We start from the raw sequence: 112,793 nt of genomic DNA on the forward strand, positions 1-112,793 counted from the left end.
GCAGTTCACTACCTTCACCGACCCTCGCACCCAGAACCACAGTGGGACCTCACGAAGAGATCAACCTCGGGAACCAGCTCAATGGCCAGAACCAAAACCATACACCATCCGGTGCGGCTTCGGGGATGCTCACCACTTGAGAGGACGCGGGGCCCTTTTAGGCCGCTCCGCTCTCCCCTGTGGGGCGAACAAGTAATAAGTTACGCCGGAACGAACGTGCCGTCGAATCGACAGGGCCCCCCGGGCGTGTCGCTGCCCCGTTTTCGCCGACTGATCAGGAGAAACCACAAAACCCGCCTCGCTCGCGGGCGGGACGGGTTTCGGGAGCGCCCCGTCCTAGGCGGCGAGGCGGAACGGGGTTGCGGAAGCTCCGGCATCCATCGATCCACCGGTGAACTCGATGCCGCCGAAGAACATCGCGCCGATGACGAGGGCGAACACGAAGAGGATCGCGAGGAAGAGCACGGCGACGCCGGCGAGGGTGATCAGGAACGGAAGTCGAGAAGCCATGCCTCCATCCTGCCGTTCCCGATGTCATCGAAACCAGGGCTTGCGCCCGTGAACGACCGAAGGCCGGCACGTCCGAGGAGGTACCGGCCTTCGATGCGAGACGGATCAGCGTCCGGAGAGCTTCTCGCGAAGCGCAGCCAGCGACTCGTCGTCGGCGAGGGTGCCCTGGGCGGGCGACTCCGACGAGAAGGATCCCCCGAACGAACCGGTGTCGGTCGGGTTGGCCGCCTCGGCCTCGAGAGCCTTGGCGACGGCGGCCTTGTGAGCCTCCCAGCGACCCTGGGCAGCGGCGTACTCCTGCTCCCACTGCTCGCGCTGAGCGTCGAAGCCCTCGAGCCAGGCACCCGACTCGGGGTCGAAGCCCTCGGGGTACTTGTACTCGCCGCGCTCGTCGTACTCGGTGGCCATGCCGTAGAGCGCCGGGTCGAACTCGGTGCCGTTCGGGTCGACCGACTCGTTGGCCTGCTTGAGCGACAGCGAGATGCGACGACGCTCGAGATCGATGTCGATGATCTTGACGAAGACCTCTTCGCCGACCGACACGACCTGCTCGGCGAGCTCGACGTGCTTGCCCGAAAGCTCCGAGATGTGCACGAGGCCCTCGATGCCGTCGGCGACGCGGACGAATGCACCGAAGGGAACGAGCTTGGTGACCTTGCCCGGAGCGATCTGGCCGATCGCGTGGGTACGGGCGAACACCTGCCACGGGTCTTCCTGCGTCGCCTTGAGCGAGAGCGACACGCGCTCACGATCGAGGTCGACCTCGAGGATCTCGACGGTGACCTCCTGGCCCACCTCGACGACCTCAGAGGCGTGCTCGATGTGCTTCCAGGAGAGCTCGGAGACGTGGACGAGACCGTCGACGCCACCCAGGTCGACGAACGCACCGAAGTTGACGATCGACGAGACCGTGCCCTTGCGGACCTGGCCCTTGTGCAGGTTGTTGAGGAACGTGGTGCGCGACTCGGACTGCGTCTGCTCGAGCAGGGCGCGGCGCGAGAGCACGACGTTGTTGCGGTTCTTGTCGAGCTCGAGGATCTTGGCCTCGATCTCCTGGCCGAGGTACGGCGTGAGGTCGCGGACGCGGCGCAGCTCGATGAGCGAGGCCGGCAGGAAGCCGCGGAGGCCGATGTCGACGATGAGGCCACCCTTGACGACCTCGATCACGGAACCGGTGACGACACCGTCGTTCTCCTTGATCTTCTCGACGTCGCCCCACGCACGCTCGTACTGGGCGCGCTTCTTGGACAGGATGAGGCGGCCTTCCTTGTCCTCCTTCTGGAGAACGAGGGCCTCGACGTGATCGCCGACGTTGACGACCTCGTTGGGGTCGACGTCGTGCTTGATCGAGAGCTCGCGGGAGGGGATGACGCCCTCGGTCTTGTAACCGACGTCGAGGAGGACCTCGTCGCGGTCGATCTTCACCACGGTGCCCTCGATGAGGTCGCCGTCGTTGAAGAACTTGAGCGTCTTCTCGACTGCGGCCAGGAAGTCTTCGGCCGAGCCGATGTCGTTGATCGCGACCTGCTTGATAGCCGGGGCGGTCGTTGCGGTAGTCATGTAGTGGGTTGTCCTAGTTGGGTGTGGTGTCGGGCTGCGACTTCTGCGCCCGTCGGTCCCATGGACCGGGGCAGCGGGCATCCGCTCACCCGAAGGCGAACGAGTGCCGCGCGTCGAAGCGAAGCGGATTGATTCGTGCAGTGCCACGGGCCGCTCGGAGAACGAGCAAAGCCCACGTGTGACACCTCAGTCTAGCTCACCGACTCCCCCGGCGCGGATCGAGCGGCGACACGGGCGTCACACAACGCCGGAGAGGCGGCAGCGGATGCGCCGATTCGCGCCGGATCGGCCGTTTTGCCGCGCCTTTCTCAGCTCGTGTGCCCAGGTGGCGTCCAGAATGCCGTGCCAGGCTCCCCGTCTTGTGCCCGCTATCGCGGGTCAGACGGCGATACCCGCGTCGTCCCCCCTCACGTGAAACCGGTTCTATGCGCTCTTCTTCGACGCCCACTTCCAACCGTCGTGATCGCCGCCTCGCCGCCCGCCGCACCCGTCGTCGCCCCGTGACGACGGCCGGTGTGCTCGTGGTCGGCGCGGTCGCGGCCGCAGCCCTCACCGGCACCGTGCCGGCGGCCACCGCGTCGCCTGCCGACCTCAGCACCGCAACGTTCTCTCTCGCCTCGGCGACCACGCCGACCGCCCTGACCGCCGCCCGCGGCCCCGAGGTCGCGGAGGCGCGCTCCGCCCAGACCACCGCCGTCGGCTCCCTCCAGGCCGCGTCGAGCGTGCAAGCCGACATCGCCGCATCCGGGCTCGACATCGGCCAGCCCGCGACCGTCGACACCCGTGCGCTCGAGCAGGCCGCCGAGCGCCTGCAATCGGCCGCGGTCCTGCCGACGACGTTCCTTCCCGACCTCGCCGACGACGTCGAAGCTGCGTCCGCGACCGTGGACCAGCGAGTCGCCGAACTGCGCGGCAGCCTCGATGCCGCCGTAGCGAAGAAAGCCGAAGAGGAAGCGGCCGAGAAGGCACGCCAGGAAGCCGAAGCCGCAGCTGCGGCCGCCGCCGCTGCCGAAGCGAAAGCCGCCGAACAGGCCGCGTCCGAGCAGAGCACCTCGGCCTCGTCGAGCGGCGGCGGATCGTCGGCCCCGATCGCCACGGGCGGCGGATCCGGCGACAACAGCCCGGCCGGCGCCCAGGCCACGGCACGCGGCATGCTGGCCGGCCGCGGCTGGGGCGACGACCAGTTCAGCTGCCTCGTCTCGCTGTGGAACAAGGAGTCCGGCTGGAACTACCAGGCGTACAACGCGAGCAGCGGCGCGTTCGGCATCCCGCAGGCGCTCCCGGGCAGCAAGATGTCGTCGGCCGGCGCCGACTGGGAGACCAACGCGACCACCCAGATCTCATGGGGCCTCGGCTACATCTCCGGCCGCTACGGCGACCCGTGCGGCGCGTGGAGCCACTCGCAGTCCACCGGCTGGTACTGACCCGCCGACAGGCCTCAGCGCCGGTCGATTCCGAACGACGAGAGCGCCGCCCCGGATACGATCCGGGCGGCGCTCTCGTCGTTCGTCGTCACGACCCGTGGAGGTCGCCGGGGGCGCGGGGCCCCGCCTCCCACGAACGGCTCTCCGATCGACGGTGTGGAGCGCGCCCGGACGGGTCAGGCGCCGTTGCGCCGGGCGATGAATCCCGCGAGCAGCGCATGGGACAGGGGCGCCAGCGACACCACCATGAGGATCGTGCCGATCACCGCCTGCTCGGCCTGCAGCACCACTCCCCCGATGAGCAGGCCCGTGAACAGCACCGACGACACCACTCGACGCACCATCCGCTCCAGATCCCTCATCCGGCGTTCGATCCGGGGCGTCTCGACCGCGAGGGAGCCCTCTTCGAGTCGGGAGATGAGGTTATCGGCGCGCCGAGGCAGGCGAGCTGTCACCGCCGCGACGGCCCCGACCTCCCGCACGAGAGCCTGGGCGGTGTTGCCGCCCTCTTCGCGGATCAGGCGCTGGGCGTAGGGCTCGACGGCATCCCAGATGTTGAACGCGGGGTCGAGCGAACTGCACATGCCGCTCGTCAACGACATGGCGCGGACGATCAGGAGGAAGTTCTCGGGCAGTTGGAACGGCAGCGCGCGGACGACATCGCCGAACTCGATCGCGAAGGCACGGAACTCACGCGGGTCGACCTCTTGCAGTTCCGCGAAACCCATACCGCCGAAGCGCGAGAAGAGCTGCGTCATCGCCCGCTCGAGCTGGATCGTGTCGGCGGAGGGAAACAGCACGCCGACGTCGCGGATTCCGTCGACCAGCCCCTTGCCGTCGCGCGAGGCCGCGGCGATGAGGACGCGGCGAAGACCCCGTCGAAGCCCCGGCGGAACGTCGCCCATCATGCCGAAGTCGATGAAGGTGAAACGCCAGGCGCGAGGGCCGGCATCCGTCGACGAGGACACGGGGGTGACGAAGACGTTGCCGGGGTGGGGGTCGGCGTGGAAGAAACCGTCGTCGAACAGCTGATCGAACATCACCGCAGCGAAACGCGCGGCGACCTCGGACGGGTCGATGCCAGCGGCGCGAAGCGCGTCGACGTCGTTGATCTTGATCGCGCTGACGTCTTCGAGGGTCAGCACGCGACGGGTCGTGCGCTCCCACACGACATCGGGGACGGCGACCCCGCCTTCTCCGCCGAAGTCCGCGGCGAACCGCTCGGAATTGGCGGCCTCGTGGAGGTAATCGATCTCCTCGAGGCTGGTCACGGCGAACTCCTCCACGAGGGAGGGCATGTCGACCCGGTCTCGCACCAGGGCGACCTTGCTCAACCACACGCCGACCTTGCGGAGGGCCCGCAGATCCACGTCGACGATGCGATCGATGTCGGGGCGCTGGATCTTCAGGACCACGGCGCGCAGGCCCGTCTCTTCCGCCAGCGCGTCGGTGAGCACGGCGCGGTGCGCCTGTCCGAGCGACGCGGCGGCGAGCGGCCGCTCGTCGACGCTCGCGAAGGCCCGCTCCAACGGCATCCCGAGTTCGTGCTCCGCGCGCGCTCGCATCTGGGCGAACGGCACAGCGGGCACTTCGTCCTGCAGGCCCTCGAGTTGCTTCGTGATCGAGGGCGGCAGCACGTCGAGACGCGACGACATGAACTGCCCGACCTTGATCATCAGCCCGCCGAGGTCGACCGCCAGGACATGGAAGCGCTGGGCGATGCGCTCGAGCCGGCGGGTTCGACCCCGGGCGGAGATCCACCCGAGGCCGAACCGCGGCAGGAAGAGCTCGTACCACCACGCCTGGACGAGGTAGCGCGCGGCGAAGCGCGTGATGCGCCGGTAACGGGCCTTCATGAGGGCGTCGTCGGTCATCGTGTCTCCTGGATGCCGACGGGCGCCGAGCTCCCGTCGCTCTGCGGCGGCCTCACCCCTGGGCGAGGATGGAGTAGAGCTTACGGCGAGCCTCGTCGAGGATCTCGACCGCCTGCTGGACCTGCTCCTTGTCGCCCGTGCGCGCGACCTGGGCGGCAGCCTGGGCGAGTTCGACCCCGGCCTTGGGGAGCGCCGTCATGCGGCCGCTGTCGCGCGAGCCCGCCGACTCCCAGGGCGCGGTGCGCTCCGTGGTCTCGTCGCCGGCTGCGGCGCGGCCCTCGGCAGTGAGCGAGTACGTCTTGCGCCCGTTGGACTCCTCGGCCTGCACGAGACCCTCGTCGGTGAGCAGCTGGAGCGTGGGATAGACCGAGCCGGGGCTCGGCTTCCACGAACCGCCGCTGCGTTCTTCGATCTCGCGGATGATCTGGTAGCCGTGCATGGGCTGCTCGAGCAGCAGCGAGAGCACGGCCGAGCGCACGTCACCCTTGTTCATGCGGGGCGTCGAGGCGGTCTTCTGCTCGAACTGCGAACGCAGCTGCTCGAGACCCTCGAGGATGTTGGACATCGGCCATCCGGGGGTGTTGTTGCCCGCACGTCCGCCGAACGCGTCTCCTAGGAATGAACCACTCATGACGACCTCCTTCGCGCGGACCCGATCTGAGTCAGCGATACATAACGATATATCGCTGACGGGGTCGCGGGGCGGTCGCTGGGCGGATTCTCAGTACCAGTTCACCGCCTGCGAATGGCTCCACGCGCTGCAGGGCGTGCCGTATCCGCGGTCGATGTAATCCAGCCCCCACGCGATCTGCGTCGCGGCGTTGGTCTGCCAATCGGCGCCGAAGGTCGCCATCTTGCTGCCGGGCAGGGCCTGCGGGATGCCGGTGGCCCCGCCGTCGGCGTTGTACGCCTGGTAGTTCCAGCTCGACTCCTTGTTCCACAGCGACGACAGGCACGAGAACTGGTCGCTCCCCCACCCGTACTTCTCGGCGGCCAACTGGGCGGCGTAGGCACGCGCACCGTCGGGGGTGTTGACGCGTGCCAGAGCCGCGGCGGCGTCTGCCTGACGCTGCGCCTCGGCAGCGGCCGCAGCCTCGGCCTGGCGCTGCGCCTCGGCGGCGGCGTCGGCGGCGGCCTTATCGGCCTTGGCCTGATCGAGGCTCGCCTGCACCTCGGCCGCTCGAGCGCTGACGCGCACGACCTCGGTCTGCGCGTTCTGGCTGAGCGCGGGCACGAACAGCACCGGGAGCAGGTCGGTCGAGTCGAGGCGGTCGACCGCGTCTTCGAGCGCGGTCGTGTCGATGGTCGCGTCACCGATCGAAAGCGGGAGGCCGGTCGAGGCGACATCGGCACGCACGGCGTCAGCGCGGGAGAGAGCGGAGGCCGCATCGGTCCGCGCTTGCATCGCGCCGCTCGTGACGGCATCCAGGGTCGGGGCGCTCGCCACCGGCACGGTGGTGCCGGGGGCGGAGAACGAGGATGCGGACGCGTCGGGGATCGAGAGCGGGGCGGCCACGGCGAGGCCGGTGGTGGCGACGATGCCGAGTGCGAGTCCGGCGCAGGCTGCGGCGCTGAGCAGGGTGCGGCGGGCGCGGTGGACGTGCAGGAGTTTCACATCAGAACGGAGCAAGGAGCAGTCTTTCGTCGGGGCGCGCTCGTCGGGATCGAGCGCGGTCTCGTGTCGTTCGGGTCGACACAAGTCCCCGAGTGTGCGGGCCTGTTCTGAGCGTTATCTCTTCGTTACCTGGGCAGCGCGTGTGAGGCACACGTCGGCCTCCCCGTCGGGCGAGGGGGTCCACCGTCGCGGATCCATCCGGTTAGCACGTGCTGTCACCCGGGTGCTTTTTTGACATCTGAGCGGGTTTTTATGTACCCCGAGATCCCGAGACCAGACCCGGACGATCCGGGGTCGTCACCCCGCGCCGGCGACGCACGACGGGCCGACCCGAGGAACGGAAGAGAATCCTCGGATCGACCCGTCATCGCGACCTCAGCCGCGCAGGAATCAGGAGCGGTGCGCGCGGTAGTACTCGAGCAGCGCGCGCGTGGACGCGTCCTGCGCATCGAGCGCGGCCTCGTCGCCCTCGATGGCCGGCGCGATCTGGAGGGCGAGCTGCTTCCCGAGCTCGACGCCCCACTGGTCGAAGGAGTTGATGCCCCAGATGGTGCCTTGTGTGAAGGTGATGTGCTCGTACAGCGCGATCAGCTGGCCGAGCACCGACGGCGTGAGCGACGGCGCGAAGATCGACGTCGTCGGACGGTTGCCCGGGAACGTGCGCGCAGCCACCAGGGCGCCGGTGGTGCCCTCTGCCTCGACCTCTTCTGCGGTCTTGCCGAACGCCAACGCCTTGGTCTGCGCGAGGAAGTTCGCCAGGAAGAGTCCGTGGACATCGCGTCCGTCGTCGGCGAGCGGGTAGGCCGGGTTCACGAAGGCGATGAAGTCGGCCGGGATCAACCGCGTGCCCTGGTGGATGAGCTGATAGAAGGCGTGCTGGCCGTTCGTACCCGGCTCACCCCAGAACACCTCGCCCGTGTCGGTCGTGACAGGGGTGCCGTCCCAACGGACGGACTTGCCGTTGGACTCCATCGTCAGCTGCTGGAGGTACGCCGCGAAGCGGTGCAACTGCTGCGCGTACGGCAGGACCGCGTGCGACTGCGCGCCGAGGAAGTTGGTGTACCAGACGTTGAGGAGACCCATCAGGACCGGGACGTTCTCGGCGATCGGGGTGGATGCCACGTGTTCGTCGACCACGTGGAAGCCGGCCAGGAGTCCGCGGAACGCATCGGGACCGAGCGTGATCGCCAACGACAGGCCGATGGCGGAATCGACGGAGTAGCGTCCGCCCACCCAGTCCCAGAACCCGAAAGCGTTGGCGGGGTCGATCCCGAAGGCCTCCACCTTGTCGAGCGCCGTCGAGACCGCGACGAAGTGATGGGCGACGGCGTCGGTGCGGGCGGCATCCGAGTCGTCGATGACGCCCGCGGCACCGAGCTTCTCCCACAGCCAGTCGCGCGCGAGACGGGCGTTGGTCAGCGTCTCGAGGGTGGTGAACGTCTTGGATGCGACGATGAAGAGCGTGGTCTCGGGGTCGAGATCAGCGGTCTTCTGGGCGATGTCGGCGGGGTCGATGTTGGAGACGAACCGCGCCGTGATCCCCGCCTCGGCATAGGGGAGGAGAGCCTCGTAGACCATGACCGGGCCGAGGTCGCTGCCGCCGATACCGATGTTGACGACCGTGGTCACCTTCTTGCCGGTGACGCCACGCCACTCGCCGGAACGCACGCAGTCGGCGAAGGCATCGAGGCGGTCGAGCACCTCGTGCACGTCGTGATCGACCTGCTGCCCGTCGACGACGAGCGCGGGCTCGGCGCCCGCGGGACGGCGAAGAGCCGTGTGCAGTACCGCGCGGTCTTCGCTGGTGTTGAGGTGCGCGCCCCGCAGCATGTCGGCGTAGCGCTCGGCGACACCGGTCTCTTCGGCGAGCGCGATCAGGGCGTCGAGCACGTCGGAGGTCACGAGATTCTTCGACAGGTCGACGTGGAGGTCGCCGACGGTGCGCGTGAGCTCGCGCGTACGGTCGGCGTCGGCGGCGAACCAGCCGCGCAGGTCGGGCTCGAACGCATCGCGAAGCGCGGTGAGGCGGGACCAGGCGGCGGTGGTGGTGGGATCGATAGGCGCAGTCACGCCACCCACGCTAGCGACCCCGGGGACGCGACACGCGACCGATGACGAAGACGGGGACGCGCGCTCAGGACCGGGCGGCTTGGGAGGAACCGCGGGGACGGCGACCACCGGCTCCGGAAGAGGGATCTCGCGGGTCGCATTCCACGTCTCGGTCCAGCCCAGCCGGTCGAACAGGCCGTCGAGCAGCATCGCCGTGAAGCCCCAGACGGTCTGCGGTCCGCGTGCCGTGTCGAGCGCGAAGGCGGGCCCGCGCCATTCGCGGCCGTCACGCCGGATCACGGTCACGCCGCGGCGAGCGGGGTCGAGGAGGTCGGCGACCGGCGCGCGGAACACCGCGGCCGATTCCGCCGCGTCGACGGCGCGGACGGGCGTCGGGCGGGTCCACCATCCGATGACCGGCGTCACCTCGTGGCGCGAGAACGCCAGCGGAACCGGCTCGAGAGTTCCGAGCACCTCGACGCCGTCGGGGTCGAGGCCGGTCTCCTCCTGCGCCTCACGCAGCGCTGCGGCCACGGCATCCCGATCCTGCGGATCGAGGCGTCCTCCGGGGAAGGCGACCTGACCGGGGTGGGCGCGCAGCGTGCTGGCGCGCGCAAGGAGCAGGACGTCGAGATCGCTCGGGACGTGCCGCGCGGCGCGTTCGCTCGGGATGCCGTCGAGGACGCCGAAGAGGATGAGCACCGCCGCGGCCCGCGCCTCGCCCTCGACCGGCGCCTCACGAAGGGCCGGGGAGACGTCGCCGAGCCCTGTGGCGAGGAGGTCTTCGAGCTCTGCGCGGGGAGACAACATGGACCGAGGCTAGCCTCCGGCCTCGATCGACCGGGTGGCCGAGGGCCCTAGCGGGAGCCGTTGCAGGCCAGGCCGTCGCCGTCGCCGTCGAGTTTGTAGATGTCGGAGCCGACGACCCGGGCGACGCCGTCGAGGTAGGAGGGGCCGTTGCCCTTCCCACCCGCGCAGTCGACGTCGGAGTCGATCGGCACGCACGCGTCAGCGTAGTTCGGGTCGCAGCCATCGCCGCCGGCCGCTGCCTCGACCGGCGCGGGCGGAGGCGGAGCCACGTACGTTCCTCGAGACGTGACCTCGGAGACCGGCGCCCGGCCGACGGATTCGCTGACCAGGACCCGCTCGGTCTCGACCCCGTCGATCGTCGTCACGCGGAAGATCGAGACCCTCTCCCCGTCGACACCGGCGGTCGACACGAGCGACTGGCCCGATGGCAGAGCCGCGTCATCCACCGTCGTCCGTTCGAACGGCAGGACGGACGTGACGGTCTGCTCGGACACGACGACGACGGGAGTCGGCGAGGGGGTCGGCGATGCCGACGGCGACGATGCCGCAATGCGACGGGCGTCTCCCATGACCGCCGGGTCCGCCGATGAGGCCGACGAGGAGCAGCCCGCCGCGAGCACCAGCGTCGCGACAGCCGCCGTGAGCCCCAGGACCATGCGCCCGCGTCGGCGGGCGCGCGGGCGCGCCGAAGGGCGATCGTTCGTCACGGTCATCGTTGTGTTCCCCCCAGAACAGGAGCGACGCGTCTTCGCCGCGCTGACGCTCAGCAGACCAGATCCCGGTGGCGCGCGCAAATCCGACCGCCGCACGCCCCCGGACCGGCGAGGCGCAGCGCAGATCGCGGGGCCCACAGTGAGAGGCCCGGGGGCGGCAGCGTAGGTCATCACCTCCCGGGCGGGTCGGGAACGGACGGGGGCGACACCGACGCGGAGTCCGCGTGCACGAGGGCGTCCGCCGGGGGCTCATCCGTGGACGGTTCGGCCGCTTCGGTTCGCAGGATGCGGACGGATTGACCGACGCTGCGGGCCAGGGCCGGGAGCTTGGCGGCGCCGAAGACGAGGACGACGATCGCGAGTACGACGAGGGCGTGCCAGCCGGTGAGGTTCTGCAGCATGGGGGCTCTCCGGGTCAGCCGCGGCCGCCGGGCATCGAGCCCGCGGTCGCCGTGGTGGTGGTGTCGACACGAGCGGTCAGGGCGACCGTCCAGCCGGCGGCGTTGTCGCCGGTGGTCGTGGCGAGCTCGAGCACTCCCCCGTCGTCGCCGAAGACGTTGTCGGTCGCGAGCGAGACGCGGGACATGTTGGATGCCGACGATGGATAGGCCGCATCGGCGTAGACGACTGCGCACGTGGCCTCGGGCAGGGCCACCTGCGAGGTCGCGACCGCGTTCGAGGAGTCGGTGATGGCATCCACGTTCGGGTACACCTCGAAGTGGATGTGGGGCCAGCGCCCGTCGTAGCAGGCGGGGAAGATCGAGGTGAACGAGACCACTCCGTCGGAGCCGACGACCTGCACACCCCGCAGGTACGTTTCGTTCTCGATGCCGGAGGAGTACATCGAGTACCGTCCTTCCGCGTCGCAATGCCAGACGTAGACGGCGGCTCCCGCGAAGGGCACGTCGCCGTTGGCGGTGTCGAGGATCGTGAGCTTCAGAGTCATGGGTACTCCCGCGGCCGTGGCGCCCCCGTCGAGGCTCGACCGCAGGTCGCTGCGGACCACCCCGGACTGCTCGAGGATGTCGACGCCGTTCGAGCCGTCGCCGGGGTAGGGACCGGCGGTCTCCTGGGGGATCTCCCCCGCGGGCAGCGCCACCGGCGCGCTCGACGCCGATGCGGTGGCCGAGGCCGTGGGGGTCGCAGACGGTGTCGCGCTGGGGGTCGTGGTCGCGGTCGCCGTCGCTCTGCTCTCTGCGGGGCTGCAGGCCGCCAGCGCGACGGCTCCCGCACCGAGGGTGACCAGGCTCAAGATGCCGCGACGGCTCACGAGGGTTCGGATGTCGAACGGAGCGCCCTGGTCGACCACGGGCTCGTCGGCGCGATCGAGCAGGCGCCCTTCGTAGGCGGGGCCCTCGGGGGTCATCTGGGTGTCGGGGATGCGGCTCATGGTCTCTTCTCCGGGGGTCGGGGTTCCGGTGGTTCCCCCGACTGTGGTCCGCGCGCCCTGCCCGCGACTTCAGCGGACCTGTGGTGCGCCTATGAGGCGCGCCGACGGGATCCGAGGGACCGCCCCGGCCCCGCACGCCCGTGTCAGGATGAGGGAAGGAGGTGCGCGATGACCGGAGTACTGCACGCGGTGACCCTCGTCGTGAACATGCCCATCACGAAGATCGACGCCCTCGATGCGATCGCCTTCGCCGCCGACACGGGCGTGGAGGACGCCGGGACCGCCCGGCCTCGCGTCTGGCTCGCTCCTCACGCGTGGGCGGAGGTCGAGATCCCGAAGTTCGCCGACCCCCCTCCTTTCGCGATCGACGTCTATTCGGACGTCTCGGGCGCGATCGCCTGGGCCCAGGCGCGACGCCTGCACGACGCCCTCGAGCGATTCGGGTGGACCGTGAGTCCCCCGCGCGCGGGCGTGCGGTGACCGAACCCGAGGCCGTGCGACCGCGCGTGCTCTACGTCGAAGACGACACCGAGATCGCCCAGATGACGATCGAGGTGCTGAGCGAGACGTACGACCTCGCTCACGAGAGCGACGGCGTCGCCGGCCGGGACCGCGCACTCCGGGAGCGCTTCGACGTCATCCTGCTCGACCGCAGGCTCCCCCGCCTCGACGGCGCGGAGATCGTGCGGGACCTGCGCACCGCCCACATCACGACCCCCGTGCTCATGCTCACGGCGCTCGGAGCCGTCGCCGACCGCGTCGAAGGGCTCGACGCCGGAGCGAACGACTACCTGCTGAAGCCTTTCGATTTCGACGAGCTCCTCGCGCGCCTCCGCGCCCTGCGGCGGGCCTTCCGCGCGGAGGGCCGACGCCGCGGGGTCGCGGACTGGACCTACCTGCCCGACACGGCTGTCGTGTACGGACCCACCGGGACGTGCGCGGCGCTCACCCCCGCGGGCGCGGAGAGCGTCGGTCCGGCGACCGACCATGCGCACCGCGACCCCGCTGCGGCCGTCGCGCTCGACGGAGCCGACCCGGATGCCGTGACGGAGCGACAGCGCCAGCGGCATCCCGAGCCGGAAGACGATCACCGTCGCCGCCGTCACCCCCCACATCGCCCACCAGTACACGGTCGCGGCGGGCGATGCGGCGAAGTCGGCGCCCGTCCAGAGCATGTGCGGGATGGCGAGACCGACGCCGAGATAGCCGTAGAGGTGCAGCAGATGCCACGACTCGTACCGCAGGCGGCGGCGCGCGCGGTGCACCGAGGTCACGACGACCAGCAGCAGCAGCCCGGTGCCCGCGGTCGCCAACAGCATGCCCGGGTAGTCCCAGACGAACTGCCACGCCTGCTCGATCGGGTTGATCCCGGCCTCGACGGCGTAGCCGAGGATCTGCAGCACGATGTGGGCCGTGAACAACGCGAACGACCAGAAGCCGACGAGGCGGTGCATGCGGGTGATGCCGTCACGACCGAAGCCGCGCTCGAACAGCGGCACGCGCGCCATGAGCAGTACCTGGAAGAAGAGGAGGTTCGCGGATGCCAGCCCCGCGGCGCGACCGAGGGCGTTCAGCGAGTCTGCGCCCCCCACCAGCAGGGACTGCACCTCGCCGCCCGCGACCCAGACGGCTATGACCACGAGGCTCGTCGCCCAGATCACCACGATCGCGGCGAGATTCCACAGCGCCCGGGCGCCCACGGCACGCGGACGGCTGTGGGCGGTACTCCGGCGTGCGAGGGGCGGGTCGGCCAGGGCGGCTGCAGCGGTCATGCGCTCAGCGTGCCCCCGCGCTCCCCAGGCAGTGCCAAGAAAGCGGGAGGCCGAGTCAACGCATAGGAAACGCCTAGCCGCTACTCGTCGAGACCCACCAGCATCTCGCTGCGCTCCCACAGCTGCCGTGCGACCACCGGGTCGTCGGCGAGCCGGTTGGTCTTCGCCGGTTTGTTGTTGGAGTAGAAGCCGCCGGGGGTCCAGTCCACTCCGGGCTTGCCCAGCGCGAGCCAGGTCAGTCGCGCGCCGCCGACCGAGGTCGTGGTCATGAGGCGCTGCGCCAGCGGCCCGCCGTAGAGGAACTTCCACGGTCCGTTGCTGGAGGCGCCGAAGTTGGAGGCGATCACGCCCGGATGGAAGGCGACGGCCGACAGCCCTGCGTCGCCGAAGCGCCGGTTGAGCTCTTTGGTGAACAGCACGTTCGCGAGCTTCGCGTTGCCGTACGCCGCCGTGGAGGAATAGCGGTGCTCGCCCTGCAGATCGTCGATGTCGAACCGCGGGAACAGCTTGGCCGCGGCGCTCGAGGTCTGGATAACAGAAGCACGCGACTCGACGAGTCGGTCTCGCAGCAGGTTGGTCAGCAGGAACGGCGCGAGGTGGTTGACCTGGAATGTCGTCTCGTAGCCGTCCTTGGTGAGAGTGCGCTCTCCGAAGACGCCGCCGGCGTTGTTGGCGAGCACGTCGATGCGGGGGTAGCGCTCCCGCAGGGACGCCGCGAGTTCGCGTACCTGCGAGAGGTCGCTGAAGTCGGCGACGAAGGAGTCCACGCCGAGCGAGCGGGCGACCCGCGCCGTCTTCTCGGGGTTGCGGCCGACGACGACGACCTCCTCGCCCACCTGGACGAGCTGCTGGGCGGACGCCGCGCCGATGCCGTCGCTGGCCCCGGTGATGACGATCGTGCGGGTCATGGTGAACCTCCTGATGCGGTGAGCGCTCAGGCTAACGAGCGCTCCTGGGCGCCGAACGGGGCTTGCGCGCGCGACGTGCGCGCACCGACCAGGGCGCAGACGGAGACCGCGATGCACAGCATCGACCCGATCCCGGTGAAGCCCCAGACGGCGATGTCCGTTCCGGCGGCATGCGCCACGACACCGAAACCGAGGACGGGGATCGCCAGCCCCGCGTACGCGCACAGGAACACCGCCACGGTCTGCGTGAACACACTCTCCGGTGCCGCCTCGATCGCCGTGCGAAGACTCCGCGAGAACAGCGCTCCCGCCGCAAGGCCCGCGACCAGGGCGGCTGCGCCGAGGAAGACGACGGATGCGATCGTCACCGCGACGCCGACGAACAGCAGACCGACCGCGAGGAGGAGTCCGGCGACCGCGAGGGAGACGCGCGGAGCGAGAAGGACGACGCCCACGGCCCCCGCCACGAAGACCGCCGCCGCGAACGCCCCCGCACGGGGAGCATCGTGGATCCCCAGTTCACCGAGCAGCAGCGAGGTGACGCTGCCGAACAGTCCGGTCGTCATGAAGGCGGCGAACGCCCCCGACCCCGCCTCCCACGGCAGTCGTCGAGGCCCCCGCGCAGACACCGCGGTCGCCCGACCAGACGAGGGCGCGAGGACGACGAGCGACACGCCCAGCAGGGAGAGGACGGCGACCCCGACGACGAGGAAGATCCCGCGTACCGCGACCAATCCGCTCGGGTCGGCGAGAGCGGAGATGACGGGCCCGAGACCGAGACCGGCGAAGGCGAGAGCCGGGGCACCCGCTCGCACGATCCGGCCCGCGCGGGGCGGAACCGCCGTGGCGAGCTCGATGACGAAGGCCGTCCCCGATGCGGCGAGCAGGCCCGCGCCGACGCCGGTCACGACCCGGCCGAACGCGAATCCCGGGATGCCGAGATCCACAGCGAGGAACAAAGCCGAGGAGCCCTGGAGCGCGGCGGCGATCGTGTAGGCGGAACGCCGGGACAACCGACCGGACGCCCGGTACGCGACCGCGAGTCCGACTACGGCCCCTGCGGCGAACGCGGCGAACGTCGCGGTGATGCCGACGGCATCGAGACCGGCCTCCCGCACGTACAGCGGGTACAGCGGAGTCGGGATCGTCGCGAGAGCCGTTCCCAGCAGGATCACGGCGGCGAGGGAGATGACGCCTGCCCAGGCGGAGCGACCGACCATGGCACCTTCTTTCATCTACAGCGGAATAAATCCATTGTAGGTGAAACTCAGCGTACGTCAGAGACGCCGGAGGTTGATCCAGACGGCCCGCGCGACACCCGCCCCGGCATTCACGATGCGATGCGGCCGTCGCGCACTGAACTGCGCGACATCACCGGCTCCGGCGAGGAAGATGTCATCTCCGAGCTGCACCTCGAGATCCCCCTCGAGCACGACGCCGAACTCGTGCCCGGGGTGCTGCGAGGGCCGCCGAGCGTGGGCGGTGCCGGGCGCCCACTCGTCGACGTACACCTCGAGGTCGTAATCGGCACGGTAGACAGCCGTGCGACGAACCATCCCCCCTTCCGTCACGTCGACGATCTGGTCGACCAGGGGCGTGATGGGGGTGTCCTCCCCGCCCGACTGCGCGAAGAGCGCGGTGATGTGCACCCCGAGAGCCGCGGCGAGCGCATGCAACGTTCCCAGCGAGGGAGTCGTCCTGCCACGCTCGACCGCACTGAGCATCGAGAGACTCAATCCCGTCCGCTCGCTGAGGTCGTTGAGGGTGAACTCGTTGCGCTGCCGCAGCGCGCGCACGCGCTCCCCCACGTCGCGGACGACGTGCTCGAGATCGGAGGCGGCGGGAGTCGCGGGCGCATCGGTCATTCCCTCATTCTCCCCGCATTGCACTCTGCGTGCACAGATTGCGACACCGGCGAAACACGAACGTAACGACGCCGCTGCAAAAATTACTCTCACACTGCAACTCGACCCGGGAGTTCTCATGCAACCGTCCGCCACACCCACGCTCGCGGTCGGCTTCGAACAGAAGCTGCCCCCCGCCCGCACCGCCCTCTTCGCCACCCAGCACTTGCTCGCCCTCACCGGCATCTGGGTCTTCCCGCACATCATCGGCGCCGCCCTGGGCCTGCAGACCGGCGACGTCGCCCTCATGATCCAGGCCTGCTTCCTCCTCACCGGCGTCGTCACGGTGCTGCAGTCCAGCCGCATCCTCCGCCTGCCCATCGTGCAGGGACCGACAGCCGCCTTCATGGTGGCGATCATCTCCGCGGGTGCGGCCTTCGGACTCGGCACCGCCTTCGGCTCGATGATCGTCGCCGGCCTCATCTTCATGTTGCTCGCACTCCCGCTGCGCCGGTTCGGCCTGTTCGGTCACGTGGCCGGCTTCGTGTCGTCGCCGGTCGTGCTGGGAACGTTGTTCCTCATCATCGGAGCCCAGCTCGCCGGCATCGGCGCCGGGAACTGGTTCGGCACCCCCGGAACCCCCGGGTTCGGGGTCGTGGGCCTGGTCGTCTCGATCGTGACGGGTCTCGTCGTCCTCGGCTGCCTGGTTCTGGGCCGCGGAGTCGTCAAGCGTGCCGCGATCTTCCTCGGCATCGTCGGCGGCGCCATCTTCGCCCTGGCGATGGGCCAGTGGAGCGTCCCCGACCTGCTCGCCGGAGGGGTCATCGGCACCCCGCACGTGCTGCCGTTCGGTTTCGGCGTCGAGCCCACCGTCGTGCTCCTCATGCTCGTGGCCTTCCTGCAGGCCGGCACTGAATCGATGGGTATGTACTCGATGATCGGCAGCTGGGGCGGACAGAAGATGGATCCCGCCCGCGTCAACCGCGGGCTGTTCTCGGAGTTCGGCGGCACGGTGCTGGGCGCACTGTTCGGAGGGATCGGCACCACGTCGTACCCCGAGAACGCCGGAATCGTCCGCGTGTCGGGGATCGGCAGCAGATTCGTCACCCTCGTCGCCGGGGTCATCGCCATCGTGCTCGCGTTCCTGCCCCCGGTCGCCCAGCTGCTGGCGAGCATCCCCGCACCGGTGCTCGGAACCGCGGCGACGGTGCTGTTCGGCATCATCGCGCTGAGCGGGGTGCAGATGCTCACCGGGGTGGAGTGGGACGACCTCAACCTCGTCGTCGCCTCCGTGTCGTTCATCGTGGCCCTCGGATGCCAGTTCCTGCCGACCGCGGTCACCGAGACGCTCCCCCCCTCGATCGCCGCCGTGGTCACCAGCCCGATGATGATGGGCATGTTCCTGCTGCTGGGCCTGCACGGGGCCATCAACCACGGCATCCGACCTCTCCTGGACCGCCGCGCAGCGCCCGGGACGCGCACCGCCGACGAGATCGAGGTCGTGGCGTGACCCGCATCTTCGTCCACGGAGCGGAGCGCGACATCGACCCCGACGGCGAGTTCGCCGCGTGGCTCGACCCCGCGCGGACCGCCATCGTGTCGATCGACATGCACGAGGGGCATCTGTCGGAAGATCCCTCGTGCCCGTGTCCCGCCCCCCGCGGGCGCGAGATCGTGGACGGCATCGATGCGTTCCATCGCGAGGCTCGCGCCTTGGGCGTCCGCGTCATCCACGTGCGCTCCACGCTCCGAGCCTCGGGCGCCGACGACATCGGCGGGACGAGCAGCAGCGCGTGGCGGGCGACCTTCCCGCAGCACGTCGGACCCATCCCCGGCGCAGCCGATCACGCGATCGAGGGCTCGCGCTGGACCGCCTTCGTCACTGAGGTGGCTCCCGAGGACGAGATCGTGTCGGGGAAGAAGCGCCTCTCGGCCTTCTACCCCACCGATCTCGACTTCCTCCTGCGCCAACTCGGGATCACCTCCGTCGTCCTCGACGGCATCATGGCTGACTGCTGCGTGCTGAACTCCGCGTTCGACGCGTCGAATCTCGGATACCGCGTGAGCGTGCCGAGCGACCTGGTTCGCGGTACCGATGAAGCCTTGGAGCGAGCTGCCCTCTCGATGATCTCGCTGCACCTCGGGCTGGTGCTGGACTCCGCCGAGCTGCTGGAGGTCTGGCACGGTCGGTCCTGACCGTCGCTCGCCCCGACACCGAACGCGCCGGAACCGCCCCGTGGCATCCGGCGCGTTTCGTGTTCCCCGCCTCGGGACCAGGACGCCCCCGCCGAGAACTCACAGCGCGCTCCCAGCCCCGCGGGACCAAATGCGACGGCCCAGGCGTTCGATTGAAAGACGCCCACCACAGGACGTCACGACGAGAGGATGCGCACCGTGAGCACGGAGTATCGGAAGACGTCGGAGGCGCTGAGCCGCCTCACCGACCGCCAGTTCGCCGTCACGCAGGACGACGCCACCGAGCCGCCGTTCCGCAACGAGTACTGGGACAACCACGAGGACGGCATCTACGTCGATGTCGTGTCGGGACAGCCGCTGTTCTCCTCGACCGACAAGTTCGAGAGCGGATCGGGCTGGCCGAGCTTCACCAAGCCGATCGACGACGCCGCCGTCGTGAACAAGAAGGACCGGTCGCTGTGGATGACCCGCACGGAGGTGCGCTCCGCCGGAGCCGACAGCCACCTCGGGCATCTGTTCGACGACGGCCCGCGCGACGCGGGCGGGCTGAGATACTGCATGAACTCGGCCGCTCTCCGCTTCGTGCCCGTCGCCGAACTCGAGGCGCAGGGCTACGGCGCGTACCTCCCCCTGTTCCGCGAGAGCCGAGCCTCATGAACCTCTTCCCCTTCCGCAACCGTAAAAGGAGCATCAGCATGACCAGCGGACCTTCCGACACCGGCGAGATCACCCGCCGCCCCGGCACCGAGACCGCCGTCCTCGCGGGCGGCTGCTTCTGGGGCGTCGAGGACCTCATCCGCCGCCAGCCCGGAGTGATCGACACGCGCGTCGGCTACACCGGCGGCCAGAACGAGCACGCGACCTACCGCAACCACCCCGGTCACGCGGAGGCCGTCGAGATCGTCTTCGACCCCACGCGCACGTCGTACCGCGACATCCTGGCGTTCTTCTTCCAGATCCACGACCCCTCGACCCTGAACCGTCAGGGAAACGACGTGGGCACGAGCTACCGCTCGGCGATCTTCCCGCTCTCCCCCGAGCAGGAGAAGGTCGCGCGTGACACGATCGCCGACGTCGACGCCTCCGGCATCTGGCCCGCGAAGGCCGTCACCACGATCGAGCCCGAGGCGCCCTTCTGGGAGGCCGAGCCGGAGCACCAGGACTACCTCGTGCGCATCCCCCACGGCTACACGTGCCACTTCGTGCGTCCCGGTTGGGTGCTGCCCAAGCGCGAGGAAGCCTCCGCGTAAGTCGACGACGAAGGGTCCGGATGCCATGGCATCCGGGCCCTTCGTCGTCCGGCGACCCGCCGGTCGGGCGCCTGCCGAGCGCGTCGGCGCCGTCTTCGGCACGGGCCGTCCGCCGCGACGCGCGCTCCGCGCAAGCCCCGCACGCCCCGGGATGACACTGCCTAGGCTCGCGGGATGACCGGATACGACGTGATCGTGGTGGGCGCGGGCCTGGCGGGCCTGCGCTGTGCGACGCGACTGGCCGAGGCCGGCCGCGATGTCGTCGTCCTCGAAGGTGCTGATGCCGTCGGCGGGCGCGAACGCACCGACATCGTCGACGGGTTCCGCCTCGACGTGGGCTTCCACGTCCTCAACCCCGCCTACCCGGCCGTCCGGCGCTGGGTCGACGTCGACGCGCTCGCGCTGAGGCGCTTCCCCGTGGCGGTCGGCGTCCGGCTCGACGACCGGCTCGCACGGCTGTCCCATCCCCTCCGGCATCCGCTGTCGGTTCCCGGGTCGCTGCGGAGCGGGCTGGTCGGACTCTCCGACCTCGCGGCGCTGGCACGGTGGGTGGCGCCCACCGTCCTCTCGGCGCGCGCGGCGAAGACCGGGACCGACCGCACGCTCGACGAGGCGTGGGATCGCGCGGGAGTGCGCGGCGCCCTCCGCGACAGCGTTCTCGAACCGTTCCTGGCCGGGGTCCTGGCCGATGACCGGCAGCAGACCTCCGACGCGTTCGTCCGGTTGCTGGTCCGCAGCTTCGCGCTCGGGCGACCGGGAGTGCCCGCCGCGGGAATCGGCGCCCTCCCCGCGCAGCTCGCCGACACGGCGCGCCGGGCCGGTGTCGGCATCCGCCTCTCCCATCGGGTGGTCTCGACGCGGAACCGGGCCCGCGGCTGGCACGTCGGGGTGGAGGGACAGGATGCCATGACCGCCCGGGCCGTGGTCATCGCGACGGGACTCGATCCGTCCCTCGACGTCGCGCTCCCCTCTCCTCGCGGCCTGCAGACGTGGTGGTTCGCCGCCGACCAGGCGCCGACCGACGACGCCGCGCTCCGCGTGGACGGGCGCCGACGGGGGCCGATCGTCAACACCGCCGTGATGACCAACACCGCGCCGACCTACGCGCCGCGCGGCCAGCACCTCGTCCAGGCGACCTGCGTGATGCCCTCCACGGCGTCGGAGGGCGACATCCGTCGGCAGCTCGCCGAGATCTGGGATGCCGACACCCGCCCGTGGCGCCTGCTGCGCCGAGACGACATCGCCGGCGCCCTCCCCGCGCAGGACCCGCCCCTCCGCCTTCGGCGTTCGGTGCGCCTCGGCGATGGCCGGTATGTCGCGGGCGACCACCGCGACACCGCGTCGATCCAGGGCGCCCTCGTGTCGGGTCAGCGGGTGGCGGAGGCGGTGCTCGCCGACCTCGCGCGGTGAGTCCGACACGTCCGAGGGTCAGCGCTCGCGGACACCGTGCGTTCGGCGCGGATTCCACCGTTCGGGGCACGAGATCTGCGCCCCGATGAGCCGAACGCGCCCCAGACCCGGGCGGGGAGTTCTCGCTACGCGCGCGCCGCGAGGGCTGCGAGCACCTCGCCGGTGACCCGGCGGGTCGTCCACTCCTCCATCGCCTCGGCGCCGAGCGCCCGGTAGAACCCGATCGCGGGCTCGTTCCAGTCGAGCACGGTCCACTCGAGGCGCGTGTACCCCTTCTCGACGCACTCCGCGGCGAGCGCGGCCAGCAGCGCCGCACCGTAGCCCTTCGCGCGGTACTGCTCGTGCACGTAGAGGTCTTCGAGCCAGATGCCGTGACGCCCCGTCCACGTCGAGTAGGTGAGGAACCAGACCGCGATCGCCCGGATGCCGCCCTCGGGACCCTCCACGACGAAGGCGAACGCGCGGGGATCGGCACCGAAGAGCGTCTCGACGATCATCTCGGCGGTGTTGTCGACGGCATCCGGCTCGCGCTCGTATTCGGCGAGGGCCTGGATGCAGGCGAGGATGCCCGTCTCATCGCCCGCGCGGGCGGGGCGCAGGACAGCACCGTCGGTGAGAGTCGTCATGCACTGAGGCTATCGAGGGTCAGGGCAGCGGATGCCAGCTCTCGCGCGCCACGCGCCGGAAGTTCCCGCCCAGCACCGCGGCGATGTCCTCGTCGCCCCACCCGTGATCGCGCAGGTGCGCGCCGAGGTCGACGAACGTCTCGGGCGGCATCCACTCGACCGGTCCCCATGCGGTGTAGCTGGCGTCGTAGAGGTCGGGGCTCGTGGCGAGGACGGCGCGGAACGTCTGCCAGTCGAACGAGAAATCGGTGCTGACGCCGACGTGATCGATGCCGACGACCTCGACCGCGTACTCGAGATGCCGGGTCATTGCCGACAGCGTCGGGGTGTTGGGCCCGAGGAAGATGCCGACCCCGGTGATGCCGACCACTCCCCCGGTGTCGGCGGCGGCACGGGCCTGATCGTCGGTGAGGTTGCGGGGGTGGTCCCACACCGCGCGCATGTTGGAGTGACTGAAGACAACGGGCCCCGTCGACACCGCGCACATGTCCAGCGTGGTGCGCGCCCCGACGTGCGACCCGTCGGGCACCGCGCCGCGCGCGTTCAGCTCGCGCACCAGGTCGCGTCCCCAGGGGGTGAGGCCGTCGTCGACCGCGTCGAGACAGCCGCCGCCCGCGCGGTTCGCGACGTTGTAGGTCGGGGCGAGCGTGCGGACCCCCCGCGCCACGAGCGGGCCCACCGCATCCAGGTCTCCGCCGAGCGGGGCGCAGTCCTCGAGGTCGAAGACCACGGCGGTGTCTCCGGCGGCGGCGATCCGGTCGACGTCGGCGACCGACGCGGCGAGTGCGAGACCGTCGATGCGCGCGATCTGCGCCCGGAACGCGGCGAGCAGCGACGACGTGACCTCCGGACCGTGGGGCGCGTACCCGACGTTCAGGGAGACCAGGCCACCTCCCGCGGGGCGGTAGCGATGCAGGTCGGTGAGGTCGGCGGTCTCGACGAGCTCGACGCAGGCGTGCTGGTCCCAGAGCACGATCAGGCCCCGGGCGAGGAGGTGAGGGGGGCGGGCGCACGCACGGGCGTCAACCCAGGGTCCAGCGCCTCGCGCCCGTCGAAGACGAAGCAGTCGCCGTTCCAGTGCGCATCGCCCTGCGCATCGAACCAGCCCAGGATGCCGCCGTCGAGCTGATACGCCTCGACCCCCTCGGACCGCAGGTACAGCGCCGCCTTCTCGCAGCGGATCCCCCCGGTGCAGAAGCTCACCACCGTCTTGTCGGCGAGGTCGTCGCGGTGGCTGCTCGCGGCATCCGGGAACTGGGTGAACCGTTCGATGCGCCAGTCCAGGGCGCCGGCGAAGGTGCCGTAGTCCACCTCGAACGCGTTGCGGGTGTCGACGAGCACGACCTCGCGGCCGTCGTCGTCGGCACCGCGGTCGAGCCAGCGACGCAACGTCTCGGGACTCACCGCCGGGGCCCGACCGTCCTGTGGACGAACGTCGGGGCGGTCCATGCGGATGATCTCGCGTTTCACCTTCACCAGGAGCCTGTGGAAGGGCACGCCGTCCGACCAACTCTCCTTCGCGCGGAGCGCGGCGAAACGCTCGTCAGAGCGGAGCTCGCCGACGAAGCCGCGCAGGGCGTCGGCGGGACCTGCGAGGAACAGGTTGATCCCCTCCTCGGCGAGCAGGATCGTGCCCCGAAGGCCGGCGGCCACCGCCCGCTCGCGCAGCGTCGCGCGCAGCGCGCCGGGGTCGGCGATGCGCGTGAACAGGTACGCCGAGACGTTGAGGACGGGTGCCATGGCATCCACCCTACGAAACCCCGCACGTGTGCGTGTCATCCGGACCTGCGGGCGTCAAGCCGCGAAACGCGTGGGCGCGCATCGCCTAGCGTGAGAGGACTCGTCCCCGGGAGGAAGCGTGCCTCAAGGCTCCGCGTCGTCGACCGCGACCGTGTCGGTCGTCATCCCCGTCCGCGACGACGGTCCGCACCTCAGGCGTTGCCTGCAGGCGCTGGCCGCGCAGACGGTCGCCGCCGATGAGGTCGTCGTCGTCGACAACGGCTCCTCCGATGACAGTGCCGACATCGCCCGCGCCGCGGGGGCGCGAGTGGTGTTCTGCGGCGAACGCGGCATCCCCGCGGCGGCCGCCACCGGGTACGACGCCGCGCAGTTCGATCTCGTCCTGCGCCTCGACGCCGACAGCCTCCCCGCGCCCACCTGGGTCGCGAGCATGGTGGAGGCCCTCGGCGACGCCGACGTGGATGCCGTCACCGGCGGCGCCGTGTTCCACGACGGACCCGTCTCGCGACGCGTGACGATGGCCCGTGTCTTCCTCGGCACCTACAACGCGTTCGCGTTCCCCGCTCTCGGCCACACACCGTTGTGGGGGTCGAACATGGCGTTCCGTCGCCGGGCATGGCTCGCCGTGCGCGACGAGGTGCACCTCGACCCCGAACTGCACGACGACCTCGATCTGGCGTACCACCTCGGCGTCGGTCACCGCATCCGCGCCGTCTCGGGTCGGCACATGCGCGTGTCGTCGCGCACGGTCGAGCCGCGACGGTTCGCTCGGTGCTTCCGCCGCGGGGCGGGCACGGTGTTCGCGCACTGGCCGGATGACCTTCCCCCGGCGCGGTGGGTGCGAGTGTGGCGCGGGCGTCGGCCGCAGGACTCCCCTCCGATCGGGGTCGGTGCCGCAGACCGCGACGAGACGGCCCGCGGATGACCGGCATTCTGTTCCCGAACGCGGAGGCCCCCGACCTGCACGTGATGAGCTTCAACATCCGGCGGCGCTTCGAGCGCATCACCTGGCCGTCCGCCGATCGCTGGTCGACGCGCAAGCAGCGTCTGCGCACGTTCCTCGGCGCCAACCGCCCCCATCTGCTGGGTTCGCAGGAGGCCCTGCCCGATCAGGCGCGATGGGTGCAGGAGTCGCTGGGCTCGCAGTACGGGCAGATCGGTCTCGGGCGCGGCAAAGACCGTGGCGGCGAGGGCACGCCCCTGTTCTACGACCGCGACCGCATCGAGGTCGAGCACTGGGAGCAGGTGATGCTCTCCGACACCCCCGACGTCCCGGGTTCGACGGGGTGGGGGAACACCATCCCCCGTGTCGCCGTCATCGCCCATCTGCGCGATCGCGCCACCGGCGCCGGTTTCGCCTTCGTCAACACGCACTTCGACGCCTTCTCGCACCGTGCGAGACGACGCTCTGCGACGTGGTTGCACGAGCTCGTCGCCGCGCGCGGGGGCCCGCTGCTGTTCACGGCCGACGTCAACGCGCACATCCGTTCGCGCGAGCTCGCCGAGATGTTCGCCGAGGGGCTGCTCGTGGACACGTGGTCGTACGCGCCGGCTCGCCGCACGGCCGAGTGGGGCACGTTCAACAACTACCGGCGCCCCAAGCAGGGTGCGCGGCGGATCGACGCGGTGCTGGCGACGCCCGACATCGGGGTGAGGGCCGTCGGAATCGACCCGCGCCCGACGGGAACGCAGTGGCCGAGCGATCACCTGCCCGTTCAGGCCGTCGTGCGCATTCCGGGCGGATCCGCCCCGTGATCACCCGCGCGACACCGGAGGGATGCCGATGATCCGGGCCATGTACGCCAACCTGAAGCGCCCGCCGCGCACCGTCACAGACTGGCTGGCCGACGCGGTGCGCGCCTCGGCGATCGTGCTCGTGCTGGTGTCGCTGTTCACGCTGCCGTTCACCGACTTCGCCGTGTTGTCGATGTCGCTGCCGGCTGTGATGCTGTCCCGGATGATCGGGCTGCGGTCGGGGCTCGACCTGATCACCTGCGTGACGGTGTTCGTCGCCGCCGGCAGCAATGTGCTGGAGCTGTACCGGGCGTGGACGGGGTGGGACCTCATCGTGCACCTGGTGTGCACGGGAGTGCTGGCGGCCGTCGCGCTGGTCCTTCTCGACGATGCGGGCGTGGTTGCTCCGACGGGACGTGGGCGTACCCCGATCGTGGTCGCCGCGATCGCCGGCCTGGCGCTGTCTGCGGTGTGGGAGATGATCGAGTGGTTCGGCTACCGCTTCATCACGGATGCCATCTTCGTGACCTACGACGACACCATCGGCGACATGATGGCGGGCGGCGTGGGGGCGCTTCTCGTGGGTGTCGTGGCATCCCGCTTCCGGCTGACCCGCGCGGATCGAGCGCCCCTCCGAGCGAGGCTGGCGAAGCGGGTACTCCGCGAACGTAGCCGTCGGGTTCTTCCGGGAGGACACAGCCCTTCGGCGAGCCGGGTGCTCCGCTAACGCGTCCGCAGGGTTCCTGTGCGGCGCCACGGCGTTCAGCGCACAGAATGCGCCGCGAACGCGACCGTCGGGCTGCCGTGAGACGGCATTCCACTGACCGACTCGCTGCCATGGGCAACAGTCCGGTCGGCGAGATGCCGTCTCACGGGCGGGACGGTGGGTCAGATCCTCCCCGCGACGTCCGTTCCGACGAGGTCGCCGTCGGGGTTCGGCTCGCTGAGCTGCTCACCCGGCGCCGTCGAGCCCTCGAGCGGCGGCAGGGCTGCTTCGACGCGGGAGCCGATCCCGGCGTCGACGTTCTTCCAGTACTGCACGGCCCGATCGCGCACGTCGGCGCGCGTGACTCCCCCGACGTGTCCGGTGATCGTCTCGACGAGGCGATCGCGCTCCTCGGCCGACATGACCTCGCGCACGAGGGTTCCCGCCTGACCCCAGTCGTCGTCCTCAGGGTGCAGGGTCGCCGCCGAGCGCACGAGCTCGCCGTCGCTGTGCCATCCGCCGTCCCCGGCGCGACGCGGGTCGGCGGCGGGGCCGCCCACCGAGTTCGGCGCGTAGACGGGAACCTCGGGCGGGTTGTACTCGTAGCGCATCGCGCCTTCTTTCGAGTACGAGTGCACCTCGGTGTGCGGACGGTTCACCGGCAGCTGCTGGTAGTTGGTGCCGACGCGGTAGCGGTGCGCGTCGGCGTAGCTGAAGATGCGCGCCTGCAGCATCTTGTCGGGGCTGCCGTCGATGCCGGGGACGAAGTTCGACGGCTCGAAGGCCGCCTGCTCGATCTCGGCGAAGTAATTGCCCGGGTTGCGGTTGAGCTCCATCGTGCCGACCTCGATCTCGGGATAGTCGCTGTGCGGCCACACCTTGGTCAGGTCGAACGGGTTGAAGCGGTAGGTCTTGGCATCCTCGTAGGGCATGATCTGCACCTTGAGCGTCCACGTCGGGAACTCGCCCCGCTCGATCGCGGCGTACAGGTCGCGGATGTGGAAGTCGGCGTCTTGACCGGCGATCTGGTCGGCCTCGTCCTGCGTGAGGGTCTTGTGGCCGAGGTCGGTGTGGAAGTGGTACTTCACCCAGAACCGCTCGCCCTCGGCGTTGATCCACTGGTAGGTGTGCGAGCCGTAGCCGTTCATGTGACGCCAGGATGCCGGGATGCCGCGGTCGCCCATGAGCCAGGTGACCTGGTGCGCGCTCTCGGGCGAGAGCGTCCAGAAGTCCCACTGCATCGTGTTGTCGCGCAGGTGGCTACCGGGGAGGCGTTTCTGCGACCGGATGAAGTCGGGGAACTTGATGCCGTCCTTGACGAAGAAGACGGGGGTGTTGTTGCCGACCAGGTCGTAGTTGCCTTCGGTCGTGTAGAACTTCAGCGAGAACCCGCGGGGATCGCGCCAGGTGTCGGGGCTGCCCTGCTCGCCGGCGACCGACGAGAAACGCGCGAGCATCTCGGTCTCGACGCCGGGCTGGAACAGCGCGGCACGCGTGTACGCCGACACGTCTCCGGTCGTGCGGAACGTGCCGAAGGCCCCGCCGCCCTTGGCGTGCACGACGCGCTCCGGGACCCGTTCGCGGTTGAACTGCGCGAGCTTCTCGATGAGGTAGTGATCGGTCAGCGCGATCGAGCCGTCGGCTCCGACGCTCTGCGAATGCTCGTCACTGGCGACGGGCGCGCCGCCGTTCGTGGTGGTCGGCTCGGTCATGGCTCTCCTCACGTCGTGGGCCGCGGACGAATGGCCCGCATCCGACGCTACGCACCCCCTCCGACATCACGCAGGCGTTGCGCATCGTGCGCGAAGCACCTACTGTCCCGCGGCTGTCAATCCCCCGCAGCCCCCTCCGACGCCTCGCGAGCATGGGCGCACACCAACAGACCGCTACCACCGGGAGAGGACACGACATGTCGAAGGATCTGTCGAAGGGCGATCGCGTCAGCTGGGACACCCCGCAGGGCAGGACCCAGGGCGAGGTCGTGGAGAAGAAGACGAAGGACTTCCAGCACGACGGCCAGAAGTTCACCGCGTCGGACGACGACCCGGCGTACCTCGTGAAATCGGAGAAGTCGGGCGCGACGGCGGCGCACAAGGGCTCGTCCCTCAACAAGCTGAAGAGCTGACCCGCGCGGACCCTTCGACGGGCCCGGTGACCGCGCAGGTCCTCGAGTCCGTCGAAGGGACCGACACCGTCCCCGGTGGCTTCGACAAGCTCAGCCACCCCCCGAACAGGCCTGTGCGCCCGTCGAAGGGACCGACACCGTCCCCGGTGGCTTCGACAAGCTCAGCCACCTCCCCGAATAGGTCCCTGAGCCCGTCGAAGGGACGCGAGCCTCACCCTCCCCGCCGGCTAGTGCTTCGCGTCCCGCCGCTTGCGCATCTGCGCCAAGGCCAGGCTCAGCCGGTGATTACCCGCCAACACGTCTTCGTGGCGTTCGAGGAATTCCCAGTACGCATCCGTGAACACCGAATCCTTGGCATCCTGAGCCGAAGGCCACCACGAGCCCATCTTCTGCAGGTACGCCCCACCCGAGACGTAGGGCTTGGTGGCGACGAACCCGCCGTCCGCGAACTGGCTCATGCCCATGACATTGGGCACCATCACCCAGTCATAAGCGTCGACGAACAGCGCGAGGAACCACGCGTTCACCTGCCGCGGCGCGTAGCCCTGCAACAGGAACCAGTTGCCCAGCACCATCAGCCGCTCGATGTGGTGGGCGTAGCCCCACCGGTGCACCCGCTCCAGCACCGTGCGCACCGGGACCGGGAGGTCCTTCGGCATCCGCTCTCCCGAGTACCAGTACTTATGGATGCGCTTCTCGAGGTGCAGCGCGTTGACGTGCTCGAGCTCCGGGTGCGCGCGGTACATCCCGCGCATGTACTCGCGCCACCCGATCACCTGCCGGATGAACCCCTCGACGGATGCCAGCGGCGCGTCGGTGCGAGAGGCGGCGGCGACCACCTCCTCGACCGTCAGCAGGCCGATGTTCAGCATGGGCGAGATGATCGCGTGGAAGAGGAACGGCTCGTCGGCCTTCATCGCGTCTTCATACCGACCGAAGTCGTGCAGCCGTTCGGCGACGAACACGTCGAGCCAGTCGCGGGCGTCCTCCGGGGTCACCGGAAGCCAGAAGTCCCCCGCCGAGCCGGGGTGTTCGGGGAACAGCTCATCGACCTCCGAGATCACCGCCCGGGTGATCTCGTCGTGCTCGGGCTGCGGGAGTGGCGGGATCTCCACGCCCTTCCTGGGGAGCGCCTTGCGGTTGTCGGCGTCGAAGTTCCACCGGCGCCCCGCGGGCTTGCCCCCGTCCATCAGGATGCCGGTGCGCCGGCGCTGCCAGTGATAGAAGTCCTCCATCAGCGGCTTCGGGTGCTCGGCGAACCAGCCGTCGACCTCCTCCTCGGGGGTGAGGAACAGCCCGTCCGGCAGCACGTCGGTGTCGACGTCGTGGTCGGCGCAGATCGCGGCGATGCGCTCATCGACGGGACGGTTCGGGTCGCTCATCCACGTCAACTCGGTGACACGACGCTTCTTGAGGAGGCTCTCCAGGCCCGCCTTGAACGGGACGTCGTCTCCGAGGGTGATCCGGCGGACCGTCTTGCCCTCGGCCTCCAGCCGGGCGGCAGTGTGCCGCATGGCGGAGGTCAGCAGCACGATCTTGTGCCGGTGGTACGGGATCTTGCGCCAGCGCGGAGCGGACTCGATGAAAAAGAACTCCTCGATTCCGTCGTCGGCGTATGCGGGATGCTCGGCGAACTGCTGCGTCGCGAGGATCAGGGCCGCCCTCACGCGCGCCGCCTCTGCTTCGCCGCGTTCGCCCGGCATCCGCGCGAGCAATAGAGCACCTGGTCCCACTGATCGCGGCCGCTCCAGCGCTTCCGGTCGGTGAACGGGCGCCCGCAGAATGCGCAGGGCTTGGAGCGCACCTCAGGTCGTGACATGCCGTCATCGTCGCAAGGGGGCGCCCCGCCCCGTGGGGGCTTGCGCTGGCACGGGGATCCGGTTCGCGCAAGGCCCGCGCGCGATGCACCGCGACCGTGGTCGGCTGACCTCATGGACAACACCCCCGATCGTCCCCTCGACGACGCAGACAGCCCCGACGAGCTCGAGACCGCCCCCGGGGCGCGCATGCCCGACTCCACCGACGACGACGGCACACCGATCGAGAACCCGTCGGGCTGAGCGCAGAAAGGCCCGGCGCGTGCGACCGGACCCGGGGGTCGGACGGAGAAACCCGATCCGACTCCCGGGTCAGGTCAGCGGGCCGGACCCCTCTGTCATTCCGGGAGGTCGAACTTCTCGTTCTCCCCGCCCCGGGGGCGCTCGCCGGTGACCTTCGACGTCACCAGTGCGATGGCGGTGGCGATGCGCCCGCCCGCGCTGCCCCAGTACTCGCCACTGAGGGTGTTCACGCGCAGCAGGGTGACGCCCGGCGACTCGGGGCCGTCGGGGAACCAGGCCTCGACGCTGGTCGACCACAGCTCCTTGAGCTTGGCAAGGTCGTCGACCACCTCGGCGTCGCCCGCGAGCGACAGCCACGTGCCGTCGGAACTGAACGACAGGCCGACCTTCGGGTCGCGTCGCACGTGCGCGACGGCGGAGGCGTGCGTCCCCACGATGAACCACAGGTCGCCGTCGCTCTCGGTCTCCTGGACCGTCAGCGGGTGCGCGTGCAGAGCCCCGTCTTCCGCACGCGTGGTGACCATCGCGAAGCGGAACTTCTTCAGCAGCTCGTTGAGCTTCTCGAGCTCGGATCCGGTGGATGACATGTCATTCCTCTCGTCGAAGCCTCCACCCCACCGCGCGGGCGAGCGTCGTCGCTACGTGTTGACGTCGGCGTCGTCGTCTGCTCCGGCCGCGCGACCGCCGTCGGCCGGCGGGGCGAGGCGGTCGAGCTCGTCGAGGGCCGCCCGGGCGCGCTCCACGCGCACCGGCACCGCGTCGTCCCACCACCGGGGACCGCGTTCGCCCAGGCCCGCCTTCGCCACCCCCACGCGGTGGCGCACGGCGGTCAATGCGGCGGGATCCTCGGAGCGCTTCGCCGTGCGCACGGCCGCGCGAGCCCGTCCCAGGTGCGAGCGCAGGCGGTCGGCGACGTCGACGGGGAGGGCCGGGTCCGTACGGCGCCAGCGACGACCGTCGACGACGAGCCATCGTTCGTCGTCCGAAGAGTCTCCCGCGTCGCCGGATGCCATGGCTCCAGTGCAGCCGACGACGTCGACCGGGGGAAACGCTCCCGCACCGTTCGTCCTTCCGTGCTAGTGTGGAGATTATTCATTCTGGGACATGCTTCATCGACGCCCGCCTCATCGCTGAGATGCCGGGCGCACGGCGCCGAGCCGTTCATGACAGCAGTTCCTCCCCTCACCATCGCGTGCACGCTCGACGGCTTCGGTCCTCGCGTCGCACTCGCGGAAAGTTCTTGTGTCTCTGCTTCACCCCTCGCCACTGTCGTGGCGCCAGGCCGATCTCGACGTCTATGTCGCGATGGCTGGATCCGATTACGCCGGTTTCGTCGGCGCGGGCACCTCGGGCTTCGAAGCCCAGGGTCCGCTCGGCGAGAATCTCGGCTTCCACGTCTCCGTCGACGCAGCCCAGGCTGCAGTCGACGGTCACCGCGTCCGCGCTACCGATTCGGTATCGCGGCGTCCCCGTCCGCTCCGCACTCGTCGGAGCGGCGCCCACGGTCGCGTCTGCGGCCCAACATGAATAAAAAGGAAGAACACGATGGCCACTGGCACCGTGAAATGGTTCAACTCCGAAAAGGGCTACGGCTTCATCGCTCCCGATGACGGCTCCGCCGACCTGTTCGCGCACTTCAGCGCGATCCAGGGCAACGGCTTCAAGGAGCTGACGGAAGCGCAGAAGGTCGAATTCGACGCCGAGCAGGGCCCCAAGGGCATGCAGGCGGCGAACATCCGCCCCCTCTAAGCTCCGCTGAGACCCGGAAGCCGGGCTCGTCGCAGACGCGATGGGTCCGGCTTCCGGTGTTTCCGGGCCCGCCGTGACACCGGTGTCGTCCGAGTCGGGCACGTGTCCGTTTGCCGTGAGGCTCCTGCACGTGTGGATGTATTCCGGGGGCCCCATACGAGGGCACGTAGTGTGGGCCTCAACCCGGGTGACCACCCGGCTCCCGACCCGCGTCACCCCCGATCCGAGGAGAAGTTTCATCGCCTCCACCATCGTCGAGTCCCGCCTCGGCCCCGTTCGTCAGACGTATTCCGGCACCACCGAGTTCCCCCCCATCGCCAAGGCCTACACAGAGCTGTCGCAGGTCGTCCGCGAGAGCGGACTCTTGGCTCGAACCCCCCGTTTCTACCTTCTCGTCGCGATCGCGGTCGGGCTCGGCTTCGCCGGCGCCATCACCGGATTCATCCTTCTCGGCGACAGCTGGTACCAGCTGTTGATCGCCGCCGCCCTCGGCATCCTGTTCACCCAGGTCGCGTTCCTCGCACACGAGGCGAACCACCGCCAGATCCTCACCTCGGGTCCCGCCAACGATCGCCTCGCGCTGATCATCGGCAACGGCGTCGTCGGCATGAGCCAGTCGTGGTGGGCGTCCAAGCACACCCGGCACCACGCCAACCCGAACCGCGTCGGCAAAGACCCCGACATCGAGATCGACACGATCTCGTTCCTCGACGAAGACGCCGCCAAGGCCCGCGGCGTCCAGCGCTGGATCACCCGGCGTCAGGGGTGGTTGTTCTTCCCCCTCCTCACGCTCGAGGGGCTGAATCTGCACGTCCTCGCCCTCCGCCACCTGTTCTCGCGCGAAGAGATCAAGGGTCGCTGGCAAGAGATCGGCCTGCTGACGTTGCGCCACGCGCTCGTGATCACCCCGGTCTTCCTCTTCTTGCCGCTCGGTATGGCGTTCGCGTTCCTGGGTGTGCAGCTCGCCGTGTTCGGCGTGTACATGGGCGCGTCGTTCGCCCCGAACCACAAGGGCATGGCCGTCATCGCCCCCGGCGCCAAGCTCGACTTCTTCAGCAAGCAGGTGCGCACCTCGCGCAACATCCGCGGCGGCTGGTGGGCGACGTGGCTCATGGGCGGCCTGAACTACCAGATCGAGCACCACCTGTTCCCGAACATGGCGCGCCCGCACCTCAGCCGTGCACGCTCCATCGTCCGCGAGCACTGCAAGACCCTCGGCGTACCCTACGTCGAGACGTCCCTGCTGGAGTCCTACGGCATCGTCATCCGGTACCTGAACGAGGTCGGTCTCGCCGCTCGCGATCCCTTCGACTGCCCGCTGACCGGATCGACGCGTCACCTCTCGGTGAAGTAAGACCCTTCGACGAAGGCGCCGTCCCCGTGAGGGGCGGCGCCTTCGTCGTTCCCCCGCCGGTGCGATGCACGCCGTCGCGCGGGCCGACCACCCTCACGTAGGCGCCGCGCACAGGAGCCCCGCGGCCGTGCGGGAAGCCGGCCGAGCAGCGCGAGGGCCGAGGGGTCAGGCGGGGCGGATCTCGTGCAGCTCGACGTCACGGACATCGCCCTCGACGAGGGTCAGCGTCATGAACGTGCATGCGGGTTGGCGCCGACGATCGGTGGGCGAACCGGGGTTCAGCAGCCGCAGACCGTTCGGGGTCACCGTGTCCCACGGGATGTGGCTGTGACCGAAGACGAGCAGGTCCGTGTCGGGGAATGCGGCATCCATCCGCTTCTCCCGCCCGTTCGCGGCGCCCGTCTCGTGCACGACGGCGACCCGCACGCCGTCGATCTCGGCGCGTGCGATCTCCGGCAGGCGTGAGCGCAGGTCGTCGCCGTCATTGTTGCCCCAGACGCCCAACACGGGCCCGAGAGCGCTCAGCTCATCGAGCACCGCGACGGTCACCCAGTCGCCGGCGTGCGCGATCAGATCGACGTCGGATGCCGCGCGTCGGACGGCCTCCGGGAGGAGGCGCGCCCGCTTCGGCACGTGGGTGTCCGCCACGAGGAGCAGTCGGGTCGCCATTCCCCCACGCTACCCACCGGTGGGACCTGTGCGCCGCGGATGCGACCCTACGGAGGGGCGCCCTCTCGACCGCATCGCGGAGCGAGCCGCCCGCCCCGGCGACGAGGGAGACGCGAGGAGGCGGGATCGACGCCGCGCGGTGACCACCCGGCGACCGACGACAATGGGAGGGTGCCCACACCTCGCCGCTTCCCCGTCATCCCCCTGATCGTGGATGCCGTTCTGGTCATCCTCTTCGCGGGAATCGGTCGAGCCACCCACGAGGGCGATGCCTTCGGTCCGTTCGGTACAGGGCTGGCGACGACGGCCTGGCCGTTCCTGGTCTCCCTGCTGGTGGGATGGTCGGTCACCCGCGCCTGGCGTCGCCCCCTCGCCGTCCTGCGGACCGGCCTGCCCGTATGGGCGGTGACGGTCGTGCTCGGAATGATCTTGCGGGCGCTCAGCGGTCAGGGCGTCGCCGCGGCGTTCGTGATCGTCGCGACGATCACGCTCGCACTGTTCCTCCTCGGCTGGCGGGGGCTCGCTCTTCTGGCGTCACGGGCGCGTCGCGCCTGACCGCCCCGCGCCGACGCCGGGGGTGCCCCGGGCGGCGTCGATCTCAGTCGCTGAGCGAGACGTCGACCTGGATCTCAGCCGCGAGTCGCTCGAGCTCGGCGACGAGGTCGTCGACCTCCACCCCGTCGACCAGGCCCACGGTGATCACGGCTTCGAACAGGCGTCCGCCGGCCATCGCGGCATCCGTCGTCTGCGTCGACATGCGCTCGATGCTCACCCCGCGGGCGTTGAGCGCGGCAGAGATCTCGCGCACGATGCCCGGACGGTCGTTTCCGACCACGTCGAGGATCACGCTGCGCGGGACGGATGCCGACGCGGCGGCCGAACCCGTGTGCACGGTCACCGCGAGCGTCCCGGCCAAACCCTCCAGCGCTCGGCGCAGCGCGTCGGCGCGATCGGCGGACACCGAGACCTCCACGATGCCCGCGAAGGCACCGGCGAGTTCGGCGAGCTCGCTGTTCTCCCAGTTGCCGCCGTGGGTGTCGACGATGTCGGCGACGGCGGAGACGAGTCCGGCGCGATCGTCGCCGACGACGGTGAGCACGAGGGTGACCATTCCGAAAGCGTAGCGAGCACGGCGCTGATACCGTGGAGTTTCCGCCGAGGGGGTGAGCACGTGATCGCATCGATGATCGCCCTGCTCAACCTGCTGCTCGTCTCGGCGGAGTCGGCCCTCGCGCCGGGCGACGGCGCTCCCCTGCTCGCGGTCGTGCTGGCGGCAGCGGTCGTCGTCACCGCGGCGATCGTCCTGGTGATGCTGCCGGTCCTGACGGCTCACACTCCCCCGCCGTCCGCGCGACCCATCGATGCGTCGGCCCCGCTCACCCAGAGCGACCCCGACGCCGCCGGGCATCCGCGTCCGCGCGCCCCGGGGCTCGGCGTCCGCACCGCGTAGTCCCGCACGTCCCGCCTCCGCCGGCGGGGATCGTGGCATCCGGGATCCGCGGTGCCGGTCACTCGCGCATCCGCGGCCCGACGCTCGCTCCCGAGATGAGGCACGCCTGCGCCCCGTGACCGATCCGCCCCGTGATCGCCTCACCCGAACGGACGCCCCGTGGACCTTTTCGCCCTGCCCCCTCTCGCCCTCCTGCTCGACCTCGCCACACGAGCGATGCTCGCTCTGACAACCCTGCTCGATCCCCTAGCCGGTTCGACGGCCGCCGCCCTCGCCGTCGTCGTCGTCACCCTCGTGGTGCGGCTCGCGCTCATTCCGGTCGGGGTGTCGCAGGCGCGGGCCGAACAGAGTCGCGCCCGCCTCGCGCCTCGACTCCGCATGCTCCGGGAGCGGTGGGCGCGCAACCCCGAGCGCCTGCAGCGCGAAGCACTGCAGCTCTACCGTGACGAGGGGGCCTCGCCCCTCGCGGGCTGCCTGCCGGTCCTGGCTCAGGCGCCCGTGGTCGGTCTGCTTTACGCCGTGTTCCTGCATGACACCGTCGGAGGACACGCGAACGAATTGCTGGCCGACGAGCTGTTCGGTGTCCCGCTCGGTCGGAGCCTCGTCGGTGCGCTGTCGACGGGAACGACGGATGCCGCGACCCTGGCCGTCGTCGGCACGCTCGTCGCCGTGATGGCCCTCGTGGCCGAGATGACGCGGCGGCTGCTGCGTCCATCCGTCGACCCGACCACGCCGCCATGGGTGACGGGTCTGGGGGGTGTCGTGCACTTCAGCACCGCGGTAGTGGCCGCGTTCGTTCCGGTGGCGGCCGGTCTCTACCTGGCCGTTACGAGCGTGTGGACCCTCGCGCAACGTCTGCTGCTCCGGCGGCGCTACCCGTTGCCCTCGTGACGCGGCAGCCGTCGCCCGACCGGGGCCGTGCGGCGGGTGCGACTCGCGACCCGACGCGGCGGTGGGGCCACCGACCGGTCAGACCGCGCGCACCGCAGCATCCCACCGCGGCGACGCGGACGCATTGACAGCGGCCGTCGCGAGCACCAGGAGTGCCGCCGCGGCCGGGAACAGCATGGCCGTCGACACCGACACGCTCTCGGCCACGGCCCCGGTCACCGCCGACGCCGCGGCCTGCGCGAGCGTCAACGCCGAGGCGAGGAGGGTCATCGTGGAGGCGGTGCGTCCGCGCGGTGCACGAGCACCGGCCACGCTGAACAGGGTGACCAGTGAGGGGCCGACCCCGATGCCCATCAGGCACAGCACCGCGGTCACCGTGGCGACGGAGCCGCCCACCGTGTACGCGCCGGCCGACGCGGTGAGCACGACCGCGAAGACGATCAAGCGCCACCGCAGCGTGAAGCGCGTCGGGAGGACGGCCACGGCGAGCGCCAGCACGGCCGATCCCACGCCCATCACCCCGTAGAGGAGGGCTCCCGCCTCGGGCGCGCCCTGCGCCTCCATGAACGCGGTGAGGGAGGTCAGCGTCGAGCCGAAGAACAGACCGACACCGAAGACCGCCGCCACGAGCACGAGCATGCGCGGATGCAGCAGTTCCCTGAACGGTGCCATCGCCTCCCGCTCGGACCGCTCGGGAACGGCGCGCCCGGTCGGGTGGAGGGCGAAAACGGTCACGAACACGAAGCTCAGCACCGCTGCACCGGCGATCGGCGCCCACGGCGCGATGAGGGCGGCCAGCACACCCACGACGAACGGTCCGATGACGAACGCCGTCTCGTCGGCGGCCGACTCGTACGCCATCGCGCGCGAGAACGTCCGCTCGCGGCGGCCGGGATGCACACGTTCCCCGATCAGGGCCATCACCCGCGTCCGCGACATCGCCGCGGTCTGCGGACCGGTGAGGCCGATGGCCATCGCCGCGGCGAGAAGAACACCCTCGACCGTCGCCGTAGCCACGACCAGAGGGAACACCGCCAGCAGGATGCCGTTGAGCACCCCGACCGGCACGAGCACGCGTCGCTGGCCGAAACGGTCGGCCAGGTCGCCGAGCACGGGGCCGGCGATGACGACGCCGAGTCCGACCGCGGCGGAGGTCAGTCCGCCGAGAGCGACGGATCCGCGCGCGGCGACGACGAGGGCGAGGACGCCCACCGTCATCATGGCGAAGGGCAGCCGCGCGATGAAGGCGACCGGGAAATACCACGCACCGGTGTGGTGGATCAACGGACGGTGGGCGACGGCGCTCGGCGACGAGGGCGATGTCATGTATCGGTCTCCGGGGGGCGGGGGAACGTGCCGCCTTGCCGCACCGGGCAGGTAGTTACACCGTGACGGGGAGGATCCCGCGGCGTCAGTCTACCCGCGGCGTTCCGTCCGGGCTCGGAATCAGCCCACCAGCGCCGCGATCGCGGCGATCACCGACGCCACCGCGAGCACGAGGGCGATCGCGATCAGCACCGTATGCACGATGAGGAACGGCGTGGGCTTCCCGGCCGCGTCCCGCGCGCGAGGATCCTTCGCGATCCTCGGGTAGAACCGCGGCCAGACGACGGCGTTGAACACGGCGTTGGCGAACAGCAGCACGATCAGCAGGGGTTCCACCCCTCGAGCCTACGCGTCAAGGGGGACGCGGGGCGCCGACCGGGGCGCCGCCCCGAGCACGAACTCATTCCCCGTGGCCGACGTGCCTCTCGCGCGAGGAGTCGCCCCGCACCGAACCGTGTTCGCGCGACGCACCCCTCGCTCGACGTCCCCCTCGCTCGACGCGCCTCACGCCCGACGCAGCCCTGGCCCGATGCAGCCCTCGCCCGACGCACCCCTCGCCCGACGCACCCCTCGCCGGTCGACGGCGACCCTCACGACGCGCACGCGATGCAGAACCGGGCGAAGGGCCGCGCCTCGAGCCGCGCGTCGGCGATCGGCTCTCCGCACCTCTCGCAGACGCCGAAGACACCGGATGCCACGCGCTCGCGCGCCGCGAGGATCTCGGCGTACTCCGCCTCGGCGCCGCGACGCAGCGCATCGACCTGCGCCCACTCCCCCGACAGGGTGGATCCCTCCGGATCGTGCTCATCGTCGGCGGTCGCGTCGGCGCGGTCGTGCCGCAGACCGTCCTCGTCCTCGCGGAGGCGGCCGAGGCGATGGACGACCTCGCGCTCACGATCCTCGAGCATGCGCGCTGCGGTGACGGCATCCATGCTCCGACGCTAGCCCCCACCACCGACATCGGGGCTGGGGCAGGATCAGCGCATGAGCGAACTCCGCCGTCACTGGACACCGACCGCCGTGGTCTTCCTCGTGTTGGCCGTCGCCGGCCTCGTGGGCACCTGGACCTTCAACGCCCTCGCCATCGTCCAGATGCGCGACTTCATCGGCGATCTCGTCTCCAGCGGTCCGGCGGTGTCGTCCATCACGGTCGATCTGCTGGTCGTCGCCGTCGCGGGAAGCATCTTCATCGTCGTGGAGGCCCGCCGCCTCGGCATGCGGTTCGCGTGGCTGTACATCGTGCTGTCGGGGATCACGGCGTTCGCCTTCACCTTCCCGCTCTTCCTCGCGATGCGTCAACGCCGCCTCACCGCCCGGGCCGCCGCCTTCGAGTCCCGCTGACGCCCCGCGACCACGGGGATGCTGACGCCCCGCGGCCCCGGGGATGAGGTGCCGGACCCCGTCGCGTGGCTGCGCCGACGACGGCGGAGCCCGATTCCTCACCCCCGCCGTCCGCTGCGGAACGCCGGCGCGCCGGGGCTCACGCGCCGCGTGTCAGCGCGTCGCGAGACCCTCGCGCAGACCCTCGACGAGCGGCGTCGTCGGACGTCCGAGGAGGCGGGACAGCGTCCCGTCGGTCTGCGCCAGCGCACCGCGCGCGATCGCGTCGTCGATCCCCGCGACGAAGGCCGCCGTCCCGGCATCCAGTCCCGCCGCCTCGAGACCGGCCGTGAGCTGCTCGATCGCGACCGCGGTGTACGTCACCGGGCGACCCAGCACCTCGGTCGCCGCGTGGGCGAGTTCGTCATACGTCCAGGCGACGTCCCCGCCCACTTCGAGCGTGCGCCCGGCCAGGTCGTCGGTGGCGAGGGCCAGGGCCGCGGCTTCCGCGTAGTCGCGACGGCTCGCGCTGGCGACGCGCGCATCACCGACGGCGGCGACGATCTCACCGGTGTCGGCGGCGCGGCCCACGGCATCCAGGTAGTTCTCCGTGTACCAGTTGTGGCGCAACACGGTCGCCGACAGACCGGAGGCGGCGATGGCCTCCTCCGTCGCTCGGTGGTCGGCCCCGAGGGCGTAGTCGATCTCGTCGACGCGGGGGGCGCTGGTGTAGACGAGTCGCTTCACGCCGGCATCGCGTGCCGCGGAGATGACGTTGCGGTGGCCACTGACACGGTCGGCGTCGGTACCCGAGATGAGCAGCACGCGATCGACACCCTCGAACGCGGGTGCAAGGGTCTGGGGACGGGCGTAGTCGAGCGCGACGACGCTCACACCGCGCGCGGCGAGGTCCTCGGCCTTCGACGGGGTCCGTACGCCCGCGACGATGTCGGATGCCGGCACACCGCGCTGCAGCAGCGCATCGATGACGAGGCGGCCGAGCTGGCCGGAGGCGGCGGTGACGAGAAGGGTCATGGGGTGTCCTTTCGATGGGTACGCCCTGTGCAACCTGCGCCGCACCCGCACATTCCGGAATGACGGTACCCACTTTCTGGTTAGGTACTCACATGAGCGTCAGTCTTGCCGATCTGCGGGGGCGCAACCCGCGGATCTTCACCGATGGGTGTCCCACCCGCACCGTGCTCGACCACGTCATGGGCAAATGGGGCGTGCTCGTGCTCCTCGCGCTGTCCGACGGCACCCAGCGCTGGGGTGTCCTTCGCCGTAACGTCGCGGGGATCAGCGAGAAGATGCTCGCCAGCACCCTCAAGACGCTGGAGGCGGACGGCCTCGTCGAACGCACCGCGTACCCCGAGGTGCCGCCGCGCGTGGAATACGCCCTCACCGACCGCGGCCGCGACCTGATGACCCGGGTCATCCCGCTCATGGAGTGGGTCGCCGACAACGCCGACGACATCGTCGCGCGGAAGGGGTGAGCGATGCGTCTTCCCGACTGGCGGCAGATGCGCGGGAGCGTGAACGTACGCACCCCGCGCCGCGTCCCGCTTCTGCAGGTGGCGAAATCCGCCCTCGCCATCGTCGCCGCCTGGTTGCTCGCCGGCTGGCTCGTGCAGGGTCCTCCCCCGATCTTCGCGGCGATCGCCGCTCTCCTGGTCGTGCAGCCGAGCATCAACCAGTCGTTCACCCGCGCCGTGGAGCGCAGCGTGGGCGTCATCGTCGGCGTCGTGATCGCGGCGCTCCTGGGTCTCGCGTTCGGTTCTCAGCCGTGGGTCGCCCTGCTCTCGGCCGGTGTCGCGCTCGTCGTGGCGTGGGCCGCCCGCATCTCGCCCGGTGCGACGAACCAGATCGCCATCAGCGCGCTCCTGGTCCTCGCCCTGGGCACCGCCACCCCGAACTACGCCCTCGACCGCGTTCTCGAGACGCTCATCGGCGCGGCCATCGGCATCGTCGTGAACGCCGTGCTCGTGCCGCCGGTTCTCGTGCTCCCGGCGCGCGACAAGGTCGACACGCTCGGACGCGAGCTCGCCGCCTCGCTCGAGCGGCTCGCGGACGCGCTCGAGACGGCGCAGACCCCGGCATCGCTCGAGGGTCTCCTCCTCGAAGCACGGCTGCTCCGGCCGGTTCGAGACGCCGCGGCCGACGCGCTCCGCGACGGCGAGGACTCGCTGGCCCTGAACCCCCGCAGTGGCCGCCATCGCACCGACCTCTCCGCCATGGGCGACCTGCTCGACCGGTTCACCCCGGTGGTCACCCAGACCGTGGGCATGACACGGGCGGTGTACGACGGTTACGACGCGTCGATCGTCGACGAACCCGCCGTCCTCGCGATCGCCGACCAGCTGCACCGCGCAGCCCACGACGTGCGCCTCGCCTTCGGACTCGATGTCGGCACCGGCCGCGGCATCGAGCCGTCCGCCGTCGAGGAACCGGCCCTGACGCGTCCCCTGCAGATCGCGACGCCGTCACCGGCGCACTGGGTGCTGGTCGGGTCGCTGCTCACCGATCTGCATCGCGTGCACGAAACCCTGCGCGGCGACGCGTTCTGACCGGTTCCACTCCGACGCGAGAGGTTCCGGATGCCACGCCCTCACGCCGAGGGGACGCGGGCTGCGAATCTTCTCCGCACGCGCCCTCGCCGCGCTGCGCGCTGGTTGACTGGACGACATGGGTACCGCGATGTTCCCCCTCGGGGCCGTCCTCTTCCCGCATACGCCGCTGGCGTTGCGGATCTTCGAGGAGCGTTACCTCGTCATGCTCGGCCGGCTCCTCGATGAGCCCGATCCGGCGTTCGGTGTCGTGCTCATCGAGCGCGGCACCGAGACCGGTGGCGGCGACCAGCGCTTCGCCCTGGGCACGATGGCGCAGCTGAGCCACGTCGTCCCCCAGGCGGGGCAGATGCAGATCGTCGCCCGCGGAACGGAGCGGTTCGAGATCGTCGAGTGGCTCGACGACGATCCCTACCCCCGCGCCGACGTTCGGGCACTGCCCGACCTGGAGTGGAACGACGCCCTGACACCGTTGCTGGAAGAGGCCGAACGGATCGTTCGACGCGTTCTCGCCCGCGCGCAGCAGTTCGGCGGCACGCGGTGGGATCCCGAGGTGGAGCTGTCGGGGGAGCCGCTCCCCCGCGCGTGGCAGCTGGCCGCGATCGCACCGCTGGGGGAGCTCGATCAGATGGATCTGCTGCGCTCCTCGACCCTGGGCGGGCTGCTGCGCGCGACGATCGATCTGACGTTGGCCGCCGAACCGCTGCTGGGCGATCCCGTGCCCGACGGCGTCATCGTCGTCGACGACGACAGCCCCGAAGACGACAACTGACAGCGGGCAACGACCTTTCCCCGGACGGGTGGTTCGGTCGACACCCTGCACTCGCGGCAACGGCCGGCGGCGTGTCTCGGTCCCGGAGTTTCGCCCGTCGCCGCGATCAGCCGCACATCACGGACGCCGGAGGAGCATTCCCTGCGCCCGAGGCCCGAGGAGGCCGCGTCCTGCGGCGCCCCGGGCCTCGAACGCTCCGCTCAGTTCAATTCACGCACGGTCGCGGGGATGACACCGTCGCGATAGAGGTCGATCGCGAGGTCCTGCAGCGCGGTCAGCGCGACGCGCTGCGTCTGAGGGCCGTACGAGATGCGCGCGACACCGAGCTCCTCGTATTCGGCCGCCGTCAACGCACCGGGCACTCCGATGACGCTGAGCCTGCGATCTCCCAGCCCCTCCACCAGACGGCGTGTCGTCTCGGCATCCAGCTTTCCCGGAACGAACACCGTGGTGGCACCGGCGGCGAGGAACGCGCGACCGCGCTCGACGGCATCCGCGATCTTGTCGTCGAGCGGCCGGTCGGCACCTTTGAGGAACACGTCGGTGCGCGCATTGAGCACGAAGGGCACGCCCTCCGCGTCGCCCGCCGCGATCACGGCCTCGACCGCGCGCACCGAATCGGCCAGCGGCTTCACCTTGTCTTCGACGTTCGCGCCGACGACTCCGACGCCGATCGCGCGGCGCGTGGTCTCGCCGGGGTCGCCGAAGCCGGAGTCGAGATCGGCGGTCACGGGTACGTCGACAGCAGCCACGATGCGACGGACGATGTCGAGCATGACGTCGAGCGGGATGTTCTCGCCGTCCTCGTATCCGAAGGTCGCGGCGATCGAGTGACCGGCGGTGGCGAGGGCTCTCGTCTCGGGCAACGACGCGACGGCCTTCGCCGAGACGACGTCCCAGATGTTGACGACGCGGAGGATCTCGGGCGCGGTGTGCAGGCGCGCGAAGACCTGCGCCTGTTCGGGGAGGGTGCTCACGCGTTCTCTCCCGACGTGCGGCCGGCGGTGTCGGCGATGGCTTCGGCGATGAGGTTCTCCCCCGCACCGAAACGGATGAAGCGGCCGATCGTCGCCGGCTGGACGAGCGCCGCGGCGACGACCGCCGCCACGTCGGCTCGTGAGACCTCGCCCTTGCCCTGGGGTGCGGTGGTGATGCGCCCCGTCGGGGGATCGAGCGTCAGGGTGCCCGGCCCGAGGATGGTCCAGTCCAACTCACTCGCGCGCAGGTGGTCGTCGGCGGCGAGCTTGGCGTCGGCGTAGGCGAAGAAGGAGTCGTCGGGGTCGATCCCGTGATCGGGCGTAGACCCGATCCACGACACCATGACGAAGCGCCGCACGCCCGCCTTCGCCGCGGCGTCGATCGCGCGCTGCGCCGCATCCCGGTCGACGGCGTAGGTGCGCTCGGCGCTGCCCCCGCCGGCACCGGCCGACCACACGACGGCGTCGGCACCCGAGAACGCGTCCGCCATCTCATCGACGTCGGCCTTCTCCACGTCGAGCACGAGGGGAACGCCGCCCGCCTGCTCTATGTCGTCGGATTGGTCGGCCTTCCGGATGACGGAGGTCGCCTCGTCTCCGCGATCGGCGAGAAGCCGCGCCACGTGCAGCGCGACCTTGCCGTGTCCTCCGATGATCACGATGCGTTCCATATCAGTGTCCTCCCACGTCGTCGATCGACATCTTCTCGATGACTCGACCGTACGCAGCACCTCCGACATCGGTGGGCGGGGTTGACGCCCTCAGCCGACGTCTCCGTCGAGGTACACCCATCGACCGCCGCGTCGGACGAACCGGCTGCGTTCGCGCAGTTCTCCGTCGGTCCCGTGCTGGCGCCACGTCGCACGGAACGCCACGACCGCGGCATCCCCGTCCTCCGCGGCGTGCTCGATGACGAGGCCCTGCCACGATGTGCCGTCGTCGAGGTCGATCTCGTCGGGTCGCGTGCGCGGATGCCACGACCGCGCGAGGTGGGCCCTGTCACCGACGACGAACGCCGTGTATCGCGAACGCATCAACCGCTCGGCGCTGGGCGCGGGCGTCCCCTCGAGGATCGGCCCGCAGCACCGCCCGAACGCCTCGCCCCCGCAGGGGCACGCCGCCTGCGCCGAGGGACGTGTGGACGCCGACCCGAAAGACATTCCGCCACTCTAGGCCGCGCGGCTCACGGCAGCTCGCGCACGTGGAGCAGGGAGCGCACCCGAGCGCGGCGCCGTAGATCCGGCCGCTGCAGAGCGTCGACCACGACCGCCGCGCCGACCCAGGAGGCCCCGCTGAGATCGACGATCCGTCGACACGCCTCCAGCTGCGCTCCCGTGTCGACCCAGTCGTCGACGAAGAGCACCCGGTCCCCCGCCTGCAGCAGAGCGCGTCGCACCCCGAGGCTCAGGTGCCGGTCGCGGTAGTCCGGACCGGTGGTCGTCTCCCACCATGCGTCACTGTCGACGACACGGGGCGGATCCTTCCGCACCTCCGCGAACCCCACGCCGAGCGCGTTCGCCACGAGCACCCCGAGCAGACTCCCCCGCGACTGCGGCCCCATCACGACCGTCGGCACATCGTCGGCGAAGAGCTCTGCGAGGCTCGGACCGATGCGTGCGATGATCCCCGCGTCGCGCCACCACCCCGTCACGTCGGCGCTCATGGATGGGTCGGTGCAATCGCCCCGCCACCGGAAGGTTCGCTGCAACTCGCTTCGGATACCGGACACGCTTCATTCTGTCCGCCGCTTCCGAGCCGCCGGAACGCCCGTCCGCCGGGTGAAGTCGCGCACACGAGGACCCCGGTGTCGAGCTGCGCACTCGGGTGCCCGGATCGAACACGTGACCGACCACACCATGCTCTTCGCGCGGACGTGCCGGCGGCGGTCTAGCTGTCCCACAGCGCGAGGAGGGCTCGCACCGTCGTCTCGTACTGCGGGCGGTCGAAGCGAAGCGTGAAGACGGGCACGTCTTGCTCCGGCTCGAAAGGGTGCCATGAGTCTTGGTACCCCACGCTCCGCCATTCGACCGTCGTATCCAAGACCCGGACATCGGCGCTCACGCCGCCGCAGTCCAGACCCCCGCACCCCGGGCAGAACAGCAACCCGACACGGCCGTCGTCGTACCGCACCCGCGAATCCCTCTCGGAGACGTCCTGCCCGAGGAGCACGCGAAGACTTCCGATCGCGAGCTCGTCGGCGTGAGAACCTTCGCTCAAGAATGTGATGTCCTCGCACTTCCGGCCGTTGGAGAGAATCAACCGATCACGCAGCGGTCGACCGTCGACGGTCCAGTCGAGATATCTCAGCGGCGCGATGGCGACTTCCTCCGCACGAAGCCGCAGGAACCCGCGCCACACGGTTCTCCACTGTTCACGCTCCGCCCATTCGACACCCAGCACGGCGAGGGGGTCGGCTTCCGGGGACACGGGGCCGAGCTTATCGACGAGACCGGAGGCCGGCGCCATGTCATCTGATGACGGCGTCACTACCCTTGGCACATGGCACCCCGTTCCGAAAAGTTGCTCTTGCTCGACACCGCGTCGCTGTACTTCCGCGCCTTTTACGGCGTTCCCGACAAGGTGAGGGCGGCCGACGGCACCTCGGTGAACGCCGCACGCGGGCTGCTCGACATGATCGCCAAGCTCGTGACCACCTACGAGCCCACGCGTCTCGTCGCGTGCTGGGACGACGACTGGCGGCCCGCGTGGCGCGTCGCGCTCCTGCCGAGCTACAAAGCGCACCGTGTCGTCGAGGCGGTGCCCGCGGGGACCGATATCGAAGAGGTCCCCGACCCCCTCGAGGCGCAGATCCCGGTGATCCGCGCTGCGCTGGAGGTGCTCGGCATCCCGATCGTCGGGGCCGCCGAGCACGAGGCAGATGACGTCATCGGAACCCTCGCCTCGCGAGCGGACGCGCCGGTCGACATCGTCACCGGCGACCGCGACCTCTTCCAACTGATCGACGACGACCGCGGCATCCGCATCGTCTACACCGCACGCGGCATGAGCAACCTCGAGCTCGTCGACGACGCCGCCGTCGTCGGCAAGTACGGCGTGCACGCCGCGCAGTACGCGGACTTCGCCGTGCTGCGCGGCGACCCCTCCGACGGACTTCCCGGGGTGGCGGGAGTCGGGGAGAAGTCCGCAGCGTCCCTCCTGGCCGCCTGCGGCGATCTCGACGGCATCCGGACCGCCGCCGCCGACGGCTCCGCGGGCACCCCCGGGCAGCGCGCCAAGATCCTGGCGGCGAGCGATTACCTCGACGTCGCGCCCACGGTCGTTCGCGTCGCCCGCGAACTCGAACTCGACCCGTTCGACGACCGGATCCGTCCGCTCGACGAGGCGCACGCCATGGCGCTCGCGGAAGACTGGAACCTCGGCTCGGCGATGACGCGGGCTCTTACGGCGCTGCGGCGCTGATCAGCGCGGGCGCTCCAGCCACTCGCGCAGGCTCGCCAGCGGCCACGTCGTGACGATGCGGTCGACGGGAACACCGAGGGCTTCGGCTCGCGCCGCGCCGTAGTCCAGGAGCGACAGTTGACCGGGGGCGTGCGCATCGGAGTCGATCGAGAACAGGCACCCCGCCTCGACGGCCAGCGTCAGGAGCTCGTCGGGCGGATCCTGCCGCTCCGGACGGGAGTTGATCTCGACTGCGACGCCCGAGTCGGCGCAGGCCGAGAACACGGCCTCCGCGTCGAATTCCGACGGAGGTCGCGTCCCCCGCGAACCCTCCACGAGCCGTCCCGTCACGTGCCCCAGCACGTCGACCCGCGGGTCTTTCGCCGCGGCGACCAGTCGCTTCGTCATGGGTATGCGTTCCATGCGCAGCTTCGAGTGAGCGGATGCCACGACCACATCGAGCTCGTGCAGCAGCTCGTCCTGCTGGTCGAGGCTCCCGTCATCCAGGATGTCGACCTCGATACCGGTGAGCAGCGTGAAGCCGCCACCGCGGTGGCCGCGGACGACTTCCATCTGCGCGCGCAGGCGCTCCGGCGACAGCCCATTGGCGACCGTCAGGCGCGGCGAATGGTCGGTCAGGGCGAGGTACTCGTGGCCGAGTCCCCGTGCAGCCTCGACCATCGCCTCGATCGGGGTGAGACCGTCTGACCACTCGCTGTGACTGTGCAGATCCCCGCGCAGCCGGGCACGCAACTCCGCACCACCCGTCGGCGCCGCCTCGGCGCGCAGTCTCGCGAGACGCTCGGGAACGCCCCCCGCCAGCGCCTGCTGGATGACGGCGAACGTCGAATCGCCGATCCCGGGGCGCCGACGCAGTGCCGGGTCGTGTAACTCCGCGTCGCCCAGCCCCTCGATCGCGGCGGCCGCGGTGCGGAACGCCTTCGACTTGTAACGCGAGGACCTCTCCCGCTCGAGCAGGTATGCGATCTCGATGAGCGCCTCGAGCGGGTCCACGTGCTACTCCGACAGCTCTTTCGAGGTCCGCACCCAGTCCTCGAGCTTCGCCGCCGCCCGGCCGTCGTCGACCGTCGCGGCCGCGTCGGCGAGTGCCTCCGCGAGACGCTCGAGGATCGGACGCTGCACTTCGGTCGCATCCTGGAACAGGCGGAACGACACCAGGCCCGCCGCGGCGTTGAGCAGGACGATGTCGCGGACCGGTCCGGTCTCGCCCGCGAGGACGCGACGCACCACGTCGGCGTTGTGGTCGGGCGACCCGCCGAGCAGGTCGTCGATGTCAGCGAGGGGGATCCCGAGATCCCGCGGATCCAGGTCGTGCTCGTGCACATCGCCCCGACTGATCTCCCACAGGCGACTGTGACCGGTGGTGGTGAGCTCGTCGAGACCGTCGTCACCGCGGAACACCAGCGCGGTGGCGCCGCGGGTGCGGAACACGCCCGTGATCAACGGCACGCGGTCGATGTGGGCCACACCGACGGCGTTCGCCTCGGCGCGGGCGGGGTTGCAGAGGGGCCCGAGGAAGTTGAACACCGTCGGAACGCCGAGCTCGGCCCGGGTCGGGCCGGCGTGCCGGAAACCGGGGTGGAACGCCGACGCGAACGCGAAGGTGATCCCCGTGCGATCGAGCGTCTCGGCGACCTTCTCGGGCGACAGGGTCAGCGCGATCCCGAGCGACGAGAGCACGTCGGAGGATCCCGACGACGAGCTCGCGGCGCGGTTGCCGTGCTTGACGACCGGAACACCGGATGCCGCGGCCACGACGGCGGCCATCGTCGAGATGTTGACGGTGCCGAAGCGGTCCCCGCCCGTTCCCACGATGTCGAGGACCTCCGCGCGGACGGGGAGGGGCACCGCCGCCTCGAGGATGGCGTCGCGGAAGCCCACGATCTCTTCGACGGTCTCACCCTTGGCGCGCAGCGCGATGAGGAATCCGGCCAGCTGCGAGGGAGTCGCCTCGCCTGCCATGACCTGTCTCATCGCCCACGTGGACTCCGACACGCTGAGGTCGTCGCCGGCCAGCAACGAAGAGAGCAGATCGGGCCAGGTGAATCGTTCCGCCATGGGACGATCCTTTCATACGCGTGTCGTCGCGCCGTGTCGCGATCCGCACCCGCGGCGACGGCCGCTGCGAACCCCTTCCGTACCGGGGATTCCTTGCGGATTCTGAGGCTTCCCTAAGTCTCGATGATGGAATAACTCATGTTGGGGATGGGATGATCGGGCCCGAGGATCGCGCATAATGGAACGGTGACGACCTCAGCGACGTATTCCCAGGCCGTGCGTGCCGTGAAGCGACCCGACCCGGTCGCCGTAGGCACCATCGTGTGGCTGGGCAGCGAGGTCATGTTCTTCGCAGGCCTCTTCGCGATCTACTTCACCCTCCGCAGCACCTCCGCGTCCTTGTGGGCCGAAGAGACCCAGCTGCTCAATGTCCCCTTCGCTCTCGTCAACACGTTCATCCTCGTGTTGTCGTCGGTCACGTGCCAGATGGGCGTCTTCGCCGCCGAGCGGTACCAGCCGTACCGCACGGGCAAGGCCACCGGCTTCAAGCAGTGGGGAATGGTGGAGTGGTTCTACCTCACCTTCATCCTCGGCGCGGTCTTCGTGTCGGGACAGGTGTGGGAGTACGCGACGTTGGTGGCCGAGGGCATGCCCATCAGCGCCAACCCCTATGCCTCCGCCTTCTACCTGACCACAGGCTTCCACGCCCTGCACGTGACGGGTGGCCTCATCGCCTTCCTGCTCGTGATCGGCCGTGCGTACGCCGTGAAGAACTTCGGCCGGAAAGAGATGACCACCTCGATCGTCGTGTCGTATTACTGGCACTTCGTCGACGTCGTCTGGATCGCCCTGTTCGTCGTCATCTACTTCCTCAAGTAAGAGAGCTGTACTCCACATGGCACGCGAGAAGAAGACTCGTCGGTCGTCCGGGCGTCGTAGCCCCCTGGCCGCCGCAGCGCTGATCGGCATCGGCCTCCTCCTCACCGGAGGCGCCTACGCCGGTGCATCGGCCGCGATGGCCGCCACCTCCAGCACGCCGGTCAGCCAGGCCGATTCCGCGACGGTGGTCGCCGAGGGCGAAAAGCTCTTCCAGGCCAACTGCGCGACCTGCCACGGCCTGAACCTCGAGGGCAGCCAGCAGGGACCCTCACTGTTCGGCGTCGGCGAGCTGTCGGTGCACTTCCAGGTCTCGACCGGCCGCATGCCGCTCCAGGCGCAGGGACCGCAGGCACCGGTCAAGCCCGTGCAGTTCACCGAAGAGCAGATCAACGCGATCGCCGCATACGTGCAGTCCTCTGCTCCCGGACCCGCTTACCCCACCGAGGACCTCGTCGACGGAGAGGGCGACCTCGCCCACGGGGCCGAGCTCTTCCGCATCAACTGCGCGATGTGCCACAACGTCGCCGGCGCCGGCGGAGCGTTGACCGAGGGCAAGTGGGCACCCGACCTGCACACGGTCACGCCCGTCAACATGTACGCGGCGATGGTCACCGGACCGCAGAACATGCCGGTCTTCAACGACCTCAACCTCACCCCCGAAGACAAGCGCGACGTCATCTCCTACCTGATGTACGTGCAGAAGACCGACTCCCCCGGTGGCTACGCCCTCGGGTCGCTGGGCCCGGTCTCCGAGGGTCTGTTCATCTGGATCTTCGGTATCGGGGCGCTCATCGCCCTGACCGTGTGGATCACGGCGAAGTCCAACTGACCGTCGTCTTCGACATTACGTAAACGCACGAGGAGCACCATGGCACACGAGGACGACGCACTCGAGCACGAGAGGGCTTCCTGGAAGCCCGGCTCGGGCCTCGCCGTCGCGGTTCCCGACGCCGTCAACAACCCGGGTCTGCCCGGTCACCGTCAGCGGATGACCGACAAGGACCCGCAGGAGATGAAGCGTGCAGTCCGCACGGTCTACACCCTGTTCTACGTCTCGGTCGCGGCGAGCATCTGGGCGAGCATCGCCTACATGATCTTCCCGATCGAGTCGGGCGCGATGATCGACATCCGCTACAACAACCTCTTCATCGGACTCGGCATCGCGTTCGCACTGCTGGCGATCGGCATCGGCACCATCCACTGGGGCAAGTCGGTCATGTCCGACAAGGAGTACATCGAGGACCGCCACGCGACGCGCGGGCGCGACGAGGTTCGCGAAGGTGCGATCAACGTCTTCGCCGAGGCCGACAAGGATTCGGGTTTCGGTCGTCGCGAGATCATCCGCAACTCGATGTTCGCCGCCCTGGCAGCGTCCATCATCCCCGGCATCACCCTGTTCCGCGGCCTCGCTCCGCAGGATCAGGATCCCGTGACGATGCTGAGCCACACGATGTGGAAAGAGGGCATGCGCCTGTCGCACGACCCCTCGGGTCGTCCGATCCGTGCGGCCGATGTCACCCTCGGCTCCGCTTTCCACGTCATCCCCGAAGAGCTCGCCGGCCTCGGTCACGACGAGGGCTACCTCGAAGAGAAGGCCAAGGCCATCGTGCTGCTCATGCGCATGCAGCCCGAGCAGCTCAACCCCGAGACGAACAATCTCGACTGGTCGTACGACGGCATCATCGCGTACTCCAAGGTCTGCACCCACGTCGGTTGCCCGGTTGCACTGTACGAGCAGCAGACCCACCACCTTCTGTGCCCCTGCCACCAATCGCAGTTCGACGTCGCCAACGGCGCGGCCGTCATCTTCGGCCCGGCTGCCCGTCCCCTGCCGCAGCTCCCCATCACCGTCGACGCCGAGGGCTACCTCGTCGCGCAGAGTGACTTCCACGAGCCCGTCGGCCCCAGCTTCTGGGAGCGCTCATGAGTACCGGTACTCACCCCACCGAGAACGTCACCACCGAGCCGGCCGTCTACTCCGGCCCGCCGCAGGCGCCCGCCGGTCGAGACGGCAAGCCGCTCGGAGGCCGCTTCGTCGGCGCCACGGCGAACTACCTCGACGAGCGGACGAGCATGTCCGGCCTGGTCAAGGAGCTCGGCCGCAAGGTCTTCCCCGACCACTGGTCGTTCATGCTCGGCGAGATCGCCCTGTGGAGCTTCGTCGTCGTGCTGCTCTCCGGCACGTTCCTGACGTTCTTCTTCCAGGCGTCGATGGTCGAGACGCACTACAACGGCGCCTACGAGCCCATGCGCGGGATCGCGATGTCGGCTGCCATGGAGTCGGCGCTGCACATCTCGTTCGACCTGCGCGGTGGACTGCTCGTGCGTCAGATCCACCACTGGGCAGCGCTCGTGTTCGTCGCCGGCATCGGCGTGCACATGCTCCGCGTGTTCTTCACCGGTGCCTTCCGCAAGCCCCGCGAGCTCAACTGGGTCGTCGGCTTCATCCTCTTCATCCTCGCGATGGCCGAGGGTTTCACGGGTTACTCGCTCCCCGACGACCTGCTGTCGGGCAACGGCCTGCGCATCATCGACGGAATGATCAAGGGTCTGCCCATCATCGGCACCTGGACCTCCTTCCTCCTTTTCGGCGGAGAGTTCCCCGGCACCGCGATCGTCGGCCGTCTGTACACGCTGCACATCCTGCTGCTGCCCGCGATCCTCGTGGCCCTGCTCGCCGTTCACCTGATGCTGATGATCATCAACAAGCACACGCAGTTCGCCGGTCCCGCCCGAACGAACAGCAACGTCGTGGGCTACCCGATCCTGCCGGTGTACGCCTCCAAGATGGGCGGATTCTTCTTCATCACCTTCGGCGTGATCGTCCTCATCGCCGCCCTGGTGACGATCAACCCGATCTGGAACTACGGTCCCTACGACCCGTCCCCCGTGTCGGCCGGTACTCAGCCCGACTGGTACATCGGCTTCGCCGACGGTGCTCTTCGTCTCGTGCCGCCGCACCTCGAGTTCGTGCTCTGGGGCCACACCTGGTCGTGGAACATCATCTTCCCGGTCGCCGTGCTCGGTCTGTTCATCGTCCTCGTGCTGATCTACCCCTTCATCGAGGCGTGGGTCACCGGAGACAAGCGCGAGCACCACATCGCTCAGCGTCCGCGCAACGCCGCAACCCGGACCGCCATCGGTGCGGCCGGCGTCACGTTCTACGCCGTCATGTGGGCCGCGGCGTCGTCCGACATCATCGCCACGCACTTCCACCTCACAATGGAAGGCGTCATCCACGCCCTTCAGGCCCTGCTGATCCTCGGCCCGATCCTCGCGTACTTCGTCACCAAGCGCATCTGTATCGCGCTGCAGAAGAAGGACCGCGAGATCGCCCTGCACGGCTATGAGTCGGGCCGCATTGTCCGCCTGCCGGGAGGCGAATACATCGAGGTCCACCAGCCGGTCGACGAGTTCGAACGCTGGAAGCTCGTCGACAACGAGACGTACGAGCCGCTGGTCGTGCGACCGAACGACAAGGGCCAGATCCCCTGGCACGAGAACATCCGTGCCTCGGTATCGCGATGGTTCTTCGAAGACCGTCTGGCACCTCTCACGCAGGCTGAAATCGATGCCGCCGTGGCACACCAGCACCACGAACTCGACCACATCGCGAACGAGGAGGCCGACGAGATCGCCGGCGCCGACGCCCGTGCCGATGAGGACGGTCGCCCCCGCAACGCGGTGGGCGAGCGTGTCGAGGTCGAGATTCCTGCACCCAAGGGCCTCGGAGAGGCCAACCGCCCCCGCGGCGAAAAGGGCGAATAACACGCTCTCGTACGAAGGCCCCGGTGCTCGCGTACCGGGGCCTTCGTCGTGGATGCGATCGATCGGCGCACGCGCTCGCGAGGCGCACGCCTCGATCGACGTCTGGCAGATTGCTGCCGCATCGTGGCATCCTCCCCCCTCGCCGTCGATGTGCCCGCTGCCTACGGTGAGGATGTGACCGACGCCACAGAGTACTTCCGTGCCCGCCTCGCCGCCGAGACCGATCCGTCCGACGTCTACGCCGCTCAAAAAGCCGGCGATCGCTTCGTGCTCGTCGACGTACGAGGGGATGACGCCTGGCTGCAGGGGCGCGTGACAGGCGCTCTTCACATGCCCTATCGCGCGATCGCGGATCGAGCTCTCCGGGAGATCCCCCTCGACATGCCCGTCGTGGTCTACTGCTGGAGCCCCGGCTGCAATGCCGGGCAGAAGGGTGCCCTCGCTTTCGCGCAGCTGGGATACGAGGTGCGCGAGATGATCGGCGGCTACGAATACTGGGTCCGCGAGGGACAGCCCTTCGAGAACGATGACGGGCCGTGCGATCGGGTATTCGACGCGACCGTGATGGTCGTGCGTCGCTGACGGCCGGGTATTCCGGCGCCGTAGGGCGCCGAGATGCCTCCCCCTCCCCCGATCACCCCCTCGGCGAGCGGTTTCCTCGAGCGGCCCCACGGCGCCCGACGGGATTGGGAGACCTCTGGTAACCCGCGGGGACGTCCGGCGCTGTACCTGCATGGCGGGCCCGGTGGGGGTCTCGGTCCCGGCGGCTACCCGCCGTCGATTCGACCCCGCGCTGCACCTCATCGTCGGCGTCGACCAGCGCGGGTGCGGTCGCAGCACGCCGTGAGCCTCCGACGACCTCCCCAGCCTTCGGACGCACACGATGACGCAGCTGATCGACGATCTCGAGGCCGTCCGCGTTCACCTGAACATGGAACGCTGGCTGCTGCACGGTGTGTCCTGGGCGTCGACCCCTGGCCTCGTCTACGCGCTCGCGCACCTCGATCGCGTGACCGAGGTCGTCACCCTCTCTGTGGCCACGGGCCACCGGTGAGAGATCGACTGGATCATCGACGGCATTGCGCCCGTTGTTCCCGAGGCGCACGAGCGGCTGCGCGCCGCGCTGCGCGCCGAGGAACGCACGATCGATGAATATGCGCGGCTCTTCACGGACCCCTCTCCCGAGGTGGGTTGACGAGCCGCCGACGAGTCGGACGCCTGGGAAACCGCTCACCTCTCGCTCGGGCCGCACGCGACGCCCGGCCCCCTGGATCCGGACGACCGGCACCCCCTGAACTTCGCGACGCTCGTCACGCACTACGGGGCGCACGACTGCTTCCTGAGGGGCGATCAGTCGACCCTCGCACGTGCGTCCCGACTGTTCGGAATACCCGGGGTGCTCATTCCATGGGCGACGCGATATCCACGGGCCCGCACGGACACCGTGGCAGCTCCACCACGCAAGGCCGGGAAGCAGGCGGGAGATCGTCGAGGACGAGGGGCACGGCGGCCCCCGAAGCGCCGAACTGGCCATGGAAGCGATGGACGCCTTCACGAGAGACGCAGCGCGCCCACGCGCATCGGAGCGGCGTCCGCTCAGGCGGTTTCGACGTCCTCGGCGAACCACCGCGTCGCCGACCCGAAGAACACGGGATCCGCCGTGATCGTGTCGTCGTCGTCGACCACGTCGCATACGACGACAGTCACGTTGTCTCGCGTTCCCGCCTCGAGAGCCAGCGCGACGGCGGATGCCGCGGCCTCACGAGGGCCGGAGGCCTCGGCGATGAGCCGTGCCACGTCGGCCTCGGGCACATAGTCGGTCAGGCCGTCGCTGCACAGAACCCAGCGGTCTCCCACGCGCGGCGGACGCTCGGCGACGGAGACCACGTCTCCTTCGGCACCGCCGAGTGAGGCGGTGATGATGTTGCGACGAGGATGCGCCGCGGCCGCCTCGGGCGAGATGATCCCGTGGTCGACCAGGGCCTGCACGTACGAGTCATCGCGCGTCTCGCGGGAGAAGTGCCCGTCGCGCAGCAAGTACGCCCGCGAGTCCCCCGTGTGCGCGAGGAGCAGGTCGCCCGTCGTGCTGAGGAAGATACCCGTGAAGGTCGTCGCCATACCCTCCAGAGCAGGGTCGCGCTCGACGTGAGCTCGAATGTCCCAGTTGGCCTCGCGGATACGCACGAGGAGGCCATCTGCGTCGAGCCCTCCCCCACGCGTGGCGACGAGGCGATGCACCAGGGCCGCCGATGCGAGATCGCCGGAAGGTCCACCGCCGACACCATCTGCCACCGCCGCACCCCAGGACGCCGCGAACGCGGCGTCCTGGTTGGTGGGACGATGGGCACCGGCATCAGAGACGGCGGCCGTTATCAGCCGAACGGGCACAGGATCAGCGCGCGAAGTACCCGCGGTAGTACTCGTACACCCAGCCGACGATGGCGACAACGAACACCGCGAACCCGACGGGGACGAGCCAGCTGCCCACGGCCAGGCCGATCACGGCGATAGCCGCGGACGCCGCGAGCACGATGGGCCACCACGACCACGGGCTGAACTCGCCCATCTCGGGGTCGCCGTCATCGATGTCGGCCGTCAGGGTGTCTTCGGGCAGCTCGCCGCGCTGCGACTTCAGGACGCGCCCGATGTAGAACGCGATCATCGACGACATGAGACCGAGGAACGCGAGCGCCACCGTGCCGACCCACTCGACACCGCCGTGCTGGATGAGACTCCAGACGGTGTAGATCGCGGCGATGAGGAACGAGAAGACCGCGAGGATCCACCAGAGATTGACGTTCGTACGCATGGACTTACTTGACCTCTCCGGCAGCAGCGTCGACGACAGGTGCGTCGGGGGCGTCCTTGGCCGGACCCACGCCGACGGGGATACCGGCTTCGGGGTGGTTCAGGTCGAACGCGGGACGCTCGCTGCGGATGCGCGGGATCGAGGTGAAGTTGTGGCGCGGCGGCGGGCACGACGTCGCCCACTCGAGCGACGCTCCGTAGCCCCACGGGTCGTCGACCGTCACGCGCGGCGCCTTGCGGGCGGTGATCCACACGTTGAGGAGGAAGGGGATCATCGAAGCGCCGAGGATCATCGATCCCACGGTCGACAGCTGGTTCTCCCACGCCCACCCATCGGCAGCGGCGTAGTCGGCATAACGACGGACCATGCCGTCCACGCCGAGCCAGTGCTGGATGAGGAAGGTCATGTGGAAGCCGACGAACAGCATCCAGAAGTGCACCATGCCGAGACGCTCGTTGAGCATTTTGCCGGTCCACTTGGGCCACCAGAAGTAGAAGCCGGCGAACATCGCGAACACGACGGTGCCGAAGACGACGTAGTGGAAGTGCGCGACCACGAAGTACGAGTCGGACAGGTGGAAGTCCAGCGGGGGCGATGCCAGGATGACGCCGGTCAGACCGCCGAAGACGAACGAGACCAGGAACCCGAGGGCGAAGACCATCGGCGTCTCGAACGTCACGGATCCACGCCACAGCGTGCCGATCCAGTTGAAGATCTTCACGCCCGTCGGCACCGCGATGAGCATCGTCATCAAGGCGAAGAACGGCAGCAGCACACCGCCGGTGACGTACATGTGGTGCGCCCACACGGCCACCGAGAGCGCAGCGATCGCGATGGTGGCGTATACGAGGGTCTTGTACCCGAAGATCGGCTTGCGGCTGAAGACGGGGAAGATCTCGGACACGATGCCGAAGAACGGCAGCGCGATGATGTACACCTCAGGGTGACCGAAGAACCAGAAGAGGTGCTGCCAGAGCAGGACGCCACCGTTCTCGGGGCTGTAGATGTGCGAGCCGAGGACGCGGTCTGCGGCGGCGGCGAAGATGGCGGCCGCCAGCACGGGGAAGGCGAGGAGGATCAGGATGCTCGTGATGAGCGTGTTCCACGAGAAGATCGGCATGCGCCACATGGTCATACCGGGGGCGCGCATCGTCAGCACGGTCGTGATGAAGTTCACCGCACCGAGGATCGTGCCGAAACCGCTGATGCCGAGCCCCAGCATCCACAGGTTTCCGCCGACGCCCGGCGAGAAGCTGGCGTTGGCGAGCGGCTGATAGGCGAACCACCCGAAGCCGGCCGCACCCTGCGGGGTGAGGAAGCCCGAGACGGCGATCGTCGAACCGAACAGGAAGAGCCAGAACGCGAACGCGTTCAGTCGCGGGAACGCGACGTCGGGAGCCCCGATCTGCAGCGGCAGCAGCGCGTTGGCGAAACCGGCGAACAACGGCGTCGCGAACATCAGCAGCATGATCGTGCCGTGCATCGTGAACAGCTGGTTGTACTGCTCTTTGGTCGGGATGATCTGCATGCCGGGCTCGAAGAGCTCCGCACGGATGATCAGCGCCATCACGCCACCGAGCATGAAGAACATCACGGAGGCGATCAGGTACATGTACCCGATGGTCTTGTGGTCGGTGGAGGTGATCCACTTGACGACCAGGTTGCCCTTCTGCTCGACACGCGTGGTGCTCAGCAGAGCGGCTTGACGCGGCGGGAGAGTCGTCGGCCGCGAGGGGCCCGTCCCCTGGAGCGGAAGCGTCGTGGCCATGATCACTCGTTCCCTTCGGTACCGGTCGTCGTCAGGTTCTGCAGACGCGACAGGTCGCTGATGTCACCGACGTCGCCCGCGCGGCGCAGCGAGTCGAGGTAGTCCTCGTACTCGGCCTCGCTGACGACCTTGACGTTGAAGAGCATGGCGGAGTGGTACTCACCGCACAGCTCGGCGCACTTGCCCTCGTACGTGCCCTCGCGAGTGGGCATGAACGACCACTCGTTGTCGCGGCCGATGTACATGTCTTTCTTGTACAGGAAGTCGATGATCCAGAACGAGTGGATGACGTCGCGCGAGCGCAGGTCGATCTTGACCGTCTTGTTCACCGGCAGATAAAGGGTGGGCACGTCGTCGAGGTCGTACCCGTCGGAGGTGGCGACGGCCTGCACGCCCATCGAGTACACGGCGTCGGAGTTGTCTTCCTCTTCGCCGTTGTACTGGAAGTCCCAGGCCCACTGCTTGCCGTAGGCCGTGATGGACACGTCGGGATCGTCGTACTGCGTCTCGAGCGTGTTCTGATCGCGCGCCGTGAAGGCGAAGAAACCGACGACCAAGATCAGCGGGACGATCGTGTAGAAGATCTCGACCGGCATGTTGTACCGCAGCTGCACCGGCAGGCCCGACTGGCCACGGCGACGGCGGTACGCGATGACCGACCACAGCATGAGACCCCAGGTGATGACACCCACGGCGAGGAGCACGATCCACGAGTTGACCCACAGACCGGCGACCATGTCGGTGTGGTTCGTGGCGGGCGTTCCGTCATCGACGAAGCCGGGCAGGAATCCGTGCAGCTGGGTCGTGGTGCAGCCCGAGAGGAGTGCGACGGAGGCGATCCCGAGAGGGAGCGCTGCCCAACGAAGGCGACGTTTGGAGGGCACAATGCACCTTTCCGGGTCGTGGATGAAGCTTTGACAGTCTACGGCAACCTCTCACCGTTCTCAGGCCATTCGTCCAGTGCCGAGACAACGAGAACCCCCGGGGTTCCACGGTGCGATCCGTGGTCCCGGGGGCCTTCGAAGACGACGCTGAGCAGCGGCGACCGAGCTCAGTGGAAGCTGTCACCGCACGCGCAGGAGCCCTGCGCATTGGGGTTGTCGATCGTGAAGCCCTGCTCGGAGATCGTGTCTTTGAAATCGATGCTCGCACCGTCGAGGTACGGCACGCTCATGTCGTCGACGATGACCTCGACGCCGTCGAAGTCGACGACCTTGTCACCGTCGAGGTAGCGCTCGTCGAAGTAGAGCTGGTAGATGAGTCCGGAGCATCCGCCGGGCTGGACGGCCACGCGCAGACGGAGGTCGTCGCGACCCTCCTGCGACAGCAGGCTCTTGACCTTGTCGGAGGCGGCGGCGGTCAGGCCCACGCCGTGCTCACGGGTGTCGGCGGGCGACAGAGTGGTGTCGGTCATGGCGATGCCCTTCGTGTTGATCGGTCGCGGGGACGTGTCGAGTCTACGCCGATCCCGCCGCCGCGGCCCCGTCAGACGGTCCGATCGTTCAGTCGTGTCAGCAGGAGCGCTTCCGACACGAGGGCGTTGCGGAAGGTCTCGAGATGCAACGACTCATTGGGGCTGTGCGCCCGCGCGTGCGGGTCCTCCACCCCCGTGACGAGGATCTGGGCGGCCGGGAACTCCCGCACGAGGTCGGCGATGAAGGGGATGGACCCGCCGATACCGACGTCCACGGACTCGACGCCGTAGCCCTGGGCGAACGCCGCACGCGCTTCACCGACGGCCCATCCGCTCGTGTCGACGAGGAACGAATCGCCGCAGTCGATGTCGCTGAACTCGAGCCGTGCGCCGAACGGAGCGTGCGCGCGCAGGTGCTTCTCGATTGCGGCGAACGCCTCCTCGGCATCCTGTCCGGGAGCGACGCGTGCGCTGATGACGACGCTCGTCTCCGGAGCCAGGGTGTTGGACGCGGCGGATACCGGAGTGGCATCCCATCCGGTGATGGTGATCGACGGCTTGTTCCAGATGCGGCTGAGGATCGAATCGCGCCCGATGGGGGTTACTCCCTCGAGCAGGCCCGACTCCGCGCGCAGCTTCGTCTCGTCGTAATCGGGGGTCGCGACGTCGCGCACCGCGAGGCCGTCGACGGCCACGGCGCCGTCGTCGTCCCACAGGGTCGCGAGCAGCGTGACCGCGGCGAGCATGGCATCCGGGACCGCGCCGCCCATCATGCCCGAGTGCGACGCGTGCTCGAGCGTCTTCACCGTCAGAGTGAAGCGGGCGTTGCCGCGCAGGGACACGGTGAGTCCGGGCGTGCGTTCGTCCCAGTTACCGGAGTCCGCGACGACGATCACGTCGGAACGGAGGACGTCGGCGTTGTCGGACAGGAACTGCGCGAACGAGCGGGAGCCGAATTCTTCCTCGCCCTCGATGAAGACGGCCAGGCCCAGGTCGAGGTCGTCTCCGAGCACTTCGGCCACGGCGCGGATCGCGCCGACGTGGGCCATGATGCCGGCCTTGTCGTCGGCGGCGCCGCGACCGTAGAGACGGCCGTCGCGCACGGTCGGCTGGAACGGCGGGGAGTCCCACAGCGCCTCGTCGCCGGGGGGCTGCACGTCGTGATGCGCGTACAGCAGCACCGTGGGGCGTCCGTTGCGCGCAGCGCGCGATGCGAGCACCGCGGGCTGCCCCATCTCATCGGTGCCGGGGATGGCGGCGCGCGCGACCTTCACCGAATCGAAGACGCCGGTGCCCTCGAGGAGGGCTGCAACGGCATCGGCGCTCTTCACGAGCGCCGACTGGTCGAACGCCGGCCAGGCGATGGAGGGGATGCGCACGAGGGAACCGAGATCGGCGAGGGCGGCGGGGATGCCGGCGTCCGCTGCATTTTGCACAGCGTCCTGCCGGGACAGGTCGAGGGTCATGCGGGTAATCTTAAATCTCCTGATCAGCGAAGCACCGAGGTTTCCCGTGGCCAAGTCCCCCGCCCCCGCACCCAACGACACCCCCGTCGGCCCGACGGAGATCGGCACGGGCAAGGGTCGTGCGACCCCGTCGCGCGCCGAGCAGGAGGCCGCGCGCAAGCGCCCCCTCGTTCCCGACACCAAAGAGGCCAAGGCTCGCGCACGGGCCGAGCTCGCCGCGCAGCGCGAGAAGGCTCGGATCGGCATGGCCGCCGGCGAGGAGCGCTACCTGCCGGTGCGCGACCGCGGTCCCCAGCGCCGCTTCGCGCGCGACTTCGTGGATGCCGGATGGCACCTCGGCGAGGGCGTCATGCCGTTCATGGTCCTCGTCATCGTCGCGACGCTCATCCCCATGTCGATCTTCCAGTACTGGTCGTTCGTGGCGCTGTGGATCTTCATCCTGTTCGTCGTCGGCGACATGATCATCACCTCCATCCGCGTGAAGAAGGCCGCGAAGGAGAAGTTCGGCGAGAGCCGGCTGGAGAAGGGTCTCGGCTGGTACGCGGCGATGCGCACCGTGCAGATGCGTTTCATGCGTCTGCCCAAGGCGCAGGTCAAGCGCGGGCAGTACCCGGTCTGACCGCACCCGGTTCCACGAGCGGCGCGCCTTCGGGTGCGCCGCTTCGTCGTTGTGTCGACGCTGCAGGGCTCGGGTGCCCGGGACGCGCGGCCCGAACGCGATCGCGGCGACGCGTCGGGGACACGCGACGCGCGTGCGGATGACCGCACGAAGGCGGGCTCGTCAGCGGTTGCGTGCGAGGCCGCGGTTGATCTGACGGGCCCAGAGCGGTCCGCGGTAAAGGAATCCGGTGTAGCCCTGCACGAGGGTCGCACCGGCCGCGAGGCGCTCGCGCACGTCGTCGGCGGTCTCCACTCCCCCGGCCGAGATCACCACGAACTCCGCCGGCACCGCATCGCGGACGAGCCGCAGCACCTCTGCCGCGCGCTCCTTCAGCGGGGCACCGGACAGACCGCCGATGCCCGCGGCCTCGACGGTCGCGGCATCCGTCCGCAGGCCCGAGCGCGCGATCGTGGTGTTCGTGGCGATGATGCCGGATAGACCCGCATCGACGGCCAGGCGCGCGATGTCCTGCACCTCGGCGTCGTCGAGGTCGGGAGCGATCTTGACCAGGAGCGGAGTGTCGCCCGCGGCGTCGCGAACGGCCGTCAGAAGCGGGCGCAGGGTCTCGACCGCCTGCAGTCCGCGGAGTCCGGGCGTGTTGGGCGAGGAGACGTTCACCACGAGGTAATCGGCGAGGGGCGCGAGCAGCTTGGCGCTGCGGACGTAGTCGGTGGTGGCGTCATCGACGGCGACGACGCGGCTCTTGCCGATGTTCACTCCGATCACCGGGCGCGTTCGCGATCGACGCAGCCGCCGGAGCTTGACGGCCGCGGCAGCCGCTCCGTCGTTGTTGAAGCCCATGCGGTTGATCACTGCGCGGTCGGCGACGAGGCGGAACAGACGCGGCTTGGGGTTGCCCGGCTGCGGCAGCGCCGTGACCGTGCCCACCTCTACGTGACCGAACCCGAGCGCACCGAGCCCTCTGCCCATCGTGACGTTCTTGTCGAAACCCGCCGCGACGCCGAAGGGCGAGGGGAAGTCCAGGCCGAGCGCCCGCACACGCAGGTAGGTCGGCGGGGACGTGAACCGGCGGACCACGGATGCCACCGGCTCGACACCCGCGGCACGGATGACGAGCGCACCGAGGTGGTGGGCGAACTCGGGATCGAGGCGAGTGAGGAAGGTGCGGAAGAGGAGGGGATACATCACCGTCAGGCTACTGGACGCCCGTCGGGGTCGTCGTCCGCGAAGGCGGTGTCGCGGTCGGCGTGATCCGCGCGCAGCTGGGCGATCGCCGCGTCGAAGTCCTCGAGGGAGTCGAACGCCTGGTAGACGCTCGCGAAGCGCAGATAGGCGACTTCGTCGAGGTCGCGGAGAGGACCGAGGATTGACAGGCCGATCTCGTTCGCCTCGATCTGCGACGACCCCGTCTGCCGGATCGCCTCCTCTACCCGCTGAGCGAGCACGGCGAGGTCGGCGTCGGTGACCGGACGGCCCTGACACGCCTTGCGCACACCCGACATCACCTTCTCGCGGCTGAACGGCTCGACGACACCCGAACGCTTGATGACGTTCAGGCTCGCCGTCTCGACCGTCGAGAACCGTCCCCCGCACTTGGGGCACTGGCGGCGCCGACGGATGCTGAGGCCGTCGTCGCTCGTGCGGGAGTCGATGACCCGGGAGTCGGGGTTACGGCAGAACGGGCAGTGCACGATTACGCCTCGAAGCGCGCCGTCACGGCCTCGCCGTGCGCGGGCAGCGCCTCGGCCTCGGCGAGGACGACGATGGCATCGCGGACCTCGGAAAGCGCCGCGCGGTCGTACTCCACGACCTGCTGCGGCCTGAGGAACGTCGCCGCCGACAGCCCCGCCCCGTAGCGTGCCTGACCGCCGGTGGGGAGCACGTGGTTGCTGCCGGCGAGGTAGTCGCCCAGGCTCACGGGCGTGTACGGGCCGACGAAGACCGCTCCCGCGTTGACGAACTCCTCGGGGCGCGGGTCGGTGAGGTGCAGCTCCAGGTGCTCCGGAGCGTAGGCGTTGCTGAACGCGGTGGCCTGCGCGATGTCATCGACGAGCACGATCGCCGACTGCGGACCGTGGAAGGCGGCGGTCACGCGCTCGCTGTGGCGCGTCGCTTCCACGCGCGCGGGAAGTGCGGCCTGCACCGCTTCGGCCAGCACGGCGGAGTCGGTGACGAGCACCGCCGACGCCTGCTCGTCGTGCTCGGCCTGGCTGACGAGGTCGGCGGCGATCAGGCCCGGGGCGGCGCCGTCGTCGGCGACGACGAGGATCTCCGTGGCCCCCGCCTCGGAGTCCGTGCCGACACGGCCGGCCACGGCGCGCTTGGCGGAGGCGACGAAGTTGTTGCCGGGCCCGGTGACGACGTCGACCGGGTCGAGACCGATCTCGGACACCCCGTAGGCGAAGGCGCCGATGGCGCCGGCCCCGCCCATCGCGTACACCTCGGTGACGCCCAGCAGGTGCGCGGCGGCCAGGATGACGGGGTGCACGCGCCCGCCGAAGGCAGACTGCGGTGGTGAGGCGAGGGCGACTTCGCGCACGCCCGCGACCTGGGCCGGGACGACGTTCATCACGACGCTCGAGGGATAGACGGCCTTGCCGCCGGGCACGTACAACCCGACCCGGCGAACCGGCTGCCAGCGCTGGGTCACCCGGGCACCGACACCGATGTCCGTCACGACGGGTGCGGGCACCTGCGCGGCGGATGCCGTCCGCACGCGTTCGATGGCGACATCGAGGGCCGCGCGGATCTCGGGTGCGAGGTTGCGCAACGCCTCTTCCAGGTGATCGGCGGGGACGCGGATGGCGTGGTCGACCACCCGATCGAACCGGGCGGCCTGCTCGCGCAACGCCTCTTCACCGCGGTGAGCGACATCGTCGACGAGACGCGCAGCCGTGGCGAGGGCCTCGTCACGCGCGGCGTCGGCACGCGGGACGACGGCGAGGAGCTCGGCCGGCGAGAGCACGCGGCCGCGGAGATCGATCGTGCGGAGCATGCGTCCCAGGCTACCGGCCCCGCGCGCGGTGCTCCGCGCGAGGCGGGCGGCTCGCAGACGGTGCTCAGTCGGGGAACGCCTCTCGTCGTACAACGCTCAGACAGGTCGAACCTGCGCCCCTCGCCGCTCGGGCGGCGAGACCCTCGCAACCCGGTGCGGCGTGCCGAACGACGCAGATCGTGCGCCCCTCGCCGCTCGGGCGGCGAGACGCGCGCGACCGGGTCCGCCGTGCTGAGCGACCCGCGGGCTGCGCCCGCGAGTCGCCGCGCACACGGCGGGCGGCTCGCGGGGCGCGGGTCAGCCGCGCGTGATTCCCGACACGTCGTGCAGATAGCCGATGCGTCCGTCGTCGTGGCGCACCACGAACGTCTCGCCTCGGTCTTCGACGACGAGCGCCCACGCCGTGGGTCCGATGTGGAAGATCGGCGTGCCGTAGTCGTCGACGATCTCGCGCTGCTCGGGAGCGAGAGCCCAGAACGCCTGTGCGTGGGGGTGCTGGTCGCGGGACTCGGCCGACGCGTGGTGCGGCTCCTCCGCCCCGCGCTGCCCGTCGCGCACGTACCCGGAGCGGCCCTGCTCGCCGTGACGGTCGCCGTCGTGACGCCGGTCGTCGTGGCGGCCATCGCCGACCCGCCCGTCGTCGACGCGCCGATCGTCCTCGACGGCGTCGTCGGAACGGTACGCGTCGTCGGAGTGATGCGCGTCGTGGGAGCGGGACGTGTCGCGGCGCGGCGCGTCGTCGTCGTGTTCGTCGCGATTCGCGCGCAGGGGGGCGAAGACGTCGGTGTCGTTGTCGTCCCCGACGGGGGCGGGAAGCACCGTCGTGCGCGGAGCGGCCTCGTCACGCGCGATGTCGGTCGATCCGGTGTAGCTGCCGGGCGTGGCCGCGGCACCGTGACGCGGAGCGAACTCGTCGCCCGGGCGGGATGACGCGTGGTCCGCTTCGCCGCGCCGGGGGGCACGAGGGACGCGCGGTGCGCGAGGGCGGGCGACGACGGGACGGATCGGGCGAGCGCTGCGGTGGGCGGGAACCTCTTCGCGGCCCCGGAAGTCCTGCGCGAAAGGCGGGACGAGAGGCCCGAAGACCGTCAGCACCATGCCCGCGAGCAGCACGACGGCCTCGACCCAGATGACCCACGACCGCGTCCAGATGCCGGTCTCGTTGAAGATCACGACCGTGTCCCACACCCAGGAGACCCAGACGAACGCCGAGACGGTGAACGCGACCGAGGCGAACTGGTCGATGCCGAGCGAGCCGACACGACGGATGCCCTGGGGCGAGAGGCGGCGGAGCACCAGCAGACCCACGGCGACGGTCGGGAGCGCGACAGTGGGGATCCACCACAAGCCCGACAGCCAGACATTCGGACCGCCGATGAGCACGCCGGACGGGGAATCGAGGATGTTGACCCGGAAGAACGAGACGAAGAAGGAGACGACCCAGATCCCCAGGAGGGCGACCTCGCGCACGGAGAACGGTCCGACGCCGTACTGCGGGGCATCAGCGGTGCGAGGAAGGTGGTCGTGATCGCGCGCGCCGGAGTTGGCGTGGGCGGACGCCGGTACGGAACGGTGCTCCCCCGCACGCGGAGACGGCACGGGGGTGTCGTGGGCGGGCGTCTCGTCGACGGGCGCGGCGAGACTCTCACGATCGTCGGGGGTGTTCCCGTCGTGGGGGTTCTGATCGGTCACGATGATCCTTTCACCAGGTAGCCGGAGCGCCTGGTCATCCTAAACACGGGCTCGTCGGCATCCGCGGGGGCTTGCAGCGAGAGATTCGGGGGCGGTTCAGCCGAGGCAGTTCGGTCCGAGCAGACCTTTCAGCTCACCGAAGAGGTCGGCCGTGACCCGCACAGGCATCGGCACCTCGAACACCTTGGCGGTCCCGCCTTTGTGCAGCTTGAGAACGACCTCGGTCGAACCCGAATGTCGGCGCAGCATCTGCGCGAGCTCGCCGACGAGCGCCTCGTTCGCGCGCTGCTCCGGCACCATGAGCGTCAGACCGCCCGTCTCGTCGAGTCCTTCGAGGTCGGGCGCGAATGCGCTCTGCGCATGCAGGTTGAGGCCGTCGTCGCGTCGCGATACCCGGCCGCGCACGACGAGGATCGAGTCGGCCTGGAGCGCGGGGGCGAACTCGGCGTAGTTCTTGCCCATGAACATCACGGTGACCTCGCCGTTGAAGTCTTCGACGGTGATCATGCCGTAGGGGTTACCGCTCTGCTTCGCGACGCGGTGCTGCACGCTGGTGAGCAGACCGGCCACCGTGACCTGATCGCCGTCCTGCACGTCTTCGGATGCCAGCAGGTCGTGGATGGAGGTCGACGCGTGCTTGGCGAGGGGCACCTCCAGGCCCGCGAGCGGGTGATCGGAGACGTAGAGTCCGAGCATCTCGCGCTCGAACGCGAGCTTGTCCTTCTTGGTCCACTCCGGGCGCTCGGGCACCTTCACGACCTGCTGCGGTTCGTCCCACAGCGAGTCGAAGTCGAACCCGACCTCGCCGTTGGCCTCCCGACGCTTGTCGAGCACCGCGCCCTCGCACGCATCCTCGTGCACCTCGACGAGCGCGCGGCGCGTCGATCCGAGCGAGTCGAACGCGCCCGCCTTGATCAGCGACTCCACGGTGCGCTTGTTGGCCACGTGCATCGGAACCTTCGACAGGAAGTCGTGGAACGACGTGTACTTGGCATCCTGTCGGGCAGACACGATGCCGTCGACCACGTTGGTGCCGACGTTGCGCACCGCGCCGAGACCGAAGCGGATGTCTTCCCCGACGGCGGCGAAGAAGCGGATCGATTCGTTGACGTCGGGCGGCAGCACCTTGATGCCCATGCGGCGGCACTCGTTGAGGTACACCGCCATCTTGTCTTTCGAGTCGCCGACGCTGGTCAGCAGGGCGGCCATGTACTCGGCGGGATAGTGCGCCTTGAGGTAGGCCGTCCAGTACGACACGAGACCGTAGGCCGCGGTGTGCGCCTTGTTGAAGGCGTAGTCGGCGAACGACTCGAGCACTTTCCACAGCGTCTGCTGCGCGACCTCGCCGAACCCGCGCTCGGTCATGCCGCCGAAGAAGATCTCCTTCTGCTTGTCGAGCTCGCTCTTCTTCTTCTTGCCCATCGCGCGGCGCAACAGGTCGGCCTGGCCGAGCGTGTAGCCGGCGACGCGCTGGGCGACCGCCATGACCTGCTCCTGATACACGATCAGGCCGTAGGTCGTGTCGAGGATGTCGGCCAGCGGCTCCTCGAGCTCGGGGTGGATCGGCTCGATCTCTTGCTGCTTGTTCTTGCGCAGCGCGTAGTTGATGTGCGAGTTCACGCCCATGGGACCGGGGCGGTAGAGCGCCAGCACCGCCGAGATGTCCTCGAAGTTGTCGGGGCGCATGAGCCTGAGCAGAGACCGCATGGGCCCGCCGTCGAGCTGGAACACGCCCAGCGTGTCTCCGCGCGCGAGGAGCTCGTAGGATGCCGTGTCGTCGAGGTCGAGGTCTTCCAGCACGAGGGGGTGCCCGCGGTTGGCCGCGATGTTGTCGAGGGCGTCGTTGATGATCGTGAGGTTGCGCAGCCCCAGGAAGTCCATCTTGATCAGGCCGAGCGACTCGCATGCGGGGTAGTCGAACTGCGTGACGATCTGGCCGTCCTGCTCGCGGCGCATGATCGGGATGATGTCGATGAGCGGCTCGCTCGACATGATCACGCCGGCGGCGTGCACGCCCCACTGGCGCTTGAGGTTCTCGAGTCCGAGGGCGGTGTCGAAGACCGTCTTGGCCTCGGCGTCGGTCTCGATGAGGGTACGGAACTCGCTCGCCTCTTTGTAGCGCGGGTGCTCGGGGTTGAACATGCCGTCGAGGGGCATGTCTTTGCCCATCACGGCCGGAGGCATGGCCTTGGTGAGACGGTCGCCCATGCTGAACGGGAAGCCCAGGACGCGCCCGGCGTCTTTCAGGGCCTGCTTGGCCTTGATGGTGCCGTAGGTGACGATCTGCGCGACGCGCTCGTCGCCGTACTTCTCGGTGACGTACTGGATCACCTCGCCACGGCGGCGGTCGTCGAAGTCGACGTCGAAGTCGGGCATCGAGACGCGGTCGGGGTTGAGGAAGCGCTCGAAGATCAGGCCGTGCTGCAGCGGGTCGAGGTCGGTGATCTTCATCGCGTACGCGACCATCGAGCCGGCTCCCGACCCACGCCCGGGCCCCACGCGGATGCCGTTGTTCTTGGCCCAGTTGATGAAGTCGGCGACCACGAGGAAGTAGCCCGGGAACCCCATCTGCAGGATGACGTCGGTCTCGTACTCGGCCTGCTTGCGCACCGCGTCGGGGATGCCGCCGGGGTAGCGGTCGTGGAGGCCGTTCTCGACCTCTTTGATCATCCAGCTGCCCTCGGTCTCGCCCTCGGGGACGGGGAAGCGCGGCATGTAGTTGGCGGAGGTGTCGAACTCGACCTCGCACCGCTCGGCGATGAGCAGCGTGTTGTCGCACGCCTCGGGGTTGTCGCGGAAGACCTGGCGCATCTCGGCGGCGGACTTGACGTAGTAGCCGTCGCCGTCGAACTTGAAGCGCTTGGGGTCGTCGAGCGTCGAGCCCGACTGCACGCACAGCAGGGCCGCGTGGCTCGTCGCGTCGTGCTGGTGGGTGTAATGCAGGTCGTTCGTGCCGACGAGAGGGATGCCGAGGTCTTTCGAGATCTTCAGCAGATCGGTCATGACCCGCCGCTCGATCGACAGGCCGTGGTCCATGATCTCGGCGAAGTAGTTGTCTTTGCCGAAGATGTCTTGGAATTCCGCCGCGGCGGCGCGTGCGGCGTCGTACTGGCCGAGGCGGAGCCGCGTCTGCACTTCACCGGAGGGGCAGCCCGTGGTGGCGATGAGCCCCTTGCCGTACGTCTGCAGAAGCTCGCGGTCCATGCGGGGCTTGAAGTAGTACCCCTCCATGCTCGCCCGCGACGACAAGCGGAACAGGTTGTGCATTCCCTCGGTCGTCTCGGACAGCAGCGTCATGTGCGTGTACGCACCCGAACCCGAGACGTCGTCGCCCTGCTGCTCGGGCGTACCCCACCGCACCCGTGCCTTGTCGGAACGGTGCGTGCCGGGGGTGACGTACGCCTCGATACCGATGATGGGCTTGATGCCGGCGTCTTTGGCGGTCTTGTAGAACTCGTAGGCCGCGAAGGTGTTGCCGTGGTCGGTGACCGCGATGGCCGGCATGCCCAGTTTGACGGCCTCTTGCACCATCGGGCCGATGCGTGCGGCCCCGTCGAGCATCGAGTACTCGCTGTGCACGTGAAGGTGAGCGAAGGAGTCAGCTGCCACGTACCGAGTGTACGTTCGGCCCCCGACATCGCTCCCGGATGTTCGGGGCGGACGCCCAGCCGGCGATGACCGCCGCGCGCGGCTCGGCTACGGTGGGCGCGTGCCCACCCCCGATTTCGTGCTGGAACTCCGCCGTCACATCGGCATCCGTCCCCTCCCTCTCGTGGGGGTGACCGCGGTGATCGTGCGCGACGGCCACGTGCTGCTCGGGCGCCGAAGCGACAACGGGCGGCTCACGCCGATCACCGGCATCGTCGACCCTGGGGAGGAACCCGCCGACGCCGCCGTCCGCGAGGCGGAGGAGGAGGCAGGGGTGCGCATTCGGGCCGACAGGCTCGCCTGGGTGCATCAGATCCCGCGGGTCACCTACGCCAACGGCGACCAGAGCGACTACCTCGACCTGACCTTCGCGTGCCGCTGGATCTCGGGAGAACCCGTGCCGGTGGACGGGGAGATGACCGAGGTGGGGTGGCATCCGATCACCGTCGTCGACGAGATCCTGGATGCCGACATGTCGGCGCGCGTCCGAGCGGCGCTGGACGATCACCCGACGCGCTTCGAAGGCGGGCGCTGAGGATCGCCCGATCCGGACGACGCGACGCTCAGCGCGAACCCGCCCGAACCCGATGACGGACCCGCCGTCAGGCTCCGTCTCCGAGGACCTCCAGCGCGTGGGCAAGATCGGGCGGGTAGGGCGACTCGAACGAGACCCATTCCCCCGTGCCGGGGTGCGCGAAGGCGAGCCGGTGCGCGTGCAGCCATTGCCGCGTCAGCCCTAGTCGCGCGGACAGCGTGGGGTCGCCCCCGTACAGCGGATCGCCCGCGCACGGGTGCCGGTGAGCAGCCATGTGCACGCGGATCTGGTGGGTGCGGCCCGTCTCGAGATGGATCTCGAGGAGCGACGCCCGCGGGAACGCCTCGAGGGTCTCGTAGTGCGTGACCGAGTCCTTGCCGTCGGGGGTCACGGCGAATTTCCACGAGTGGTGCGGATGCCGTCCGATCGGCGCGTCGATGGTGCCGCTGAGCGGGTCGGGATGTCCCTGCACGACCGCGTGATAGATCTTCTCGACCTCGCGGTCTTTGAAGGCGCTCTTGAGCAGCGTGTACGCGCGCTCGGTCTTCGCGACGACCATGAGACCGCTCGTCCCTGCGTCGAGGCGGTGGACGACTCCGCGTCGCTCGGCCGGACCACTGGTGGCGATGCGGAAACCCGCCGCCGCCAGCGCGCCCAGGACGGTGGGGCCCTCCCAACCGAGCGAGGGGTGCGCGGCCACGCCCGCCGGTTTGTCGACCACGACGATGTCGTCGTCGTCGTGCACGATCCCGAGGTCGGGAACCGCGACCGGCACGATCTCGGGTTCGCGCTTGGGCTCCCATTCCACGCTCAGCCACGTGCCCGCGCGCAGGCGATCGGATCGACCGACGGTGCGCCCGTCGACGCTCACTCCCCCGGCGTCTGCGACATCGGCCGCGAAGGTCCGCGAGAACCCGAGCATTTTGGCCAGTGCCTGGTCGACGCGCGTTCCATCGAGCCCGTCGGGGACGGGGAGGCTCCGCGACTCCATGTCAGCGGGCGCCCTGTTCAGGTGACGGTTCGACTTCGCCATCGGCGTCGGCCGCCCGCGACGCGCGTGTCTCGCGCGTGCCGTCGAGGCGGAGTCCGACCAGCACGAGGATCGCGACGGAGATCATCATGGAGACGATGAAGACGTCGGCGACGTTGTAGATCGCGGGCATCATCCAGGGCGTCGAGATGAAGTCGACGACGTGCCCCACGGGGAACCCCGGTTCGCGCACGAGGCGGTCGGTGAGGTTACCCAGCACCCCGCCGAGGAGCAGGCCCAGGACGACGGCCCACAGCCGCGATCGCACGCGCCGCACGGCCAGGAAGACGATCACTCCGGCGACGACGGCCAAGGCGATGGTGAACACCCACGTCACGCCCTCGCCGAGCGAGAAGGCGGCGCCGGGGTTTCGGACGAGGTAGAACTGCAGGGCGTCGCCCAGCACGGGGACGACGCGCTCCGGGGGAAGAGTGTCGATGGCGACGGTCTTCGCCAACTGGTCGGCGGCCAGCACCAGCACCGCGAGGATCGCGATGACGATGCCGGCCGCCGCCGGACGCAGAGGAGAACGACTGCGCAAAGAGTGGTCCTACAGACCGATCGCCGACACCGGCGTCGAGCCCGAGGACGTCGCGGTGGTGTCGAGGTCGCGGAGCTGACCCTCGATGTACGAACGCAGCTGCGAGCGGTAGTCGCGCTCGAAGTTGCGGAGCTCGGTGATGCGACCCTCGAGGGTGACGCGCTCCTTCTCGAGACGGGCGCGCTCTTCGCGGCCCTTCTGCTCGGCTTCGGCCACGATGGAGGCGGCCTGGGCCTGGGCGTCGCTGACGAGCTGGTCGCGCTGTGCGCGTCCTTCGGCGACGTGCTCGTCGTGCAGGCGCTGGGCCAGCTCGATGATGCCGGCGCTCTGGGCGGCGGGCTCCAGGTCGGAGGTCGGCGTCGACGCGACGGGAGCCGGAGCCTCTTCGACGACGGGCTCTGCCGCGGCGGGCACCTCAGCGGCGGGGGCCTCAGTCGCGGCGGGGGTGGCCTCGCCGGACTCGTAGGCCGCGAGCTTGTTCTTCAGCTCGTCGTTCTCGGCGATGGTCTTGCGCCACTCGACGACGATCTCGTCGAGGAAGTCGTCGACCTCGTCGGGGTCGAAACCCTCTTTGAAACGCACGTGCTGGAACTGCTTGGTGACGACATCATCGGGGGTCAGTGCCATGGTGATTCCTCTTTCGAGAGCTCTGATGAAGAAGGGGTGGGGGTGTCGCACCGAGGCGTACCGCTTCGGAACAGCATAGCCGCCGCCCCTCCGCAGTGTCGAAGTGCACTGTCGAAGTGACGGCGGCGGTGGCGCAGGTCACGCGGCCGCGAGCGACCGCGTGACACTCAGCAGGAGGAAGCAGACGAACATCACGATCGCGAAACCGAAGTCGATCGCGATCCCCCCGATGCGCAGGGGCGGGATCACTCGACGGATCAGCTTGATCGGCGGATCCGTCACGGTGTAGACGATCTCGGCGAGCACCAGGGTGGCGCCGCGCGGGCGCCACTCCCGGTTGAACATCGGGATGTACTCGAGCACGAGTCGCGCGAGCAGGATCACGATGTAGATGAACAGGACGACGCTGAGAAGGGAGCCGATCAGGCTCACGACGGCCACGACGCGTTACTGGGACGCGAAGGGGACACTCTCGGGGTCGGCCTGCGCGATCGCACCGTCGCCGGAGACGGCGATGTTCTCGGGCGAGAGCAGGAAGACCTTGCTCGTCACCCGCTCGATGCGGCCGTACAGCCCGAGCGAGAGTCCGCTCGCGAAGTCGATCAGGCGACGCGCGTCGGCGTCGCTCATCTGCGACAGGTTGATGATGACCGGTATGCCCTCGCGGAAGTTCTCGGCGATCGTCTGCGCGTCGCGGTACTGCTTGGGGTGCACCGTGAGGATCTCGCTCACGGGCCCGGCAGTGGGCTGACGCACCACGGCGGGGCGGTGCAGGGGGGTCACCGGCGCGGCCTTCTCGAGGGGAGCAGCAGTCTGTGCGGGCTGCTTGCGCGCGATGGGCTGCGGCGCTGTCTCCTCATAGGTCTCTTCCTCGTCGGCGAGGCCCAGGTACACCATCGTTTTCTTGAGGGGGTTCGACATCGCATCCTCCGTTCGCTCGTCTGGTTTGAGGCTAGTCGCGCGGGGGCCTCGGGCCCGTGATTGCGGACCCGATCCGCAGGTGTGTCGCGCCCATCGCGATCGCTTCCGGGAAATCCCCCGTCATCCCCGCCGAAATCCACACGGCCTCGGGCACGACCGTGCGCACGGTGTCGGCCGACCGGCGCAGGCGCTCGAATGCACGGGCGGGTTCTTCGTCGAGCGGCGCGACCGCCATGACCCCGCGCAGACGCAGGGTCGAGAGCCCGGCGACGTGGACGGCGAGCTCCTCGACGCCGCTCGGGTCGACCCCGCCGCGGCCCGCGTCGTCGGTGAGGTTCACCTGCAGCAGCACGTCGAGCGGCCCGTCACCGTCGGCGCCGTCGAGCGCGTCGGCGATGCGTGCGCGATCGACGGAGTGCACGGCATCCGCCGACGCCCGCACCGCGCGCGCCTTGTTCGTCTGCGCCTGGCCGATGAAGTGCCATTTCAGATCGGGGACGCCGTCGAGCTCGGCGCGTTTGGCGGTGAGCTCCTGTTGACGGTTCTCCCCCACGTCGCGCACGCCCAGTGCGTGCAGGTCCGCCACGAGCGTCGCGGGGTGGAACTTCGTGACGACGATCCGGGTGATGGCGCCGACGTCGCGGTGCGCCGCGCGGGCGGCATCCTGGATGCGCTCGTCGACGGCGGCGAGACGATCGGCCAGGGCGTTGTCCATGGGGCTCCTTCGACGACGAGAGCGGGCCCGGTGGAGACCGGACCCGCTTTCGTCGGAGAGTTCGTGCGTGCTTACTTCAGGAAGTCGGGCACATCGAGGTCGTCGTCGGCGTAGCCGTTGTCGTACGAGGTCTCGGGTACGCGGGCGGTGACGGGTGCCGGCTCCGGACGACGCTCGGGGGCGCGCTCGGTCGTGGCCTTCTGCTCCTCGGCCGCGTCGAGATCGCGCGCGACGTCGTCGGCGGGGATCGCGGGCAGAACCGGGGTGGACGCCGGACGCTGGGCGCCGACGGGATCGATGCGCAGTGAGGGCTCGCCCCCGTCGAAACCGGCGGCGATCACGGTGACGCGGACCTCGTCGCCCAGGGTGTCGTCGATGACCGTACCGAAGATGATGTTCGCCTCGGGGTGGGCTGCTTCCTTGACGAGCTGTGCGGCGTCGTTGATCTCGAAGATGCCGAGGTTCGAACCGCCCTGGATCGACAGCAGCACGCCGTGCGCGCCTTCGATCGATGCTTCGAGCAGGGGGGATTCGACGGCCAGTTCCGCGGCCTTGATGGCGCGATCCGCGCCGCGGGCGGAGCCGATGCCCATCAGGGCCGAACCCGCACCCTGCATGACGCTCTTCACGTCGGCGAAGTCGAGGTTGATCAGACCCGGCGTGGTGATCAGGTCGGTGATGCCCTGGACACCCGCGAGCAGAACCTGGTCGGCGGTCGCGAAGGCCTCGATCATCGAGATCCCGCGATCGCTGATCTCGAGCAGTCGATCGTTCGGCACGACGATGAGGGTGTCGACCTCTTCTTTCAGGCGTCCGACACCGGCCTCGGCCTGGCTCTGCCGACGGCGCCCCTCGAATGAGAAGGGCTTGGTGACGACACCGATGGTCAGTGCACCGATCGACTTCGCGATCTTGGCGACCACCGGGGCACCACCGGTACCCGTGCCGCCACCCTCACCCGCGGTGACGAAGACCATGTCGGCGCCGCGCAGGGCCTCTTCGATCTCCTCCGCGTGGTCCTCGGCGGCACGACGGCCGACCTCGGGGTCGGCGCCCGCGCCGAGTCCCCGCGTGAGCTCGCGGCCCACGTCGAGCTTGACGTCGGCGTCGCTCATCAGCAGCGCCTGCGCGTCGGTGTTGATCGCGATGAACTCCACGCCGCGAAGGCCGAGCTCGATCATGCGGTTGACGGCGTTGACGCCGCCGCCGCCCACACCGACGACCTTGATCACAGCGAGGTAGTTCTGGTTGTGGCTCATGCCGGCCTCCGTTTGTCCCCGAACCCGAAACTTTAATCCTCATGTTGAGGGTTAAAGAATTGCCCGGTATGCAATTCCTTAGCTCGAAGGTAGGTGGCAGATCGGATGCGGCCCGCCCGACACGCGGCGTGTCGGACGATCGCCTCTCAGATCCGCTGCCGACACGTGCGCCGCAGGCTTCGTGCGGAGGCGGGTCGCGGGTGACGCCTGCCCTCGTACCCTCGCACGACGCCGGCTGCGCGCGGCGCCCCCGGCGCGCACGGCGCCCTCCGCGGCGCCCGACCCCTCGCCCCGGGTCGCGACCCTGGCGCTACGAGCGGACGACGCCCGCGTCGGGCGAGGTGACGTCGTACTGCTTGGCGCGGTCGGGCGGACTCTGCTGCATCAGCCGGTCGAGCACGAGCGCCTTCTCGGCCGAACGTTCGGCGCTGCCCCACACGACCGTCGACCCCGAGGCGCCCAGCGTCAGGGTCACGTCGTCGGGGGTGGATGCCGAGACGCCGGTGACCTGCGCACGGACCGCTTCGGGAAGTGCCCGCACGACCCGACCGGCCGCGTGGAACGCCGCAGACCCCGTCCCCTCGGCGATGTCGAGCACGGGTTGACCGGCCGGGGCCTCGGGGGTGGTCGACAGGGCGACCCCGGCGGCATCCACCACCGTGAAACCGGCCGCGCCCTGCATCGCCCCGATGGGGGTGCGCTCGACGATGTTCACCACGAGGTCATGCGGGGGGCGTGCCTCGAGGCTGTAGGACTCCACGAGCGGAAAGCGCACCAGTGCCGCCTTCACCGCGCTGTCGTCGACCAGGGCGAGAGGGGTTCCGAGCTGCCCCCCGAGCGCGTCGGTGACGGCCGCGGCGTCGAGCTGCGAGGTGCCGACGACGTCGATGCGCTCGACCGCGAACAACGGCGAGTACGCCGCGCCGGCCGTGCCCGCGACGGTGACGAGTATCGCCGCGCCCACGCCGATCCAGAGGTTGCGCCGGCGGCGACTGCGCACCGTGAACCGCTTGACCTCGGCCGACAGCGCACGACGACGAGCTCGAGACGCCCGCAGGACGTCGCGGAAACCCGCACCCTCGAGGGTCGGATCCGGCTCGGCATCCGTCGACTCCGGCCGCGCGAGCGGCGTCACCGGTGCGGCGCCGCCGAGGGCGGCCCGGCGCTCGGCGGGGCGCCCCGCGCGCTCGGCGGGACGGGCGGACTCCGGCTGCTGCGGAAGAGGCGAGGGCCGCTTCACGCTCAGACCGCCGCGGCCTCGGTGCGCGAGAGCGCGTCGAGCACCTGCGGGATGATCTGGTACACGTTGCCGCAGCCGAGGGTGATGACGTAGTCGCCCGGGCGGGCGATCCGCGCGGTGTAGTCCGCCGCCGCCTGCCAGTCGGGCACGTAGTGCACGTGCGCGGGGTCCGCGAACGCGCCGCTCACGAGTTCGCCCGTGACTCCCGGCACCGGGTCTTCGCGCGCGCCGTACACGTCGAGCATGACGGTGTGGTCGGCGTGCGCCTCGAGCACCTCGGCGAACTCGCGGTACATCTCCTGCGTGCGCGAGTAGGTGTGCGGCTGCTGGATCGCGATCAGGCGGCCCTCACCCACGACCGTGCGCGCGGCCGACAGGGCCGCGGCCACCTCGGTGGGGTGGTGGGCGTAGTCGTCGTACACGCTGACACCCTGCGCGACACCGTGCAGCTCGAAGCGGCGCACGGTTCCCCCGAAGCCCTCGACGGCGCGGGCCGCCTCGGCGAGGGAATGTCCGAGCACCCGCAGTACCGCGACCGCGCCGGCCGCGTTCACCGCGTTGTGGGCGCCGGGAACCCGCAGCTGCACGTCGACGCTCTCGCCGCCGGCGGTGAGGGTGAACGCGACAGGCCCATCGGTGCGGATGCCGCTGAGACGCACGTCGGCGGAGGCGTCCTCGCCGAAGGTCACGACGACGTCGTGCGTGATGCGCTCGCGCACGGCACGTGCACCGGCATCGTCGGCCGAGATCACGACGGCCTCGCTCGCGGCATCCGCGAACCGGGCGAATGCGGCGTCGAACGCGTCGCGTGAGCCGTAGTGGTCGAGGTGGTCGGGGTCGACGTTGGTGATGAGCGCCACCGAGGTGTCGTAGAGCTCGAAGGTGCCGTCGGACTCGTCGGCCTCGATGACGACGAGATCGTCGCCGCCGGTCCCACTGGAGACGCCGAGGTCGGCGATGACTCCCCCGTTGACGAACGTGGGCGCGATGCCGAGGGCGCCCAGGGCCGTGACGATCATGCCCGTCGACGTGGTCTTGCCGTGCGCGCCGGCGACGGAGACGAGACGGCGGCCCCCGATGAGCCAGTGCAGCGCCTGCGACCGGTGGATGACGTGCAGCCCGCGCTGCTTCGCCGTGACGAACTCGGGGTTCTCCGGCCAGATGGCGCCGGTGTGCACCACCGTGTCGGCGTCACCGAGGTGGGCGGCGTCGTGGCCGACGTGCACGGTGGCGCCGCGCGCCGCGAGGTCTCGCAGGGCCGCGCTGTCGGACCGGTCGGAGCCCGACACGCGGATGCCGCGGTCGAGGAACATGCGGGCGAGCCCGGACATGCCCGATCCACCGATTCCGATGAAGTGGGCGGAGGCGATGTCCTCGGGGAGGGGGAGGCTCAGGTCGGGTCTGATCATGGCGAATGCGAGTTTACGTCGCCGACCCTGCGCAGATGCCCCGGCGCGCCCGCGCAGAGCCTGCGAAGCCCGGGCCCCTGTCGCGCGATCGCAGACCTCAGCGCGCGAGAGCCTCGTCGACCAGCGCGATGACGTTCTCGGTGCCCGTGCGGATGCCGGTGCGGGCGGCGGCGGCCCGCATCGCCGTGCGGCGGGCGTCGTCGCGCAGGAGCGCCACGATCTCGCCGCGCACCCGCTCGGGGGTCAGGTCGGCGTCGGCGATGAGGATCGCCGCGCCCGCACGCACGGCGGCGGCGGCATTGAGGCTCTGCTCGCCGTTTCCGACGGCGTAGGGCACGTAGACCGCGGGGATGCCGAGGGCGTTGATCTCGCTCACGGTGGCCGCCCCCGAGCGCGAGACGACGAGGTCGGCCAGCGCGAAAGCGAGGTCCATGCGGTCGACGTAGCGGACCACCGCGTATCCGTCGACGCCCGGGTCGGCCAGGTCCGACCCCTGTCCCGTCACGTGCAGCAGCTGCCAGCCGGCATCGAGCACCTCGCGCCACGCTCCCCCGAACGCCGTGTTCAGCCGCAGGGCGCCGAGCGAGCCTCCGAAGACGAGAAGCGTCGGGCGGGCCGCGTCCAGACCGAAGTGCGCCGCCGCTTCGGCTCGGGATGCCGCGGCGTCGAGGTCGACGATCTCGCGGCGGAGCGGCATCCCCACCTCCCGCGCACCGCGCAGCGGGGTGCCGGCGAAGGCGACGCCGACGGCCGCGGCGCGGCGCGCACCCAGCACGTTCGCCAGGCCCGGCTTCGCGTTCGCCTCGTGCACGATGAAGGGCACCCGCTCGCGACGCGCGGCGATGTAGGCGGGCGCCGCGGCGTATCCGCCGAAACCGATGACGACGTCGACGCCTCGCGCGCGGATGAGCCGCCGCACGTGCGCCACGGCCCGCAGGAACCGGGTGGGGAACGCCGCCGCCGCACGGTCGGGGCGACGGGGGAACGGCACCTTCGCCACCGTGAGCAGCTCGTAACCGCGCAGGGGCACGAGGCGTGCCTCGAGCCCTTCGCGCGTGCCGAGCACGAGCACGTCGTCCGCGGCGTCACGCGCGCGGAGGCCGTCGGCGACGGCGAGGAGCGGATTGACGTGCCCGGCGGTGCCGCCGCCGGCGAGGAGGTAAGTCGTCACCGTACGACCCTAACGAGGTCGCGGGACGGGCCAGGTCGCGAGGCGGGCCAGGTCGCGGGACGAACCAGGTCGCGGGACGAACTAGGTCGCGAGGCGGGCCAGGTCGCGAGGCGGGCCAGGTCGCGAGGCGGGCCAGGTCGCGGGACGAACCAGGTCGCGAGGCGGGCCAGGTCGCGGGGCGGGGCCGGTCAGCGCTGTCGCGTCGGACGACGGCCCGGAGCGCGGCGGGGCGTCCCGGCGGCGGCGACCGGGCGGCGGTCGGGCAGCGTGCGCGCGCACGACAGCAGGACACCGCACGCGATCAGCACCGACAGCAGAGACGTCCCGCCCTGCGACATGAACGGCAGCGGCACACCCAGCACCGGGAAGACGCGCAGCACGACGCCGATGTTGATCATGGCCTGACCGACGATCCAGATGGTGATGCCGCCGGCGACGATCCGCACGAAGGGGTCGTCGGTGCGGCGGATGATGTGGAACGCGCCGACGGCGAACATCGCGAAGAGTCCGAGGACGACCACGCAGCCGATCAGCCCCAGTTCCTCACCGACGATGGCGAAGATGTAGTCGTTCGCCGCCGCCGGCAGCCAGTCGTACTTCTCGGCGGAGTTGCCCAGTCCCCGTCCGAGGATGCCGCCCGCCGCCAGCCCCCAGATACCGTGCAGGGGCTGATAGCAGTCGCCGAGGTAGTTGGCGAGACAGTCCTGGTCGAGGAAGCTCATGATGCGCCGCATGCGGTCGGGGCTCGTGACCGCCAGCAGGGCGACCGCGCCGAGGGCGCCGAGCGCCGGCAGGACGAAGATGCGCAACTTCACGCCCGAGAAGAACAGCGCCCCCAGCAGCACCAGGACGAGGATCATCGCGGTACCCAGATCCTTGCCACCCATGACGGTGGCGATGACGAGCGCGCCGACCGGGACGATCGGGATGAACACGTGCCGCCAGTTGCTCAGGAGGGTCTGCTTGCGGAAGAGCACGTACCCCATCCACAGAGCCAGAGCCAGCTTGAGGAATTCGGCCGGCTGAGCCTGGATGCCGGCGATGTTGATCCAGTTGCGGTTTCCGTTCGCCGAGACGCCGAGCGGGGTGAACACCAGCAGCTGGAACATCACCGCGAGGATCAACGCCGGCCACGCCATGCGCTTCCAGAACTTCAGCGGCGCCCGACTGAGCACGAACATCAGCGGGATGCCGATCACCGCGAAGATGCCCTGCTTGAGCACGTGCTCGAGGGGGCTCTGCGCCCCGTCCAGGGCCGAGGTCGCCGACAGCACCATCACCAGACCGAAGCCCGTCAGCAGCAGCGCCGCCGAGGCGATCAGCAGGAACTCGGTCGACACCGGACGGAAGGCCCGTCCCAGCGAGACCCGGGCCGAGAGACCGGGGCGAGCGTTGGCGTCGGGGGCCTGCCGCGGAGGGGGCGCCGTCGTGGTCACGCGTGTCCCCCTCAGTCGTTCGCTCGAGTCGCTCCGTCGCCCTGGCCCGCGATCCACGCCCGCACCGCGTCGGCGAAGCGTTCGCCGCGGTCGGAGTAGGACGAGAACTGGTCGAAGGATGCCGCCGCGGGAGCGAGGAGAACGGTGTCTCCCTCCCGAGCCACACCCGCCGCCAGTTCGACGACCTGGGCCATGACGTCCTCAGTCTCGGCGTGGTCGACCTCGAACAGCGGCACCGCCGGGGCGTGTCGCGCGAACGCCGCGACGATGTCGCCGCGCTCGGTGCCGATCACGATCGCCGCGCGCACGGCATCGCCCCGTGCGCGCACGAGCTCGCTCAGGTCGACTCCCTTCAGCAATCCGCCCACGATCCAGACGGCGCCGGGGTACGCCGCGAGAGAGGAGGCCGCGGCGTGCGGATTGGTGGCCTTGGAGTCGTCGACCCAGGTGACGCCGGCGTGCGCGCCGACGACCTGGATGCGATGAGGGTCGAGGCGGAAGCGCTCGAGGGCGTCGTGGATGTGACCCGGCGTCGCCCCGAGCGAGCGGGCGAGGGCGCTCGCGGCGAGGATGTTGGCCACGACGTGGGGGGCGGCCAGCCCCTGCGCGGCGAGGTCGGCGACCGTGGTGAGTTCGAGGGCGGAGGTGGCCCGCTCCTCGAGGAACGCACGATCGACGAGGATGCCGTCGACGACGCCGAGATCGCTGGGTCCGGGCACGCCGAGATCGAAGCCGATGGCGCGCGCGCCCTCCATGACCTCGGCATCCTCCACCATCGTGCGGGTCGCGACGTCGGCCTTGTTGTAGACGCACGCCACGCGCGTGCGGGCGTAGACACCCGCCTTCGCATCGCGGTAGGCGTCGGCGCCGCCGTGCCACTCGAGGTGGTCGTCGGCGAGGTTCAGGCACACCGCCGCGTGCGGCGACAGCGCGTCGTCCCCGCTCTGCAGATTGAGGTACCAGAGCTGGTGGCTCGAGAGCTCGACGACCAGGGCGTCGAAGCCGCTCGGATCGCGCACCGCGTCGAGCACGGGGGTGCCGATGTTGCCCACGGGGACGGCGCGAAGGCCCGCGGCCACGAGCATCTCGGCGGTGAGCCGCGTCGTCGTGGTCTTGCCGTTGGTGCCCGTGATCAGGACCCAATCGGCCGGACGCCCGTCCGCACGCACGACCTTGTCGCGCACGCGCCACGCCAGTTCCACGTCGCCCCACAGGGCGATACCCGCGTCCTGCGTCCACCGGACGACCGGGTGATGCGGCGGGAAGCCGGGCGAGGCGACGACCACGTCGGGCGCGAAGTCGGCGAGGGCGGCGGGCACGGCATCCAGCGGCCCCTCGTACAGGTCGGCGCCCAGCACCGGCAGCAGGCGCGCGTACTCGGCGTCCGCCCTCTCCGTTGCGACGAGCACGACGGCGCCGAGTTCGGCGAGCGTGTCGGCGACCGAGAAGCCCGTGACCGACAGGCCCAGCACGGCGACGCGCAGGCCCTTCCAGTCGGCGTGCCAGCTGGTGAGGGAGGACAGGTCGGTCATACGCGTGAGAGCCATTCGACGTAGAAGAATCCGATGCCCGAGACGGCGAGGAGGCCGGCGATGATCCACATGCGCACGACGATGGTGACCTCGGGCCAGCCGCGCATCTCGAGGTGGTGGTGCAGCGGGCTCATGAGGAACAGTCGCTTGCCCTTGGTGGCCTTGAAGTATGCGCGCTGAAGGATCACGGAACCCGAGGCGATGACGTAGACGCCCGCGATCAGCACGAGCAGGATCTCGGTGCGGGTGAGGATCGCCATCGCCGCGATGACCCCGCCGATGGCCATGGAGCCGCAGTCGCCCATGAAGACCTTCGCCTTGGGGGCGTTCCACCAGAGGAACCCGACCAGGGCGCCCACGAACGCGGCCGACACGATCGCCAGGTCGAACGGATCGCGCACGGCGTAGCATCCGGCCTGCACCGCCGGATCGAGCACGTCGGCGCACATCTGCTTGTTCTGCCAGAAGGCCATGAGGCTGTAGGCGCCCACGACGAAGATGCCGGAGCCGGCGGCGAGACCGTCGAGCCCGTCGGCGACGTTCACGGAATTGGATGCCGCCGTGCCGATGAACGAGATCCACGCCAGGTACAGCAGCCAGCCGAGCACGGGACCCAGGGCGAAGAGCGAGAGCACCTGGATGTCGCGGAAGACCGAGATGTACTCCGAGGCGGGGGTCTGGCCGAAGCTGTTGGGGAAGTTGAGGGCGACGACCGCGAAGGGAACCGTCACGATGATCTGGCCGGCGATCTTGCGCCATCCCGACAGGCCCAGGCTGTTCTGGTGGCGCACCTTCATGTAGTCGTCGATGAAGCCGACGACGCCGAACCCGAGCATCAGCCACAGCACCAGCAGCCCCGAGAGCGTCGGCGGATTGTTGCCGGCGTAGGAGCCGATGAGGTAGCCGATCATCGTGCCGAGGATGAAGATCGTGCCGCCCATGGTGGGCGTGCCCCGCTTGGCCCCGTGCGAGGGGTTGTGCACGTTCTCGGGCGTGCGGATGACCTGACCCCAGCCCCATCGCCGGAACCATCGCAGGAACACCGGTGTGAGGAAGAGGGTGAAGGCGAGCGAGATCGCCGCTGCTGTCAGAAGTGATCTCACGCGAACAAGTCTCCCAGACGATCGCCGAGGTGCCGGAGCCCCGCCGAGTTCGACGACTTCACCAGCACGCGATCACCGTCGCGCAGTTCGGTCGAGAGGTAGTCGTACGCGGCGTCCGCGTCGGCGAAGAATACGGCCTCGCCGTCCCACGACCCCTGCGCGATCGCCTCGAGGTACATCCGGCGGGCCTCGGGGCCGATGACGACGATGCGTTGGATGCGCAGTCGCACGGCCAGCAGCCCCACGCGGTCGTGCTCCTCGTCGGCGTACTCGCCGAGTTCGCTCATGGCCCCGAGCACGGCGACCGTGCGCTCGCCCGGGCCGGTGATCTGCGCGAGCGTGCGAAGCGCAGCGGCCATCGAGTCGGGGCTGGCGTTGTAGGCGTCGTTGATGATGCGCACCCGGTCGGAGCCCAGGGGCTGCATGCGCCAGCGCTCGGCGATCTCGACCGTCTCGAGGCGCGCGATCGCGTCGGCGGCCGGCACACCCAGAGCGGTGGCGGCGGCCAGGGCTGCCAAAGCGTTCATGACGTGGTGCTCGCCCAGCACCCGCAGGGTCAGCGTATAGGCCTGCCCGTCGACGAGCAGCTCGGCGCGTGTCCCCGATGCCGAGACCTCGACGTCGACGGCGCGCACCTCGGCGCGCTCGCTGCGGCCGAACCAGCGCACGTCCTGTCCGCGTTCGCGGGCGATCGGTTCCATCGCGGCGACACGCGGATCGTCGACGTTGAGCACGGCGAGCCCCCCTTCGCGGGTGGCCCGAACGAGCTCGCTCTTGGCGTGGAAGGTCGACTCGATGCCGCCGAAACCGCCGGCGTGGGCCATCCCCACCATGAGCACGACGCCGACGTCGGGGGTGACCAGGCCCGCCAGGTGCGCGATCGCGCCGGGCGCGCTGGCCCCGAACTCGCTGACGAGGTAGCGGGTGGCATCCGTCACGCGGAGCATCGTCAGGGGGGCGCCGACCTCGTTGTTGAACGACGCCCGCGGAGACACGGTCTCGCCCTCGTCCTCGAGGATGCGGGCGAGCAGATTCTTGGTGGTCGTCTTGCCGTTGGAACCCGTGATGCCGACGATCTTCAACTCGCCCGCGGCCCGCACGCGGGCGACGACGTCGCGGGCGAGGTCGCTCAGGGCGGTCACGACGTCGGGCACCACGATCTGGCTGACCTCGTCGGCGAGCTCGCGCTCCACGATCGCCAGTGCCGCGCCGCGCTCCCGGGCGGTGCCGACGAAGAGGTGTCCGTCGGTGGTCTCGCCGGGCTTGGCGACGAAGATGTCACCGGGCGCGATCAGGCGCGAGTCGGTGTCGACCGGGCCCGAGACGAGGGTGTCGCCGGTGTCGCCGCGGCGCGTGACGAGACGGCCGCCGAGCACGTCGGCGATGGTGGAGAGGCTGAGAGAGATCATTGCTGTGCGGACGCCCTTTCCGATGTCGCATTCGTTACCGAGACGAGACCGGCGTGCGGGTGTCTCAGCCGAACTTGGGCAGTTCGGGGGTCGTGGTTCCGGAGGGGATGACCCGGTAGGTCTTGAGAACCTGCGTCAGGGCCTTCTGGAACGCGGGCGCGGTGGCCGCCGACGATTTTACCGTCCGCGGTTCGTCGAGGTTGACCTCGACGACGTACTGCGGGTCGTCGGCGGGGGCGAAACCGATCATCGTGGTGAAGTATGCGTCGGACTTGTAGGCGCCCGTGACCGGGTCGGTCTTCTCACCGGTGCCGGTCTTGATCGCCACGCGGTACCCGGGGATCGCGACCTGGTCGGCGAGCGTGCCCTGGGTCGCGACGTTCTCGAGCATCTGCGCGACCGTGTCGGCGGCGTTCTCCGAGACGACCCGCTCGCCCTGGGCGTCGGGGACGTCGGTGACGGTGCCGTCGGCCGCGGTGCAGCCCTCGACGAGGGTCAACGGCATCCGCACTCCCCCGTTGGCGATCGTCTGGTACGCCCCGGCGAGCTGGGGCACGGTGACCGCGAGACCCTGTCCGAACGTGGTGTTGTAGAAGGTCTGCTTGTCCCAGTCCGCCGGATCGCGCAGGATGCCGGCCGACTCGCCGGGGAATCCGACGGCCGTCTGCGCGGTGAGCCCGAACTTCTGGAGGTAGGAGACGCGGGTGTCGAGCGGAATCATCGCGCCGAACTTCGAGATGCCGACGTTGGAGGAGTCGATCAGCACGCCCGTGAGGGTGTAACGGTTCTCGGGGTGCGCGAAGGAGTCGGAGATGCGCGCTTCGCCGTCGAGCGTCTCGCTTGAAGACGCCGTCACCGTCGTGCCGGCGTCGAAGGCCCCGCTGTCGAGGCCGATGGCCGCGGTGATGGCCTTCATGGTGGAGCCCGGCTCGTGCGGGTCTCCGAAGGCGGCGCTGCCGCGATCGCTCTCCGGCGTCGCCGTGGGGTCGTTGGGGTCGACCGTGGGGTACTCCGCGAGCGCCCGGATCTTGCCGGTCTTCGCCTCCACGACCGTGATCGTGCCGCGCAGCGACCCGGTGTTCTGCACCTGCTCGGCGATGAGCTGGCCGAGGTACCACTGCAGGTCGCGGTCGATCGTGAGCGTGAGGGTGCCGCCGTCGACCGCCGGCTGGGTCACGACCTCGGTGCCCGGGAGCACGATGCCGGACGGGCTCTTCTGGAAGACGACCTTGCCGTTGCTGGATGCCAGGCACGAGTCGTCCGCCGACTCGAGCCCCGCGAGGGCCTGCCCGTCGCTGCCGACGAAGCCGAGGAGGTTGCCGCCGACGGCGCCGTCGGGGTAGACCCGCCCCGCCTGCGGCGGGAAGCTGAGGAAGGGCAGCCCGAGATCGGCGAGAGCCCGGTACTGCTCTGTGGAGACGGCCTTGGCGATGACGGCGTACTGGGAGTCGGGGTTGTCGGCCAGCGCGTCCGCGACGATCTTCTGCACGTCACCGGTCTGCATGCCGAGGACGGCGGCGATCCTCCCGGCCAGCTCGGGCCAGTCCGTCGTGATCTTCTTCTGGTCGTCGTCGTAGGTCTCGATGCCTTCGACGGCGAGAGAGGGATCGATCTGCACGTCGTAGCGGTTGATGCTCGACGCCAGCGGCGTGCCGTCGGCATCGACGATGGGGCCGCGCGAGGCGTAGAGCGTGCGCGAGGACTGCAGGCCCATGGAGAGCGAGTCGTCGACGTGCTCACGCGCGTTCACGACCTGGATGTCGATCAGTCGCACCACGAAGGCGACGAGCACGATCAACACGACCGCGAGGGCGACGACGGTGCGACGCCGCGGGGAGCGGGAGGTGGCTGTCGTCATGGCTCTCATCGTGTCGCGGGTGTGGGCAGACCGTCGTTGATCGGCGGGGGTGTCGCGGATCCGGTGCCCGGGGTCGTCGCATCGGCCGGGGCCGTCGACTCCGCCTCGGGAGCCGCGTCGCTGGTCTGGGTGGTCGCAGCCGCCGGGTCGGTGACCAGCGGTACACCCGTGATGAGGGAGTTGCCGACCGAACCGCGGCCCCTGGCATCCACCGACGACGTCGTGTCGGCCGGCTTGCCGGAACCGACGACGGCACCGTCGCTCAGACGCAGGTAGGTGGGCGACTCGTCGATGACCATTCCGAGGGCGGCGGCGTTGGCGGCGAGGTACTGCGGCGAGCTGAGGCCCGCCGTCTCGTCGAAGAGGATCTGCTTCTGGTAGGTCAGGTCGCGCTGCTGCTGCGTGAGCGAGGCGATCTCGAACGAGCTCTGCGTCGTGAGGATGCTCAGCCCCATCTGGGCGAGCACGATGACCAGGGCGCCCGAGACGGCGATGATGCCGAACAGCCGCCGCGGTACCCGCCGCCGGGCGGGAGCCGGAACGACGGTGAGACGACGCTCGCGGACGGGAGTGGGGAAATCGGGGAGGAAGTCGTCGACGACCCGGGGGTCGATGGCCGGGGATGCACTCATACGTCCTCCTGGATCCTCTCGGCCGCACGCAGACGTACGGGGGTGGCACGGGGGTTGGCGGCTCGCTCCTCGTCACTGGCGAGTTCGGCTCCGCGCACGAGGAGGCGGAACGTCGGGGCGTGCTCGGGGAGCTCCACGGGCAGCCCCCGGGGAGCGGTCGAGGTCGACGCGTCGGCGAAGACGCGCTTGACGAGACGGTCTTCGAGCGACTGATACGACAGCACCACGATGCGTCCGCCGACTCCGAGCACCTTCAGCGCGGCCGGGATCGTGCGCTCGAGCACCGACAGTTCGGCGTTGACCTCGATGCGCAGGGCCTGGAAGACGCGCTTGGCGGGATGCCGCTCGCGCAGCACCGCGGCCGGCGTCGCCGCCTGAAGCACGTCGACGAGCTGACCGGACCGCTCCAGCGGCGCTGTCGTCCGGGCGGCGATGATCGCGCGGGCATAGCGCCCGGCGAGCTTCTCTTCTCCGTAGCGCTCGAAGATCCGGCGCAGGTCACCCTCGCCGTACGTGGCGAGCACCTGGGCAGCGGTGACGCCGGTGGTCTGATCCATGCGCATGTCGAGGGGCGCGTCCTGCGCGTAGGCGAACCCGCGGGAGGCCTCGTCGAGCTGAAGGGATGACACTCCGAGGTCGAACAGGATGCCGTCGACCTTCTCGACGCCCGCGGATGCCACGGCCTCGGCGATCCCGTCGTACACCGTGTGCACCAGGGTCACGCGGTCGCCGAATCGTGCGAGCCGCTCCCCCGCGATGCGAAGGGCGTCGGTGTCGCGGTCGAGACCGATGAGGCGGGCCTCCGGGAAGCGCTCGAGGAACGCCTCGGAATGCCCGCCCATGCCGAGCGTGCCGTCGACGAAGACGGAGCCGCGCTTGTGCAGAGCGGGCCCCAGCAGCTCGACGCAGCGCTCGAGGAGGACGGGGGTGTGGATGTCGCGGATGTCCATGTCGACGGGGTCCGATCTTTCGGCTCTGATCCCCATCCGCATCGACCTGGCGCCGGGGAAGTGCGTCAGGGCGTGCGGCTGGGCATCACAGCCGGAGGGTCAGAACAGTCCCGGGATCACCTCCTGCTCCATCTCGGCGTACGTGTCTTCGTTGCTTTCCGCGTAGGCGTTCCACGCCTCGGCGTCCCAGATCTCGGCGTGGGCGCCGACGCCGGTGACGACGAGCTCGCGACCGAGACCGGCGTAGGTGCGCAGTGCCGGGGGAACGGTGATGCGGTTCTGGCTGTCGGGCTTCTCGGCGCTGGCTCCCGAGAGGAACATGCGCAGGAAGTCGCGAGCCTGCTTGTTGCTGAGCGGAGCCTCGCGGATCCGCTCGTGCACGCGCTCGAACTCCTCGGTGCTGAACACGTAGAGGCAGCGGTCCTGCCCCCGGGTGATCACCACTCCGGCGCCGAGATCGTCGCGGAACTTCGCGGGCAGGATGACGCGCCCCTTGTCGTCGAGCTTGGGAGTGTGCGTGCCGAGCAGCATTCGGGCGTCCACCCCCTTCGTCCGGCCTGCGAAGTTTCCTCCACTTTACTCCACTGACCTCCACTTAGCCATTGCCAGACGGATCTTCCGCCGGAACCCGCCGCCGTGTACGGTGTCGCCCACCCCTCGCCCCGACGTGCGGAATCCGCGTGACGACGCGGTTCTCGGCGCTTTCGGCGGACGCAGGAGGTCACGCGTGGAGGAAAAGGGAGGGATTCGCCGCCTGCGGGCGCCATGGTTGATGCCACTCCCCCGGGCGCACGAAAAAGCACCGGCTCCGAAGAGCCGGTGCTTTACAAGAAAATCGGGGGAGCTACTGCCCCTCGTGGCGGCGATCCCACCGCTCGTTCATGCGGTCCATGAACGACGAGCCCGCGGCGCGCGTGGTGCGCGCCTTGGTGCCACCCGTCGATCCGGTTCCGGCGGTCGCCACTGAACCACGCATCGGGGTCACCGCGAAGATCACACCGCCGACCATCAGGAGGAAACCGAGCACCCCGATCGCGATGCCGAGAAAGCCGGTATTGAAGCCGATCGACACACCCACCACCAGGGCTCCGAGCCCGGCGAGGACCAGGATCGAACCGAGGACGATGTTGCGGTAGCTCAGGGCGCGGCTGGGGGCGGTGACGACGTCCGTGTCGTTACTCATGAGATGGCGCTCCATCTCATCCAGCAGACGCTGCTCCTGTTCGGAGAGTGGCATGCATCCCCCTCTATTGTTCGGTGTGGACGATTCTACGTGGGGCGAGGATCACTAGGCTAGGCCCGTGCCGACCTCGCCGGAACCGATCGAAGCTGTTTCCCAGCGACTCGACAACTTCCTCACCGAACAGCTATTGTACGCCGCCGCTCTCGGCCCGGAGGCCGAGATGCTCACGCGTTCCGGCGCCTCCGCGCTCCGCGGCGGAAAACGTCTGCGCGCGCGTTTCTGCCTCACCGGCTGGGAGTGCGTCCGGCCGTCCGTCACCGGCTTCGATGACGCCGCCCTCGCCGTGGCCACGTCGCTGGAGGTCTTCCACGCAGCGGCCCTCGTGCACGACGACCTCGTCGACAATTCCGACACCCGTCGCGGACAACCCGCCGCGCATCGCGCCCTGCAGAGCGCCCATCGTGCGGCGGGATGGACGGGCGACTCCGACGCGTTCGGGCGCTCGGGGGCGATCCTGCTCGGCGACCTCCTCGTCGCCTGGAGCGACGACCTGCTCGAGGAGGGCCTGCGGGGATCCCCCACAGCCGATGAGACCCGGCGGGCGTACGCGCAGATGCGCCGTGACGTGACCATCGGGCAGTTCCTCGACGTCGCGGAGGAGTCGGCCTACACCGTCCACCCCGACGACACGCACGCCGAGCGCGCCCTGCGGGTGGCCTCGTACAAGTCGGCGCGGTACAGCATCCAGCAGCCGCTGCAGATCGGTGCGGCTCTCGGCGGCGCCGCCCCCGCGCAGAGCGACGCGCTGGGTCGCTTCGGCCACGACGTGGGCATGGCGTTCCAGTTGCGCGACGATGTGCTCGGAGTCTTCGGCGACAGCGCCGTGACGGGGAAACCCGTGGGCGACGACCTCCGCGAGGGAAAGCGCACCGTGCTGGTGGCCTACGCCCGCGAAGCCGTCTCACCGCGGGAGCGTCAGGCGATCGACGAGCGGTTGGGCGACCCCGCGCTCGACACCGAGCAGATCGGCATCCTGCAGCGAACCATCGTCGACAGCGGTGCGCTCGCGCGCACCGAGGAACTCATCGCGCACTACGCCCGTCGCGCCGACCTCGCGCTCGCGGAGGCGCCCCTGCGCGCCGACGCGGTCGACGAGCTGCGGGCTCTCGCCCGTGCCGCCACGGATCGCGCGGCCTGACCGGGCGCCGACGGCGACCGACGGCTCAGCCGGACCGGCCACTGGCGCCGAACCCCGCCGATTCAGGCGAGGGTTCGGCCGCGGTCGGCCCCGAGGCCGTGACGACTCATGCGAGGGTCGCGGCCACCCGGCGCACCTCGCTCTTACGGCCCGCACGCAACGCCTCGATGGGGGCGACGCCGATGGTCTGCTCCGGCGTGAGCAACCAGTCGATGGTCTCGTCGGGGTCGAACCCCGCGTCGTGGAGCACGATGATCGTCCCCCGCAGGGCCGGGAGCGGCCGACCCTCGGCGATGAACGCCGCGGGCACCTTGAACACACCGTCACGGCGGGATCCGACGAGGTAGTCCTCGTCGATCAGCCGACGCACACGGCCGAGGGGCTCGTCGAGGAGCTCCACGAGGTCGGGGATCGTCAGCCAGTCGGTTTCGTAACGGGTCGTCTCGGTCACGGTGCAACTATCTCACCCTCCGCCGACGACGCAGCTCGGCGCCGACGTCGTCCCACCTGTCACACGAGTCACACGTGTCACATGAGCCTCACACGTTGACATCCGTATCGCGGCGTGCGAGCGTGGCGGGCAGTCTGACGAACGGAAATCCCCCCACCATGCGACGACTCCCCCTCCCTGCCCCGCCCACGACCCGCCGCGTCGTGGCCGCGTGGCCTGCCGCCGTGGCAGGCACCATCGCCCTCAGCCTCGCCGGAGAGGGCGCGGCGCACGCGGCTCCCCCGACCCCGCCCCTGAGCTCGCTGCCGACCGCGCCGCTCAGGGTGCTTCCGGTGCTCACCGCCCTGAGCGGTGCCGCCACCTACACGGTGCAGCCCGGGGACACCGTGTGGGGCATCGCCCGCGCCAACGGCCTCGACGTCGCCTCGGTGCAGGCCGCGAACGGACTCGGCGCCGACAGCGTCATCCGCCCCGGCCAGGTGCTCGTGCTCGGCGGCGCCCCCGCCGCCCCGACCCCGCCGCCGGCCCCGGCTCCGGCGCCCGCGGCCGTGACGCACGAGGTGCAGCCCGGCGACACCATCTCGGCGATCGCCGCCGCCAACGGCGTGTCGCTCGACGCGGTCCTCAGCGCGAACGGCCTCACCCGCGCCTCGATCATCTACCCGGGCGACGTGCTGCAGATCCCCTCCGGCGCTCCCGCGGCGGCTCCCGCCGCGGTCGCTGCGGTCACCGCCCCCGGCCTCGACGCCGAACAATCCGACAACGCCCGGTTGATCATCCGCATCGGGCGTGAACTCGGCGTCTCCGACCACGGCATCCGGATCGCCCTGGGCACCGCGATGCAGGAGTCGTGGCTGCGCAACCTCGACTGGGGCGACCGCGACTCGCTCGGTCTCTTCCAGCAGCGCCCGAGCATGGGCTGGGGCACGCCCGAGCAGATCCGCGACCCCGATCGTGCGACGCGCGTGTTCTACGGTGGCCCGTCCGACCCCAACGGGTCCACGACCCGGGGCCTGCTGGACATCCCCGGCTGGGAGCAGATGCCCTACGCCGACGCGGCGCAGGCCGTGCAGATCTCGGCCTACCCCGACCGCTACGCGCAGTGGGAGCAGCCCGCCACCACGTGGCTCGCGGTTCTGGGCTGAGTCGCGGCCTACGGTGAGCCGTTGCCCGGGCTCACAGGGGCCGCTCCGTAGACTCGACCCGTGAGCACGAGTCAGCAGGCAGACCCGCTGATCGGCCGTCTCGTCGACGGCCGATACCGGGTGCGTGCGCGCATCGCGCGGGGCGGCATGGCGACCGTGTACGTCGCCACCGACCTGCGGCTCGAGCGTCGGGTGGCGCTGAAGGTCATGCACGGCCACCTCAGTGACGACACCGTGTTCCAGAGCCGGTTCATCCAAGAGGCCCGCTCCGCCGCGCGTCTGAGCGATCCGCACGTGGTGAACGTGTTCGACCAGGGCCAGGACGGCGATATGGCGTACCTGGTCATGGAGTACCTGCCCGGCATCACGCTGCGCGAACTCCTGCGCGAGCACCGGCGCCTCACGATCGATCAGACCCTGACGATCATGGATGCCATCCTGTCGGGGCTCTCCGCCGCCCACCGCGCCGGCATCGTGCACCGCGACGTGAAGCCCGAGAACGTGCTCCTCGCCGAGGACGGCCGCATCAAGATCGGCGATTTCGGCCTCGCCCGGGCGACGACCGCGAACACCGCCAGCGGCGCGCAGCTCATGGGCACCATCGCCTACCTCGCCCCCGAACTCGTCACCCGCGGCACCGCCGACGCACGCAGCGACATCTACTCGCTCGGCATCATGCTGTACGAGATGCTCACCGGCGAGCAGCCGTACAAGGGCGAGCAGCCCATGCAGATCGCCTACCAGCATGCGACCGACTCGGTCCCGCGTCCCAGCGTGAAGAATCCCTCGGTGCCCGAGCAACTCGACGAACTCGTGCTCTGGGCCACCGAGCGACGACCCGATGACCGCCCGCTCGACGCCGGCGCGATGCTGGAGCGCCTGCGCGCGGTCGAGAAGGAGCTGGGGCTCGCGCCCCAGGTCGCACGGGCGGTCGCGGTCGGCACCACCGGGGCTGCCAGTGCCGCCGACTCGCGCGAGCTCACCAAGGTGCTCCCCCAGACCGCGTCGCTGCCCATCGCCACCGCCGAGGAGCCCGACAACGCCGCGCGCCTGCGCACCCGAACCCGCCGTCGCACCACACGCGGCGTCTGGACACTCGTGCTCGTGCTGCTGCTCGCCATCGGCGCGGCGGGAACCGGGTGGTACTTCGGATCGGGCCCCGGCTCTCTCGTGGCCGTTCCCGACGTGTCGCAGCGGAGCTTCGCCGACGCCGAGACGCTGCTGGCGACCAACCAGTTGCGCGCCCAGGCGCAGGAGGTCAACGATCGCGAGATCCCCGCGGGCACGACCGTCGGGTCCGACCCCGCGCCGGGCGAGCGCCTCGACAAGGACACGCTCGTGACCGTGTACGTCTCCGTCGGCCCCGCGACCCACCAGATCCCCGCTCTCGCCGGCAAGAGCGCCGACGAGGTCACCGGTATCCTCCAAGCCGCGTTCGTCGGCGTCCCCGACGAGCCCGCGCGAGAGTTCTCGGATGCCGGTGACGGCACCGTGCTGGCGGCATCCGTCATCCCCCGATCCGGCGGCGACGCCATCGGCTGCACCGACGGCTGCACGGTCTACGAGGGCGACGCCGCGTCGTTGGTCGTGTCGCTCGGTCCCCTCCCCGACGTGTCCGGCGAGTCGCAGTCGCGCGCCGAACGCACGCTCGACGAGGCGGGCCTGAACACCTCCATCTCCGAGCGGTACAGCGACTCCGTGGCATCCGGGGTCGTCATCGGGATCGGCGACCGCGACGGCGAGGGAAACTGGCGCCCCGGAGACACGGTGCCGTTAATCGTGTCGATCGGGCCGGAGCCCGTCGAGATCCCCGGAAACGTCGTGGGGATGACGATCCGCGAGGCGGTGACGGCGTTGGAGGGGCTCGGATTCGAGGTGAACGCCGGCATCGACGACGGCACCCTTCCGCTCGGCTTCAAGTACTGGGACATCTACAAGGTGCGCGCCACGAACCCCAAGGCGGGCGAGACCGCACCCAAGGGCAGCACCATCACCCTGACGCCGACGCTGTAGATCGAACGGTCGGCACGGCTCGGGCGTGGCATCGACGAGCTCGGCCACCGATGGTCATCGCGCCGAGCCCGTCTCAGGGACCTAGCCCCGCACGAACGACGATGCCCCCGACCACGACGGATCGGGGGCATCGGCCTGACGGCGGTGCCGGTCAGCGCTTCTCGAGCTCCTCGGCCACGAGGAAAGCCAGTTCGAGGCTCTGACGGTGGTTCAGGCGGGGGTCGCAGAGGCTCTCGTAGCGGGTGGCGAGGGTAGCCTCGTCGATCTGCTCCGAACCGCCCAGGCACTCGGTCACATCGTCGCCGGTCAGTTCGACGTGGATGCCGCCGGGATGCGTCCCCACCGAGCGGTGGGCCTCGAAGAACCCGCGCACCTCGTCGACGACGTCGTCGAAACGACGCGTCTTGTAACCGGTGGGCGTGGTGATGCCGTTGCCGTGCATCGGGTCGGTGACCCACAGGGGCGTGGCGCCCGAGTCGCGGACCGCTTCGAGCAGCGGGGGCAGGGCTTCGCGGATCTTCCCCGCACCCATGCGCGTGATGAACGTCAGTCGGCCCGGCTCACGCTCGGGGTCGAGCTTGTCGATGAGCGCGAGCGCCATCTCGGGCGTGGTCGTGGGGCCGAGCTTGACGCCGATGGGGTTGCGGATCTTCGAGAAGTAGTCGACGTGCGCGCCGTCGAGCTCGCGGGTGCGCTCACCGATCCACTGGAAGTGCGACGACGTGTTGTACGCGAGCCCCGTGCGCGAATCGATGCGCGTCATGGGTCGCTCGTAGTCCATGAGCAGACCCTCGTGGCCGGTGTAGAACTCCACGCGCGTCAGCTCGTCGAAGTTCGCTCCGGCGGCCTCCATGAACTTGATGGCGCGGTCGATCTCGGTCGCCATGGCCTCGTACGCCTGGTTGGCCGGGGTGCTCGCGAACCCCTTGTTCCAGCTGTGGACCTCGCGGAGGTCGGCGAACCCGCCCTGCGTGAAGGCGCGGATGAGGTTCAGGGTCGAGGCGGCCGTGTGGTACCCCTTCAGCAGTCGTGCGGGATCGGCCCGGCGCGACGCCTCGGTGAAGTCGTAGCCGTTGACGATGTCGCCGCGGTAGGCGGGCAGCGTCACGTCGCCGCGCGTCTCGACGTCGCTCGAGCGAGGCTTCGCGAACTGCCCGGCCATGCGGCCCATCTTGACCACGGGCATCGAGGCGCCGTAGGTGAGCACGACGGCCATCTGGAGCACCGTCTTGATCCGGTTGCGGATCTGCTCGGCGGTCGCGCCGGCGAACGTCTCGGCGCAGTCACCGCCCTGCAGGAGGAACGCCTGACCGGCGGCGGCGCGCGCGAGACGGTCGCGGAGATTGTCGACCTCGCCCGCGAAGACCAGCGGCGGGAGAGTCGCCAGCTCCGCGGATGCCGCGGCCACCGCGCCCTCGTCATACCACTGGGGCTGCTGCTTGATGGGCAGGGATCGCCAGTGGTCGAGGTCGTGGAGCTGCTGATTCACCCCTGAAGTCTAGTGGCGGGACGCGGGCGCCTTCGCCGCCTGGGCGGTGGCCAGACGGTCCTTCACGGTCGAGGCGTAGACGTCCTCGTACCGCTGCTCGCCGAGGCGCTGGAGCGCCACCATGATCTCGTCGGTGACCGAGCGCAGCACGTAACGGTCGCCCTCCATGCCCTCGAACCGCGAGAAGTCCAACGGTTCGCCGATGACGATGCCGACCCGCCCGACACGGGGCAGGCGCTGACCGATCGGCATCACGGCGCCGGTGTCGACCATGACGACGGGGACGACCGGCACGCGAGCCTCGAGCGCCATGCGCGCGATCCCGGTGCGGCCGCGGTAGAGCGTGCCATCGGGGCTGCGGGTGCCCTCGGGATAGATGCCGAGCAGCTCACCGCGACCGAGCACGCCGAGGCCGGTGTTCAGCGAGGCCTCCGACGCCTTGCCGCCGGATCGGTCGATGGGCAACTGACCGGTCGCCTGGAAGAACATGCGGGTGGCCCAGCCCTTCAGACCCTTCCCCGTGAAGTAATCGCTCTTGGCGAGGAACGCCATGCGCCGGTCGATCATGAGCGGCAGGAAGATCGAGTCCGAGAACGACAGGTGGTTGCTGGCGAGGATTGCCGCGCCCTCCGCGGGGATGTTGCGCCGGCCCACCATCCACGGGCGGAAGACGGCCTTGATGACGGGCCCGATGACCACGTACTTCATCAGCCAGTAGAACATCGTCAGCGCTCCTTCCCGGCGAGGTCGGCGACCCCGATGAGGCCGGCGTCGTTGCCCAGACGCGCGATGGCGAACTCGGCGACGGGACGTTCACCGTACCCCGGCAGAGACGTCTCGTACGCGAGCTTCACCGGGGCGAGCAAGTCGGCGCCCAACTGCGCGACGCCACCACCGATGACGAACAGCTCGGGATCGAGGACGGCCTGAAAGCCCCCGCACGCCTCGCCGAGGGCGGTGGCGACGCGGCGGAGGGCCTCGATCGCGCCCGCGTCGCCCGCGAGCACCAGTCGCGAGACGGCCGGCCCGGGAATGGCGCCCCTCTCTTCGCGGATCGCGGCGAGGGCAGCGCCGATGCCGCCCTCGTCGGCGATGGCGTTCGCCTCGCGCTGCAGGGCGCGCCCCGAGGCGTACTGCTCCAGGCATCCGTTCTGCCCGCACCCGCACGGATGGCCGCCGCGCACGAAGCGCATGTGGCCGAGCTCACCGCCGATGCCGTGGCCGCCACGGAAGAGTTCGCCGCCGCTGACGACGGCGCCGCCGACCCCGGTGCCCATGGTGAGCATCACCATGTCGTGCACGCCGCGACCCGCCCCGAAGCGGTACTCGCCCCAGCCGGCGGCGTTCGCGTCGTTCTCGATGGTGACGGGGGCGTCGAGGCGTCGTTCGAGGCGAGCGCGCAGCGGCTCGTCGCGCCAATCGATGTTGGGGGCGTAGATGACGGTGCTGCGGTCGAGGCTGATGAAGCCGGCGGCCGCGACCCCGATCGCGTGGATGTCGTGCGCGCGACGCAGGTGCTCGGCCATGTCCACCACGGCGTCCACGAGGGCCGAGGGGTCGATGGGGGTGTCGACGCGGAGCTTCTCGATGATGGTGCCGTCGTCGTCGACGACGCCTCCCGCGATCTTCGTGCCCCCGATGTCGATGCCGACGTTCTGCACCGTGCTCCCTTCCGGGCCGACCGAGCGGCGCGGCCCGGTGAAGTCTAGCCATGCCGCGTGCGCGGCGCGGGACACCGCGTCCCGGTGCGGCCGGAAATGGTGCGGATAGACTCGACGCACCGCTCGACGTTCTTTCCGGTGCCGAAGGAGTTACCGTGATCCAGTTCGACCTTCCCCTCGTCGTCCCCGCAGATCCGGATGCCAACGTGTCCGACCTGCTCGCCGACCGTGTGCGGGCGACCCCCGATCGTCCGCTGTTCGCCGTCCCCGATGCCGGCGGATGGCGCGACGTGACCGCCGCCGAGTTCGAACGGCAGGTGATCGTCCTGGCGAAGGGTTTCGTCGCCGCGGGGGTGCAGCCGGGTGAGAAGGTCGCCTTCATCGCCCGCACCACGTACGACTGGACGCTCGTGGACTTCGCGCTGTTCTACGCCGGCGCCGTGATGGTGCCGGTGTACGAGACGAGCTCCCCCGCGCAGATCTCCTGGATCCTGGCGGATTCGGGTGCCATCGCGGTGGTGCTCGAATCCGCAGAACACGCCGAGCGGCTCGACGAGGTGCGCAGCGACGTCCCCCTCGTGCGCGAGGTGTGGGCGATGCACGCGGGCGACCTCGACACGCTCGTGGCACGCGGCACGCACATCACCGACGAAGAGATCGAGCGGCGCCGCCACCTCGCGAGAGCGTCGGATATCGCGACCCTCATCTACACCTCGGGCTCGACCGGGCGTCCGAAGGGCTGCGTGCTGGTGCACAGCAACTTCGTGGAGCTGGCGCGCAACTCGGCCAAGGCGCTGCACGAGGTCGTCGAGACGCAGGGTGCCTCCACGCTGCTCTTCATCACGACGGCTCACGTGTTCGCGCGCTTCATCTCGCTGTTGAACGTGCATGCGGGGGTGAAGACGGGCCACCAGCCCGACACGAAGCAGCTGCTCCCCGCGCTCGGGACGTTCCAGCCGACCTTCCTCCTCGCCGTCCCGCGCGTGTTCGAGAAGGTCTACAACTCGGCCGAGCAGAAGGCAGAGGCCGGCGGCAAGGGCAAGATCTTCCGCGCGGCCGCCGACGCCGCGATCGAGCACTCGCAGCGCCTGCAGGACGGCAAGAGGATCCCGCTGGGGCTCAAGCTCAAGTTCGCGCTCTTCGACAAGCTCGTCTACACCAAGCTCCGGGATGCCATGGGTGGACGCGTCGTCTACGCGGTGTCGGGGTCGGCTCCTCTCGGCCCGCGACTGGGCCACTTCTTCCGCAGCCTCGGCGTCATCATCCTCGAGGGGTACGGACTCACCGAGACCACCGCCCCCGCCACGGTGAACCTGGCGACGAAGTCGAAGATCGGCACGGTCGGCCCCGTGCTTCCGGGCGTCGGCGTGCGACTCGCCGACGACGGCGAGATCCAGGTGCGTGGCATCAACGTGTTCCGCGAGTACTGGCAGAACCCCGAGGCCACGGCCGAGGCGTTCGACGGGGAGTGGTTCAAGACCGGCGACATCGGAGCGTTCGACAGCGACGGGTTCCTCGCCATCACGGGTCGCAAGAAGGAGATCATCGTCACCGCCGGTGGGAAGAACGTCGCCCCCGCCGCTCTCGAGGATCCGATCCGCGCCAACCCGATCGTCGGTCAGGTCGTCGTGGTGGGAGACCACAAGCCCTTCATCGCGGCGCTGGTGACCCTCGACTCCGAAATGCTGCCGACGTGGCTCGCCAACAACGGGCTGCCCTCCGACATGTCGCTCGCCGACGCGGCCGAGAACGAGAAGGTGCGCGCTGAGGTGCAGGGCGCCGTCGACCGCGCCAACACCCGCGTGTCGCGTGCGGAATCGATCCGCAAGTTCACGATCCTCCCCACCGAGTGGACCGAGGCCAGCGGACACCTGACGCCCAAGATGAGCATCAAGCGCAACGTCATCGTGTCGGACTTCGCCGACGACATCGAGGACCTGTACGCCGTGCCGGTCAACACGACCAACGTGTCGCTGCCCTGACGCACATGACGGCAGCGGCCCGGTCCCCTCGGGGAGCCGGGCCGCATCGCGGTATCGGGTCTCACCCGCCCCCGCCTCAGAACCAGTCGCTCTCGCGAACCTGTCGCATCGCCTCGCGCCGCGTGTCGGCGGGCAGGCGCGAGAGGTAGAGCATGCCGTCGAGGTGGTCGGTCTCGTGCTGCAGGGCCTGCGCCAGCAGACCCTCGCCTTCGAGTTCGACCGGGTTGCCGTCGAGGTCGATGCCCACGACTTTCGCCCACGGGTAGCGGAGGGCGTCGTGCCAGAGGCCCGGCACCGAGAGGCATCCCTCGCCCACCGCCTCCGGCTCGCCGCGTGTCTCGACGAGAACGGGGTTGAGCACGTAGCCGATGTCGCCGTCGATGTTGTAGCTGAAGGCGCGCAGGCCCACGCCGATCTGAGGGGCTGCCACGCCGGCGCGACCGGGCAGTTCGACGGTGTCGATCAGGTCCTGCACGAGGGCACGGACACCGTCGTCGATCTCACCGATGGGCACGCTGACGGCGCGCAAGACCGGGTCGCCGAACAGACGGATCGGACGCACGGTCATGCGGCGGCCACCGGGGATCGCAGCCCCTCGACGACGGCCGCGGCGAGCTCGCGCGCCGCCTGCCGCGTCGAGGGTTGCAGATCGCGGAACGTGATCGCGCTGCCCGCGGCGATGCGCGCGTCGTACGGCATCCGGATGACCGTGCGCACCCGCGAGCGGAAGTGCGCCTCGAGTTCGCTCTCGCGCACGAGGGGGGTGCCCGGCCGCGAGTTGTTCAGGACCACGACGGCGTCGCGCACACGCGCGGCGTAACCGTTCGTCTCGAGCCAGGTGAGGGTCTCGGAAGCGAGGCGGGCCTCGTCGACCGAGAGCCCCGCGACGATCACCACGGTGTGGGCGAGTTCGAGCGTCGCCCCCATCACGGAGTGCACGATGCCCGTGCCGGTGTCGGTCAGCACGATCGAGTAGTAGTGCGCGGCCACGTCGGCGACGTGCCGATAGTCGTCGTCGCTGAACGCCTCCGATACCCGCGGATCGGCATCGGATGCCAGCACGTCGAGGCGCGTGGCATCGCGGGCCACGATCGAGGAGACGTCGTGGTAGCCGGCGACCTCGTCGTGGGAGCGCACGAGATCGCGCACGGTCCGTCCGTTCGGCCGCCCCACGCGGTCGGCGAGCGTCCCGCGATCGGGATTGGCGTCGACGGCGATGATGCGGTCGTCGCGGGCATCGGCGAGGGCCATCCCGAGCAACGATGTGACCGTGGTCTTGCCCACCCCGCCCTTGCGCGAGAGCACCGGCACGAAGCGTGCGCCACCGGTCAGCGGCGCGGCGATGCGCTGGTCGAGGTCTTTTCGGTCGCGGGCGCGGCGGCCGTCGCCGAGATTGATGCGGTGTCCGGAGATCGAGTAGACCAGCTGCTGCCAGAGTCCCTCGGGCTCGGGTCGGGAGATCTGGCGCGGGTCGAGCAGACGGTCAGCGGTGAGCAGGTCGGAGCTCTCTCGGGCGTCGTCGATCTGACCGATGCGCTTCGACGTCAGCGTGACCTCGGGCGCGGGCGTGCGGACGCGTTCCATCGCGTGCGCCCTGTCGACGCGCGCGGTCTCGTCGGCGGCGCGTGCGGCCTCATCGGCCTGGTGCGCTCCGCGGCGCGTGAGCGGGAGGGTGCCGATCGCACCCGTCGCCGCGCGCTCGGCACGGGTGGCGGGCACGGGACCGGTGCCCGTGGCGGCGGCTGCGGTAGCGACAGCGCCCGTGACCGGGGCGGCGGCGTCCTCAGCCGCGACGGGGCCGGTCGTGGGAGAGGTCGCCGGCGCGGTGGCGTCGCCCTTCGCCTCGGTCGCCGCCGCGGGCGTGGGTACCGGTCCGGTCGTCTGGACACCGGTGCGCTGCGGCGCGGGATCCGACGTCGCAGACGGTACGGCGCTCGACGTCACGGTCGTCTCGGTGTCGGGGGTGTGTTTCTCGGATGCCACGTCGTCCTCCTCCGGGGCCGTTGCCGACTCGCTCGCGGGCTCGTCCGTCTCGACCGCGGGAGCGGATACGGCGTCGTTCTCGTTCTCGTCGGCGCGGCTGCGATCGACGGCGGGAATCCACGGCGCGTGGGTGAGGGCGGCGCCCGACGCCGCGGCATCCCGCACCTCGGGGGCGTCGGCCGCCGGCTGCACGGCATCGCCGGGATCGTGCGAGCTCTGCGGCGACGGGGCGTCTGTCACGCTCGTCCCGAACAGATCGTCGGGATCTGCGGCGTCGGCCTCGAACAGCTCGACCTCGTCGACGATCTCGGCGTCGTGCAGGTCGGCATCGAGCAGGTCGGCGCCGTGCAGGTCGGCGTCGAGGACGTCGTCCCGCGCACCGGCGTGATCGAGCGTGGCGGCCCCGGCGTCGGACCCATCCTCCGTGTCGTGTCCGCCGTCGCGCGGACCCGGCTCGTGCGAGGCCGCCGTGGTCGCGGACGCACCCGAGCCCTCGGGGATGTCCTGCGTGTCGGATCCGTGCTCGGAAGACTCCCGGTGCTCCCTGGCATCCGGCTCGTGCTCATCGCCCGCGTCGGCGCGCTCGGCGTCGTCCGCATCGGCGTGCACCGCGTCCCGCGGCTCTGCGTCGTCCGCGCCGGAGGACTCGGTGTGATCGGTGTGATCGGTGTGCGGGTCGACGTCGTGCGCGTGCTCGACATGATCGGCATCCGGGATCTGCGCGTACGGGATCTCGGCACCGTGCCCGTCGTCGACGAGCTCGGCGTCCTGCACATCGTGGCTCTCGTCACCGTCGGTCGACGCCGCGTCGTCGGAATCGTCGTGGGGCTCGAGGATGACGTCGCCGGTCGGGAGCAGTTCGACGTGGTGCACCCGATCGATCTGGCGGTCGCCATCGTCGGATCGGCGCTCGCCGAGCGTCTCGAGAAGGGGACGATCGGGGTCGTCGATGGGAAGCTCGTCTTCGATCACGTCGTCGTCGAGGTCGTCGTCGCCGGCCACGGGCAGGTCGACGTTGACCTGCGCGATGTGCCCACCGAGGATCGTGATGCTGGCGGTATCGAGGTTCCCGCTCTCGTCGAGGACGCCGTGATCGGCGTTCTCGTCGGGGTTCGCGTCGGTGCGGTCGGGGGTCACTGCGGTCTCCAAACGGAAGGAGGGCGCGAAAGCGCCCCCTCCCAGGCTACTGCGACGGGCGGATCACCAGCAAAAGGTCTCCTGCTTCGACCTGCTGTGTGCTACCGATCGCGACACGCTCGACGACCCCCTCGACGGGCGACGTGATCGCCGCCTCCATCTTCATCGCCTCGATGGACGCGACCGCCTGCCCCGCCGACACCCGGTCGCCCGGGTTTGCCTTCATCGTCACGACGCCCGAGAAGGGAGCCGCGACCTGGCCGGGCTTGGAGGTGTCGGCCTTCTCGGCCTGGCGCGCCTCGACGTCGATCGAGCGGTCGCGCACGAACACCGGACGCAGCTGGCCGTTGAGGGTCGTCATCACCGTACGCATGCCCTTGTCATCGGCGTCGCCGACGGCCTCGAGTCCGACGAACAGCTGAACGCCCCGCTCGATCTCGACGACGTGCTCCCCGCCCGCGCGCAGACCGTAGAGGTAGTCCGCGGTGTCGAGCACGCTGAGGTCGCCGTAGTTCGCCCGCATCTCCTCGAACGTCCGGGTCGGGCCGGGGAACAGCAGGCGGTTCAGACGAGCACGTCGCTCGCCCGAATTCCCCGCGAGGGCGGCGGTGTCGTCGTCGGTGAGCGGGGTGACGCCGATCTTGGCATCCCGGCCCGCGAGCACCTTGGAGCGGAACGGTTCGGGCCAGCCGCCCGGCAGATCGCCCAGCTCACCCGCCATGAACGACACGACCGAATCGGGCACGTCGTACTTCTCGGGGTTCTGCTCGAAGTCGGCCGGGTCGGCCTTGACCGCTGCCAGGTGCAGGGCGAGATCCCCCACGACCTTCGACGACGGCGTGACCTTCGGCACGCGGCCCAGGATGCGGTCGGCGGCGGCGTACATGTCCTCGATGAGTTCGAAGTCATTGGCGAGGCCCAGCGCGATCGCCTGCTGACGCAGGTTCGACAGCTGCCCGCCGGGGATCTCGTGGCGGTACACGCGGCCCGTGGGCCCTGCCAGGCCCGACTCGAACGGGCGGTACAGGTGACGCACCGCCTCCCAGTAGGGCTCGAGGTCGCTCACGGCTCCGAGGTCGAGACCCGTGTCGCGCTCGGTGTGCGCGAGGGCGGCGACGAGCGCCGACAAGGACGGCTGGCTGGTGGTGCCCGCCATGGGCGCGGCGGCGGCGTCCACGGCATCCGCCCCCGCGGCGGACGCGGCCAGCAGCGTGGCGAGCTGTCCTCCGGCGGTGTCGTGCGTGTGCACGTGGACGGGCAGGTCGAACCTGTCGCGCAGCGCCGAGACGAGCTTCGCCGCCGCGGTGGGGCGCAGCAGGCCCGCCATGTCCTTGATGGCCAGGATGTGCGCGCCCGCGTCGACGATCTGCTCGGCGAGACGCAGGTAGTAGTCGAGGGTGTACAGGCTCTCGGCCGGGTCGAGCAGGTCTCCGGTGTAGCAGACCGCGACTTCGGCGACCGCGGTGCCGGTGGCGAGCACGGCGTCGATCGCCGGACGCATCTGCGACACGTCGTTGAGCGCGTCGAAGATGCGGAAGATGTCGACCCCGGATGCCGCGGCTTCGGCGACGAAGGCGTCGGTGACCTGCGTGGGGTACGGCGTGTAGCCGACGGTGTTGCGCCCGCGCAGCAGCATCTGGATGGCGATGTTGGGCAGCGCCTCACGCAGGGCGTCGAGACGCTCCCACGGGTCCTCGCCCAGGAAGCGCAGGGCGACGTCGTACGTCGCCCCGCCCCATGCCTCGACCGAGAGCAGACCCGGCGTCAGGCGGGCGACGTGCGGGGCGACGCGCACGAGGTCGCGGGTGCGCACGCGGGTGGCCAGGAGGGACTGGTGCGCGTCGCGGAAGGTGGTCTCGGTCACGGCGAGGGCGGTCTGCTCGCGCAGGGCACGGGCGAAGCCGACCGGACCGAGCTGCCGGAGGAGCTGCCGGGAACCCGCCGGGGCGGGCGCTGCGAGGTCGAGGCGCGGGAGCTTCGCGCCGGGGTCGATCGAGAGGGGGTTCTCCCCGTTCGGACGGTTGACCGTGGTGTCGACGAGCCACGACAGCACTTTGGTGCCGCGGTCCTTGGATTCGCGTCCGCGCAGCAGCTCGGGGCGCTCGTCGATGAAGGACGTGCTGAGGTCGCCCGCGACGAAGGCCGGGTCGTCGAGGACGGCCTGCAGGAACGGGATGTTCGTGGAGACCCCGCGGATGCGGAACTCGGCCAACGCGCGACGGGCGCGAGCGACCGCCGCGGGGAAGTCCCGACCCCGGCACGACAGCTTCGACAGCATCGAGTCGAAGTGCGGGCTGACCTGGGAACCCGCGGCCGTGGTGCCGCCGTCGAGGCGGATGCCGGCACCTCCCGGCGAGCGGTAGGTCGTGATCTTTCCGGTGTCGGGGCGGAAGCCCTGCGTAGGGTCCTCGGTCGTGATGCGGCACTGCAGCGCGGCGCCCCGCAGATGGATGTCGTCCTGCTGCAGGTGCAGGTCGGCGAGCGTCTGTCCCGCGGCGATCCGCATCTGCGACTGCACGAGGTCGACGTCGGTGACCTCCTCGGTCACGGTGTGCTCGACCTGGATGCGCGGGTTCATCTCGATGAAGACGACCTCACCCGCGCGAGGACCCGCGGTCTCGAGCAGGAACTCCACCGTGCCGGCGTTCTGGTACCCGATCGAGCGGGCGAAGGCCACGGCGTAGCGGTGCAGATCCTGACGCACCGCATCGTCGAGGTTGGGGGCGGGAGCGATCTCGATGACCTTCTGGTGGCGCCGCTGCACCGAGCAGTCGCGCTCGAAGAGGTGCACCGTCTCGCCCGTGGCATCCGCGAGGATCTGCACCTCGACGTGACGCGGGCGCTGCACGGCCTGCTCGAGGAACATGCGGGGGTCGCCGAAGGCGCTCTGCGCCTCGCGCATCGCCTCGGCCAGCGCCGGCGCCAGCTCGCCCATGCTCTCCACGCGACGCATGCCGCGCCCGCCACCGCCCGCGACGGCCTTGGCGAAGATCGGGAAGCCGATCTCCTCCGCCTGGGCGAGCAGCGCGTCGATGTCGTCGGAGGCCGGTGTGGAGCGCAGCACCGGAACGCCCGCGGCGATCGCGTGCTCCTTCGCAGTGACCTTGTTGCCCGCCATCGACAGCACCTCGGCGGGCGGCCCGATGAACGTGATGCCGTGAGCCGCGGCCTTCTCGGCGAGCTCCGGGTTCTCGGAGAGGAAGCCGTACCCCGGGTAGATGGCATCCGCCCCGCATTCGCGCGCGACGCGGATGATCTCGTCGACGTCGAGGTAGGCGCGCACGGGATGACCGCGCTCGCCGATCTGGTAGGCCTCGTCGGCTTTGAGCCGGTGAAGCGACGCACGGTCCTCATAGGGGTAGACCGCGACGGTGCGGGCTCCTACCTCGTAGGCTGCGCGAAACGCTCGGATGGCGATCTCGCCGCGGTTCGCGACCAGGATCTTCGAAAACATGCGCACCTCAGGTCGATCTGGCGGGGCTGAATGTGCTCACAGCCTAGGGGAAGGTAACGTGGACTCTCGTGCACGTACTCTCCGTCAGCTCACTCAAAGGCGGGGTCGGCAAGACGACCGTGACACTCGGGCTGGCTTCCGCAGCCTTCGCACGTGGCGTTCGCACTCTCGTCGTCGACCTCGACCCGCAATCCGACGTGTCGACCGGCATGGACATCTCGGTGGCCGGCCGTCTCAACATCGCCGATGTCCTGGCGAACCCGAAAGAGAAGGTCGTGCGTCAGGCGATCACCTCGAGCGGGTGGGCCAAGGTGCATCCGGGCACCATCGACGTGCTGATCGGCAGCCCGTCGGCCATCAACTTCGACGGCCCGCACCCCAGCGTCCGCGACGTCTGGAAGCTCGAGGAGGCCCTCGCCACCATCGAGAGCGAGTACGACCTCGTGCTCATCGACTGCGCCCCCTCGCTCAACGCCCTCACGCGCACCGCGTGGGCGGCGAGCGACCGCGTCGTCGTCGTCACCGAGCCGGGATTGTTCTCCGTCGCCGCCGCCGACCGCGCCCTCCGCGCGATCGAGGAGATCCGTCGCGGCCTCTCCCCTCGCCTGCAGCCGCTCGGCGTCGTGGTCAACCGCGTGCGCCCGCAATCGATCGAGCACCAGTTCCGCATCAAAGAGCTGCGCGACATGTTCGGCCCCCTCGTGCTCAACCCGCAGTTACCCGAGCGCACCTCGCTCCAGCAGGCGCAGGGTGCCGCGAAGCCGCTGCACGTGTGGCCCGGCGATTCGGCGCAGGAGCTCGCCGCCGACTTCGACGCACTGCTCGACCGGATCGTCCGCACCGGCCGCATCCCCGTCGCGGGCGACGCCCCCCAGGCCTGAACGTCCCCTCTCCGGTCCCACGCCGCGCCCGTCGACCCACCTGGACCGGCGCGCCGCGCCGCTCGTGGGCCGTGGGATCGGTCGCGGCATCCGTGACTGAAGGGGTTTGCGGTCCGCTCCCCCATGGTCTCGAGAAACGCCATCCGCTGCGAGAAACACATCGTTGACGCGTTTCCGCCTGTGGAACGCGTTTCTCGCGGCAGCATCCCGCCGTGTCACCGCGTTTCCGCCCGCGGATCGCGTTTCTCACGGCCAGTCGACGTATGTCACCAGATCCTCAGTGGGTCGCCGCCGACCGCGCGGTTCTCGGGCGTAGCCGCCGATTCCGCCCCCTCACGCACACGAGAAACGGCATCCACCGCAAGACACACATCGTCAACGCGTTTCCGCCCGCGGATCGCGTTTCTCAAAGCAGCACCCACACGTGTCACCGCGTTTCCGCCCGCAGATTAAGTTTCTCACCGTGAGTCGCTCTCCGTCATCCTCAGCGGGTCGCCGACGACCGCGCGACTCGCAGGCGTAGCCGCCGATCCGGCCCCCTCACGCACACGAGAAACGGCATCCACCGCAAGACACACATCGTCAACGCGTTTCCGCCCGCGGATCGCGTTTCTCGAAGCAGCACCCCAACGCGCCATCGCGTTTCCACACGCCGATCGCGTTTCTCACGGCAGCACCCCAACGCGCCATCGCGTTTCCGCCCGCGGATCGCGTTTCTCGAAGCAGCACCCCAACGCGCCAGCGCGTTACCGCCGCCGATCGCGTTTCTCACGGCAGCGCCCGTTTGTGTCGACGCTCATCCCCCGCGGTTCGCGTGGCTCACGGCGGCACCCCGCCGATCGCCTCACTCACTGCAGCGCCCGTTTGTGTCGACGCTCATCCCCCGCGGTTCGCGTGGCTCACGGCGGCACCCCGCCGATCGCATTCAACACGGGCGTTACGACCACGAACGACGGATAACCCCGGATGCCGAGGCAGAAGGGGCTCGGAGACCGGGCGGTGACGCCTCAGGCGGTGCGGGCGGCGCGGCGCGCGGCGAGTTCGTCCACCGCGTCAGGCTGGGCGGTCTCGAAATCGACGAGGGTCGACTCCACCTCGCGCAGGACCTTGCCCACAGCGATGCCGAACACGCCCTGGCCACGGCTCACGAGGTCGATCACCTCGTCGTTCGAGGTGCACAGGTACACCGAGGCACCGTCACTCATGAGCGTCGTGCCCGCCAGATCGCGGATGCCGGCAGCGCGCAGCTGCTCGACAGCGGTCCGGATCTGCTGCAGCGAGATACCGGTGTCGAGCAGTCGCTTGACGAGCTTCAGCACGAGGATGTCGCGGAAGCCGTACAGGCGCTGCGAACCCGACCCGCTCGCGCCGCGGACCGTCGGGACGACCAGTTCGGTGCGCGCCCAGTAGTCGAGCTGACGGTAGGTGATACCGGCGGCACGCGCGGCGACGGCGCCGCGATAACCGGTGTCGTCGTCCATCTCGGGCAGACCGTCGGTGAAGAGGAGGTCAGCGGCGAACCGAGGTTCACCGAGTGCGTCGCCAGCGTTCATGCCCGCGTCCCTCCTCTTCGGTTGATGTCTTCCACGCTAGATCAGCGAGGGTTCCCCGGCAATGACATCCGCTCCGAGGGGCGCGGCGTGTCGCGATCAGGAGAGCATCCGGTCCAGGGCGTCGCGGACGAACATGGTGCGCACCTCGTCGAGACGCGCCGCCAACTCGGGGGCGAGCTCGCTCGCACGCGCCCGCGACGGCGCGTCGGGGCGGCGAAGCAGCGCCGACAACGCCGACTCCACGAGCGACACCTCGCGCTCGGCACTCTGGCGCAATGCCCGCACGTGGCGAGGCTCGATACCGTGCCTGTCGAGGGCGACGAGCGCCCGCAGGAGCGCGACCGTCTGCTCCGGGTAGCTCTCGGCTCCGACGATCACGCCGGTGCTCACGGCGTCGTTCAGCAGCTGGGGTCCGGCCCCTGCGGCGGCGAGCAGCTCGTCGCGGCGGTATCGGCGCGGGGCGCTCGTCATCGAGGGGATGGACGTGGGCGGCGCGGGGTTGCGGCCGGCGTCGAGGTCGGCGAGGTAGTCGCGGATGACGACGAGCGGCAGATAGTGGTCGCGTTGCAGCGTCAGAGCCAGACGCAGCCGTTCGAGGTCGGCGGGCGAGAACTTGCGGTATCCCGACTCGGTCCGCGTCGGCGAGACGATGCCCTGCACCTCGAGGAACCGCAGCTTGCTGGAGGTGAGCGCGGGGAAATCGGGCGTCAGGCGCGCGAGCACCTGCCCGATACTCAGCAACCCCGCAGCCGTCTGACGACCACGGGACGGGGCTGCCGCCATCAGTGCTCTGCCGCGGGCAGATCGACCGGCGAACCGAAGAAGTTCAGGCGGAACTTGCCGATGCGCACTTCGCTGCCGTTGACGAGCGCGGCGCGGTCGACACGCTCGCCGTTGACGTAGCTGCCGTTGAGCGAGCGCTGGTCGACGATCTCGAAAGCCGTTCCCGTGCGTGTGATCTCGGCATGGCGACGCGACACGGTGACGTCGTCGAAGAACAGGTCGGCCTCGGGGTGACGGCCGACGGTGGTGATGTCGGTGTCGAGCAGGTAGCGGGCGCCGGTGGTGGGCCCCGACCGCACGATGAGCAGGGCGGCACCGGAGGGAAGGGCGCCGATCGCCTCGACCTCGGCCTCGGTCAGATCGGCGCCGAAGGGGACGAACGACAGATCGGCGTCGTGGGTCTGGGTCGTGTCGTGCGAACCGGCGGCAGCTTCGCCTGCACGCCGGATGTCGTCTCGCTCGAATCGGCTGGTCTCGTCCACGGCTTCTCCTTCTCATTCACCATAACCGACCGAATCACCCCGGAAGGGCGACCGGCCTCGAGCGGGCCAGGGTGATGCGTGATGTGTCTCGCCCCGCCGACACCGGCACCGCGGTTCGGGGCGCGAAGCGGTCGACGAGACACTCGAACCTATCGACCCGAGCACGCCCGTGTCGAGTCCGGGCGGCGGTGCGCGTCGTGCTCCGACCCCGCGAAGAGCGACACCGCTCCCAGGGCCCTCCTCGGATGCCGTAACTAGTGTCGGAGCATGAGGTCCTCACAGGCGCCGCGTCGGCGCACCCTTCCCGCCGTGCTGGCCGCCGCATTCCTGGCCGCTGCAGCCCTCCTCGTTCCGGCCCTTCCCGCCGCCGCGCACGACGAGCTGGTCGCGACCGACCCGACCGCCGACGCGGTGCTCGAGGCGTTGCCGGCGGAGATCACGCTGTCCTTCAGCGCCGATGTGCTCCCCGACGCGGGCGCGACGGTGGTCGAGGTCACCGACGCCTCGGGCGCCTCGCTGACCGACGGCGCTCCCGAGGCCGCGGGCGCCGAGGTGACGCAGGCGTTGGCCGGACCGGCATCCGGTGCCGTCACCGTGCGCTGGCGCGTGGTGTCGAGCGACGGCCACCCCATCGACGGCGAGTTCGCGTTCTCCGTCCCGACCGCCTCCCCCACCCCGACACCGTCGGCGTCGCCGTCGGCGACCGCGTCCCCCACCGCCTCGGCGAGTGAGGCGGCGACGCCCGCCGCGCCGACCGAATCCCCCGCGGCCCCGGTCGACGCGGCGGCACCGGCGTCTCCGTTGCCGTGGATCCTCATCGTCGTGGCGCTGGTGATCGTGGCGGGTGTGCTGGTGTACGTCTTCGCCTCGCGAGGACCACGAAACACCGCCGGAGGCGCCACCGCCGGGCGATAGGCTGGAACCATGCCTCATTACGATCTGGTCATTCTTGGTGCGGGTCCCGGCGGGTACGTCGCCGCCGTCCGCGGCGCACAGCTCGGACTGTCGGTCGCGATCGTCGAAGAGAAGTACTGGGGCGGTGTGTGCCTCAACGTCGGCTGCATCCCCTCGAAGGCGCTCCTGCGCAACGCCGACCTCGCGCACACGTTCCACGCGAAGGCCGACCTGTTCGGCATCTCGGGCGACGTGCACTTCGACTTCGGCAAGGCGTTCGACCGCTCGCGCAGCGTCGCCGCCGGCCACGTCAAGGGCATCCACTACCTGATGAAGAAGAACAAGGTCACCGAGTACGAGGGTCGCGGCTACTTCGCCGACGACCACACGATCGACGTGACCAAGACCGATGGCTCGAAGGAGCAGGTCACCTTCGACAACGTCATCATCGCCACGGGCTCGACCGTGCGCCTCCTCCCCGGTGTCACCCTCAGCGAGAACGTCGTCACCTACGAGGAGCAGATCCTCACCCGCGAGCTCCCCGAGTCGATCGTCATCGTCGGCGCCGGCGCCATCGGCATGGAGTTCGCCTACGTCATGACGAACTACGGCGTGAAGGTCACGATCATCGAGTTCCTCGACCGCGCCCTCCCCAACGAGGACGCCGAGGTCTCGAAGGAGATCCAGAAGCAGTACAAGGGCTACGGCGTCGACATCCTCACCTCCACCAAGGTCGACTCCGTCACCGACCACGGCGACAAGGTCACCGTCGCCTACACCGCGAAGGACGGCTCGACCGGATCGATCGACGCTGACCGCGTGCTCATGTCGATCGGTTTCGCACCCAAGGTCGACGGTTTCGGCCTCGAGAACACCGGTGTGAAGCTCACCGAGCGCGGCGCCATCGAGATCGACGACCACATGCGCACGAACGTGCCGCACATCTACTCGATCGGCGATGTCACCGCCAAGCTGCAACTCGCCCACGTGGCCGAGGCGCAGGGCGTGGTCGCCGCCGAGACGATCGGCAAGGCCGAGACGCAGACGCTGGGCGACTACCGCAACATGCCGCGCGCGACGTTCTGCAACCCGCAAGTCGCCTCGTTCGGCCTGACCGAGCAGCAGGCGCGCGACGCCGGGCACGACATCAAGGTCGCGAAGTTCCCCTTCTCGGCCAACGGCAAGGCGAACGGCCTCGGCGAGCCGGTCGGTTTCGTCAAGCTCGTCGCCGACGCCGAGACCCTCGAGCTCATCGGCGGCCACCTCATCGGCCCCGACGTCTCGGAGCTGCTGCCCGAGCTGACGCTGGCGCAGAAGTGGGACCTCACCGCTCTCGAGGCGGCGCGTAACGTCCACACGCACCCCACGCTGTCGGAGGGCCTGCAGGAGGCGTTCCACGGCCTCACGGGTCACATGATCAACCTCTGACCGACAGAGCGACGAAGGCCCGCCCGGTTCACACCGGTCGGGCCTTCTGTCGTTCTCGAGGGGGGAAGTCCGACACCCAGCGAGACGGCGTCTCATCGGCGCGCCACGGTGACCCGGCGACATACCGCAACGGCGCCACCGTCGGAGGTACTCCGGGATCAGTGACCGAGTGCGCGGGCGAGCTTGGATCCGGATGCCGCGTGCCGACCGCCCGCGGCGAACACCGCCGCATCGACCGCGGCGAAGAACGCCGAGCGTCCCTGATCGTCTCCGGGGGCCGCGGGGCCGAGCTCGACCTCCCACTCGCGCCACGCCGACTCGACGCCACGTCGCTCGTCGCGCGCCCGGACGCGGTCGTCGACGAACTCGGCGACCACCTCGCCGTCGGCGTCGAGCAGAGCGTACGCCGTGCGGTCGTTCCTCACACGCGCGAGGGGCGTGAAGGGGGGCGCGGCGATCGAGGCCACGGCATCCTGAACCGCCTTCGGCACCACGGGATCGGACTCGTCATCTTCCACGTCGCCGAGCGGCCACTGCCGTTCGCTGCGCCCCGCGCCCTGCGCCGGGCCCTTCACGTGCCACCCCTCGTCGGGCCCGCCACGGCGACGCCGGACCGCCACGCCCGCCCGGGCGAGGTCGGCGTCGGCGGTGTCGACGTAGCGTGCGTCGAGATCGCGGGGCTCGGGGTCACCGACCCGCGAGACACCGGGCAGCGCCGACCACTCCGGCAGCGGCGTGGCGTCGTCGACGTCGTACTTGGCCTCGACCTCGACGCTGGACGCGCCGGGGGTGGCTCCGCTCAATCGTCGCGTCCGTCGACGTCGGGGTTGATGCCTTC

112 protein-coding genes and 3 pseudogenes (1 of these 115 running past the window's edge) are annotated in these 112,793 nt (G+C 69.8%); 38 read left to right on the top strand and 77 right to left on the bottom strand.

Annotated elements, in window-relative coordinates:
• Positions 1-336 precede the first annotated feature (336 nt).
• Positions 337-510 (bottom strand): hypothetical protein, encoded by a 174-nt coding sequence (locus ACTJJP_RS12130; protein ID WP_440775260.1) that lies wholly within the window; start codon positions 508-510, stop codon positions 337-339.
• Positions 511-615: 105 nt separating this feature from the next.
• The gene (rpsA, locus tag ACTJJP_RS12135) at positions 616-2,070 is read right to left on the bottom strand and encodes a 30S ribosomal protein S1 (protein ID WP_440775261.1); all 1,455 of its coding nucleotides are present in this window, start codon (positions 2,068-2,070) and stop codon (positions 616-618) included.
• Positions 2,071-2,495: 425 nt separating this feature from the next.
• Between rpsA and ACTJJP_RS12140 the strand changes: the two genes are divergently transcribed.
• Positions 2,496-3,494 carry a lytic transglycosylase domain-containing protein gene (locus ACTJJP_RS12140; protein ID WP_440775262.1) on the top strand — a complete coding sequence of 333 codons (999 nt, stop codon included), beginning with the start codon at positions 2,496-2,498 and terminating at the stop codon, positions 3,492-3,494.
• A 176-nt stretch (positions 3,495-3,670) separates the two neighbouring features.
• Here the strand turns inward: ACTJJP_RS12140 and ACTJJP_RS12145 are convergent, their stop codons facing one another.
• From ACTJJP_RS12145 to ACTJJP_RS12180, 8 genes and pseudogenes are all read right to left on the bottom strand, one after another.
• Positions 3,671-5,368, bottom strand: a complete 1,698-nt coding sequence (locus ACTJJP_RS12145) for an ABC1 kinase family protein (RefSeq protein WP_440775263.1) — start codon at positions 5,366-5,368, stop codon at positions 3,671-3,673.
• Positions 5,369-5,420: 52 nt separating this feature from the next.
• Positions 5,421-5,999, bottom strand: coding sequence for a PadR family transcriptional regulator (locus tag ACTJJP_RS12150; protein ID WP_440775264.1), 579 nt, complete (start codon positions 5,997-5,999; stop codon positions 5,421-5,423).
• A 90-nt stretch (positions 6,000-6,089) separates the two neighbouring features.
• Complete coding sequence (locus ACTJJP_RS12155; protein ID WP_440775265.1) at positions 6,090-6,998, bottom strand: phospholipase; 909 nt, start codon at positions 6,996-6,998, stop codon at positions 6,090-6,092.
• A 375-nt stretch (positions 6,999-7,373) separates the two neighbouring features.
• Positions 7,374-9,053: a glucose-6-phosphate isomerase gene (gene pgi / locus ACTJJP_RS12160; RefSeq protein WP_440775444.1), complete on the bottom strand. Its 1,680-nt coding sequence runs from the start codon at positions 9,051-9,053 to the stop codon at positions 7,374-7,376.
• A 114-nt stretch (positions 9,054-9,167) separates the two neighbouring features.
• Positions 9,168-9,842 (bottom strand): annotated as a pseudogene (locus ACTJJP_RS12165) (NUDIX hydrolase); the annotation flags it as partial.
• A gap of 47 nt (positions 9,843-9,889) precedes the next feature.
• Positions 9,890-10,549: a G5 domain-containing protein gene (locus ACTJJP_RS12170; protein ID WP_440775266.1), complete on the bottom strand. Its 660-nt coding sequence runs from the start codon at positions 10,547-10,549 to the stop codon at positions 9,890-9,892.
• A 176-nt stretch (positions 10,550-10,725) separates the two neighbouring features.
• The gene (locus tag ACTJJP_RS12175; protein ID WP_440775267.1) at positions 10,726-10,956 is read right to left on the bottom strand and encodes a twin-arginine translocase TatA/TatE family subunit; all 231 of its coding nucleotides are present in this window, start codon (positions 10,954-10,956) and stop codon (positions 10,726-10,728) included.
• A gap of 14 nt (positions 10,957-10,970) precedes the next feature.
• The gene (locus ACTJJP_RS12180) at positions 10,971-11,945 is read right to left on the bottom strand and encodes an intradiol ring-cleavage dioxygenase (RefSeq protein ID WP_440775268.1); all 975 of its coding nucleotides are present in this window, start codon (positions 11,943-11,945) and stop codon (positions 10,971-10,973) included.
• 168 nt (positions 11,946-12,113) lie between these two features.
• On the opposite strand from ACTJJP_RS12180, the gene ACTJJP_RS12185 reads away from it, so the two are divergent.
• Both ACTJJP_RS12185 and ACTJJP_RS12190 read left to right on the top strand, forming a co-directional pair.
• Positions 12,114-12,425 (top strand): hypothetical protein, encoded by a 312-nt coding sequence (locus ACTJJP_RS12185; RefSeq protein WP_440775269.1) that lies wholly within the window; start codon positions 12,114-12,116, stop codon positions 12,423-12,425.
• 62 nt (positions 12,426-12,487) lie between these two features.
• A pseudogene (locus tag ACTJJP_RS12190) lies at positions 12,488-12,718 on the top strand (response regulator); the annotation flags it as partial.
• 426 nt (positions 12,719-13,144) lie between these two features.
• Here ACTJJP_RS12190 and ACTJJP_RS12195 read toward each other — a convergent pair.
• The 4 genes and pseudogenes from ACTJJP_RS12195 to ACTJJP_RS12210 all read right to left on the bottom strand — a co-directional run.
• Positions 13,145-13,717 (bottom strand): annotated as a pseudogene (locus ACTJJP_RS12195) (ferric reductase-like transmembrane domain-containing protein); the annotation flags it as partial.
• 80 nt (positions 13,718-13,797) lie between these two features.
• Complete coding sequence (locus ACTJJP_RS12200; RefSeq protein ID WP_440775270.1) at positions 13,798-14,625, bottom strand: SDR family NAD(P)-dependent oxidoreductase; 828 nt, start codon at positions 14,623-14,625, stop codon at positions 13,798-13,800.
• Between the two features lie 26 nt (positions 14,626-14,651).
• Positions 14,652-15,845, bottom strand: a complete 1,194-nt coding sequence (locus tag ACTJJP_RS12205) for a hypothetical protein (RefSeq protein ID WP_440775271.1) — start codon at positions 15,843-15,845, stop codon at positions 14,652-14,654.
• 57 nt (positions 15,846-15,902) lie between these two features.
• Positions 15,903-16,490, bottom strand: a complete 588-nt coding sequence (locus ACTJJP_RS12210) for a helix-turn-helix domain-containing protein (RefSeq protein WP_440775272.1) — start codon at positions 16,488-16,490, stop codon at positions 15,903-15,905.
• Positions 16,491-16,608: 118 nt separating this feature from the next.
• Between ACTJJP_RS12210 and ACTJJP_RS12215 the strand changes: the two genes are divergently transcribed.
• From ACTJJP_RS12215 to ACTJJP_RS12235, 5 genes are all read left to right on the top strand, one after another.
• Complete coding sequence (locus tag ACTJJP_RS12215; protein ID WP_440775273.1) at positions 16,609-17,979, top strand: uracil-xanthine permease family protein; 1,371 nt, start codon at positions 16,609-16,611, stop codon at positions 17,977-17,979.
• Positions 17,976-18,665: a cysteine hydrolase family protein gene (locus ACTJJP_RS12220; protein WP_440775274.1), complete on the top strand. Its 690-nt coding sequence runs from the start codon at positions 17,976-17,978 to the stop codon at positions 18,663-18,665. The genes ACTJJP_RS12215 and ACTJJP_RS12220 overlap by 4 nt, the downstream gene beginning before the upstream one ends.
• A gap of 198 nt (positions 18,666-18,863) precedes the next feature.
• Positions 18,864-19,322 carry a peptide-methionine (R)-S-oxide reductase MsrB gene (gene msrB, locus ACTJJP_RS12225; protein WP_440775275.1) on the top strand — a complete coding sequence of 153 codons (459 nt, stop codon included), beginning with the start codon at positions 18,864-18,866 and terminating at the stop codon, positions 19,320-19,322.
• Positions 19,323-19,360: 38 nt separating this feature from the next.
• Positions 19,361-19,915, top strand: a complete 555-nt coding sequence (msrA, locus tag ACTJJP_RS12230) for a peptide-methionine (S)-S-oxide reductase MsrA (protein WP_440775276.1) — start codon at positions 19,361-19,363, stop codon at positions 19,913-19,915.
• A 174-nt stretch (positions 19,916-20,089) separates the two neighbouring features.
• Positions 20,090-21,325: an NAD(P)/FAD-dependent oxidoreductase gene (locus ACTJJP_RS12235; RefSeq protein ID WP_440775277.1), complete on the top strand. Its 1,236-nt coding sequence runs from the start codon at positions 20,090-20,092 to the stop codon at positions 21,323-21,325.
• 125 nt (positions 21,326-21,450) lie between these two features.
• Here the strand turns inward: ACTJJP_RS12235 and ACTJJP_RS12240 are convergent, their stop codons facing one another.
• Genes ACTJJP_RS12240 through ACTJJP_RS12250 form a run of 3 tightly spaced genes read right to left on the bottom strand, consistent with a single transcriptional unit; the run spans position 21,451 to position 23,691 of the window.
• Entirely contained in the window at positions 21,451-21,951 is a 501-nt protein-coding gene (locus tag ACTJJP_RS12240) for an N-acetyltransferase family protein (protein ID WP_440775278.1), read from the bottom strand.
• 19 nt (positions 21,952-21,970) lie between these two features.
• Positions 21,971-22,924, bottom strand: coding sequence for a dipeptidase (locus ACTJJP_RS12245; RefSeq protein WP_440775279.1), 954 nt, complete (start codon positions 22,922-22,924; stop codon positions 21,971-21,973).
• Positions 22,925-22,926: 2 nt separating this feature from the next.
• The gene (locus ACTJJP_RS12250) at positions 22,927-23,691 is read right to left on the bottom strand and encodes a sulfurtransferase (protein WP_440775280.1); all 765 of its coding nucleotides are present in this window, start codon (positions 23,689-23,691) and stop codon (positions 22,927-22,929) included.
• Positions 23,692-23,809: 118 nt separating this feature from the next.
• On the opposite strand from ACTJJP_RS12250, the gene ACTJJP_RS12255 reads away from it, so the two are divergent.
• From ACTJJP_RS12255 to ACTJJP_RS12265, 3 genes are read left to right on the top strand one after another with little or no spacing between them, the layout of a single operon-like run.
• Positions 23,810-24,616: a glycosyltransferase family 2 protein gene (locus tag ACTJJP_RS12255; RefSeq protein ID WP_440775281.1), complete on the top strand. Its 807-nt coding sequence runs from the start codon at positions 23,810-23,812 to the stop codon at positions 24,614-24,616.
• Complete coding sequence (locus tag ACTJJP_RS12260; RefSeq protein WP_440775282.1) at positions 24,613-25,446, top strand: endonuclease/exonuclease/phosphatase family protein; 834 nt, start codon at positions 24,613-24,615, stop codon at positions 25,444-25,446. Before ACTJJP_RS12255 ends, ACTJJP_RS12260 begins: the two co-directional genes overlap by 4 nt.
• A gap of 40 nt (positions 25,447-25,486) precedes the next feature.
• On the top strand, positions 25,487-26,152 hold the full coding sequence (locus ACTJJP_RS12265; RefSeq protein WP_440775283.1) for a hypothetical protein: 666 nt from the start codon (positions 25,487-25,489) through the stop codon (positions 26,150-26,152).
• Positions 26,153-26,313: 161 nt separating this feature from the next.
• Here the strand turns inward: ACTJJP_RS12265 and ACTJJP_RS12270 are convergent, their stop codons facing one another.
• A complete protein-coding gene (locus tag ACTJJP_RS12270) occupies positions 26,314-27,843 on the bottom strand; it encodes a catalase (protein ID WP_440775284.1) in 1,530 nt (509 codons plus the stop codon).
• 197 nt (positions 27,844-28,040) lie between these two features.
• On the opposite strand from ACTJJP_RS12270, the gene ACTJJP_RS12275 reads away from it, so the two are divergent.
• The gene (locus tag ACTJJP_RS12275) at positions 28,041-28,256 is read left to right on the top strand and encodes a DUF2945 domain-containing protein (RefSeq protein WP_440775285.1); all 216 of its coding nucleotides are present in this window, start codon (positions 28,041-28,043) and stop codon (positions 28,254-28,256) included.
• Positions 28,257-28,483: 227 nt separating this feature from the next.
• Here the strand turns inward: ACTJJP_RS12275 and ACTJJP_RS12280 are convergent, their stop codons facing one another.
• The gene (locus ACTJJP_RS12280; RefSeq protein ID WP_440775286.1) at positions 28,484-29,923 is read right to left on the bottom strand and encodes a cryptochrome/photolyase family protein; all 1,440 of its coding nucleotides are present in this window, start codon (positions 29,921-29,923) and stop codon (positions 28,484-28,486) included.
• Positions 29,920-30,189, bottom strand: coding sequence for a DUF2256 domain-containing protein (locus ACTJJP_RS12285; RefSeq protein ID WP_440775287.1), 270 nt, complete (start codon positions 30,187-30,189; stop codon positions 29,920-29,922). Before ACTJJP_RS12285 ends, ACTJJP_RS12280 begins: the two co-directional genes overlap by 4 nt.
• Between ACTJJP_RS12285 and ACTJJP_RS12290 the strand changes: the two genes are divergently transcribed.
• Complete coding sequence (locus ACTJJP_RS12290) at positions 30,188-30,316, top strand: hypothetical protein (RefSeq protein WP_440775288.1); 129 nt, start codon at positions 30,188-30,190, stop codon at positions 30,314-30,316. The two genes, ACTJJP_RS12285 and ACTJJP_RS12290, sit on opposite strands and share 2 nt — an antisense overlap.
• A 95-nt stretch (positions 30,317-30,411) precedes the next feature.
• Here the strand turns inward: ACTJJP_RS12290 and ACTJJP_RS12295 are convergent, their stop codons facing one another.
• Both ACTJJP_RS12295 and ACTJJP_RS12300 read right to left on the bottom strand, forming a co-directional pair.
• Entirely contained in the window at positions 30,412-30,903 is a 492-nt protein-coding gene (locus ACTJJP_RS12295) for a pyridoxamine 5'-phosphate oxidase family protein (protein ID WP_440775289.1), read from the bottom strand.
• Between the two features lie 51 nt (positions 30,904-30,954).
• Entirely contained in the window at positions 30,955-31,329 is a 375-nt protein-coding gene (locus ACTJJP_RS12300) for a biopolymer transporter Tol (RefSeq protein ID WP_440775290.1), read from the bottom strand.
• Between the two features lie 532 nt (positions 31,330-31,861).
• Here ACTJJP_RS12300 and ACTJJP_RS12305 point away from each other — a divergent pair.
• Together ACTJJP_RS12305 and ACTJJP_RS12310 are read left to right on the top strand one after the other, a co-directional pair.
• Positions 31,862-32,065 (top strand): cold-shock protein, encoded by a 204-nt coding sequence (locus ACTJJP_RS12305; RefSeq protein ID WP_013583139.1) that lies wholly within the window; start codon positions 31,862-31,864, stop codon positions 32,063-32,065.
• Between the two features lie 250 nt (positions 32,066-32,315).
• Entirely contained in the window at positions 32,316-33,419 is a 1,104-nt protein-coding gene (locus ACTJJP_RS12310; RefSeq protein WP_440775445.1) for a fatty acid desaturase family protein, read from the top strand.
• A gap of 165 nt (positions 33,420-33,584) precedes the next feature.
• On the opposite strand, the gene ACTJJP_RS12315 is transcribed toward ACTJJP_RS12310, so the two are convergent.
• The gene (locus ACTJJP_RS12315) at positions 33,585-34,088 is read right to left on the bottom strand and encodes a metallophosphoesterase family protein (RefSeq protein ID WP_440775291.1); all 504 of its coding nucleotides are present in this window, start codon (positions 34,086-34,088) and stop codon (positions 33,585-33,587) included.
• 171 nt (positions 34,089-34,259) lie between these two features.
• Here ACTJJP_RS12315 and ACTJJP_RS12320 point away from each other — a divergent pair, with 171 nt between their 5' ends.
• On the top strand, positions 34,260-34,643 hold the full coding sequence (locus ACTJJP_RS12320) for a DUF3054 domain-containing protein (RefSeq protein ID WP_440775292.1): 384 nt from the start codon (positions 34,260-34,262) through the stop codon (positions 34,641-34,643).
• Between the two features lie 43 nt (positions 34,644-34,686).
• On the opposite strand, the gene ACTJJP_RS12325 is transcribed toward ACTJJP_RS12320, so the two are convergent.
• Positions 34,687-35,199, bottom strand: coding sequence for a glycine cleavage system protein R (locus tag ACTJJP_RS12325; RefSeq protein ID WP_440775293.1), 513 nt, complete (start codon positions 35,197-35,199; stop codon positions 34,687-34,689).
• A 60-nt stretch (positions 35,200-35,259) separates the two neighbouring features.
• Here ACTJJP_RS12325 and ACTJJP_RS12330 point away from each other — a divergent pair, with 60 nt between their 5' ends.
• Complete coding sequence (locus ACTJJP_RS12330; RefSeq protein WP_440775294.1) at positions 35,260-35,538, top strand: DUF6412 domain-containing protein; 279 nt, start codon at positions 35,260-35,262, stop codon at positions 35,536-35,538.
• Between the two features lie 159 nt (positions 35,539-35,697).
• On the top strand, positions 35,698-36,429 hold the full coding sequence (gene yidC, locus ACTJJP_RS12335; protein WP_440775295.1) for a membrane protein insertase YidC: 732 nt from the start codon (positions 35,698-35,700) through the stop codon (positions 36,427-36,429).
• A gap of 78 nt (positions 36,430-36,507) precedes the next feature.
• On the opposite strand, the gene ACTJJP_RS12340 is transcribed toward yidC, so the two are convergent.
• The 3 genes from ACTJJP_RS12340 to ACTJJP_RS12350 all read right to left on the bottom strand — a co-directional run bounded on the left by ACTJJP_RS12340 (position 36,508) and on the right by ACTJJP_RS12350 (position 38,687).
• The gene (locus tag ACTJJP_RS12340; protein WP_440775296.1) at positions 36,508-37,755 is read right to left on the bottom strand and encodes an MFS transporter; all 1,248 of its coding nucleotides are present in this window, start codon (positions 37,753-37,755) and stop codon (positions 36,508-36,510) included.
• Between the two features lie 120 nt (positions 37,756-37,875).
• Positions 37,876-38,091 (bottom strand): SCO4848 family membrane protein, encoded by a 216-nt coding sequence (locus tag ACTJJP_RS12345; protein WP_440775297.1) that lies wholly within the window; start codon positions 38,089-38,091, stop codon positions 37,876-37,878.
• Between the two features lie 254 nt (positions 38,092-38,345).
• On the bottom strand, positions 38,346-38,687 hold the full coding sequence (locus tag ACTJJP_RS12350; protein WP_440775298.1) for a TraR/DksA family transcriptional regulator: 342 nt from the start codon (positions 38,685-38,687) through the stop codon (positions 38,346-38,348).
• 52 nt (positions 38,688-38,739) lie between these two features.
• Here ACTJJP_RS12350 and ACTJJP_RS12355 point away from each other — a divergent pair, with 52 nt between their 5' ends.
• Positions 38,740-39,096, top strand: a complete 357-nt coding sequence (locus ACTJJP_RS12355) for a DUF2834 domain-containing protein (RefSeq protein WP_440775299.1) — start codon at positions 38,740-38,742, stop codon at positions 39,094-39,096.
• Positions 39,097-39,249: 153 nt separating this feature from the next.
• On the opposite strand, the gene ACTJJP_RS12360 is transcribed toward ACTJJP_RS12355, so the two are convergent.
• Positions 39,250-40,110 carry an SDR family oxidoreductase gene (locus ACTJJP_RS12360; protein ID WP_440775300.1) on the bottom strand — a complete coding sequence of 287 codons (861 nt, stop codon included), beginning with the start codon at positions 40,108-40,110 and terminating at the stop codon, positions 39,250-39,252.
• Between the two features lie 92 nt (positions 40,111-40,202).
• On the opposite strand from ACTJJP_RS12360, the gene ACTJJP_RS12365 reads away from it, so the two are divergent.
• The 3 genes from ACTJJP_RS12365 (at position 40,203) to ACTJJP_RS12375 (ending at position 42,414) form a co-directional block, all read left to right on the top strand.
• Positions 40,203-40,571, top strand: a complete 369-nt coding sequence (locus ACTJJP_RS12365; protein ID WP_440775301.1) for a winged helix-turn-helix transcriptional regulator — start codon at positions 40,203-40,205, stop codon at positions 40,569-40,571.
• Positions 40,572-40,574: 3 nt separating this feature from the next.
• Complete coding sequence (locus tag ACTJJP_RS12370) at positions 40,575-41,642, top strand: FUSC family protein (protein ID WP_440775302.1); 1,068 nt, start codon at positions 40,575-40,577, stop codon at positions 41,640-41,642.
• Positions 41,643-41,760: 118 nt separating this feature from the next.
• Positions 41,761-42,414 carry an LON peptidase substrate-binding domain-containing protein gene (locus ACTJJP_RS12375; RefSeq protein WP_440775303.1) on the top strand — a complete coding sequence of 218 codons (654 nt, stop codon included), beginning with the start codon at positions 41,761-41,763 and terminating at the stop codon, positions 42,412-42,414.
• Between the two features lie 200 nt (positions 42,415-42,614).
• On the opposite strand, the gene ACTJJP_RS12380 is transcribed toward ACTJJP_RS12375, so the two are convergent.
• The 5 genes from ACTJJP_RS12380 to ACTJJP_RS12400 all read right to left on the bottom strand — a co-directional run bounded on the left by ACTJJP_RS12380 (position 42,615) and on the right by ACTJJP_RS12400 (position 45,818).
• Entirely contained in the window at positions 42,615-43,391 is a 777-nt protein-coding gene (locus ACTJJP_RS12380) for an isocitrate lyase/PEP mutase family protein (protein ID WP_440775304.1), read from the bottom strand.
• Positions 43,388-44,062, bottom strand: coding sequence for an SDR family oxidoreductase (locus ACTJJP_RS12385; protein WP_440775305.1), 675 nt, complete (start codon positions 44,060-44,062; stop codon positions 43,388-43,390). The genes ACTJJP_RS12380 and ACTJJP_RS12385 overlap by 4 nt, the downstream gene beginning before the upstream one ends.
• 90 nt (positions 44,063-44,152) lie before the next feature.
• Positions 44,153-44,551, bottom strand: a complete 399-nt coding sequence (locus ACTJJP_RS12390) for a YchJ family protein (protein WP_440775306.1) — start codon at positions 44,549-44,551, stop codon at positions 44,153-44,155.
• Positions 44,552-44,574: 23 nt separating this feature from the next.
• A complete protein-coding gene (locus ACTJJP_RS12395) occupies positions 44,575-45,054 on the bottom strand; it encodes a phosphoribosyltransferase family protein (RefSeq protein WP_440775307.1) in 480 nt (159 codons plus the stop codon).
• Between the two features lie 224 nt (positions 45,055-45,278).
• Complete coding sequence (locus tag ACTJJP_RS12400; protein ID WP_440775308.1) at positions 45,279-45,818, bottom strand: hypothetical protein; 540 nt, start codon at positions 45,816-45,818, stop codon at positions 45,279-45,281.
• A 72-nt stretch (positions 45,819-45,890) separates the two neighbouring features.
• Here ACTJJP_RS12400 and ACTJJP_RS12405 point away from each other — a divergent pair, with 72 nt between their 5' ends.
• A complete protein-coding gene (locus ACTJJP_RS12405) occupies positions 45,891-46,811 on the top strand; it encodes a 5'-3' exonuclease (protein WP_440775309.1) in 921 nt (306 codons plus the stop codon).
• Here ACTJJP_RS12405 and ACTJJP_RS12410 read toward each other — a convergent pair whose 3' ends face one another.
• Together ACTJJP_RS12410 and trpD are read right to left on the bottom strand one after the other, a co-directional pair.
• A complete protein-coding gene (locus tag ACTJJP_RS12410; protein WP_440775310.1) occupies positions 46,812-47,804 on the bottom strand; it encodes a PHP domain-containing protein in 993 nt (330 codons plus the stop codon).
• Between the two features lie 3 nt (positions 47,805-47,807).
• Positions 47,808-48,869, bottom strand: coding sequence for an anthranilate phosphoribosyltransferase (gene trpD, locus ACTJJP_RS12415; protein ID WP_440775311.1), 1,062 nt, complete (start codon positions 48,867-48,869; stop codon positions 47,808-47,810).
• Between the two features lie 186 nt (positions 48,870-49,055).
• Here trpD and ctaE point away from each other — a divergent pair, with 186 nt between their 5' ends.
• From ctaE to ACTJJP_RS12445, 6 genes are all read left to right on the top strand, one after another.
• Positions 49,056-49,688 (top strand): aa3-type cytochrome oxidase subunit III, encoded by a 633-nt coding sequence (gene ctaE / locus ACTJJP_RS12420; RefSeq protein ID WP_183417929.1) that lies wholly within the window; start codon positions 49,056-49,058, stop codon positions 49,686-49,688.
• Positions 49,689-49,704: 16 nt separating this feature from the next.
• Entirely contained in the window at positions 49,705-50,517 is an 813-nt protein-coding gene (gene qcrC, locus ACTJJP_RS12425; protein ID WP_440775312.1) for a cytochrome bc1 complex diheme cytochrome c subunit, read from the top strand.
• 39 nt (positions 50,518-50,556) lie between these two features.
• Positions 50,557-51,615: a cytochrome bc1 complex Rieske iron-sulfur subunit gene (gene qcrA, locus ACTJJP_RS12430; protein ID WP_314452110.1), complete on the top strand. Its 1,059-nt coding sequence runs from the start codon at positions 50,557-50,559 to the stop codon at positions 51,613-51,615.
• Entirely contained in the window at positions 51,612-53,456 is a 1,845-nt protein-coding gene (gene qcrB, locus ACTJJP_RS12435) for a cytochrome bc1 complex cytochrome b subunit (RefSeq protein ID WP_440775313.1), read from the top strand. The genes qcrA and qcrB overlap by 4 nt, the downstream gene beginning before the upstream one ends.
• A 174-nt stretch (positions 53,457-53,630) precedes the next feature.
• Entirely contained in the window at positions 53,631-54,038 is a 408-nt protein-coding gene (locus ACTJJP_RS12440; protein WP_440775314.1) for a rhodanese-like domain-containing protein, read from the top strand.
• Between the two features lie 301 nt (positions 54,039-54,339).
• A complete protein-coding gene (locus tag ACTJJP_RS12445; RefSeq protein WP_440775315.1) occupies positions 54,340-54,510 on the top strand; it encodes an alpha/beta fold hydrolase in 171 nt (56 codons plus the stop codon).
• Positions 54,511-55,052: 542 nt separating this feature from the next.
• Here the strand turns inward: ACTJJP_RS12445 and ACTJJP_RS12450 are convergent.
• From ACTJJP_RS12450 to ACTJJP_RS12475, 6 genes are all read right to left on the bottom strand, one after another.
• A complete protein-coding gene (locus ACTJJP_RS12450) occupies positions 55,053-55,844 on the bottom strand; it encodes a PP2C family protein-serine/threonine phosphatase (RefSeq protein ID WP_440775316.1) in 792 nt (263 codons plus the stop codon).
• 4 nt (positions 55,845-55,848) lie between these two features.
• Entirely contained in the window at positions 55,849-56,265 is a 417-nt protein-coding gene (locus tag ACTJJP_RS12455) for a cytochrome c oxidase subunit 4 (RefSeq protein ID WP_440775317.1), read from the bottom strand.
• A gap of 4 nt (positions 56,266-56,269) precedes the next feature.
• Positions 56,270-58,033 (bottom strand): aa3-type cytochrome oxidase subunit I, encoded by a 1,764-nt coding sequence (gene ctaD / locus ACTJJP_RS12460; RefSeq protein WP_285137971.1) that lies wholly within the window; start codon positions 58,031-58,033, stop codon positions 56,270-56,272.
• A 2-nt stretch (positions 58,034-58,035) separates the two neighbouring features.
• Positions 58,036-58,917: an aa3-type cytochrome oxidase subunit II gene (gene ctaC / locus ACTJJP_RS12465; protein ID WP_440775318.1), complete on the bottom strand. Its 882-nt coding sequence runs from the start codon at positions 58,915-58,917 to the stop codon at positions 58,036-58,038.
• A gap of 167 nt (positions 58,918-59,084) precedes the next feature.
• Positions 59,085-59,447, bottom strand: a complete 363-nt coding sequence (locus ACTJJP_RS12470; protein WP_055957426.1) for a HesB/IscA family protein — start codon at positions 59,445-59,447, stop codon at positions 59,085-59,087.
• Between the two features lie 71 nt (positions 59,448-59,518).
• On the bottom strand, positions 59,519-60,913 hold the full coding sequence (locus ACTJJP_RS12475; RefSeq protein ID WP_440775319.1) for a dipeptidase: 1,395 nt from the start codon (positions 60,911-60,913) through the stop codon (positions 59,519-59,521).
• Between the two features lie 46 nt (positions 60,914-60,959).
• Between ACTJJP_RS12475 and ACTJJP_RS12480 the strand changes: the two genes are divergently transcribed.
• Positions 60,960-61,532, top strand: coding sequence for a DUF3043 domain-containing protein (locus tag ACTJJP_RS12480; protein ID WP_440775320.1), 573 nt, complete (start codon positions 60,960-60,962; stop codon positions 61,530-61,532).
• A 162-nt stretch (positions 61,533-61,694) separates the two neighbouring features.
• Here ACTJJP_RS12480 and ACTJJP_RS12485 read toward each other — a convergent pair whose 3' ends face one another.
• The 5 genes from ACTJJP_RS12485 to dnaE all read right to left on the bottom strand — a co-directional run bounded on the left by ACTJJP_RS12485 (position 61,695) and on the right by dnaE (position 69,783).
• Positions 61,695-62,720 carry a quinone-dependent dihydroorotate dehydrogenase gene (locus tag ACTJJP_RS12485; RefSeq protein ID WP_440775321.1) on the bottom strand — a complete coding sequence of 342 codons (1,026 nt, stop codon included), beginning with the start codon at positions 62,718-62,720 and terminating at the stop codon, positions 61,695-61,697.
• A gap of 5 nt (positions 62,721-62,725) precedes the next feature.
• Entirely contained in the window at positions 62,726-63,226 is a 501-nt protein-coding gene (gene nrdR / locus ACTJJP_RS12490; protein WP_440775322.1) for a transcriptional regulator NrdR, read from the bottom strand.
• Between the two features lie 2 nt (positions 63,227-63,228).
• Complete coding sequence (gene hisD / locus ACTJJP_RS12495; protein ID WP_440775323.1) at positions 63,229-64,530, bottom strand: histidinol dehydrogenase; 1,302 nt, start codon at positions 64,528-64,530, stop codon at positions 63,229-63,231.
• Positions 64,531-64,827: 297 nt separating this feature from the next.
• A complete protein-coding gene (locus ACTJJP_RS12500) occupies positions 64,828-66,222 on the bottom strand; it encodes a hypothetical protein (RefSeq protein ID WP_440775324.1) in 1,395 nt (464 codons plus the stop codon).
• Positions 66,223-66,318: 96 nt separating this feature from the next.
• Complete coding sequence (dnaE, locus tag ACTJJP_RS12505; RefSeq protein WP_440775446.1) at positions 66,319-69,783, bottom strand: DNA polymerase III subunit alpha; 3,465 nt, start codon at positions 69,781-69,783, stop codon at positions 66,319-66,321.
• A 148-nt stretch (positions 69,784-69,931) separates the two neighbouring features.
• On the opposite strand from dnaE, the gene ACTJJP_RS12510 reads away from it, so the two are divergent.
• Complete coding sequence (locus ACTJJP_RS12510) at positions 69,932-70,405, top strand: NUDIX hydrolase (RefSeq protein WP_440775325.1); 474 nt, start codon at positions 69,932-69,934, stop codon at positions 70,403-70,405.
• 67 nt (positions 70,406-70,472) lie between these two features.
• On the opposite strand, the gene ACTJJP_RS12515 is transcribed toward ACTJJP_RS12510, so the two are convergent.
• The 19 genes from ACTJJP_RS12515 to ACTJJP_RS12605 form a co-directional block, all read right to left on the bottom strand.
• Entirely contained in the window at positions 70,473-71,396 is a 924-nt protein-coding gene (locus ACTJJP_RS12515) for an RluA family pseudouridine synthase (RefSeq protein WP_440775326.1), read from the bottom strand.
• 1 nt (position 71,397) lies between these two features.
• Positions 71,398-71,976, bottom strand: coding sequence for a signal peptidase II (gene lspA / locus ACTJJP_RS12520; protein WP_440775327.1), 579 nt, complete (start codon positions 71,974-71,976; stop codon positions 71,398-71,400).
• A 9-nt stretch (positions 71,977-71,985) separates the two neighbouring features.
• Positions 71,986-72,603 carry a DivIVA domain-containing protein gene (locus ACTJJP_RS12525; RefSeq protein WP_440775328.1) on the bottom strand — a complete coding sequence of 206 codons (618 nt, stop codon included), beginning with the start codon at positions 72,601-72,603 and terminating at the stop codon, positions 71,986-71,988.
• A gap of 138 nt (positions 72,604-72,741) precedes the next feature.
• Positions 72,742-73,044 (bottom strand): YggT family protein, encoded by a 303-nt coding sequence (locus tag ACTJJP_RS12530; protein WP_440775329.1) that lies wholly within the window; start codon positions 73,042-73,044, stop codon positions 72,742-72,744.
• Between the two features lie 6 nt (positions 73,045-73,050).
• The gene (locus ACTJJP_RS12535) at positions 73,051-73,524 is read right to left on the bottom strand and encodes a cell division protein SepF (protein ID WP_440775330.1); all 474 of its coding nucleotides are present in this window, start codon (positions 73,522-73,524) and stop codon (positions 73,051-73,053) included.
• A gap of 31 nt (positions 73,525-73,555) precedes the next feature.
• A complete protein-coding gene (locus tag ACTJJP_RS12540; RefSeq protein WP_440775331.1) occupies positions 73,556-74,239 on the bottom strand; it encodes a YggS family pyridoxal phosphate-dependent enzyme in 684 nt (227 codons plus the stop codon).
• Positions 74,240-74,310: 71 nt separating this feature from the next.
• Positions 74,311-75,498 (bottom strand): cell division protein FtsZ, encoded by a 1,188-nt coding sequence (gene ftsZ, locus ACTJJP_RS12545; RefSeq protein WP_440775332.1) that lies wholly within the window; start codon positions 75,496-75,498, stop codon positions 74,311-74,313.
• Positions 75,499-75,808: 310 nt separating this feature from the next.
• Complete coding sequence (locus ACTJJP_RS12550; protein WP_440775333.1) at positions 75,809-76,738, bottom strand: FtsQ-type POTRA domain-containing protein; 930 nt, start codon at positions 76,736-76,738, stop codon at positions 75,809-75,811.
• A gap of 2 nt (positions 76,739-76,740) precedes the next feature.
• Positions 76,741-78,147 carry a UDP-N-acetylmuramate--L-alanine ligase gene (murC, locus tag ACTJJP_RS12555; RefSeq protein ID WP_440775334.1) on the bottom strand — a complete coding sequence of 469 codons (1,407 nt, stop codon included), beginning with the start codon at positions 78,145-78,147 and terminating at the stop codon, positions 76,741-76,743.
• Positions 78,148-78,244: 97 nt separating this feature from the next.
• Positions 78,245-79,318, bottom strand: a complete 1,074-nt coding sequence (locus ACTJJP_RS12560; RefSeq protein ID WP_440775335.1) for a UDP-N-acetylglucosamine--N-acetylmuramyl-(pentapeptide) pyrophosphoryl-undecaprenol N-acetylglucosamine transferase — start codon at positions 79,316-79,318, stop codon at positions 78,245-78,247.
• A 188-nt stretch (positions 79,319-79,506) separates the two neighbouring features.
• A complete protein-coding gene (gene ftsW / locus ACTJJP_RS12565; RefSeq protein WP_440775336.1) occupies positions 79,507-80,754 on the bottom strand; it encodes a putative lipid II flippase FtsW in 1,248 nt (415 codons plus the stop codon).
• 11 nt (positions 80,755-80,765) lie between these two features.
• The gene (gene murD / locus ACTJJP_RS12570) at positions 80,766-82,301 is read right to left on the bottom strand and encodes a UDP-N-acetylmuramoyl-L-alanine--D-glutamate ligase (protein WP_440775337.1); all 1,536 of its coding nucleotides are present in this window, start codon (positions 82,299-82,301) and stop codon (positions 80,766-80,768) included.
• A complete protein-coding gene (mraY, locus tag ACTJJP_RS12575) occupies positions 82,283-83,389 on the bottom strand; it encodes a phospho-N-acetylmuramoyl-pentapeptide-transferase (RefSeq protein ID WP_243222662.1) in 1,107 nt (368 codons plus the stop codon). Before mraY ends, murD begins: the two co-directional genes overlap by 19 nt.
• Entirely contained in the window at positions 83,386-84,798 is a 1,413-nt protein-coding gene (locus ACTJJP_RS12580; protein ID WP_440775338.1) for a UDP-N-acetylmuramoyl-tripeptide--D-alanyl-D-alanine ligase, read from the bottom strand. The genes mraY and ACTJJP_RS12580 overlap by 4 nt, the downstream gene beginning before the upstream one ends.
• Positions 84,799-84,862: 64 nt before the next feature.
• Positions 84,863-86,656, bottom strand: coding sequence for a peptidoglycan D,D-transpeptidase FtsI family protein (locus ACTJJP_RS12585; protein ID WP_440775339.1), 1,794 nt, complete (start codon positions 86,654-86,656; stop codon positions 84,863-84,865).
• Positions 86,657-86,661: 5 nt separating this feature from the next.
• Entirely contained in the window at positions 86,662-87,288 is a 627-nt protein-coding gene (locus tag ACTJJP_RS12590; RefSeq protein WP_440775340.1) for a hypothetical protein, read from the bottom strand.
• A complete protein-coding gene (gene rsmH / locus ACTJJP_RS12595; RefSeq protein WP_440775341.1) occupies positions 87,285-88,238 on the bottom strand; it encodes a 16S rRNA (cytosine(1402)-N(4))-methyltransferase RsmH in 954 nt (317 codons plus the stop codon). The genes ACTJJP_RS12590 and rsmH overlap by 4 nt, the downstream gene beginning before the upstream one ends.
• Before the next feature lie 99 nt (positions 88,239-88,337).
• Positions 88,338-88,769: a division/cell wall cluster transcriptional repressor MraZ gene (gene mraZ / locus ACTJJP_RS12600; RefSeq protein WP_440775447.1), complete on the bottom strand. Its 432-nt coding sequence runs from the start codon at positions 88,767-88,769 to the stop codon at positions 88,338-88,340.
• Between the two features lie 313 nt (positions 88,770-89,082).
• Complete coding sequence (locus ACTJJP_RS12605) at positions 89,083-89,475, bottom strand: DUF3040 domain-containing protein (RefSeq protein ID WP_440775342.1); 393 nt, start codon at positions 89,473-89,475, stop codon at positions 89,083-89,085.
• Between the two features lie 64 nt (positions 89,476-89,539).
• Here ACTJJP_RS12605 and ACTJJP_RS12610 point away from each other — a divergent pair, with 64 nt between their 5' ends.
• On the top strand, positions 89,540-90,619 hold the full coding sequence (locus tag ACTJJP_RS12610; protein ID WP_440775343.1) for a polyprenyl synthetase family protein: 1,080 nt from the start codon (positions 89,540-89,542) through the stop codon (positions 90,617-90,619).
• Positions 90,620-90,725: 106 nt separating this feature from the next.
• Here ACTJJP_RS12610 and ACTJJP_RS12615 read toward each other — a convergent pair whose 3' ends face one another.
• Entirely contained in the window at positions 90,726-91,070 is a 345-nt protein-coding gene (locus ACTJJP_RS12615) for an Rv2175c family DNA-binding protein (RefSeq protein WP_440775344.1), read from the bottom strand.
• A 158-nt stretch (positions 91,071-91,228) separates the two neighbouring features.
• On the opposite strand from ACTJJP_RS12615, the gene ACTJJP_RS12620 reads away from it, so the two are divergent.
• Together ACTJJP_RS12620 and pknB are read left to right on the top strand one after the other, a co-directional pair.
• On the top strand, positions 91,229-92,215 hold the full coding sequence (locus tag ACTJJP_RS12620; protein ID WP_440775345.1) for a LysM peptidoglycan-binding domain-containing protein: 987 nt from the start codon (positions 91,229-91,231) through the stop codon (positions 92,213-92,215).
• 60 nt (positions 92,216-92,275) lie between these two features.
• Positions 92,276-94,228, top strand: a complete 1,953-nt coding sequence (gene pknB / locus ACTJJP_RS12625) for a Stk1 family PASTA domain-containing Ser/Thr kinase (protein ID WP_440775346.1) — start codon at positions 92,276-92,278, stop codon at positions 94,226-94,228.
• Between the two features lie 151 nt (positions 94,229-94,379).
• On the opposite strand, the gene ACTJJP_RS12630 is transcribed toward pknB, so the two are convergent.
• The 3 genes from ACTJJP_RS12630 to ACTJJP_RS12640 are packed head-to-tail and all read right to left on the bottom strand — an operon-like array spanning position 94,380 to position 97,378.
• Positions 94,380-95,717, bottom strand: coding sequence for a class II 3-deoxy-7-phosphoheptulonate synthase (locus tag ACTJJP_RS12630; protein ID WP_440775347.1), 1,338 nt, complete (start codon positions 95,715-95,717; stop codon positions 94,380-94,382).
• 9 nt (positions 95,718-95,726) lie between these two features.
• The gene (locus ACTJJP_RS12635) at positions 95,727-96,440 is read right to left on the bottom strand and encodes a lysophospholipid acyltransferase family protein (RefSeq protein ID WP_440775348.1); all 714 of its coding nucleotides are present in this window, start codon (positions 96,438-96,440) and stop codon (positions 95,727-95,729) included.
• 2 nt (positions 96,441-96,442) lie between these two features.
• Positions 96,443-97,378, bottom strand: a complete 936-nt coding sequence (locus tag ACTJJP_RS12640) for an ROK family glucokinase (RefSeq protein WP_440775349.1) — start codon at positions 97,376-97,378, stop codon at positions 96,443-96,445.
• Positions 97,379-97,533: 155 nt separating this feature from the next.
• Between ACTJJP_RS12640 and ACTJJP_RS12645 the strand changes: the two genes are divergently transcribed.
• Positions 97,534-99,360, top strand: a complete 1,827-nt coding sequence (locus ACTJJP_RS12645) for an AMP-dependent synthetase/ligase (protein ID WP_440775350.1) — start codon at positions 97,534-97,536, stop codon at positions 99,358-99,360.
• Positions 99,361-99,436: 76 nt separating this feature from the next.
• On the opposite strand, the gene ACTJJP_RS12650 is transcribed toward ACTJJP_RS12645, so the two are convergent.
• From ACTJJP_RS12650 to ACTJJP_RS12660, 3 genes are read right to left on the bottom strand one after another with little or no spacing between them, the layout of a single operon-like run.
• Positions 99,437-99,928, bottom strand: coding sequence for a peptide deformylase (locus tag ACTJJP_RS12650; protein ID WP_440775351.1), 492 nt, complete (start codon positions 99,926-99,928; stop codon positions 99,437-99,439).
• Complete coding sequence (locus ACTJJP_RS12655) at positions 99,925-102,480, bottom strand: nucleotide-binding protein (RefSeq protein ID WP_440775352.1); 2,556 nt, start codon at positions 102,478-102,480, stop codon at positions 99,925-99,927. The genes ACTJJP_RS12650 and ACTJJP_RS12655 overlap by 4 nt, the downstream gene beginning before the upstream one ends.
• Before the next feature lie 46 nt (positions 102,481-102,526).
• A complete protein-coding gene (locus tag ACTJJP_RS12660; protein WP_440775353.1) occupies positions 102,527-105,934 on the bottom strand; it encodes a pyruvate carboxylase in 3,408 nt (1,135 codons plus the stop codon).
• A 68-nt stretch (positions 105,935-106,002) separates the two neighbouring features.
• Here ACTJJP_RS12660 and ACTJJP_RS12665 point away from each other — a divergent pair, with 68 nt between their 5' ends.
• Positions 106,003-106,815, top strand: coding sequence for a ParA family protein (locus tag ACTJJP_RS12665; RefSeq protein ID WP_314457624.1), 813 nt, complete (start codon positions 106,003-106,005; stop codon positions 106,813-106,815).
• Between the two features lie 1,007 nt (positions 106,816-107,822).
• Here the strand turns inward: ACTJJP_RS12665 and ACTJJP_RS12670 are convergent.
• The 3 genes from ACTJJP_RS12670 to ACTJJP_RS12680 all read right to left on the bottom strand — a co-directional run bounded on the left by ACTJJP_RS12670 (position 107,823) and on the right by ACTJJP_RS12680 (position 109,633).
• On the bottom strand, positions 107,823-108,368 hold the full coding sequence (locus tag ACTJJP_RS12670; protein WP_314456761.1) for a MerR family transcriptional regulator: 546 nt from the start codon (positions 108,366-108,368) through the stop codon (positions 107,823-107,825).
• A gap of 96 nt (positions 108,369-108,464) precedes the next feature.
• A complete protein-coding gene (gene ftsR / locus ACTJJP_RS12675) occupies positions 108,465-109,151 on the bottom strand; it encodes a transcriptional regulator FtsR (protein WP_440775354.1) in 687 nt (228 codons plus the stop codon).
• The gene (locus ACTJJP_RS12680) at positions 109,151-109,633 is read right to left on the bottom strand and encodes an FHA domain-containing protein (protein WP_440775355.1); all 483 of its coding nucleotides are present in this window, start codon (positions 109,631-109,633) and stop codon (positions 109,151-109,153) included. Before ACTJJP_RS12680 ends, ftsR begins: the two co-directional genes overlap by 1 nt.
• A gap of 267 nt (positions 109,634-109,900) precedes the next feature.
• Here ACTJJP_RS12680 and ACTJJP_RS12685 point away from each other — a divergent pair, with 267 nt between their 5' ends.
• Positions 109,901-110,548 carry a copper resistance CopC family protein gene (locus ACTJJP_RS12685; protein ID WP_440775356.1) on the top strand — a complete coding sequence of 216 codons (648 nt, stop codon included), beginning with the start codon at positions 109,901-109,903 and terminating at the stop codon, positions 110,546-110,548.
• 9 nt (positions 110,549-110,557) lie between these two features.
• Positions 110,558-111,955 (top strand): dihydrolipoyl dehydrogenase, encoded by a 1,398-nt coding sequence (gene lpdA, locus ACTJJP_RS12690; RefSeq protein WP_440775357.1) that lies wholly within the window; start codon positions 110,558-110,560, stop codon positions 111,953-111,955.
• A gap of 158 nt (positions 111,956-112,113) precedes the next feature.
• Here lpdA and ACTJJP_RS12695 read toward each other — a convergent pair whose 3' ends face one another.
• Positions 112,114-112,758 (bottom strand): CYTH domain-containing protein, encoded by a 645-nt coding sequence (locus ACTJJP_RS12695; protein WP_440775358.1) that lies wholly within the window; start codon positions 112,756-112,758, stop codon positions 112,114-112,116.
• On the bottom strand, positions 112,755-112,793 hold the 3' end of the coding sequence (locus tag ACTJJP_RS12700; RefSeq protein WP_440775359.1) for a response regulator. It continues 189 nt past the right edge of the window; the window shows 39 of its 228 coding nt (coding positions 190-228); its start codon lies beyond the right edge, outside the window — the gene reads right to left on this strand; the stop codon is at positions 112,755-112,757. Before ACTJJP_RS12700 ends, ACTJJP_RS12695 begins: the two co-directional genes overlap by 4 nt.

This window comes from Microbacterium sp. 22296, from assembly GCF_052045385.1.
Taxonomy (GTDB): domain Bacteria; phylum Actinomycetota; class Actinomycetes; order Actinomycetales; family Microbacteriaceae; genus Microbacterium.

Bases quoted from the DNA above. Each gene is read 5' to 3' on its own strand.
- ACTJJP_RS12130 (WP_440775260.1), bottom strand. From the start codon at position 510: ATGGCTTCTCGACTTCCGTTCCTGATCACCCTCGCCGGCGTCGCCGTG.
- rpsA (WP_440775261.1), bottom strand. From the start codon at position 2,070: ATGACTACCGCAACGACCGCCCCGGCTATCAAGCAGGTCGCGATCAAC.
- ACTJJP_RS12140 (WP_440775262.1), top strand. From the start codon at position 2,496: ATGCGCTCTTCTTCGACGCCCACTTCCAACCGTCGTGATCGCCGCCTC.
- ACTJJP_RS12145 (WP_440775263.1), bottom strand. From the start codon at position 5,368: ATGACCGACGACGCCCTCATGAAGGCCCGTTACCGGCGCATCACGCGC.
- ACTJJP_RS12150 (WP_440775264.1), bottom strand. From the start codon at position 5,999: ATGAGTGGTTCATTCCTAGGAGACGCGTTCGGCGGACGTGCGGGCAAC.
- ACTJJP_RS12175 (WP_440775267.1), bottom strand. From the start codon at position 10,956: ATGCTGCAGAACCTCACCGGCTGGCACGCCCTCGTCGTACTCGCGATC.
- ACTJJP_RS12180 (WP_440775268.1), bottom strand. From the start codon at position 11,945: ATGAGCCGCATCCCCGACACCCAGATGACCCCCGAGGGCCCCGCCTAC.
- ACTJJP_RS12185 (WP_440775269.1), top strand. From the start codon at position 12,114: ATGACCGGAGTACTGCACGCGGTGACCCTCGTCGTGAACATGCCCATC.
- ACTJJP_RS12200 (WP_440775270.1), bottom strand. From the start codon at position 14,625: ATGACCCGCACGATCGTCATCACCGGGGCCAGCGACGGCATCGGCGCG.
- ACTJJP_RS12205 (WP_440775271.1), bottom strand. From the start codon at position 15,845: ATGGTCGGTCGCTCCGCCTGGGCAGGCGTCATCTCCCTCGCCGCCGTG.
- ACTJJP_RS12210 (WP_440775272.1), bottom strand. From the start codon at position 16,490: ATGACCGATGCGCCCGCGACTCCCGCCGCCTCCGATCTCGAGCACGTC.
- ACTJJP_RS12215 (WP_440775273.1), top strand. From the start codon at position 16,609: ATGCAACCGTCCGCCACACCCACGCTCGCGGTCGGCTTCGAACAGAAG.
- msrA (WP_440775276.1), top strand. From the start codon at position 19,361: ATGACCAGCGGACCTTCCGACACCGGCGAGATCACCCGCCGCCCCGGC.
- ACTJJP_RS12235 (WP_440775277.1), top strand. From the start codon at position 20,090: ATGACCGGATACGACGTGATCGTGGTGGGCGCGGGCCTGGCGGGCCTG.
- ACTJJP_RS12240 (WP_440775278.1), bottom strand. From the start codon at position 21,951: ATGACGACTCTCACCGACGGTGCTGTCCTGCGCCCCGCCCGCGCGGGC.
- ACTJJP_RS12250 (WP_440775280.1), bottom strand. From the start codon at position 23,691: ATGGCACCCGTCCTCAACGTCTCGGCGTACCTGTTCACGCGCATCGCC.
- ACTJJP_RS12260 (WP_440775282.1), top strand. From the start codon at position 24,613: ATGACCGGCATTCTGTTCCCGAACGCGGAGGCCCCCGACCTGCACGTG.
- ACTJJP_RS12265 (WP_440775283.1), top strand. From the start codon at position 25,487: ATGTACGCCAACCTGAAGCGCCCGCCGCGCACCGTCACAGACTGGCTG.
- ACTJJP_RS12270 (WP_440775284.1), bottom strand. From the start codon at position 27,843: ATGACCGAGCCGACCACCACGAACGGCGGCGCGCCCGTCGCCAGTGAC.
- ACTJJP_RS12275 (WP_440775285.1), top strand. From the start codon at position 28,041: ATGTCGAAGGATCTGTCGAAGGGCGATCGCGTCAGCTGGGACACCCCG.
- ACTJJP_RS12290 (WP_440775288.1), top strand. From the start codon at position 30,188: ATGGACAACACCCCCGATCGTCCCCTCGACGACGCAGACAGCCCCGAC.
- ACTJJP_RS12285 (WP_440775287.1), bottom strand. From the start codon at position 30,189: ATGAGGTCAGCCGACCACGGTCGCGGTGCATCGCGCGCGGGCCTTGCG.
- ACTJJP_RS12295 (WP_440775289.1), bottom strand. From the start codon at position 30,903: ATGTCATCCACCGGATCCGAGCTCGAGAAGCTCAACGAGCTGCTGAAG.
- ACTJJP_RS12300 (WP_440775290.1), bottom strand. From the start codon at position 31,329: ATGGCATCCGGCGACGCGGGAGACTCTTCGGACGACGAACGATGGCTC.
- ACTJJP_RS12305 (WP_013583139.1), top strand. From the start codon at position 31,862: ATGGCCACTGGCACCGTGAAATGGTTCAACTCCGAAAAGGGCTACGGC.
- ACTJJP_RS12315 (WP_440775291.1), bottom strand. From the start codon at position 34,088: ATGGCGACCCGACTGCTCCTCGTGGCGGACACCCACGTGCCGAAGCGG.
- ACTJJP_RS12325 (WP_440775293.1), bottom strand. From the start codon at position 35,199: ATGGTCACCCTCGTGCTCACCGTCGTCGGCGACGATCGCGCCGGACTC.
- ACTJJP_RS12340 (WP_440775296.1), bottom strand. From the start codon at position 37,755: ATGACATCGCCCTCGTCGCCGAGCGCCGTCGCCCACCGTCCGTTGATC.
- ACTJJP_RS12350 (WP_440775298.1), bottom strand. From the start codon at position 38,687: ATGGATGCCGTCACCGCAGCGCGCATGCTCGAGGATCGTGAGCGCGAG.
- ACTJJP_RS12355 (WP_440775299.1), top strand. From the start codon at position 38,740: ATGAGCGAACTCCGCCGTCACTGGACACCGACCGCCGTGGTCTTCCTC.
- ACTJJP_RS12360 (WP_440775300.1), bottom strand. From the start codon at position 40,110: ATGACCCTTCTCGTCACCGCCGCCTCCGGCCAGCTCGGCCGCCTCGTC.
- ACTJJP_RS12365 (WP_440775301.1), top strand. From the start codon at position 40,203: ATGAGCGTCAGTCTTGCCGATCTGCGGGGGCGCAACCCGCGGATCTTC.
- ACTJJP_RS12370 (WP_440775302.1), top strand. From the start codon at position 40,575: ATGCGTCTTCCCGACTGGCGGCAGATGCGCGGGAGCGTGAACGTACGC.
- ACTJJP_RS12375 (WP_440775303.1), top strand. From the start codon at position 41,761: ATGGGTACCGCGATGTTCCCCCTCGGGGCCGTCCTCTTCCCGCATACG.
- ACTJJP_RS12385 (WP_440775305.1), bottom strand. From the start codon at position 44,062: ATGGAACGCATCGTGATCATCGGAGGACACGGCAAGGTCGCGCTGCAC.
- ACTJJP_RS12390 (WP_440775306.1), bottom strand. From the start codon at position 44,551: ATGTCTTTCGGGTCGGCGTCCACACGTCCCTCGGCGCAGGCGGCGTGC.
- ACTJJP_RS12395 (WP_440775307.1), bottom strand. From the start codon at position 45,054: ATGAGCGCCGACGTGACGGGGTGGTGGCGCGACGCGGGGATCATCGCA.
- ACTJJP_RS12405 (WP_440775309.1), top strand. From the start codon at position 45,891: ATGGCACCCCGTTCCGAAAAGTTGCTCTTGCTCGACACCGCGTCGCTG.
- trpD (WP_440775311.1), bottom strand. From the start codon at position 48,869: ATGGCGGAACGATTCACCTGGCCCGATCTGCTCTCTTCGTTGCTGGCC.
- qcrC (WP_440775312.1), top strand. From the start codon at position 49,705: ATGGCACGCGAGAAGAAGACTCGTCGGTCGTCCGGGCGTCGTAGCCCC.
- qcrA (WP_314452110.1), top strand. From the start codon at position 50,557: ATGGCACACGAGGACGACGCACTCGAGCACGAGAGGGCTTCCTGGAAG.
- qcrB (WP_440775313.1), top strand. From the start codon at position 51,612: ATGAGTACCGGTACTCACCCCACCGAGAACGTCACCACCGAGCCGGCC.
- ACTJJP_RS12445 (WP_440775315.1), top strand. From the start codon at position 54,340: ATGACGCAGCTGATCGACGATCTCGAGGCCGTCCGCGTTCACCTGAAC.
- ACTJJP_RS12455 (WP_440775317.1), bottom strand. From the start codon at position 56,265: ATGCGTACGAACGTCAATCTCTGGTGGATCCTCGCGGTCTTCTCGTTC.
- ctaD (WP_285137971.1), bottom strand. From the start codon at position 58,033: ATGGCCACGACGCTTCCGCTCCAGGGGACGGGCCCCTCGCGGCCGACG.
- ACTJJP_RS12470 (WP_055957426.1), bottom strand. From the start codon at position 59,447: ATGACCGACACCACTCTGTCGCCCGCCGACACCCGTGAGCACGGCGTG.
- ACTJJP_RS12475 (WP_440775319.1), bottom strand. From the start codon at position 60,913: ATGACCCTCGACCTGTCCCGGCAGGACGCTGTGCAAAATGCAGCGGAC.
- ACTJJP_RS12485 (WP_440775321.1), bottom strand. From the start codon at position 62,720: ATGTATCCCCTCCTCTTCCGCACCTTCCTCACTCGCCTCGATCCCGAG.
- hisD (WP_440775323.1), bottom strand. From the start codon at position 64,530: ATGCTCCGCACGATCGATCTCCGCGGCCGCGTGCTCTCGCCGGCCGAG.
- dnaE (WP_440775446.1), bottom strand. From the start codon at position 69,783: ATGCTCGACGGGGCCGCACGCATCGGCCCGATGGTGCAAGAGGCCGTC.
- ACTJJP_RS12515 (WP_440775326.1), bottom strand. From the start codon at position 71,396: ATGGAGTCGCGGAGCCTCCCCGTCCCCGACGGGCTCGATGGAACGCGC.
- ACTJJP_RS12525 (WP_440775328.1), bottom strand. From the start codon at position 72,603: ATGGCACTGACCCCCGATGATGTCGTCACCAAGCAGTTCCAGCACGTG.
- ACTJJP_RS12535 (WP_440775330.1), bottom strand. From the start codon at position 73,524: ATGTCGAACCCCCTCAAGAAAACGATGGTGTACCTGGGCCTCGCCGAC.
- ACTJJP_RS12540 (WP_440775331.1), bottom strand. From the start codon at position 74,239: ATGGACAACGCCCTGGCCGATCGTCTCGCCGCCGTCGACGAGCGCATC.
- ftsZ (WP_440775332.1), bottom strand. From the start codon at position 75,498: ATGAGCCACAACCAGAACTACCTCGCTGTGATCAAGGTCGTCGGTGTG.
- murC (WP_440775334.1), bottom strand. From the start codon at position 78,147: ATGATCAGACCCGACCTGAGCCTCCCCCTCCCCGAGGACATCGCCTCC.
- murD (WP_440775337.1), bottom strand. From the start codon at position 82,301: ATGGCTCTCACGCGTATGACCGACCTGTCCTCCCTCACCAGCTGGCAC.
- ACTJJP_RS12580 (WP_440775338.1), bottom strand. From the start codon at position 84,798: ATGATCTCTCTCAGCCTCTCCACCATCGCCGACGTGCTCGGCGGCCGT.
- ACTJJP_RS12585 (WP_440775339.1), bottom strand. From the start codon at position 86,656: ATGACGACAGCCACCTCCCGCTCCCCGCGGCGTCGCACCGTCGTCGCC.
- ACTJJP_RS12590 (WP_440775340.1), bottom strand. From the start codon at position 87,288: ATGAGTGCATCCCCGGCCATCGACCCCCGGGTCGTCGACGACTTCCTC.
- rsmH (WP_440775341.1), bottom strand. From the start codon at position 88,238: ATGGACATCCGCGACATCCACACCCCCGTCCTCCTCGAGCGCTGCGTC.
- mraZ (WP_440775447.1), bottom strand. From the start codon at position 88,769: ATGCTGCTCGGCACGCACACTCCCAAGCTCGACGACAAGGGGCGCGTC.
- ACTJJP_RS12605 (WP_440775342.1), bottom strand. From the start codon at position 89,475: ATGCCACTCTCCGAACAGGAGCAGCGTCTGCTGGATGAGATGGAGCGC.
- ACTJJP_RS12620 (WP_440775345.1), top strand. From the start codon at position 91,229: ATGCGACGACTCCCCCTCCCTGCCCCGCCCACGACCCGCCGCGTCGTG.
- ACTJJP_RS12635 (WP_440775348.1), bottom strand. From the start codon at position 96,440: ATGTTCTACTGGCTGATGAAGTACGTGGTCATCGGGCCCGTCATCAAG.
- ACTJJP_RS12650 (WP_440775351.1), bottom strand. From the start codon at position 99,928: ATGACCGTGCGTCCGATCCGTCTGTTCGGCGACCCGGTCTTGCGCGCC.
- ACTJJP_RS12660 (WP_440775353.1), bottom strand. From the start codon at position 105,934: ATGTTTTCGAAGATCCTGGTCGCGAACCGCGGCGAGATCGCCATCCGA.
- ACTJJP_RS12670 (WP_314456761.1), bottom strand. From the start codon at position 108,368: ATGAACGCTGGCGACGCACTCGGTGAACCTCGGTTCGCCGCTGACCTC.
- ftsR (WP_440775354.1), bottom strand. From the start codon at position 109,151: ATGGCGGCAGCCCCGTCCCGTGGTCGTCAGACGGCTGCGGGGTTGCTG.
- ACTJJP_RS12685 (WP_440775356.1), top strand. From the start codon at position 109,901: ATGAGGTCCTCACAGGCGCCGCGTCGGCGCACCCTTCCCGCCGTGCTG.
- lpdA (WP_440775357.1), top strand. From the start codon at position 110,558: ATGCCTCATTACGATCTGGTCATTCTTGGTGCGGGTCCCGGCGGGTAC.